This window comes from Nitrospira sp. T9 (genome assembly GCF_052156535.1).
GTDB lineage: Bacteria > Nitrospirota > Nitrospiria > Nitrospirales > UBA8639 > Nitrospira_E.
Genome location: NZ_JBQKUP010000032.1, coordinates 173,015 through 288,357, shown reverse-complemented (window position 1 = coordinate 288,357; position 115,343 = coordinate 173,015). Strand labels below are relative to the sequence as shown.

The window sequence follows — 115,343 nt, the reverse complement described above, 5'->3', positions numbered from 1 at the left end:
CATGATTACCGTGGGGCTGTTCTACCGTTCAAGCGGACGTAGTGAGCGTATTTCTATGACATTGATGGCCACTGGGTTGCTTCTTCTGTTTACAATTGTGCTATCGATTTTCGGCTATTTGCTGCTCCCGCTTTGGCGAGAACCCATTGATCCGTTTCTGGTCCGGATCGATGCTTGGTTCGGGTATTCATGGCCAGACATTGTCCAATTTGCCGGTCGCCATCCATTTTTTAATGAATTGACGCGTTATGCCTATTTATCTTCTATACCGCAAATGGCATTTCTTTTTCTTATTTTAGGATTTGGAGGGAAACAAAAAGAACTCCATGTCTTCATTCTTTCAATAACCGCTTCAGGTCTGGCGACGCTTGGATTTTGGGCGCTGTTTCCAGCATTTGGCACAAGCGTGCTCTATGACATTTCCGGCACAATTGAGCAGGCGGCAAGACCGCTTGTTGGCTCGGCCTATGGTGCCGAATTATTGCGCCTAGGGGCTGAAGGGCCTAAATTCATTTCTCCAAGGGATATGGAAGGCCTGGTGGCCTTTCCCTCGTATCATACGATCATGGCCGTGTTGGCTATGTATTCAGCACGCACCACTCGCTGGTGGTTCCCCATACTGGTCGTCATCAATCTGTTCGTGTTCCCAGGAGTGCTTATCCATGGAGGGCATCACCTGATCGACGTATTCGGTGGTTTATTGACTGCCGGCTGCATCATTTACGTGGCAAGGCAGGTTGTGACTGGAAAGGAGATCCAGGCTGACGGAGTATTTGTCGACCCAGAACAAGAGATAACGTTCGTTAAAAGTTCCACAGACATGCCGGGATTACACCCGTAAGCCTAAATCCGATGACCCCGGCGGTATGGAGTTGACTCGTTTCGATAAGCATCGGGTGTGAAATGTTTTTTGATTGGCTACCGGTTCAGTACGCCATTGTTCAAAGCCCTGTGACCCGTCACCTTCTGAAAGCGGATGAATCTTGGTTTTCTCCTTTCATGCCACTTCTCCCACCGCACCGATTCTCACACCTACCTTCCGTCTTTCCGCCGCACTTGCACCGGAATCCACCCTGGAAGACAGATTGTCGGTTACCACCTTGCTAATCTGACCTATCCTTCAAAAACGTGAGACTCCGCGCCGTTGTGTGATTGCGTAGGGCGGATTAGGCTGTCTGCGGTTGTAACCCTACAGACGCATGGCGTGGGGACACGGCAGGCATGAGCCATATTTGTCGGTTTACTCTTTGCTCACCGGGCCTTCCGACGAGGTACCATTACCCCCACCCTTCCCCGGCCTCCTCGATATTTTTTTATCGGGAATCCATCGTTGAAGTTCTTCGGGTGGATTCATGCTCACTACCAGCGGGAATGACGGAAGGGACGTGAGGGTATGACCAAAGCGTGATCTGAAAATTTTCAAGGTTTCCTCGATTTAAACCGAACAACATGGAATATCGACCCTTAATCGCATTGCATGAGACCTGAATTTTTTTCTTATGATTCAAAAACCATTTCGTCATGCTCTTGAGCTTCTCCAATCCTGGCAACAACCAAACGGAGGGTTCCCCTATCATTCCGGGGAAGAGGCACGGCCGGACGCAACAGCCTGGGCCATTATCTCAATGTCCGCATATGAGTTCGATCCTGAAAGCTGTAACCGAGGAAGGGCATATTTAGCTTCACAACAGCCGGACGACGGACGCGTGAGCATTGCTCTCTCTCACCCAGAGGCATCTTGGCCAACACCACTCGCCATTTTCGCCTGGGAAAGCTTTCCCCAGTATCAAGAAGCGCAATCCCGGGCGGTCGACTATCTCATAGGGTTTACCGGCCGACATTTCCCTACCCCGGATCTTTCAATTATTGGGCACGACACCGCCATCCTGGGCTGGCCATGGATTGCCGACACCCATAGCTGGGTTGTACCGACTTCCCTCGCTCTGCTGGCCTTACAGGTGGTGGGATTGAGCACTCATCCTCGCGCCATTGCCGGGCAACAGATGCTCATCAACCGCCAACTAACAAACGGTGGATGGAATTTCGGCAGTACCACCGTGTTCAGGAGAGAGTTACATCCGCTCCCGGAGTGCTCCGCCATCGCTCTGCAAGCTCTGGCTGGCACCACCCCCATCCACGAGGTAAAACGAAGCCTTGACTATCTCTTACATGAACTCCCTCACCTCCGGACTCCCATTTCACTTGGGTGGGCCCTCCTGGGCTTGGGAGCCTGGGGGCTGAAACCCGCAAACACGGAGGGGCTGGCCAGGGCGAGTTTGCAACTGCAAGAACGGTATGGGCCCTATCCTCTTCCCTCTCTAGCCTTGCTCCTGTGCGCCGTGAAAGCCTCTCATGGTCTGCACTCGTTATTCAGATCTTTGCCCCAAGAAACGCCCGCTTCTTCTACTCGCAACTGACACTGAATAGGCAAGGAATATTTCGATGACCACCCCACCCACATACACAGAACAGCCAACGCTTTCCAGGAGGCAATTGCTGCAGGCCTGTTTGGTCGGAGGGGGATTAGCTGTTTCAGGGTTTTCTCTGCTTCATTGGTTAACGGGCCCCCGCTTGACCGCACAGACCTTCATCGGTCAAGCCAAAATGTACGAGGCTGATTTGGCAAACCTCATTCGCCAAGGGTTCCAAGAATTGGGGATCACCCCATTAGAGATCAAAGGAAAACGCATTTTGTTGAAACCGAATTTGGTTGAGCCACATCAATCGTTATCGCATATCAATACCCACCCTTTGGTCGTACGAGGAGCCGTCGAGGCGTTCCTTTCCCTGGGTGCGATGTCTGTCGTCGTGGCTGAAGGACCAGGCCATCGCCATGATACTCTTTTAGTCTTAGAGGAATCCGGCTTGGCAGATGTGCTGTACGAAGATCGCATCCCCTTTCAAGATCTGAATATAATGGAAGGGGTAGTTATGCCTAACCTGGGTGGTCAGACAAGGATGGCCTCATTGACCTTTCCTCGAATAGTCAAGGAGGTCGATTGGGTTGTCTCGCTGGCCAAGATGAAAACGCACCATTGGGCTGGTGCGACCCTGTCCATGAAAAATTTTTTTGGCGTGATGCCTGGAAATTATTATGGATGGCCGAAGAATGTGTTACACCAGGCTGGAATCCCGCAGTCCATTTTGGATATCAATGCGACGCTCAAGCCTCATTTCGCCATTGTCGACGGCATAATCGGAATGGAAGGGGATGGTCCGATAATGGGGACACCTGTCCAATCCGGAGTCCTGGTCATGGGAAGGAATCTTCCGGCCGTCGATGCTACCTGCTGCCGTATTATGGGAATTAATCCGGATAAAATCGAATACCTTCGAAAAGCCGACCAGTGGTTAGGTCCTATTCACGAATCGCTGATTGAACAACGGGGAGAATCTTGGCGAACAGTACACCGCCCTTTCGCCCTGGTCCCGGAGATCCCCGCCCACCAAGGCCTTCGTTCATCTCAGCTTTGAAAATCCAAGGATCTGTTGGCGCCTTCCTTCCGGCCTCCCATACCTCTCCCGTTACCCGACAAATTAGTGCTTTCATTCCGGCGCCTGGCCCTGAATATTCCGACCTCTCTTTCCCTCGTCCCCTCAGATCGGCATCAGAGGTCCATCCGAAAGAATATCCCCTCACTCTTTCCGTCATCTTACGATGGTCGACCGATAAACAATGTCGGGCTTGATGATCCGAGGGAACGAGCGTTGACCTTCCGCCTCACGTTTCTCACCTGCTGCCTCATGTCTTCTTCAAATGGATTCCAACCAACGGCTGGCCGGTATAGGTCAGGAACGATGCAGAGAGACTTCCTCCCCCGGAAAAGAACACCGAGGTTCGTTAGAACAGGTGACAAACCCAGATGAGACTCCAGGAGCCAACGAGAATAAAAACGACACTGGAAAAATTGGAAGTTTAGGAAGGATTATCGAGGAAGGCATTCACTTCTTGAAGACGACCATACGCCTTCCCGGCTTCTGGGCTTTGGGGATGGGTTCGTACAAGTTGTTGAAAGACTGACCGCGCCATGGGTAATTCGCGTAATTCCATATGCGAATAGGCGATTTTCAGTAGAGATGCCGGCACTTTATTGCTGGAAGGGTAAAAGGCAAATACTCGCTCAAATTCATCAATGGCTTCCTGAAACCGTCTTTCGCCGTAATAACATTCACCCAACCAATATTGGGCATTCGAGGCCAAAGGAGAGTCTGCAAACGTCCGCAAAAATGTCGAAAACCCCGTGGAAGCTTCGGCAAAGTTCCCCTGACGAAGTAGCGACATCGCCCGGTCGTATAGCACCTGAGCGTTTCGCGTATCGACATAACCGGAAGAACCCGCCTCTGATGTTCCTACCGGAGCCGGCAACGTTTTTGATAGTTGGGATGTGGGAGCATACGCGGCAACCGCCCCGGTCAAAACTGACCGAGAATTTTCCTTTGAGGATTGTGAGCCAGCCATCGCATCCGACCGAGGCGATAGTGGAGTGCGTTGAGAAAGGAAATCTCGGGTTACCCCTGCCCGCGCCGACGGTTCGAGGCTTTCGTGCATGTGAGCATTCGAGGAAAGGGGACTACCGGATTGTCCAGCCATGCGGGAAAGTTTTTGCTCGTGTTCATCCAATCGCCCCCCGAATGTGACACTGAATTTTTCTAACGTCCCTACCACCGACTGTATACTTCGCCGAACCTCTTCAAAATTCGCCTGAACTTGCTGCGCCTGGGCATCACGCTGTTGAGATTTGAGATCAAGTTGTTTGCGTAAATCCGCGAACTGCTGTTCCTGTTGGGTAACTTGTTGGCGAAGAGAAGATAGCACCTGTTGGTAATCCACTAACGAAGTCCGGAATTCGCCTAACTTACCTCCTTGCTCTGTCAGGAGTTGCTCTTCCCCTGCTAAACGATCTCGAAGTTGATGGACCAAAGGCTCGGATTGTTGAAGCTGGGTTTTGACTTCCTTCATATCTGCGTCATACCGCGCCATTTTTTTTGTTAATTCATTGACCTGGTTCTGATTGCTTTCAAGCCCTCCACGAACCTGGGAGAGGTCCGTCTCCTTTAAGGTAGCAACTTGGTCCATCACTTCGGCACGAGCATGCAGTAACTCCTGAATCTCAACCCGCTGTTTGGCAATAAGGGAATTCGCTTTCTCCAAGGCGTTATTGGCTTCACTCACGGCTTCCTGGAGTGATGTTTTGCTCTTATCCAACTGGGCAATCTTGGCGTCCAATTCCCGCTTGATTCGTACCACATCCGCCTGCTGAGCCACACACCCTGCCAAGATCATACTCAGCCCCACAATGACAATTCGAACACTCAAACGATACGAAAATGAATGAGGGCTTTGCATAATCTTCATTAATCCTCTCAGAAAGCCTAAACGGGCTATGCCCGCCAACAAACCTCTACCAATCCCGGCGGTCAGCCACATAGGGCATTGGAGTCGAAGCCACATTGATATCTAGAACAAGATGAGCGCGCCGATTCTTCTGGAAACACGGTTCGGTTGAATCCCAACAGGCCGGATTCTCCTTGCCGAATGACATCACATGAAGTCGCTCTGCGGGGACTCCCAAACTGGTGAGGTAGGTTTTGGCGCGAATGGCCCGCTTTTCACCTAAAACATGATTATAGGAAGCCGTTCCGCGATCATCGCAATGTCCTTCAATGGTAATCTCCGCATACGGATGAGCTTTTAGCCACTCCGCGTTGGCCACTAACGTCGCCTTAGCTTGTTCATTGAGTTGAAAGCTATCAAATTCAAAATGCACATCTCGCAACCCACTTTGTGCGGTCAATTGTTCAGCACGGGTTCGATTCCCCCAATAATCATTGGGAGAGTCAGAAGGCGTGATACCTGACTCGAAAGTGTAGTCCTCCCGAATCAAGGGATCTTCCGCAAGTAGGTCGGACAAAGCTCCTGTCCCTTCAGGAAAATACCCTTCCCCGATGGATGTCTCTTTGTTTAATGCTTGTTCCGGGGCTCCCGTTGAAAAATCTCCCTGTGAGGCCACCAAAGTTGGCGCACCGGTTTTTTTGCCATATTTATGAATTCCATGTGTGGACCGATGTGCACACCCGGTGGCCAGCAACATCATCAGGATCACTATTCCCCAAACATAGATTCTGCGGGTCGATGAATGAACAGTCATATTACGAACTCCTTGTTCAACAGCTACTCCGAACAAACCATGAAATACCTCTTAAAGATCGTCCACAACAATAAAAATTGCAAAAACAAGGCCAGGGAACATCCCAAATACAAGAAGAACTCCTCGTCGGAAGTCACGGTGACGGAAAACTCAACATTTCCGAACTGCCCGAAGAAAAGTGGCCACACCCATTACCTCAAATTTCATAGATCTACTGCAGAGTTAGAGATTTCGGGGCATGATCCGGCTAAGAACCATTTCTAAATTCCTCCTCACAATGCGGCACAGGACTCAGGGGAGTGTCAAATGAGGATTAAAAAAAACCAATACACCTAGGAGAGGTGGTGCAGAATTGAAGCAGCATTTACTCAACAATCGTGGCATTTCCTCAACGCTTTTGAGGGGCATCTAGCGATGAGAGGTGCCTGGAGGGGTGGGGAACATACGTAGGATCAAATCTTTTTTGAAGGAGATGTGACAGGCACTATCGCATTGAAACAGGGATGAACGAGATCCATTTTTGGGGGAACGACCTTATGAGATACAAGAAAAATACTTTCTAGAATATCGCTGGATTTTAGCTTTTTGGACGAATACAGGAGAAGTGAAACAGCATAACAACGCTTATTCATCATTCCATTCAGGGGTGGCAAAATACCAGCACTGTCCGCCACGTTCTTTAGCCCGATACATCGCCTGATCGGCAATTTCCACCAACCGATGGGGATCCGTGGAATCCTTGGGATAGACGGAAATCCCAATACTAATCTGTATAGGGATTTTTTCTTTTCCCAATCGAATGGGCGGAATAAGACATTCTAAAATTTTCAGGGCCACCTGACGAATATCCTGAATATGTTCAAGCCCTTGAAGAATTACGGTAAATTCATCCCCGCACAAACGCGCGACGGTATCGGTTGATCGCACACAAGTTGCCAACCGCTCCGCCACGATACGCAATACACGGTCTCCGGTTTGATGTCCATGATAATCATTTATAGTTTTAAAATTATCGAGATCCAAAAAGAATAATGCCAGTAAGGTCCCATTTCGCCTGGCTTGCGCCAACGACTGTTCCAGGCGGTCTTTAAACATAATTCGATTGGGGAGATCGGTTAAGGGATCGTAATAGGCATGATGCTTCATCAGGAGTTCTTGTGTCTTTCGAGCGGTCACATCATGCAAGATCACGACAAAATGCATCGGGTCCCCCTGCACATTGAGCAAAGGAGTAACCACCTGCTCGAAAACCAGAGATTGGCCATTGCTTCCCGTTTGCATCACCTCGGTCTTCAGGCAACTGAACTCTTGGGCAGATGGATCTGACAGGGACATTCTGTCTCGGAGTTCCTCATGAGGGAACGAATTCAATGGAGAACCCAACAACGATTGAATCGAGGAACCACGCAAGGCCGTATAGGCATCATTCACCCATTCCAAGCGACCTTGCGCGTCTGTCACACAGACGGGATCAAAGACGGAGCCCATAGCCACACTTTGCAATCGCCAAAGATCCAGCTGTCTTCCACGTGCCATTAACCGTTCGATCTCACAACCTAATACTTGCAACCATCCAAGCACCGTCGGATCAACCGGCTGTGGACCTTCAGAACACACCACCAGCAAACCGAAACAATCCTCATCCAAAGCCAAAGGAACACCCCAGGTTTGATGACACCGGAAACCGGGCGGAAACCAGGCCATGGAGCGTGTGGACGGACAACAGGGAGAAAGCAGTGATATTTCAGAACCCTCGCAGGCCTGAATTAACTCACCTTGCTGCGAAACCTGGCTCCACCACAGAGCGCCTTGCGCTTCCCAATCCAACTCCCCAGTCATCGCATGTGCGCGTAACTGGGGCATACCTCCCTTTCCCATAGTGGTCAGCCACACAAAGGCAAAACCAAACACACGCACAAGGCCAGCACAAATCTGCGCCAGACACACATCCACACTCTGACCGGAAAATAGTTGGGATTCGAGACTCTGCACCAATTGGATAAAAGGCTGAACGGAAGAGCATTCCGCCTCAGGAGTCAATCCCCAATGCCACGCAACTACCTTCTGCGACTGATCTAACATGGGCACTACCACACATAGGATTTTTTGCGATGGTCTCCCTGTTGGGAGAAATGTCAGCACTCTATTCAGGATCTTCGGAGGAGCATCAACCGCACAAAGATGGGTTCGAAGAATCATCCATTCCTCATGAGCAACATAATCGGCAATGGACACTTGCCCAATTTCAGCCAGGTCCATCCCCAGGATATGACTCCCCACTTCATTGGCCATGAGGATCACACCATCACACGAAGTCACGAAATGAATCTGAGATGATTCTGGAAGAGAAATTGGAGCCGTCAGCGAAACCGTCTGATCGCGAACCGGAAGGAAATTGGCAATAGGAGGTGGGTCGGAATTTGTCGAAAGAATTTGGGTGAGTCGGCCCCTCAATCGGTGAAGTGCCTGGGTGAGTTCCTGCTCTTGCGTATCGGAAAGATCACTCGATTCAGCCTGAAAATCTCTCAAGGACTGTTCGAGTAAGTGATGGAGTCGTTCAAAAGTGGCCACAATTACCTTCACCCTGGCACAAGGAATAGGAAAAACCACAGAGAGTATTTAGATAATAAACCCGATATCGATATCTTTTGGCAAGGTTTTCTGGACGTCAACCCTTCAAAAGCAGGGCGATTATTGGCGCCAATTCCTCACCAACGCATTCAGAGCACCAGCCAGACAACTCAATCCATGGAGGGAAATGTTGCGCAGTCTAACAGGCGACCCTTCTTAGGTCTTAGGGAAAATCACTCCGGCCTCGGCATCAGCTTGCGCCTGAGTATACCGTGCCACCGTTCCAACATCGGACCAATAGGCGGTATGAAGAAATCCAAATATTTTTGAACCCCGCGCAAGCTCTTTCGTATAGGAGTCGATGATGGAAAACGGTCTATCCACAGGGGCATCGTGGAGGATAGAAGGATGGAGAATATGAACTCCTGCAAACATCCGTTGAACCAGGGCGTTAGGCAATTCAGCTTGACTCATTCCCCGACCATTTATTCTGAAAATACGATTTTGTGCGTCCGAATCTACGGCTCCCCATTGGGCTGCTTGCGGATCGTCGCGAAGCACTAACGTGGCCACACCACCATGAGTCCGATGAAACGTTACCAATGTCTTCACATCCAACTCGATCAACGTATCCCCATTAATAACCAAAAACGGGTGTTCCTCAAAAAACCACTCAGCCGCTTTTAATCCTCCACCCGTTCCTAACAGAGTTGATTCATGGGAATACCTCACCTGCATATCCCAACGGGATCCGTCCCCGATCGCTTCTTCGATCATATTTCCTAAATAATGCAGATTGATGATGACGTCACGTATTCCATATGTTCGCAACCACAACAAATTCCAAATAATGAGCGGCGTCCCCGCAACCGGCAATAACGGTTTGGGAATCGTGTTGGTCAACGGACGAAGGCGAGTGCCCAGACCCGCGGCCAAAATCATGGCCTTCATATGCAAGAAGCTAACGCCATTCAGGGATATACGGGGACAGATGGGTGAGCAGTCGATGGAGTTGAGGATATTTTTCCAAATTGGCACGAACATTCTTTAATGTCTGGGGAATCGAAGCCAAAAAACTTGAATTACCTTTTACTCGATCAATATACACAAACCGACCGGCAGCCTTCAGATTTCGCTGAATACTCGTGAAGTCAAATAGCCGACGAAACGCTTCAGGATCATGTAAGAGCATAGCCGATTGTTGCGAAAATGAGAGATTCTGGCGCATGGCTTCTACGTAACGAGCAATAAGACGATCGATGACCCCTTCATCGAGAGCGATGTAGGAATCCCTCAGCAGGGAGGCCAAATCATAGGTCACAGGGCCCATCAAGGCATCTTGAAAATCAATGACTCCCAGCCGTTCCCCATCCACCATCAAGTTACGGGAATGATAATCACGATGGGTAAACACCTGCGGTTGCGAAGCTAACCATTCGGCTATCTTCTGAAATTCCTCTCGAATCAGCACTTGGTCGTCCACAGACATGGGGCGCGCTCTCACCACAATGCCATATTCTAGGAAATGCTCAAACTCCCAGAGATACAGGGGAACATCAAAAGACCGTGTCAACGCCACACAGGGGACACTGGAAGGATGTGAGGCCTGGAGATGAAGCTGAACGAGCTGATCAACAGCCTTACAGTATAGATCCTCCCCGATAGCCGGGGTAGATTCCTGCCATGCTTGGGCCAGCGTCACGTCTCCAAAATCTTCGAGGTAGAGCAAGCCGCAGGATTCATCGTAAAAATATAACACGGGAACCTGAACGCCATTCTTCTGCAGATGTTTCAGAATATTCGTGAACGGCAATTCAGTGACGTCCCCCCCTGCTCCACTTATGGCCTCCTCAGAAGCTTTAAACCCTTCCGGATCGGCCAACCTCATCAGAACCACAGAGGAAACGGGAGCCATGGACAGGTGCAAACGGTAATAACGACGATTCGAAGCATCCCCCGCTAACGGCACGCATTGCTCTAGTTCGGCAGTGAACGGAAGATGTTTACGGAGAGTAGAGGACACACCCGAAAGATCGAGGCCCGTCAAAGACAGGGAAGTTTGAGGCGTCATTGCTTTCGATTATACGGGCATACCAACTTCTTGTCATCAAGAGGAAATAGGACACTCATTTTGACAACTGTAATTCCCTGCCTCGGTTACAATGGCTTAGCTGCGCGGAACGGAAGAAAAACCCGCACATCACCAAATGACGACCTGCCTTCCCGCTTACGGGTCGAAGCCGATTCAACACAAAAAGGCAATGTTTCTCCGAGGACGATGGAAACTGTGAAGGCGACATCTTTCAACCTATACCTCCATTTAAGATTGAGAGCATTTTGACGATAAGTAGTATTAAGAGAGGGAAAATCCTCATATATCACCATAATCACCCACAATGTAAAGGTGCTCTATGGAAATCACCAATCCCCCCCAGCCAACTCTCTACTCCCCTCAATCTACCTCTTCGGTCCAGGATGGAGATGTGGGCCAGAAAGGAAGTTTTTACAGCCGCAACAGAAAAAAACAACACAAGGATATTGAGCAACACTCGGAAGACCCACCACCCCGCAAAGATCCCTCAACACGCCTCATTGATATCCGCGTGTAGGAATAGTTAATTCCTGAATTTTCATGTCTTTTACGCGCCGAAGTAATGACGTCCCTTCACATTTTTATCACAGGATTCAATTTCCTGTTGTTGCGCTGCTGATGAACGATCATATTGGGGATCCGTTCTATCAAAATCAAAATATTGAGCCTTATCGATAAATTTATCGCTATATATAGTGTTTATTGCTTTAATTTTTGGGTATATTGGCCTTTGTATTTCTTGATTTAGTTATTTTCAACTAATGAGAACCAAACATGAGTTATAAAAACATCGGTGATTACGGCATTATTGGAGATCTCCACACCATTGCCCTTGTTGGGATCGATGGATCGATTGATTGGTGTTGCCTGCCTCGATTTGACTCCCCAAGCCTGTTTGGAGCCATTCTTGATCATAAAATCGGAGGGTATTTCAAGATTGCCCCCGTCACAAATGGCAATACCCGACAAATGTACCTACCGGAAACCAATATTCTGCTGACCCGGTTTCTGCAACATGATGGCGTCGGCGAACTCACTGATTTCATGCCCATCGAATCGGATGAAGCCGGATACCGGCCTCGCCGGCACCAAATAATCCGAATGCTCTCAGTGGTCCGTGGAACCGTCACCTTTCGACTTGAATGCGCGCCCGCATTTAATTTTGGCCGGAATCCTCATGACACCAAGACCAGACCAAAAGGCATCATCTTTCAATCCGGAGATCAATCCGTGGGTTTGGTCAGTCCCATTCCCCTTCATACGCGCGAAAATTCCGCGTATCAAGAATTCACACTCCATCAGGGCGAAAGCCTGACGTTTTTTTTGGAATACTTGGAAGTCAAAAACGGCGACCAGCTGTTATCCACCCCTGAATCCGGCGACGAAGCCTTTCGAAATACCTCCGCCTTCTGGCAGCGCTGGCTGGCGCAATGCCAATACGATGGGCGATGGCGGGAAGTGGTTCACCGTTCCGCCTTAGCCCTCAAACTGCTGACCTATGCCCCTACCGGAGCCATTGTGGCGGCTCCCACAACCAGTCTTCCGGAAAATATCGGGGGTCCCCGAAATTGGGACTATCGTTATACCTGGATTCGGGATGCAGCCTTTTCTATATACGGGCTATTACGCCTGGGATTTACGGTGGAAGCCAGTCGATTCATGGATTGGCTCAATGCCCGTTGCTGCGAATTAAATCCGGACGGATCCATTCAATTGATGTACGGCATCGACGGTCGTCGTAATCTGACCGAAGAAGAATTGCCCCATCTGGATGGCCACCGCAGTTCCCGCCCCGTGCGCATCGGCAATGGAGCCGCGTCTCAACTGCAAATGGATATGTACGGCGCACTGATGGACGCGGTATATCTCTATAATAAACACGGTGCGTCCATTTCCTATGATCTCTGGGTAAACCTTTGCCGCCTCTTGGATTTTGTCTGCGACAATTGGGAGCAGCCGGATGAAGGCATCTGGGAAGTCAGAGGAGGACGCCGTCATTTTGTCTATTCCAAAGTCATGTGTTGGGTGGCCTTAGATCGCGGCATTCGTCTGGCCGACAAACGAGGCTTTCCAGGCAACCGGGCCCGATGGATGGAGGAACGCGACCGGATCTACCGGGAAATTATGGCACGGGGTTGGAATGCCGACATTGGAGCCTTTGTTCAATCCTACGATAGTGAAGCGTTGGATGCCGCCAACCTGATTATGCCTCTCGTCTTCTTTGTGTCTCCAACTGATCCTCGGATGCTCTCAACCATTGACCGCACACTCGAGCAACTGTCGTTAGGGAGCCTCGTGTATCGTTATGAAAACGGGAAGGCCGCATCAGATGGGCTGGACAGCGAAGAAGGCACCTTTAGCATGTGCACCTTTTGGTTAGTCGAAGCCCTGACAAAAGCGGGGCGATTGACGGAAGCACGACTGATCTTTGAAAAAATGTTAAGTTATGGTAATCATCTTCGTTTATATGCCGAGGAAGTCTCGCACTCGGGTGAACAGTTGGGAAATTTCCCCCAGGCCTTTACACATTTTGGTCTCATAACGGCGGCCTGCAATCTTGATCTGGCTCTCAATACGAAACGTGCCGCCCACACTGTCGTGAGGCGTAATCGACCGTCAGTATCACCCTCACGCCAGGATCAATGACGACTGAAAAGACCACCACTCGACATCACAGGAGGATCGCATATGGATATCGGTTTCATTGGACTTGGCAAAATGGGAATGAACATGGTCACCCGGTTGAGCCAAGGAGGACATCGGGTCGTGGCCTACGACCGGTCGGCCGACCTGATCAGTGAGGCCGAAACAAAGGGGGCGAATCGCTCTTCATCCTTGGAAGACCTGATCACCAAATTACCGAAACCGCGAGTCGTCTGGGTCATGGTCCCCTCGGGTCAACCCACCGAAGAGACCGTACAACATCTCGGAAAAATCCTGGAGCCCAACGATATCATCATCGATGGAGGTAACACGAAATTTCATGATGACGTTCGCCGGGCTGCCGACCTTCACACCCGTGGCATCCAGTATATTGATGCTGGAACCAGCGGGGGAATTTGGGGGTTGCAAATCGGCTATTGCCTGATGGTCGGTGGAAAACAGGAACCCGTCAAGCGATTGGCCCCGATCTTCACAACCTTGGCTCCGGAAAATGGATGGGCCCATGTTGGGGGACATGGCGCTGGACATTATGTGAAGATGGTTCACAATGGCATTGAATACAGTATGATGCAGGGATACGCGGAAGGGTTCGAACTGATGTCCAAAAGTGACTATAACTTGAATCTTGCCACGATCGCCGATCTCTGGATGCATGGCAGTGTGGTCAGGTCCTGGCTGCTTGAACTAGCGGCCGGAACGCTCAAAAAGGATCCTAAGCTGGAACAATTACAAGGCTATGTGCAGGATTCAGGCGAGGGACGGTGGATGATAATGGATGCCATTGAAAAGGACGTACCGGTTCCTACTCTGACGACCGCTTTATTCACCCGATTCCGCTCGCGGCAGGATACCTCCTTCGCGGAAAAAATGTTAGCAGCATTGCGGAAGGCTTTTGGCGGACATCGCGTCCGACCATAACCAAATTCTTACGAGGTCGACATGTCACCGATTGAACCTTCTCCTGGGACCGAGGCCCCCGTCACGACCAACCGAACAGTAACGACTCAATCGTGCACGATTGTTATTTTCGGTGGATCGGGCGATCTGACCCAGCGCAAACTTCTGCCGGCCCTCTACAACCTCCTCCTGGACGGCTTGCTACCGGATAATTTTGCGGTACTGGGCTTAGGCCGGAAACCTCTTTCGGATGAGGTTTTTCGGGGAATAGCCCGTGAGGGCATTGAAAAATTTTCCCGACAAGCACTTGAACCCGACAAGTGGGAAACTTTTCAAAGTCGATTGTTTTATTGTGCAGGAGATATATCCGCCTCCGACTATTACGGGCAAATCCGTGACCGGTTGAAGGACATTGAATCCCCATTCAAACTACCAGGCAATCGCATTTTTTATTTAGCCATCCCGCCAACCTCCTTTGCACCCGCATGCGAGGGGCTCCAGAAGGCTGGGTTAGTGGCGGCCCCCGATCAAGCGGACACGTACTCCCGGGTCATTGTGGAAAAACCGATTGGACATGATTTGTCTTCTGCTCGAGCGATTAATACGGCCATTGGGAATGTCTTCGATGAATCGCAGATCTATCGCATCGATCATTATCTGGGGAAAGAGACCGTGCAGAATATTATGGTCATGCGGTTTGCCAACTCCATCTTTGAACCGCTATGGAATCATAAATACATCGACCACGTACAATTGACCGTCAGCGAAGCCGTCACCCTCGGTACCCGAGCCACCTATTACGAAACAGCAGGAGCCCTTCGAGACATGGTGCAAAATCACATTTTGCAACTGCTCTGCCTGATTGCGATGGAACCCCCCTACTCGCTGGATCCGGATGTGGTACGGAATGCTCGAATGGATGTGTTACGGGGACTGCGCCCAATTCGCGGACAAGACGTCGAAAAGATGACCGTTCGCGCCCAGTATGCCCATGGCAACATCAAGGGCCAGGAAGTCCCTGGCTATCGACGAGAGGAAGGAGTCCAACCTGACTCCACCACGGAGACATATGTGGCCTTAAAAGTTTTCGTGGAAAACTGGCGCTGGGCCGGAGTGCCATTCTATATTCGCACGGGGAAAGCCATGCCGACGCGCGCCAGCGAAATCGCCGTCCAATTCAAGGACATTCCCCAGATTTTATTTAATGCCAATCCGCAAATTCCCCAGGCTCCGAATCTGCTCACGCTTCGTATTCAACCCGAAGAAGGCATGGCCCTTCGCATTATTTCTAAAGTACCCGGGACTAAAGCCCAAACGCATCCGGTTGATATGGACTTTCACTACGGTGATGCCTTTAAGGCACCTTCTCCGGAAGCCTATGAACGATTGCTGTTGGATGTCATGGCGGGGGATACGTCCTTGTTCATGAGACGGGATGCCGTTGAGGCTTCGTGGAAATGGGTCACGGATATCCTCGAAGGGTGGAGTGCATATGAAACCAAATGGTTACCCGAATATCCCGCCGGTAGCTGGGGGCCCGTCGAAGCCGATCGACTGATTCATGCAGGCGGGCACCATTGGCGAAAAATCTAGGCCATCCTTTCTGTTAATCTTGCTCGCACAAATGTCGCGACGAGATAAAAGTTATCCCTGCTTCCCTCTCCACCAAACCGGTTCAACGTCTTCTTATGAGCGTAACTTAGACCCCGTCGAACTCTGGGGATCCAGGACGAACTCTGGACCGATTGGCACATGTGCAGCTGACTCCGAAGTCCGACAGGCTCCTAGTGAGCATGCGACCCGATGCTGGCTTCAATCAATTGCTCCAGGCGAGACAACCCCTTTTCAACATCGGCCCCTAGGTGAAGACGAATGACCCGTCGTTGACGGCTACTCAGACTTTGCATATCGCCCAATGCTTGTGCAGCTTTCAACACGCCAAACGAATATGGTTCACCAGGAATGGGGAGATCTTCCCGATCATCGCATGTCACCTGAATAAATACGCCAGAATTGGGTCCCCCCTTATGCAATTGCCCCGTGGAATGGAGAAATCGTGGGCCATATCCTAACGTGGTTGCAACCTGTTTGTTCTCACGAATGTTGGTGCGCATGCGTTGAAAAATAGCATGAACCGGATCGGTACGTTCCACGTAGGCATTGATGGCCAAATAATCACCTGATTGAATACGAGCGAGATGCGCGCCCAGTACGGCTTCCAATGAAGCCTTACCTTTGAGGACAGAGGCGTTCAGTTCATCGGTATACACGGTCACATTGCCATCGGTAAGGAAAGAGGGGGAATCCGGCAAGGTGCCGTTCCTGGTAAAGGCTTCCAAATATTTCTTTGTGTAATCCTTACTTTCCTGAACGTTTGGCTGATCGAACGCATTAATCTCTAACAAAGCTCCGGCTACCGCCGTCGCCATTTCCCATAAGAAAAATTGCTCACCAAGATTAATCAGATCGGCGACGTTGATACGAATCACCGGATGCCCGGCTTGTTCAAGTGCCTTTACTTTAGCTTCCTGTGTGGCATCAATCCTTTGTTCATATCGGATATAGGCAAAGACCCGGTCCTGGTCGTAGACCTCAGGATCTCCTAAGGATTCCCCATCAATGGGAATAATTCCCTTTCCTTCCTTCCCCGTGCTTTCAGCCACCAATTGTTCTAACCACGCACCCAGATCCCATAGTGCCGGAGAGGTCACAAACGTCAGCTTGTCCTTTCCAGCCTTGGCACATATACCTAGGACCGTCCCGAGGATCACACCTGGATTATCCTGAGGGGGCACGCTGGCCCCACAGGAATGACGCATGCGTTCCGCCCGATACAAGAAATGCTCAATATTCAGACCCATTAAAGCGGCAGGGACCATGCCAAAATTAGAAAGGGCCGAATATCGCCCGCCAATTTCTGGAACACCCGGCAGAATATGTCGGAATCGCAACTCTTTGGCCACTTGCTCCAGCACCGAGCCAGGATCGGTAATGGCCACAAAATGATTGCCCGCCTTCTCCCCGACAACCTGTCGCATTCGCTCAAAGAAATATTTTTGAAACACGAGGGGTTCGGTCGTGGATCCCGATTTACTGGCTACCACACACAACGTTTTTGCCAATTCGACCCGATGTTCAAATGCCCGCACCTGCGAGGGCACCGTGCTATCCAAAACATGTAATTCGGGATATCCGGGAATTAAGCCAAAGGTCATCCGGCAGACTTCCGGACACAAGCTGCTTCCCCCCATACCCAGGATCAAAACATGTTGAAACCCCGCTTCCTTAATCTCTTCTGCCAAAGCCAGCAATCGGGGTATCGAGGAAAGTTGTTGTTCTGTGATTCGCAACCACCCCAAGGCATTCCGAATGATCTCCTGATGAACAGGATCGTGATGCCAGACAGTAGGATCTTTGCCCCACAAACGCCGAACCAGATTGGTATGCTGAAATTCGTTGAGCGCCTCGTCAATCTTTGGCTGCAAAAGGCCAACTGAATAGGTAACCCGGTCCACTTTTTCCCCTAAAATGATAGCCCGCTTCCGGCTAATCACACCCATTAATTGATCAAAGGCATCCAAAAATAATTGTGCGCCATCCTTCAGGAGAGTGTCGGTGACCTCCTCCATTGAAATTCCACCTTCCGCCAACTGCTGCATGGTTATTTTCGCTTCAGCGAGGCCCTCCTGAATCGTATTCTTCACAGTTCCGTGAGTCCGGAAAGCCGTAAACGTCGCTTCAGGCATTGTATTCACGGTATCCGGACCGATGAGATTATCAACATAATAGGTATCTGGGTATTTGGGGTTTTTCGTCCCCGTGCTCGCCCAAAGGACCCGCTGGACCCGTGCACCTTCTGCTTTGAGGGGTTGGAATTCTGAGCTCGCGAAGACTTCCTGAAAGATTTGATAAGCCAGCTTGGCATTGGCAATAGCGACCTTTCCCAGAAGACCTTCCAGCATCGCTCGTTGGGCAGGACGGGATTCTTTTGAGATTTTTGCGTCTAATTTTTTATCAATCAGAGTATCAATTCGACTGACGAAAAAACTGGCCACCGAGGCGATACGATGCAAATCCCCTCTATGCGCGGCCAACCGCTTCAACCCACGGATATAACTCCAGGCCACCTGCTCATACATCACCACACTGAATAAAAGAGTCACATTGATGTTGATGCCTTGGGACAGCAACTCCTCAATGGCGGGTAACCCCTGAGGGGTTCCAGGCACTTTAATCATGACATTGTCCCGGGCTACGGTTTGCCATAAACGGACCGCTTCATCGATGGTGCCTTGTGTATCGAACGCCAAATCCGGAGAGACCTCCAAGCTCACATAGCCATCACGACCGTCCGAGGTCTCATAGACTGTCCGCATCAGATCGGCTGCATCCTGGATGTCTCGAATGGCTACTCCCTCATAAATCTGTTTGACGCTCGTCACCTGAGATGCGACCTGTGCAATCGCTTCATCATAGTCCGCACTCCCAGCAATCGCTTTTTCAAAAATCGAGGGATTCGAGGTCATGCCCATGAGGCCATCCTTCTCAATAAGCGCCTGAAGGTCCCCGGAGGTAATCAAACCCCGACGAATATAGTCATACCAGGGACTTTGCCCCATCTCACGAAGTTGGACGAGTGGATTCATGGTGAGATTCTCCTTGAAAGGATGAAGTTAGCGGTCAGCGGTAGTGGCATGAGTTTGATGCCGTGCAATCTGCGCCTTGGCCGCTGCCACCACATGCTCAACCGTAAAACCAAATTTTTTAGCTAATTCCTTGAGCGGAGCCGAGGCACCGAACGATTTCATCCCTATCGAATGGCCCTGGGTTCCGACATAGTTCCCCCATCCAAAGACAGAGGCTTGCTCGACCGATACCCGCGCGGTGACATCGGGGGGAATAACCGAGCGCCGATAGTCTTCCGATTGTTGTTCGAACAATTCCCAGGAAGGAATACTGACGACCCGACTTTTTATTCCTTCGAGCCCCAATTGCTCATGGGCTTGCACGCACAATGGGACTTCGCTTCCCGTTCCGAGCAATAAGACCTCGGGGCACCCATCTGGAGAATCCGCCAATACATAGGCACCTTTGGCCACGCCGGACGCAGACGCATATTTCGTGCGATCCAATGTGGGAATCGCCTGCCGGGAGACGATCATAATCACCGGTTCATGCCGCAATTCCATAATCACCTTCCACGCCTCGACAATTTCGTTGGCATCTCCGGGGCGAAACACCATTAACCCGGGAATTGCGCGAAGCGAAGAGATTTGTTCAATAGGCTGGTGGGTCGGTCCATCTTCCCCGACCCCAATGGAATCATGGGTAAAGATATGCACAACGGGAATTTCCATCAAGGCACTTAACCGGATAGCTGGTCTGGCATAATCGCTAAAGATAAGAAACCCTGAGCCATAGGGGCGAACTTTTGACAAGGACAGGCCATTTAAAATAGCGCCCATCGCATGCTCCCGAACCCCAAAATGGATATTCCGTCCTAATGGATTGCTGCCGGTCAAATCCCCGGCTCCCTCAAAAGTTAATCGAGTCTTCGTGGAGGGAGCCAGGTCTGCGGCTCCACCAAAGAACCAGGGAATAGTGGCTGCCAACGCATTCAATACGATTCCCGACACTTCCCGCCCGGCAAGTCCCTTGGCGTCAGGCGGAAAAACAGGAACTTTACTGTCCCAGCCATCGGGCAATTGTCTATGTTGCATGTGATACAAGTGGCCGGCCAACTCCGGATATTTTGTTTGATAGTCTGCAAAGCGGGCCATCCACACGGTCCGCAACTCTTTCCCTCGTTTCCCGATACCTTGTTGGAAATGAGCCGGCACTTCCTCGGGCACAAGAAATCGTGCGTCTTCCGGCCAACCATAATAACGTTTGGCTAACCGGATTTCTTCTTCACCCAAGGGTTCACCATGAGCCGAATGGGTATCCTGTTTATTCGGAGCTCCATACCCAATATGGCTGTCGACAATGATCAGGGTCGGACGATCTGATTCCTTGAAAAATGTGCCAAATGCCCGATCCAGCATATTGAGATCATTGGCGTCCCCCACACGAGTCACATTCCAGCCATAGGCGATAAACCGAGTGGCCACATCTTCAGTAAAAGCAAGGTCCGTATGGCCTTCAATGGTGATCTTATTGTTGTCATAGATCCAACAGAGATTCGACAATTTGAGGTGTCCGGCAAGAGATGCCGCCTCCGAGGACACCCCTTCCATTAAACACCCATCACCACAAATGGCATACACATTATAGTTAAACATTTCAAAATCCGGTCGATTGAAATACCCGGCCATCCATCGTTGCGCCATCGCCATGCCCACACTGGTTGCGACACCCTGACCTAAGGGACCGGTCGTCGTTTCGATACCCGAAGTCCAACGATACTCAGGATGACCAGGGCATTTACTCTCTAATTGCCGGAACCGTTTAATGTCCTCCAACGTCACCGAAAGCTCACCCAATTGCTCATATTGCCCGTTCACCGATTTCACGCCACAGAGATGCAACAGGGAATAAAGCAACATTGACGCATGCCCGGCCGAGAGAACAAACCGATCCCGATTCGGCCAGATGGGATCGTCCGGATCAGAACGCAAGATCCGATTCCAGAGCCAATAAGCGACAGGAGCCAAGGCCATCGGGGTTCCGGGATGCCCGGAGTTTGCGGCTTGCACCGCATCCATCGATAAGGTACGAATGGTGTTAATACAAAGCTGGTCCAGCGAATCGCATGCGGGTTTCATTCTTGCTCCTTCGTTATCCATAATATGTGAGCTATCTCGTGTGACGGGTGTTCATTTGTGAGAAAGGTAAGTATCTGCATCCTATCATAGGTCATCCTTTCACTCTACATTATGGCCCATTAGGTTGTTCGGCAAAGGGACTTGCCGTGAAGAAATAAAAAATTCCTCTCGGGCGAAGACAAAAAGCCGCATAATTTAATCAGTTGCCAATCCCATGAACCTGTCTTTATGATTCGAATCTATGAAAGTCCATCTTAGCCATCCCACCCGTGACCTGGTCATCCAAGGCCCCAAACGGGTTGCCGACATATTCAAAGAACTCAATTTAATCCCTGAGGCTTTCTTGATCATACGCGGGCAGGATCTTATGACCGAAGACGAAACCGTAGCGGATGGGGATAGCATAGAAATCCGCCCGGTCATATCCGGAGGGTAAACTCATGCGCTGCCGAAAATGTCCAAAACGGGCGGTGCTGGGACTACCAAGGCACAATACGGCGTTTTGTGGGGAGTGTCTCACTGAATTTGTCCGAACCCAGGTGCAACGAGCCATTAAGGCTCAACAGATGTTTTCCCCTGAAGATCGCATTCTGGTTGCCGTTTCCGGAGGGAAAGACAGCCTGACACTTTGGGAAATTCTCCTGAAATTAGGCTATCGGGTCGATGCCTTGTATGTTGATTTAGGCATTCCCGGTTATTCCAGCCGGTCAAAAGAAAAAGTCGAACAGTTTGCCAAAGTGGTGGCTGAACCCTGCGGATCCCAACTGACGATTCATACCGTGGAAGAAGATGCGGGAGCCGGAATTAAAGAGCTGGCCAATCTGATCAAGCGCCCCACATGCTCAGCCTGTGGCACGATTAAACGGTATCAGTTTAATCGGGTAGCCTGGCAAAACCACTACGACGTGATGGCCACCGGCCATAATTTAGATGATGAAGCGGCCAGACTTCTGGGCAATGTCCTGCAGTGGCAGGAGGAATATTTGCAGAAACAGTCGCCAACCCTTCCCGCCTCCGTCGAAGGCTTTGCGAAAAAAGTCAAACCGCTCTACCGAATGACCGAACGGGAGATTGCGGCCTATGCCGTGGTCAACCGGATTGACTATTTAGTCGAAGAATGCCCGATGGCCAAAGGCGCAAAGATGTTGGTATATAAAGACGCGCTTAATCGCTTAGAAGCGGAATCCCCGGGAACCAAGCAACGGTTTTATTGGGGATTCCTTGATAGACAGGAAAAATCGACCTCTGTGGCTCCATCTATGAGCCAGATCGACCAAACCACCTTGCAACCCTGTACCGTATGCAGCCAACCCACGACTGCGGGAACCTGCTCCTTCTGTCGCATGATGGCCCGCGCCAAAACGGCAGTGAAGTAGGCTCACTTTTCGACATGGCCATTCTCGATGGCCTTCAGAACATCGGCGACAGGTTCGCCACAACTCCGCAGAAACCCGCTCCCGGGTGTTCACCTAACATTTTGGCTCAACCACAAATGAAAATAGGACTTGGCTTCACGAGCCGTGACCTATTTCCATGGCTTCATTTCCCACATATCAATTGAGCAAAAGTAGCTATAAAGTTAGGACCTTCAACTCTAACAAGCAAGGAATTTGGCGACTTTGAGTTATTCAGGGAGTTCGATGCTGCCCCCTTCGAGGTCGGCATCAATGCCGGTCAGTTCCATTTTGTTACCAACCCGCCACCATTCCGGGGAGATTTCAGACAAGGTGCCTTTCGAGGTATAAAATTTTGCAGCAGGGATGGCCACAGCCTGGTGTGACTTTTTGTGAATTTCCAAGACGAGGGTCTTCAGGGTCGTATCTTCCACCTTGACGCTATCCGGCAACTCCGTAAGGACAAACCGATCGTCAGGGTTGTGTTCCCAGACGTTGCGTTGCAATTTGGCCACTTCCGTTCCGGTTGGCATAAACACACCCATACTCAATGCCAGTTTTTTCTCCTCTTCCAGCCACTCAATACGAAGTTGTTCTTTTCCGTGAGCGATAAAGACGCCATCGGTATTCCGAAGGGTATTCTTTCCCAGTTCAATATCCATCGTTACCTCATCCTTTCTCGGGCAACCATCCGTGAGGGTCCGATTATTCACAATAGACCCTGAGAGTTCAAGTCACCGAATATTTCCACAGAATCTTCCGATTTGTCCCCTACCGTTCCAACGAGGTTATCTGGTCCGGCTCACCACTCCGACCTTTCAAAAACATCAGGCAAATAAGACCAAAGACAATCCAGAGTATTTCTCGCATTCGTCGAATAAGCGCAAAAGTGATTCCCGTCACTTCCGAATAACCAAACGTCATCAATAGTAAGGTGTATCCCCCTTCTTGTGCACCCAGGCTTCCCGGAATGAAAAATGTTCCGCCCTTAATGAGCACCGTGAGCGCCGCGATTGAGAGGGCTACCCACACATCGATCCTCACCCCGAGAAAGTAGAGAATGGCATACACCTCAAGCGTTTCCATCATCCACGCCAAAAAAAATACGGCCAACGCCGCATAAAATGTCTGCCGGTGCTGAGAATAAAATCCACGGATCGTGCCGTCCAGCTCCTGTAGTTGTGATTCCCGTTTTTCAAGAAAGGAGAACCTGATGCCGCATGACCGTAAAAGGCCCAAGCACCCCATACCGAGACCGCGACGTTGGAGCAGCACAAACAGTCCGACTCCAAACGCTAAGACTCCCACACTGACCAGCATCGCCATCCAGGAATGACCTGAATCGCCAAGTATCCAAAAAGCCACCGCCAATCCCAGCAAGATAAAAAGCACTTGAGCGAAGGTCATGGTGGTCTTCGCGGTTATCACCGATGCCAACCCATCTACCATTGGCACCCCGTATCGTTTGAGAAGATAGGCCTTCAGGGGCTCCCCACCAACATAGGCCGTGGGAGTCGTGACATTTACGGTTTCGCCAGCCATCCGGATGGCAAATAACCGCATGAACCCGACATTGCGAGCATGAGAACCCAGAGTTAGTTGCCATCCCAGGGCTTCTAACCCGTATACCAGAATCATTGGAAGGAGGATGAGCCCGACATGTAGGATACCTAATTGAGAAACGGTCTGCTCAATCGGTTCGAGGCCAATGTGGAGAACAATCCCGACCATGGCCGCAAGGCCGACGATCAGGAAAAGCAGTTTAAGCACGAGGGATAAGACTACGGCGAAGCATCCAGGCCATCGACATGACAAAGAGCCACGAGCCTATCGCGGCCAGGGCCAAAAACCAGTGAAGGAAGCCAAAACCAGCACTCAGTAGCACCATGATGGAAAAATCGCGATTGGCGACTTTGCCCAACATAAATTCAATATTGGCCCGTTCCTGTTCTGTGAGTTGCCGAATTTCACGAGGACGGGATCGCAATTGCCGCGCATGATTGACTAATAGTAACGACACGACATTCGCTAAAACCGCTGAGGCCCCAAGCAGAAGGGGAAGGTGCGTATGCTCCCACGGCCCCTGGAGAAACGCCCCGCAGGCGATCGCAGCAAACAACACAATGTGCACGATATTATCTGCCCAAATATCGAGCTCCTGCCCAAACTTGGACTCTGAAAACGTCAGCCGGGCGACCTCCCCATCGCAGCAATCAATAATGACAGACAATTGCAAGATCAGTCCCCCGAGAACGGCAAGTTTCCATGACCCAGGCACAAAAAGCCCCGCGCCCATGAGTCCCACGACCATGGATAGCATCGTAATCATGTTCGGTGACCATCCCAATCGCAAAAACCCATGCGTGAGCAGGCCGGAACATTTACGATTCACATACCGATCCACCAACCCATCCAACCCCCCCTTAATTGTTTGGAGTGCCTGCAACAGGGTCCGCTCAGCGAGTTGGGGCCCCTTAGGCCCACGAACATCTCTGAACCAATGAGAAGCTCCGCCAATGGTTTGAATCGTCCCTTCCACTGCCGCTTGCTCCAATGCCAACCGGAGTGGATTAGTGCCATTAGCATGTAACACGCCTGAAATTCCCAAGAGCCTGGCCGGGAGAACTAGAAGATCTCCAACCAGCGGCAACCGGCTTCGATCAGGATTCTGACTTTTCGTTGAGGACTGAGACGTCTGGGATACCGCATGGTCATGGAAGACCACAGTCGAGGTTGACCGTCCCTCCAAGCCCTCAGGCCGGAACGCCACCCCGGGATTTCCACGGTGATGCCCCTCCTCAGGTTGACCAACGACTACGACTGCCTTCCCTTGAGATCCTTCAGCTCGCAAGCGCTGGATCAATGCGGGAGAGTACACGGTATGGCAACCCACGATCATACAGGCTCCATTGATTTCCTCCGCAAGCGCTTCCCAGGTCTGAGGGTCATGAGGTGGGAATTCCCGAACCGGCAGCCAACGAACGGCGGCTTGTACCCGGCTATCTTCACGAAGTAACTGACGAAGAGCTTGTTCTTCCGGCCCAGCCAACACCCAAATTTGGGAAATTCCTCCTCGCTGCAATGTGAACACTGCCCGTTGAAACAGCGTCATGCCGCCGACACGAGTCAAAGGACTGGGAACCGCATCACCTGTCCCGACGGCTCCGGGGTCAAAGACGCCGACCGACGTCAATAAAATTGCCGTATCGACCGCATGGGTGGCTTCTTGTTTAAGTATTCCGTCCATACACTCATTCCTACGGTCTCAGTGTGGTGGCCCTGGTATTCTCCTCTAAGCTTATCACGGCAGGCAAGATCTCAGACTCCGCTCGATTGATATCTTCAGGAAAATCAATTTCTATCCACGGAAGACCCCCGATTTTTTCGTATCCCACCGGCACCTTCTCAAAAAACTCTTTTAGCGCGTCCTCATATTCCATATCAAGCGCTCCAACTGCAACATAGGCTTGAACCGAATGCAACAGTGCTGGAATATCCTGTTGTTGGACTTTGAGAAACCCGACCCCTTCGCCGGCCTCATCATAGGCAGACGGTAAGGTTTTACTTAAGGTGAGGACTCGACCAGCCTTCGCGGCAATCATACACTCTTCCGATTCCTGCTTCACCGTCTCATCCATTAACAAGGCCGTCGGAAAGGGAGAATGAACCAAACGAGCCAGAATCGATGGGGCATAGAGAACATCGGCATCCATAAGCACAACATCGTCGTCCATTTCAGACCGTGCTGCCCACAGTGACGTTATGCTCCCACGAGTAAAGTGTTCATTCACCACCCATCGGATCTCTTGAACAAACGGGTCAGCGGCCATGGCCTTCCGAATATGATCTTGAGCGTACCCCACCACCACCACTACCTGGCACACACCCAATTGCCCCAGAGCTTCGACATGCCGGGATAATAAGGTCCTTCCGCCAAGATCGACCAGGCATTTCGGTCGCCCCTGTGTCACACCTTGCAACCGCTTCCCGACACCTGCTGCAAAGATGACTGCCTTCACGCTCTGGCTCCCGAAAGTATGGACTGAAAAGCGGAGAGGAATCCTTCAATATTCTGATTGGTCAGGGCACCAATATTGGCAATGCGAAACACTTTCTCTTCTAAGTGTCCCTGCCCTGCATAGATCACGTATCCGGCTCGTTTTAATTCGTCATGCAGCCCTTGGTAGGAACACCCTTCAGGCAGATAAAACGCGGTTAAGGTATTACTTTGAAGCGTAGGGGCCAGTACCGGCTTGACACCCCACTCTTCCAAACGCGTCCGAATGTGGGTGGCATAGCCCTTAAATCGTTGAATCCGGTTGTCGAGGCCTTCTTCTAAGAGTTCATTAATAGCTTCGCGGAACGCATAATAGACCTGCACGGCCGGAGTAAAGGGAATCGTCCCCCGCTCCTGTTCTTCATAATAATTAGCCAAATTCAAATACCAGGACCGCTTGGGATATTTCATCATCCGCTCCATAAAGCCTTTGCGGACCAACACAAACGCGGCACCTGGAAAACCTTGAATACATTTCTGAGCGGCCCCCGCAACCATGTATAATTTATTTCCGGCAATATCCAGGGCCTCTCCTCCCAGTCCGCTCACAGAGTCCACCATAAAGACCCGGTTATACCGGTCCACGACCTCCGCAACTTCCTTCACCGGATTAATCAATCCCAGGGTCGTTTCATGGTGCACCATGGCGACGGTGTGCACTTCCGGATGTTGCTTCAGCGCCAAATCAATCGTCTGCGGATCCGGTACGATTCCCCAGTCATACTTTAAGTCCGGCGTACCCAAACGCTGCATCGCCACCATGGAAGACATCCGTTGGCCATACACCCCATTGTTAATCACCATCGCTCGCTTGCCGGTTGGAATGCTGGACATTAACGCCGCTTCCACGGCCGCCGTGCCAGAACCCGTCAATACGATCGCGGTATACTCGTCTTCTTCACCAGGAACGAAGACCTTAAGCAATTTTTGCCGAATATCTGCCAATAATTCCGAAAACTCCGACTCTCGATGACAGATATCCGGTTGAAGTAAAGCCTGACGGACTCTTTCAGACACATTGACGGGACCGGGATTGAATAAAATCATGAATCCTCTTCCTTTACACGCTTACAGACTGGCGATTAGGCTTTCACGCGAATACGTGTGCCGTTAGGTGACACTCCCCTTAAATCGTTTCGTCAGCTCAGCTGGACTCAAGGCAATCCGATCGGCATCTTCAAGCTGTTCATTCACCTTGACCAACAAAAAACTCGGCCCGTCATCCCCTAACATGGCCTTAAACTCATACACAATATCTTCTCGCTCCCAGACTCGCTCAACATTCTTGTATCCTGCCGCTTTGGCCATTTTATCCAGGCCGACAACCCTGGAATAGGTGGGCTGATTTCCGGTGGTCCCATACACCTCATTATCAAAGACCACATGAATGAGATTTTTCGGCCGCAACGCACTAATCGTGGCCAACGTGCCAAGACTCATCAGCACATTTCCGTCGCCATCAAAAACCACCACCGTTTTGTCCGGCTGGGCCAGAGCCAATCCTAATCCGATGCCCGCCGTCGCGCCCATCGAGCCAATCATATAAAAATTTTGAGTCCGATCACGGAGTTTACAGGCTTCACGTGAGGGAAACCCGTTGCAAACAATAAGCAGTTGATCGGTCATGAGTTCCAACATGGCCCCCATCGCCTGCGCCCGGCTCTGCATGACCCCTTCTTCTGGTCCAATCATCGTTGCATCTCCAACACAATGGTTATTTCTTCGCGTTGACACCCAAGCCGTTGTCCACAGACAAAACAGGAGTGCAGATCCGCCGCCCTTTCCCTACGAACCAAATCGAGAAATCCGTACAGGGCCATAGGACATTTCTTCAACATCTCACTAGGGCTGAATGGTTTTCACGATGCCCTTTTTCAACAATAAGGCGACAGGAATCCGCTTCTCCATAAAGGTGGTGGCTGTCCATTTCAGATCATCCACCATCGTCTTCTGAGACAACGTCCTGTGGGGAATCCGTACCGTATCCAAAAGCGTCGTCATAGTTTCCCCCATCACCAGATGTTCAGGTGCGTCTTTGCCTTCGAAGCCACGCCAGGATACCAACAGCAAACAGGGAATCTGATAAATCAAATTGAGAGAAGCCAGGACATTCAGGGCATTACCTAATCCGGAGTTTTGCATCAACACGACCGGAATTTTTCCACCCAGGTAGGCTCCTGCGGCCATCGCCACAGCCTCATCTTCACGAACTGCGGGGGTATACAACCGTTCTTCCGTCAAATGGGCAATAATGCCTCCCAAAATCGTATCCGGTACACCGGTAAAAAAATCAAATCCAATGCCTTGCAGGCCTTTCACAAAATCGTCAGCTTCCAACACCGTAATACTGCTCATTGCTTTAGACAGACCTCACAATTCTCCCCGTTTTTTGTACACGTAAAACTTGTCACACCCAGAATCGGGGTCAGGGAACCTTTGGATGATGAGAGTGTTGAATAATTAAGATTTTCAAGGACAAATTGGCCCAGAATTAGATTACTCATCAAAGGCTCCTGGTCGATTCAAAAAAGCATGCCCTGAGTCTTCCCGAAGGGTCTGTCCAGCAAGGCCGCAGCCGTTTTTTCGCGCGGAGCGTACGCTGAGTACGTGAGCACGGGAAAATGGCGAGAACGCCGCTGGCGGCTTTTTTCAACAGACCCATGGTGAATAACAACCGCTTCGGTAAAATATCAAGCGCCCCACAAGACACGCGAGTATAGCCCAGGGTAGGGGTATTCTCAAGAAACCGGCGGCATAAGGTTGCGGGGAAATTTCAGAAAAGAGTAGACTGGGTGCCTTGCTGAACCATCCAAGGAGACGAGCCTTCAACGCATGAAAAAATCACACAATTCCTCAAAATCGGGCTATTCGGAACGGCATGCCAAGAGCGGGATTGCTGATAAATTGCCAAAAATCGAAACCTGGCAGAACCAATATCCAGGCTATGAAATTACCATTGAGATTCCTGAATATACGGCTATTTGTCCCAAAACAGGACTCCCTGATTTTGGCACAATCCGGTTGACCTATGTGCCGGACAAATCCTGTCTTGAATTAAAATCCCTCAAAATGTATATCCACGCCTATCGAAACCTGGGAATCTTTTATGAAAATGCGGTCAACAGAATCCTGGCCGATTTCGTCAAAGCCTGCCGCCCAGTCTCGGCAACTGTGACTGGGGAATTCACTGCCAGAGGCGGACTCCGCAGCGTCATCCGAGCCAGCTATCCTTAGTCGCTTTTCTCTCCTCTCCATCCTGGAACATAGACGTGCCACGTGAATGCCATCTGCCTCATTGAAAGAGTGCGTTTCGGCAACCCAATAGGCCAGGACGCCCGATTGAGCTCCGGGAAAAGAAGGTAGAGGGAGGCAGAAATTCTTGGATTGAGAACGCGGCGAGATGACTAGCACATTTCAGTTCCAGCAATAGTATATTTTTTCTTCGTCATGGCCGCCACTGCGAAAAGTTCAGGACATCGAGACTGCCATGTAGCACACGCACGATACGAATCCGATCAGTAAGAATCCGATAGAACACCACATGCTGTTCTTTGACCAGACTTCGTAAACCGACGCGGATGTCTTTTCGGAGTTTCTCTACATAAGGAGTGCGGCAAAGTTGCTGAAAAACGGCTTCAAAAGCGGAGACATACCCTCTCGCCTGATTCCGACCAACGTGACTCTCGGTGTAATCAAAAATATCTACGAGATCGCGGTCCGCTTCCGTAGACAGTTCGTAAAAGATATTGGGCGAAGCCTTCTCCTATGATTGGCTCGCCTTTGCTTTGGCACGAATAATATCGTGCACCCTCCTGGGACTGGCTGGTCCCTCCCACCCCTTCGCCATTTCTGCCCGAAGTTCTTCGATGACACGGTGCCGATAGACCTCATGCAAGCAAGCGTAAGGCATCCCGGACAACCTCGCTCGCGTTTTGATAATCCCCTGTTTTCAGCTGGGCCGAAATATATTCTTCCTGTTTTTTCGTAAAGCTGACGTTCATCGGTGCCTCCTCCTTTTGGGCCTGTTTACCTAGAATATCCATACCATAGGGGTCAAATCTTTTGTAGACTCATTGTTGTCTCCACCTGCTCTACTCGTTTCTTGAAGCGGGAGTCGCTGAGCTGTTTCGCCCGGACCTGCGCACAGGCCCACCCTACCACCCCATAGCTCTCTACCCCAAAGTGCGCCGCCGTTTCCTGCAACGTCAGATCACACAGCCGCTTAACCAGATACATCGATCCTCCTTGGTAAGGAGAAACCCTATGAGAAATTCATCCACTTGGTGAGAGGAGGGCTAGAGGACATAGGGTGGATCAATTTTCAATGGTTGAAGATGGGTCAATTCACCATGCGCGATGATCCACTTTCAGCATGGTCCCCGAACCCACCGGGAAATAGGTTCCAAAATAAATGAGTATTGACACCGTGGAGGCCGCATAGTGGGGCGAGGTGGCCAGGACGATGTGGGCAGAAATGCTGTCAAAAGTCGGATGGCTTCGTGGTAGGCATAGGTGACGAGCACTTATCCTGGCCGAGGATGCTTAGGCTTTTTGTTTAGCAATCCACCGCAGAATTACTTGAGAACCGAAAAACCCGCCTCCGATAAGAGCCATAAACCATACGATAATACTGATAACGATGTTTAAAGGTTTTGGGAAAAAAATTAAGAAGAACTGAATTCCCCCATAAGCAATCAAAGAGGAACTGATAAACCAAACGAAGAGAGATAACAAGAATATCGATAAGGGTAAGAATATTCTTTTCCCGCATGGACAAAGCACACTACATATAGGCCCACCCACGGTCCTATAAAACAGGAAAAATTTATTAAAGGGTTTAGAGCAAGCAGGACAGTTAACTTTTTGAAATTTCCAATTCATATATTATCCACTTTTTCCTCCAGATCCACTTCCGTCTCCCCCCGGGCCGCCAGGCCCACCTCCGGCACCACCTGGAGGTCCAATTTTTGTATAGCCAATTCCCCAACCTAATCCAATAGCAATAAATCCGGGAGTGTCAAAGGCAAAGGTCGTATTCCCTAAATTGAAGTCAATTGGAACAGAAATGGTTAGTTGGGCGGCAATGCGAATGTGAAAATCAAAGGAGGGCCCTTGAATATCGTAAATGGAATTCGCAAACGGTGCGACAATACCTGTACCACCTGATGTTGCAGCAAATTGTGGTCCCGAAGAACCCCCTGCATAAGCATACGAATCAACATTTACTCCGTCAAAAACCACGCCTCCGGCGCCATCTAAAACACCCCAGGCTCCCCCTGACCCTGAGCCACCAAGACCCAATACCAGTAATCCGATGGGATCCGTAAAGTTGATCGGACTGTTCCCTACATATCCATACAGATTCGGATCACCCCCGGCGAAGCCGATTAGATCTTCACTGATAAACCGCTGTATGACAGGGGAGTAATAGCGTGCCCGATAATAGAGCAGCCCCGTTCCGTCGTGTTCCCTTCCCGTAAATTGGAAGGAATTCGTGCTGCTGGTGCCGGTGACCGTCGCCATTCCAAACGGGTCGTAGGTATATTCTGTCTGAACGGTACCCGTTCCATCGGTTAAGGCAATGGTGGAGCCCAAGGCATTGGTGAGAAAGGTGGACGTCGTGCCCCCTTCCGTGCGGCTGATGAACTCATCGATGCCTAAGCCGGGTAAGAGATTGGCGACCGGTGATCCCCCAGATAATTCCTGCACCGGATTCAATCCATCATAGACAAATTGGGTGCTCGTGCTATTGACAGTCTTGCTGATCCGGCGTCCCAGGCCGTCATAGGCAAAACTCGCGGAGGTACCGCCTCCGGCGATGCCCACCAATTGATGCCGCGCATTCCACGTGTAGGTAACCGTCGTCCCCTGCCCGGTAGATTGGAGCAGGAAAAACTGACACTGCCTTGGAGGGTGGTTTCCTCGGTGAGGCGGCTCAGATCGCCATAGATCCGTGTAATCGTGCCGGAGAGCGAGTCAACGATCTGGACCAGCCGGTTTCCCGCATCGTAGGAATAGCCGGTGGTGGACGTATCCACCTAAGTGACCTGTGTGCGACGGGTCAGAGTATCATAGGTAATGCTGGTGACCGGCCTTTGCGGTCCGTCACCTTTAATGAGATGGCTTGCCGGGTGGAAGGAAAATTGCGGGAAACAACAGCCAACAACAGAATTGGCCTCTACTCAATCCATTTCAAGTACCATATCCGAAAAAAATCTGGCAAAATTCCCAATTTTATCAATAAACTTAAAATTATAATTATCCCAAGAGGTACGCCAAATATTATCCATCCATAGAAAAGAATGCGGGCAATTCCTCGTTCTTCCGGAATCGACCAACGGCGCTTCACATCCCAATATATATACCAACTTCCCCATATCAAGAAGACCACCAATCCAATACCTGAAAGTATATCTATTATATATAGTACATCCATCGTATCTAACCAGATGAAAACGTCTTACCATTCTTATAGTTGAGATCCTGACATCTTCACATTGTTCATTTTTACATGCCCTGAAAACGCACGCGCGTATCTCCAATATGGGGCGGTGGCCCCACACAATGCCGTTTCACTCATGGAAGTGTACCGGAAGACGCAGAATCTTGCTTTCCCCCCACTTAATTAGAAATTGGTTTGCTTTTAGGTATCAATCGAGAAATGGTTGATGAATAATGACAGTCTTTCTTTGCATTCAATTCATTTAGACGGGCTGCTTCTGATGTAGCTTCATCCTCGTTTTCAAAAACCTTAACAATCGAAATAGAATTCCAAGGGTCTTCTTCATTGATCGGAAAATCAAATCGAACAACGGGAAATACATGTTGATAATTTAAATGGGATTTATTACCAATTGCCACTTGAATCCCCCTCATAATTTGTTGGTAAGACTCCCCATAAATTCACCTGCATTGGCATTATAAACATCCCCTGCTCGATCAAAGATCACATTATTTCGGGCCCAAGTCCTGCTTATCCAAAAAAGGCTTTAATTGTGTCGACCACATATTGAAGTTGATCATGGGTGAGTTCGGGAAAGATGGGAAGAGAAAGCACCTCTTGGGAGAGCTGTTCCGAGACCGGAAAATCGCCTTTACGATACCCGAGATCCTGGTAACATTCCTGAAGGTGAAGAGGGACAGGATAATAAATGCGATTGCCTATTCCATGGTGGGTCAGGTAGGCACTGAGTTCGTCTCGCTGCCGCGTGCGAATGGTGAACTGGTTGTAAACATGACTATTGCCGGGTGCCACGATCGGCACGGTCACGTGCTCATCAAGACCGTATGCCTGAAACATCTGCTGATAAGAGGCCGCATGCGCTTGGCGCTTCGCCGTCCACTCAGCCAAATGCTGAAATTTTACCTGAAGGATGGCCGCTTGCAGCGCATCCAACCGACTGTTTATCCCGATTAAATGATGATGATATTCTGATCGGCTCCCATGCACACGCAAGAGTCGCAGTCGCTCGGCCACCAGCGGATCTCGCGTCGTAATCAACCCGCCGTCGCCAAATCCCCCTAAATTTTTCGACGGGAAAAAGCTGAAGCCCCCCGTGCGTCCGAAGGCTCCGGCCCGGACACCGTTTCGAGACGCACCGATGGCCTGGCAGGCATCCTCAATAACCGGGATTCCCTGTCCATCGGCGATCTGAAGAATCGTTTCCATGTCCGCGCATTGTCCAAAGAGATGAACCGGAAGAATGGCTTTGACCTCTGAAGTGAGGCTATCCGCTAACCGTGTGGGATCGAGATTAAATGTATCAGGCGTCACATCGACAAACACCGGACGCGCATGAAGCCGGGAAATCACTCCTGCAGATGCGAAGAATGTAAAGGGGACGGTCACGACACGATCGCCCGGTTGAACCCCCACCTCCATCAACGACAACAATAACGCATCGCTTCCTGATGCCACCCCAATCGCATGGTCTGTGCCGATATATGATGCCAGGTTCTGCTCCAGGTTCTGAACCTGGGCTCCCAGAACAAAACTTTGCTCCGCACATATCTTTTCCAACACCACCTGAATGTCCTGTTTGATGCCGGCGTATTGAGATTTCAAATCAAGAAGGGGAACGTTCACGATATGACGACTCCATAATGGGCTGGGAACTCTAGAGGAATTGATCGTATGGACAGCAATTTATCTAAAAGGAGGCAATTGAGAGGCAAGGCCAACCATACCAACAACGTTTTCCGAATGCTATAGGCAGACCTCTGCGTCGTTCACCCACCAGTGGTGGGTAACAACGCGAACAAGACCGCATACCGGCACCCTTTGCCAATCCCAATACACAATAGGGCACGCACCCAGCCCATTCGCAACCATCCTGCCGCGATACACAGTGGATCCCCAATGACCGGCACCCAGGACAATAGCAGCACCGGACTACCCCACTTACGAACCCGTTCCACAGCCCGATGGTGGGCCGGCTTGGTGAACTTATGGAGTGGATACCACCACCCGATAAACCACCCCAAGGCCCAGGAACTCATCCCACCCAGGGTATTGCCTGCCGTCGCCGTGGCGAGCAGACTCCAGGTCGGAAGATGCCCCTGTGCGGCCAAAATGAGAAAGACGACCTCAGAGCTACCCGGTAATATGGTTGAGGAAAGAAACGCACTCAGAAATAATCCGACAAGGGAATACTCATCTCCAGTCATAGCGGCAGCATTCACCTGTCGTCCTGTGCCAGGCGAATCGAATGAAACTTCAAACCCGCATCAAAGGTGATCTCGAAGGTCCCCTGAATCCCCTGATGCGAGACAAAGGGACGAAGCACTCTTGCGGGAAATTGGATCGTCCGACCATCGATTGACTGTGCCACCACAGATTCCACCACACCCTGGTAATAGGCCTGAAAGCGTTCCGGTGAAATTTTCAACCTCACGGTCACGGTTTGCATAGTACGCCTCAGAAATTCTCACGCCTCATTTCAGGCACCCGGACCCTTTCATTCCGCCACCCCCATTTGGTCAATCTAGCCTCAGGCGCGCCTCTCATGCTATGAACTGTTAGGACCGCACGCTCCACACTTAACCGATGGTTTCGGGTACAATATCAAGAGAGAGCATTTACTCCATATTGCCAATGCACCACATCCATTTTGATTATGACTGATTATCGCCAGGAACTCCTTATCATCCGACAAGCCCTGCTTCGCGCAAGTGATCGCCTTCACAGAATCCAGTATGAAGGATTAGCCGTTCAAATCAAGCCGGACGGATCGCCAGTGACCAATGCCGATCTGGAAGTCAATCGTATCGTCCAGGAAGCCTTGTTCGCCGGCTATCCTGATGATGGCTGGCTCTCGGAAGAATCGCCCGACAACCCCATCAGACTGAAAAAAAACCGTGTGTGGATCCTGGATCCCATTGATGGGACCAAACCCTTTATTAAAAATCTCCCACAATTTGCGATCTCCCTGGCGCTCATTGACCATGGACAGGTTTCAATCGGGATTATCTTCAACCCCGCTACCCGGGAATATTATTGTGCCGTACGAGGTGAACCGGCGACCATAAATGGCTACCCCATTCATGTCGGCCAGGCCACCGGACACCGCTTTTCGTTCTTGGTAAACACGGGCCCCATGGACCGCTCGATCATTCGCTCATGGCGAGAAACCGCTAATTGCCGCCCGCTTATGGGTTCCATTGCTTATTCATTGGCACTGGTAGCTGCCGGACAGATTGACGGAGTGATCAATTTTGGCCTACAAAACGAATGGGATATCGCGGCTGCCGTCCTGCTGATTCAAGCGGCGGGAGGGATCGTCGTGGACAGAGACCTGAAACCCATTCAATGCAACCAACCTCAGCCCACAGTCAATGGCATCGTCGCCGCTCGCCCTGATGCCATACCGGTAATCAAGCAACTTCTCGGCAACCTCCCTGACTAGCATATTCCATCAAGCCACAGGCGTGCCTTTATTTCAACACATAGGGGTGAAAGAGTATTCCTACTCTGCTTGAATGTTTCATGTTTGTTCATACTGAGTGAGTTTGACGCGATTTGGTGTCCTACTTTTTCAGCTTAATGAGCCTCGATCCATTCTGCAATCAACAGAACTTGTTCCAGGCATCAGAATTCTCCTCCTCATTCTTCTTCATCAAAAATCCGTTCCAGCCGGTTTTCTCTTAATCTCAGCAAGTTTCAACCGAAAAAACAGATAGGCCAACACACGTATTTTCTGTCATATATCAGAGGTCAATCCTTCTCCGGACTGAAGTGTGGGCAGTCTGCCTCAACCAGGAAAATGAGCATCGGACCATGCGCGGAGCCGTCAAAAACACATTTAAGATCCTGACCATCGAGGATGATATCGCTCAGACAGAAGCCCTCAAAGAGGCACTGACGGTGGCCCAAATCATCTGCGTGGAGATTTTTGAGGCGGAAGACGGCGAACAGGGCACAGCCTTTTTAAATCAGGAGTACCCCTTTGTGGATGCCCCACAACCCGACCTGATTTTTCTCTCCAATCATCTCCCCGATATGTCGGGAGAAGAAATTATTAAGGGACTCCAACGCGACCGCCGCTTACAGACCATTCCGGTGGCCTTGTTTTCGGAGGAGACTCCACGCCCCTCGAAAGATTTTTCTTTCCCCCCCAATTGCCATCTTTTCAAACGACCGAAGACCTGCGACGAATGGATATATGTGCTGCGATGCATTGAAGATGTCTGGGTTTCGCTCTTAAACATGGCAGGAAAACCTCTCATCTAAGGCCTGATTTGTTCACTGCCTGTTGCCTGGCCTGCCTTGCCGATTTCCGGTTACCTCCGGCCACCATCTGAAATTCATACAGCCTCGATTCCAACGGACCATTGAACAGAGGGATTTTGCGTGACGGCGCCAAATGAATCAGTTTAGGAAGACGCGAATCGGCTGTGAGCACATAGACCCCCCACCCCGCAAACTGCTGTTTCAACAGATTCCCAAATTTCGGATACCACTCCTCCAGTTCCGACCGGTCTCCCATTCTCACTCCATAAGGAGGATTGGTCACCAGAAAACCTTTCGGGCCAGGAGGTGTCATATCCAATACATCCACCTGATCCAATTGAATATCCTCAAGACCTAAACCTTCAAGATTTCTTTTTGCCATGGTCAAGGCATTCGCATCCTCATCATAGCCAAAAATAGAAAGACTCGGACCGAGGAGGATCGGCTTGATCGACTCTTGGCGTACATAATCCCAGGTCGAGGAATCAAAATTCTTTAGGTGCCGAAAGGCAAATTCCCGCCCACGGCCCGGGGCAATTCCTTTGGCCATCAAGGCCGCCTCAATTAAAAAGGTGCCGGCGCCACACATCGGATCAAGTAAGACCTGCTCACCGGTCCAACCTGAAAGCCTGAGGATGCCTGCCGCCAGATTTTCTCGTATCGGTGCTTCACCCGCCACCTTTCGCCATCCACGCTTAAACAGCGGATCTCCGGAGGTGTCGATATACCACACCACATGCTCTGCATCGACAAAGACCACAATTTGAATATCGGGTTGTCGTTTACTCACCTCGGGGCGCGCTTGTGTCGCCCGGACAAATCGGTCACAAATGGCATCTTTCACTCGCAGTGTCGCAAACTCCAGACTCTTCAGTGGAGAATGTTGAGCAATGAGCCGAACTTTGATGTGACAATCCACGGTAAAATATTGCGGCCAGGGAAGACTTGAGGCGAGGCGATACAGGTCCTCTTCATCCCGGTACCACCCCTGCCCCACCCGCCACAAGATACGGCTGGCAATCCGACTTTCTAAGTTGAGCCGGTAACAGAGAGGAAAAGTGCCCTGGCATTCAACGCCGCCCGGTGTGGATCGAATCTCCTGCCCGCCTAATTCCTGAAGTTCTTGGCTCAGAACTTCTTCTAAGCCACGAGGACAGGTTGCAAAAAATATTTCCATCATAAGAATAATCGAGGGATATATGGTTACCGGCTAAGCTTAGCAAGAATCCTTGATGAAGAATATTCCTGCAATCGTGTTCAATGGAGAATCTATCCCATTCTGTCTACCTCATTCAGGTAGGATCAGGTTTAATTTATAAGGATCGGGGGGTTCGGGGTGGTGGAAGCTGAATCCAGCAGCCTCCTCATAATCAACCGTGACGCCCTCCAGACGTTGTGCACAGGAGCCGTCTATGGCAATGATAAGCCCTTCAATATCTAAGACCGAATCCTCCTGTGTCACGGCATCTTCAAGAGTAATGGAAAAAACAAGGACTTTGTCATCCCGGTCCCGAACGGCTAAACGCACGATGGGATCCTCGGGGTGCTCTTCGATCAAGGCTTTCAATTTTTCCCCGGCCGGTGGTGTGATGTGGATCATGATCTCTCCTCTTGACGAAACCGCCAATCGTCAGAATGACCTGCAATGTCTCGCATCTCATCGAACTCCTTTCCCAGCGTAAACAGTCATCTAGCCATTTTCCTAGAGATTCATCCCATCCCGGGCCCTGAACTGCGTGACACGCGGTAGACTTCAGGATTGACACAGTGTGGAAGCGCGTCTCCGCGTAACCCGGCAACGATATTCTCCGCGGCCATGCAGGCCATTCTGGTCCTTGTCGCCACAGACGCACTCCCCAAGTGTGGGATAACCAGACAGTTGGGGAGCGTAAGGAGCGGGTGTGTCACAGGAATGGGCTCCGGATCAGTCACATCTAAGGCTGCCCCACCAATATGGCCATGCACTAAGGCGTGATATAGGGCCGCTGAATCAACCACGCTTCCACGAGCCGTATTGATCAGAATACTTGAAGGCTTCATGGATCGAAACTCGGCTTCCCCGATCAAATGATGCGTGTGATGAGTCAGGGGGACATGCAGACTCACAAAATCCGCCCGGGCTAATGCTTCATGCAGATCAACCTCATGGAATGCCGCCCCTCCCGGTTCGCCCTGACTGGTCCCTTCAAATGAGACCTTCCGATGTATTTTGGGTTTCGCAATGGTCTGAGTGCCAGGCTTTAGTGCGACCGAAGACTGCGGTGATCCACTCACACCCTTCGGTGACGGCACCGCTAGCACATCCATTTGGAATCCTTGCGCGCGCCTAGCCATGGCCTGCCCGATCCTGCCAAATCCCACAATGCCTAACGTCGCACCATGCACATCCTGTCCCAACAAGAGATCGGGGCTCCAGGTTGTCCACTGTCCCTGTCGCACATATTCAGCCCCCTCGACGATTCGTCTGGCCGCAGAAAGGAGCAAAGCAAAAGCCAAATCCGCGGTTGTTTCGGTTAAAATACCCGGCGTGTGCCCAACCGGAATCCCACGGGCTGTACAGGCTCCAACATCAATATGATCATATCCGACGGCCATGGTGCTGATCACCCGAAGCCGTTTTCCAACCTGAAGCACCTCACGATCAATCCGGTCCGTTAACAGGCAATACAGCCCCCCTGCCTCAGGAAGATGATCCAACAACCATTTCCGGTCAACGGGGCAATCGTGTTCCCAGCACACTAGATCGGCCTGTGCCCCTAATACCTCCCAAGCCTGTTGTGGGAGACGTCGCGTGACAACAACTATCGGAAGGGCCATCGCTATGCTCTTTTTCTTTGGCTCATCATGCTTGAACCTCTCAAACCCTGGCCTTACCAGAAAAGCACTGAAACCACAAACATCACGTAACACAGACCGTTCATAACCAGATGAATGGGCTTCAACACGCCCCGCCGTACCACCCAGGTCAAATAGCAGGCCGCCACCAACGTCATCGCCATTCCCATGAGAATTTCATGTTGCGGCACCCAGGCTGTCAGCATAATTCCCAAGGCCGGCAATAAACTCCCCTGAAAGACCATGGCCCCCGTAATATTCCCGACAGCCAGGGTATCCCGATCGCGCCGGATCCAAATAATGCTATTCACTTTTTCAGGCAATTCAGTCGCAATTGGAATAATGAGGAGAGACAGGGCTAAGGCCGATATTCCCCACTTGGGGGCAAGCTGTTCAATCCCATACACAAAACCTTTCGCCCCCAAGACAATGAGGCCCAGGCCGCATCCCACTTGAAACAAGATCATCATTAAATTATCGGGAAGCCCCGCGATGGTCATATAAAGCGGATGGTCCGCCTCGGTCCCATGTCCATCATCCACTAAATTGGCTGAAGATCGAATAGTTTGATACAAATACACCACATACAGGATAACCAGCGCACCTGCAATGCCAGGCCGCACCCAACCCCACTCCTGGGGAACAAACACGGCAATCACTCCCAGACAAAACGCCCAGTTAAACCAGAGCAAATCGCGGGCGAATCCGATTGGCTCAGGATTTAACGTGCCATGCCACCCTCTTTTCCGTGCGGCAAAGAACCCCAACAGAAAGAAGGCTAATGTGGCCAGCATCAGGGGGGCCCCGAGAATAGCCCCCACTCCCACTTCGTGCCGCAACGTTTCAGAACCCGATGACAACAGGATGGCAAAGATAGGCACCATCGTTTCCGGTAATGCTGTTCCCACCGCTGCAAATACCGAACCGGTGACGCCTTCCGAAATCCCGAGTCGCTCTCCAAAATGTTCTAAACTGTTGGTAAACGCCTCCGCCCCTAACAAAATGACGACCAAGGATGCGAAGAGAATCAGGATGTCCATTTAGAGAACGTACCATCTCTTTTTATTATTAAAAAAATCAAACGAGCATACAAAATTTCATAATAATTTCATATAATTACGCACACTAAGGTAACGCGATTTTCCTTCAGGCATCTCCCACCGTCCCCGGGACGCCCCCCCACCTTGCCATCTGGAAATTTATTCTTCTACACTCCATCTATGGACAACATCACAACAGGTCTCTTGCTCGTCCTAAGTACCATTGTGATTTATGCTCTAATCATTCGTTGGTGGCGCCATCGCCGGGCCGCCAAACTCGCTGATAAACTCCTCGCGGAAGTCATCCGGGGTAAAGACGCCTTTCGTCGATAAGGCTTCAGCGTCCTTCATTCCACTCACACACAACATCTGCATAGTCGATTCATCCTCTGCCTGATGTCCTCCGCGATTCACGCCTCTCCCATCAATCGTTTCTTCATGGGGTTTTTGAGTGTGATCTAACTCAACTTCTACAAGCTTTCCTCGACATCGGCTACAAATATGTCGACTCGGAATAATCGTACGTCGTTGCCGATGGTAGGCCATTCCGCATTGTAGACACTGCCAGGCATAACGATGATGTCTTTGAACAGCCACATTCAACTGGTGGCGAACGGTCACCCCGAGTCCCGCCGCATTCATCCGGTGCATCATTGCTCGAAATTCGGCCCCATGGGACGGGCGATGCTTCCGTATATCAAACTGCCATTGGTGAATCATTTCATGTGCCAATGTTCGTCGGAGCTCTTCTTCGGGTTGATCGCGAAGCAAGGGAGCGGACAGCCGAATCACTCGAGCCGCCCCTTGTCGATACTCACGTGAGGCCCACCAGCTTCTTGGGCCAATCTGACTCACAAACAGCCCGGCCGATGCGGTTAATCGTGTGCTCCACTCAATGGTAATCAGAGGTAACCGGTTCTCAAAAAAGTGGTGGGCAAGACTCTGCCACATGGCTTGCACCTTTTCCAAAGAAACGAGCCTCTGACGCATGATACTGGCAGGAGAGTTCACTAGAATTTCCAGGTGGGTTGGCTATACATCACGTAGTGGCTATGTTAACCTTTTTTGTTCCCTTTCGGAACAAAAACTTTCACTCAGTCCATCATCATTCAACTGTACTTTTTTATTTGACGATGGAGATATTGGATCCCACCACGGATAGTCAATTCATGCGCATGGCCTTGGACTTGGCCCATCAAGCCTTTCGTGCGGAAGAAGTCCCGGTTGGAGCGGTGCTGGTCCAGAATAAACAAATCCTTGCAACCGGCTTTAATCAACGGGAGAGCACACAAGATCCGACCGCCCATGCCGAACTCATGGCCATTCGATCCGCTTCGATGGCACTGGGGTCCTGGCGTCTGACAGACACCACCCTCTATGTGACATTGGAACCCTGCGCCATGTGTGCAGGAGCCATCATTCAGGCTAGAATTGCCCGAGTCGTGTTTGGCACATGGGATCCGAAGGCCGGCGCCTGTGGGTCAATCTGCAATCTCACGGCAGAGACCAGGTTTAATCACCGGGTGAAAGTAGACTCAGATATCATGGCAGATGATTGTCGAGCGATCTTACAGGATTTTTTTCAGCACCTACGGAGTAACCAACCAGTTCCCACCGCATAACATAAGACGAACACGGAGAGGTGCGAGAGTGGCCGATTCGGACGGTCTCGAAAACCGTTGTCCTCACAAGGGACCGTGGGTTCAAATCCCACCCTCTCCGCCAGCCATTGCTGCAGCATAAGAACAACAAGTGGAAAGCGGAGCAACCAAATCAGGATCTCACATCAAAGAGGGTGGGATTTGAACAGGGGTTTTGAAGGGGATACTTCCCCTTCAAGGGGTGACCGGAGCCGTGCGAAGGCACGAGGGGGCATGGCCCCCTAGTGGGAGTGCGGGATTAACCAGATCCGCACGACTTCAAATTCCCACCCTCTCCGCCAGCCTTCGCGCTCGCCGCCGTAGCCAGCTTTGGCGCGCAAGCGGCTAAAGCTTCGGCTGGCAAGCCGGCGAAGAAATACCCAAGACCGCACCAAGTAAACTACCGAAGTAAGAGATGCGAAGGCTGTCCGTGGAAGTCTTGCAGCCCACAATCAATAGCTGAGCTTACTTTCACTTTAGAAATTGGGTTCATGAGTAGCAAGATCGACGTAGTGACGAAGGCGGACTCCCATGATTCCTCTATCATGAAGCATGTCAATCTCATCAGAAGCCAGAAGCGAATCAAATCCTAAACAGAATTACATTGGTATTACTTCCGATTTAAAAATACGATTGATTGTTCACAACAGCGGCCTCTATTCATACTTCCAAATTCACCCCTTGGAACTCGTAACCTATAGCTGATTTTCTGATGTCTCAAAGGCCCTTGAGTTCGAATGCTCCCTCAAGACAGGCTCTGGTCGTGCATTTGCCAGGAAAAGGCTTTGGTAAGATGGACAAGTGTACAGCAAAATCAGCTTCTCACCGCATTTTGGGAATACTCCTAACACGTCCGCGAGGTAGGCTCCCTGATCGACGCTTTCTACCACAAATGCCCTTACGGCAACCGTATTCTCTAGAGAAAACGGTGTGGTTGGTAGTTGGGGCTTTGTTATGTGTTATCCAGGGCAGGCAGCCAACCCCGCGTTAAATTGAATATACCCGCGTCAGCAATACCCCCAGAGAAATGAAATGAAACTCGTAGCGCTCAGGGTCGGCCGCGAATCGCTTCGTCATTCGGGCGTACAGCTCGTCGATCAGCTGTGGCCGATCCGGGGTGTTTGGCAAGCCGGACGTCACAACGGGCTCCGAGAACGCGCGAATGAATCCGGCGTAGCTTTCGGCCCAGGCGCGGGGGTCCCCACTGCGGGCGAATTCCTCGTTGAAGGGGACTCGACAGTCGCGGGCCTCGGCCTTATCGACGCGGAACGCCGACGGCTCCCCGCTTTCTCCGGTCGGCGGCAACAACTCCGAAAGCGATCGATAGTAGACGGGAAAGATGAAATTCTCGTAGACGTCGCGCGTCAGGAGACCCTCCTCCACCATGTCCAACATCGCATCGCTTAGACCGTCAATAATTCCATTTGCGGTGTCGTGCACGTCGTTGCGTCCGAAGACTTGAACCAGTAGCTTTCCGCCGGGCTTCAACTCGGCCGCACGAGACCGATAGAAATTTAGGATGTCTTCCCGGGCTTGCTGAGTGAAAGCCGCTCTTTCTTCCGGGCTCACGGAAACACCCTCGCGAAAGGCACGCTGCGCCGGGGGCGACGGAGAGATGAACCGCGGCAGGCGCGTCGGGGGCAACGCCGACAGCCAGCCCACCGCATTGAAGGTCGTCGCGATGTCAAGGCTCGAAGCCGGAGCGACACGCTCGAAGAGTGATCCGCCGACGGCAGCGGGATAGATACCGGCAGTGCGAGTTGAGAGCGTCGCATTGGGAAAGAGGTTGGCGAAAAGTTGATTAAAGTCGTTTGTCGGCAGATCATCGAAGAAAGTCCAGATGTCGGCCGGGGTACGATCGCGTAGCGCCTCAATGATCGCCCCTACAGCATGAATCGCGTTGGCGCCTTCCGACGAGCCGAGGTCAAGCAACGCGATCGGCGTGCCGTTCGTCGACAGGTGCAAATCGGACATGGCGTCTACAATCCAGGGAAGGAATTCGTCCATCGCCGCGCGCTGCCCCGATGAGTGCGCATCGTAGAAGCCTCCCCCTCTCATACCAGTTGTGCTCGCCATACCGAGGTCTCCTGCCCCTCGCGGGGCATTGTTCATTAAACTTGATGTGAACACATTGAGACGGGTTTCTCTCACCCCTTTATTCAGACCCATTCCTTCCAGCCCCGAAAGGCCTGGCTGCGCAGTAGGCGATAGTTGACCGTCTGTATTTGCATGCGTGGGAGTTTCACAAGCATAGCAATATTCTTACCGTCTTGGCCCACGGCTCGCCGCAAATGGTGCGGTTGTCCCTGAATGACATTACACATGTTATCGAGTTACCAAGTATCACACGAACGATCTTTTCGTTTCTTGAGTTTGCATGCAGAGGCAGGGCAAAATTCCTGACACCATCGAGGAGGGGTTCCATAGCTGGCAATAAAGCATCGTTTTACCAGAAGCTCCTCCACCTCCCGAAACCTCAATCAGAATCGATGGTACAACCACTTCGCATGACGATTAATTCAGTCGGAAAACAATGGCGTTGATAGCCGGGCGTTTTGGAATTCAGGCCCCGAGTGTGCCAAACATGCGTTAAATTGACAATACCTTCGAAAGCCCCAGTGTTTGAACACTCCATCAAGACCGGTGCGGGGAGCGCGTTCGCCGGGAAGGCTCTGGCAATGGAAATGTTTCCCCTTCATGGGGTGATCCCGGAGATTCCCACCCGGGAAAAGACCTCCACTATGCCGCAGCGTGAACAGCAACGGGCGACGGCGTCAGAAACTGTTTTTTCATTACCTATTTGATGAATTGCCTTTCATTGCGAATCTTGCAACGCTACCCCTGATTCAAATGAAAGGCGATTCGGGCACATCTTTTTCCCCATTTACAGGAGGACGGCCGCATGCGAGCAATAATATTCTTTGGATGTTTCCTAGGTCTGACAGGCAGTGCCTGGGCTCAATTGGGGGAGGATACCTGGCGACCAGCGACCCAGCTTCACCCGACTCCCCCAAGATCATACTATGACCAAACCCCTATCCCTTCTTCCCCAGCGTCGTCGCAAAGCTTCGATACGTGGTACCAACAACAGCGTGTACAACTTCAGCAACAACACGATCGTTACCGGCAGGAGGCCCTACAACATGACTTAAACCAAATGAACCGCCTGCGGACATATGATCGACTGCGTTGGGGACCCCTCCAACCCTATTCACCATATTAAGCTGTGGCGGATAGGTTCTTACTCTACCATCTTCTTCTCTGCCCGGGCATGGAGAATCCTTAATTACCTCTGACAAAGCGTGTCTCTGGGAGGGGATTTGACACCGTAAGTCAATCTGAACTGATTCCCTACCTCGATTCAGTAATCTGAATGTGGGTCATTCAACCAATTTTCAATCTGTGCGTTCCTGATTTTTTGAACAATTTAAATTAATTTGACCGTACCCACTCAATGCTCGCGAGGGCATGATTCCCAAGATTGCCGCAGGGGCCAAGGCTCCTTCAACAGTAGGCCCTGCCAGTTTTTAGAATGCACCCTTATCTTTTGCACAAGTTTTTGGTTTGATCTGCCCACTGTCCCGTATAGGTCCATCCACACACCACGCCGTTATTGTCATAATAAAAAATACGTTTTGGGTGGAAAGAATCACCTGTTGAATCTCCTGAATCCACCCAATGGCAGAATTCTCCATGTTCATCCCACAACATGCACATCACCGGATCACCCATTTTTTTGATTTGTTCTTCCTTGCTTTTCCCCAGCCACATGTCCAAATCCTTCTCAACACCGGCAAGAGTGGCGACGCCCTCCATTTCGTAGTACATACCGCAACCAAAAAGAGAAAGCCCCAGAAGGGTAAGGTCCAACACGATGTTTCCTATCCAAAGCATAGAGAATTTCTGAACACGGCATAATTTCGTACCCATCAGGACCTCCTCGTCGAGACCGTTTTTTTACCCGGGAAACCTGGACCATCTGTGGATTGGTGGGTTCCTCCATCTTGTTTTTTCCTTGGTGGGGCGTCGGAAGATACAACCAACGCATTGCAGTTATAACTAGACATCCCACAGGGCTTTCGACCATGGTAGAGTGTGGCTTCCTGATTCCTGGTCAGCATCTGCTCCGCTTCCGTGTTACCAAGTTCTGCCCCACCTTTCAAGGGACCATGAAGGCGGTTGGGGTCACCCTTCTCAAATTACCCGCACGCATTCCGAATCTGAATGACCATGCCGAACGTTGTGTGAGGTCTGTGGAGGAGGAAGTCCGGTCAGGTGTCATTCAGTTTAGTGAAAGTGCCATCCGAAAAGTGTTCAACGAGTATGGTACCCATTATCATCAGAAGTGCCACCATCAAAGGAAAAGCCCAACCGCCATTTGTAAACCCATTTCAAGATGTATGGCCGCCTCACTGTTAGGGATTATGCCAATCGCCAAAAGCGGCAGGGTCAGCAATTCACCTTGGATAGGTAAAGAACGGTGTGAGTTCATGTGAGGAACACTTGATTTTAAATCTGAGGTTAGTAAAGTAGGGGCAAATTAATTGTGGGAGTTGAAAACCTTGGTTCCTCTGATGAGAAAGTCGTTATGAATATGAGTTCGGGAATAGAAAAGGAGTTGTGGAATATGGCCATACCAAAATGCGCAATGAGAGGGATCTTTTTACTGAGCATTTTATTGATAGGTTTCAGTTACGAAATTTCAAGGGCAGAAAGTTTCACACCACGAGAAGAATGTTCTCCGGACCAATCGGAATCATCGGTACCTGTGCCCTGTACTGTTCGATTTCTGACTTACAATGTTCATGGAATTTCTCCGATCCTGAATTCCATGTATGTCGGGATACCTGTGAGCAATGATGATACCCGAAGTGGTCTGATGGCCTGGTTGCTCATGGATTATGATTTCATTTTATTACAAGAAGATTTTGAATTTCACCGGCAAATTGTCCATGAATTCACCTATGAGCTCATAGAACAGGGGAACGGGCCACGGATAGCGCTGGCCCCATTGTGGCTGATCACCCTTCCCATTAAAATCGCCAATGTCGGGTTTCAGTTATTTGATAGTCCCGGCATTCCTTTTCGTGTTCCCTATGGGTCGGGGCTGACCATAGCTTCTCCCTACTATAAAGCTATGGAAGAGGGAGTCACACAGGTACCGCTTCCATATTGTGAAGGATGGTTGACCAGGAAAAATGATTGCTGGTCGACCAAAGGGCTTCTTCGAGTGCCGGTTCGTCTTCCGAATGGCGCAGAATTTGACGTGTATAATACGCACCTGGATGCCGGGAGAGATGAGGAAGACCGAATTGTTCGAAAAAAGCAGATTCAATTCCTTGCAAAATGTATCAAGAAATTATCGAAAGATCGGGCCTTCATTTTGGGCGGGGATTTCAACTCACAATATGACCATAAGGGAAAGGAGGCCTCAGGAAAAGACTATGAAATTTTAAAAGACTTTCTCCTTGAGGAGTTGGCCCTCAATGACAGCAAGGCACGTCCAGAACCCAATGGCTACTGGAAAAATCGAGTGGACTACATTTTTTATCGAGAAGGTCAAGGAGCGAAGATTGAGTTAATCGGCTCCGGAGGGGAAGATCAACGTTTCCGGCATCCTGTTAACCGAGGCAGACAATCTCCTAATCCTAATGAAAAGTATGGAGATTTTCTTAGCGACCATCCTGCCATTCGGGCGGAATTCAAAATTTTACCGTCGGTACCCTCCACTCATTCTTCATGGGATGGGGAAAGAGATTCGTGTGCAGAAGAACCTGTGAAGGAGAAGATGGAGATTGTTTGGTAAGACCAACCGTTGTTGTCAGAAGAGGGTTAACCCAATTTTGAAAATCCCAATGCGATATTAGGCTGTGCGAGTTGATTTTTTTGAGTAACGGTTGTAGGAGACGATCCTCAAAATAAACAAATAAACAGATGTTGTCTCGGATGATGTGATTTGTCTTATGGGAGTGTTAAATAATAAAGATGTTCAAGGGCAAATTTGCCCAGGATTAGATTACTCATCAAGGCTCCGGGTCGGTTCAAAAAAGCATGCCCTGAGTCTTCCCGAAGGGTCTGTCCAGCAGGGCCGCAGCCGTTTTTACGCGCGGAGCGTACGCCGAGTACGTGAGCACGGGAAAATGGCGAGCACGCCGCTGGCGGCTTTTTTCAACAGACCCCTTATGGTCAAAAAATACGAACTCGCTGTTTCTCGAAAGAGTATCTCATAAACTCAGCACTTCTCTCACAATTGTCTGGTACTCTGTAGGGAGGGTTTTCTGAAGACCCTGGAGAAAAATGTGGGCCGCATGCCCAACACCGACATCCAGGTCGGCCGAAGACGCATGGAAAGATAAGGTAGCATCGCCTTTTCCTCTCCTTCTCAGGAATCAAGCCGGCATCTATGCCACTGTGTGGATAGGCCTCCCATCCGAACCAGCAGAATTAGTTATCGGTGAAGCCGTTACCCTGTCAATGGGATCCACCCCTGCTACCGAATTTCAGTAATCGTTTAATTCACAACTTCGACGACTGCCATCATTCCATTGTCCTCATGGGCACCAATATGACAATGCGCAACAAATTTGCCGACGATAATAGGATCCCGAAAATCAATGAGTACCTTGACTTCTCCAGGAACGTCTCCTGTTTGAAATGGAATATTCACCGTATCCTGATGGCCGATGAATTCTTGTCGTACCCCGTTTATTTCCACTACCTGGAAATCAGTTTGGTGTATATGAAAGACATGAAATTCTTTGGTCACATTTTGTATCGTCCACTCTTCAATAAATCCAACTGGAACCGTAAAGTCCACCCGGTTGATATTGAATTGTTTCTCGTTCACAAAAAACGAGTTGCCGTCGTTGTCCTCGGAAAAGACGAAGGATCTTCGCTTGCCTGGTGGTATCGGCTGAGCATCCCTGAAATCTTCCACAGGAGGGAAGTCTCTGGGAATTCTCATGGTATGATCGGGATGTCCTGATGAAACCAATGTGGCCAGTGTCGCCTCCGGATATTGGTCGCCGGCAGGCCCGGTGGTCAGGGCCTGGGTACGCAAGGTATAAACTCCAGGTTTTTCCCCTCTAACGAAAAACTCGACACGGGAACTCGGCGGCAATAAGATCTCTTCACGGCGCCATATTCTGTTCTGACGATTACCATCTCTTGCAATTTGAAAAAATTCATGCCGGTCTAGCGTCAATTTGTAATAAATGTCGGGACCGATATTCCCAACCCTCCAAAACTGCAACTCGCCTGGACGAATGTTCATCCGTGGGTTAACGAGACCATTCACCATGCGTGTGGTACCGGCATTGCTATCAATTTGCAGTGGAATGGTGCCTTCATCGGTAATCTGGATGTCCTTAAGAAGAAGGATTTGTTCCTGGATTCCCTGTAATTCCGGGAAAGGGTCCAGAATGCCGTCTACAATAAGTCCTCCTGACATTCCACTCATGATTTGGAATTCAGTGTTCCCCTTCGTTGGCGCATCGGGATTCAGTTGCGGCAAATGTCCATGCGGGTGATACCAAAACAATCCCTGAGGATGGTTTTTCGGAACGGATATGCTGTAATTGAATTGCCCGTCAGCCGGGACTTGCATAAAAATGTCATCGCTGCCGGGTTGTGGGGAAACATTCCATCCATGGGTATGGAGATTGGTTTGTTCAAGAAGATCGTCGGACAATTTATTGATAAGGCGGAGATAGAGGGTATCGCCGGGCTTGACTCTTAACGTCTGGGGAATATACAGCCCATTATACGATCGCAGGAGAACGTTTCGGCCTGCGACAACTTTTTCATGTCGGTTAACAACCAACTCTGTATCGAGTACCCCGCCAATGCTCGACTCCTGGGGAGGATTGGCAAATTTTGGCTGAGTGATTTGGTCGCCCTCGCCATGATGATGTCGATCCCGATCATGATGTCGGTCCCTATTATGATGACGGTTTTCAAATTCGGAACCGGCTGATGACGAACCCGCAACCAAAAAAATCAGAAGGAACAATAACTGCACATTGTGTAATACTGCTTGTCTGGGATTTTTCATACACGTTCTCCTTTCCCAAGGCCATGCAAAGCATTATTTCCTTTGTGAGAAGTCCAGGAATTTCGAGCCGCCGTGTTACAACAAGGCCCATCAACAAAAACGATCTGAACGTATTTTTACAGATTCCTTGCTCCCTTCCTCCACGCACGTCGATGGGAAGAAAGTAAAAAGAAGATCAATAGAATACAGCTTTTGAAATGTCAAGTGGACTGAGGTTTGACGGGCTACTATGCCGTAAATCCAATACCCCTCTTTTGGGGGATATGGTCTAGAACGGATGCTCCTCGGTAATTGGGACCGGTTCGCATTTAAACCGAATCCTCGATCATGAGTTGAACGATCTCCTGCCTACACTCCTAGTTCGTACCTCCTCCGTTTTTCCCTGATCTACCTCCCCACAATATGAGACTATTCCAACGCGCCCGAAAGACAGGAGAAAAACCCGAAGGGAAAGAATGGTCTCTGCCGCAATAAGAGCAAAAAGACTGAAGAATTAATCTTGTTGAGGAAGTGGGAGAGAAAGCTTTTTCAGCTCGTTCATCAATACGTAGTGGATTCGCTGGACACGATATCGCCAATTTCCCCAAAGACGCCTAGGGTGAACCTCCCTGCGTCCTTTATACGGCTCCATTCATTCTCTGGCCAATAAGCCAAATCCTGGCTATATTAAAATAAATAGCCGTTAAGGCCTATTTACGGCTGACTTGTTATTGGATTGCCTCGGTGCCCTGGAACAGAAAGCCAGCTTTTTTATTCAATCCCAATCTGCCGGAAACCGGTTTTTGAAGAACAGCCAGCAAATAAATTGATGCGTGTATAAGCAGAAATGGGAAAAGATTCATGCCGTTTATTTTTTTTCATGAATCTCCTAATGTGGAAAACCTACCCCTTACTTGTGGAGGTTGTGTATGGGGTTGTTAAAAAAACTACGGGGTATGTTCAATCGCAGAAAAACAATATCCACCAACCCGCTTTATGAAATTGTTCTGACTCATATACAAAAAGACATCAATGAATCACCACATGAGTGTATTCAAAAACTTTCTGAAGCATCGAAGGAAAAGATCCTTCAGGAAATTGACAATGTGACAGAATCCCTATGGCAGGCTCCCGATAGAATATTGGCCAACCGTGAAGGGTTGCTTGAGTCCATGTTACACCAGGTGGATTGTGAAATATTTATGATTGAGCCCGGCCATAAGCTATCCGGTTTCAATGGTATTTCTGGCAAATTGAAAGACTTCCTGTCCGAATTTGTCCAAAAACGCATAGACACTGGAGAATTTGACTGGAAGCAAAAAACGAGACCCACAAAAGATGAGGCCTATATGTTGGTGTGCAGCAAATGGTTGAGGGCCAATCAATATTGCAAAATATTTAATGAAATTCGGCTTTATTTAAATGATTATCATACGAATCAGGAGCGAGACTGGTTCTTTCCCCTTCAATGTGCCTCGGCAGCGTTTACAGAATATAATTTTCGCAAAGAATATGGCCTCACACAGATCATTGATAGTGCTCGAGCCCTTCAATATGGGTCCTTTCTTGAAATCGTTTCAAAAGGCCACAAAGACCCCTTAGAAGAATGGGAAAAGACCTATCATGAATTATTCCCTCTACATTCTTCGTCTTATGCTGAGGCCAGGAATGGGAAAGACTAGGCCAATAATTTTCCTCAGCTAAAAAGGAGTCACCAGCAAACAAATATCCCTCCATCCACCTTCATCTGCTCCCTCTACCCGTTTCTCCAAAAACTGCCTCCTATCCATCTGATGAATAACGAAATCCCTTACAAAAATTTTCAGACGGTGAGTTTATGGTTTTGGTTTATCAATGGGTGGATTAACCACCACGTCGTGAAGGAGGGATGAGTTGACGGCGGGGGGCAGGTCGTGAAGGGAAGCGTTGGGGATCGGAGGTCACAATAATGTCACCTATAGAAAACTTTCCATTGACCCCATCATCGTTCGTCATATCTCCAAACCCGATTCTGGGTATTCCCACCCAGTCATTTCGTTTCAAAGCAAGTTTTCCATCAACGTACACCTTGGCAAATCTTCCACCCTCAACCGTTAAAGTGTAAGTGTGAAAGGTATCAGTCGTGTCCATTTTATACGTCCCTTTTTCGTCCCCCCATCCAATGAAATCCTCATCAAAATAGATCATATGACTTCGTGGTCCTTCTGCGAAGGTCCCGTCAGAGATGTCGACAGAACCGTAAAACATAATGCCCGCATCAAGAAAATTATGCGGTTGCTCCACTTTATGCACTTGCAACGTAAACTCAATGGAGAACCCTGTTTCGAAGTCAAAGGGAAGGTCTTTATAAAACCACATGTACGCTTTCCCCGGAAGTTGATCGTTCGCTCTGAGGACCCCAATTGTGTTGAGTGTTAAATGACTCCCGTTTGTCACCACATCCAATGGGCGAACAGCATTGCTGGAATCCTCCCAACCTTGCTTTTCCGGCAACTGGGAACCTTTCAAAACCGTCGTTTGCCCCGACTGCACTCCTCCACATCCGGTAAGGAGAAACATGGTGACGAGCGTCAATTGCATCGTGACTTTTTTAATTCGCATGACAGACCCCTTTGCATAAAGGCTCAGTAAGAAGGCAAAGTTACCGGAGGTAGCCCTATGGTTCTTCCTGAACTTACATCATGCCAGCGAAGAGCATGATCTTATAAGACACACACACAACAATCTTCCCATCCACTCTTGGCTTATGAAAATGGATTCTACTATAGATCGTGCAGATTAAACATGAACAATTTCCGACGGGGATATACAGGGAATATCCGTCCCTCCTCCCAATCTATCCCCCTTTACCTGGGTCGATACCCCTGCCATTGCTTATCAGCTAAGAACAATGCCACACGATTCTCCCTCAGATAACGGAATCAGGACCAGGCAAAGGTGTCGGATGAATCGTCGTTGAAAAAGGAGTGATGGAACGGTATTTCAGAATGGACAGGGATACCCGGCGGAAGGCATGGCCGGACGATTGAAGAAGTAAAAGATGCTCCACCAACCATCGAACCAGGCAACTACTGGCTGGTTACCTGATCACACGCGATAGCTTCGCGTCATGCGCGAGTTTCCCTTCGATGGCGCACACGGGTATTGGAACAGAAACGCCCATCGGATACGATGGACCTTCCGATTTCCTACTGATTCGGATGTTCAGCTTGGCTGTGAATGACAAAATAGTCCAATTCCAACGTTCCGGTATCTGATTGCACGTCCAATGTGATCGTATGGGATCCGGCGGGGAGCGCCTGTAATAATCGTATCTCTTGCGTCACCTCATAATCACCCAGGTTGCCCCCATCTTCAATCTCGATCGTCGCCTGACGTCGGCCATCCACAGAGATATTGACCTTATCATCAGAACCTTTGCCCTTCGTATATCGCAAGCGAAGGCTTGGGTTCGTAATGTCATTGGTCAGGTTCACCACATAGTTCGCTTCCCCCGTCCCTCCTATCGTGTGTCCCCCGGACGCCGTCTTGCGGGGTGATTTCAACAGGGTACCCGAGCGGTAGTTTTCAGCCTGCTGGGTCACAAAATAGCCTAGTGGTCGCAGCACATCAATTTTGAAAATGGGACTCGAGGTATTGTGCCGTGAATAAGTCGGCCGGTCAAAACTCCAGGAATCGCCCGGGATCGTTGTCCATTCCTCATGCGTCGGATCGATCGGATACGTCTGCACGTCACCGGAAGAGGATGCGGCCCGGATACGGGAGATATCGCTATTATCATTGGCCACCCACATGGAACGCATGGTGACAAACGGCGCGGTGAGGGTGTCATACGTTACATCCGTTACCCGAACCGTCGTCTTGCCCGGTTCGGCTTCGAGCTGCAATACCGCAGAGGATCCGTTTTTATATCGCACATTAATGGACATCGTGTGCGGATCGATATCCAGCCTCTCAATCGGAATAAACGGAAACAAGGGATCCTCTACCGCCGGCCCGATAATCATCGAGGATCCGAAACAGACCCGCTCCTCTCGTCCCACCGGGGGTTGCGTGATAATCCGTGCATATCCATTAGCATAGAGTACGAATATTTGCGGGGGGGCATGAGCGTCGTCCGTCCGTTTAAGAAACTGGATAAAATCGTGGTCCGGCTCAGATTGTCCACCCACGATATTGACGGCCATCCCCGATTCATAGGGCCACCCGGACACATCCATGACTCGAACCGCGACATCGCCGTCGTTGTAGATGTCCTTACCGTCAAGATCCGCGATGTCCACAAAACCCGAGGTCACCAAACTCGCATACTGCACGGCGGTACCGGATGCGAGGATCTGAGGGCTATCCCATTGCGGCGCGGTCGCCTTCGTCTTCGCCAGAAATTTTAAACTCTGGTTGTCTGCATCATAATAGGCAATATTCGGATATCCTCTTGCTGTCACCCCCAGCGAGGCAAACCGGCCAACATCTCCCACCGCATCAAGAACGGTCCCCGCCGGCCATGATTCGGCGGCGGCTTCTTTGTGAAGGTATTTTAAATCCTTATTCGTGGCATCATAATACGCCACATGCAGAGCCCCATCAGGACCAAACGCCGTCGACGTATATTGCCCGACATCTCCCGCCGCATCCAACACGACCGGGGTCGACCATCCCCGTGTATCCTGATAGATGTATTTTAAATTTCCGTTGCTCGCATCGTAATACGTGATATGGGGATACTGCCCTTCATACGCCCCGTTCATTTTTTCTGTCCAACCCTCATAGTACACGCTGATTGAGGCGTAGGTACCAACATCCCCGACGGCATCCAAGACCACGGGCGCCGTCCATCCATGCGCGTCATCGTTGGTGACATATTTCAAATCCTTTGTGTCCGCATCGTAATACACCACATGCAGGCTGCCCGTGGGACCTATCGCCATGGCTGCATGCTGCCCGACATCGCCGTTTGCGTCCAGGATCGTTGGTGTTGCCCATCCACCCACCATATCCGGATTGGGTTTATAGGTATATTTTAAATTCCCATGATCCGCATCGTAATACACGACGTGATGCCGCCTATCCCGACTAATACGCAACGAGACGTATTTCCCGACATCACCGGTGGAATCGACAATCTCCGCCTCGCGCCACCTCCCCTTTTCATCCCGGACAATATACATGAGATTTTGTTTAAGCGCGTCATAATAGGCCATGGCCGGTGGTGCACTTAAGCCCACCCAATACCGGTCTGTCGGCGGATATGCCAGCGACACATATTGTCCGACATCCGCGTTGGCCGCGTCCGGCGTTTCAATCGGATACCAATAGAAGCCGGGCGACTGCCAGACAAATTTCAAGGTCCGTTGCGCCGCATCGTAGTAAGCGATCTGCGCCGTTGGCCGCATGTCCCACGCCTGTTCGCAGTTGGTGAGATCCCCAACACAGAGATCCTGCTGCCCGCGTTGAAGGGGATAATAAGTGGGAAAGTGCGCGGTGATTTGATAGTCGGATACAAAGCCGCCATAGATCGGAATATTCACATTGTCTTCTTCGGCACACTGTGACGGAAAGCTCATATTCTTGGCGTGACGTACCGTGGTGGCTCCCGCCGCATGAATGCTTTGCAGGCCCACGACCACACACAGCATCCCGACAATCGCCAGATTTTTTGTCTTACACGTACGCCAAGCCATAACCATCAAACGATCTCCTCACGTCTCATTATTAATGTGAATGTGCACGTTTATTGGGTGTTGATGGACGGGGTGACCCACACCCACACGCCACGGTCCCTCAATATTTCGTTTTCCATTAGCCTGCGGCGGCAGAATTCTTCCACAACGTATTATACGACCAGGAACATGAACCCCGGTGTCTGGTGAGCGACAAACTAAAAAAAGGAGAGTCAGAAAAATATTTTCATGACAGGGGCCATCGACCACAGCCTTTTATTCCATCCCTTACGCCTTACGCCTTACTCTTGACTCCTTACACGAAACCGACAATTTACCATTTGGCCATCAACTTGAACGAATTGCCTGACAACCAGATGCCGTGATCATCAACACGGTAGCTGTCATCGCCTTCAACGGCCACCTGCTTGGGCTTCCCCTCCTTGTGGATTGGCCAGCGCACATATATTTTCCTGTCCTCGTATTTCGGCATATCCACATCCAGACTCAGTCTCTGATCCTTGTCGTCCCAATTCGCCTGCATCATCAAATTTCCAAAATGTGTAGGGAAATTTGAAAGAGCAATACCATCGCCCTCAAGCCATTCGCGTGGGGTACCAAACAGCAGGTTCAACGTTTTACTGTTGTCCTCTTCCATCACGATGAGGCCCCGGACAGAATTTACATATCCTGCCCCCACCCACGTATGTGGCATATCACCAATATATACTCCCTTGCGGCTGTCGGACAGAACGACCTCGGCAAACTCATTCCAATTGGCCGGACGTCTGCCCTTGAACAAAATTTCATGCAGGTCGAAGGCTTCCTTGCGATACCCCAGGGTTGCAAGAGCCAGAATATTCCGCACCTCGTAAGGCGTATAGGAATAGGGCGTCGAACCGGCATCCCGTTTTTTCACCATCTGGTAATAGTTTCGGAATGTCCGGTCAAGGACGTCTGCAGGTAGAATGTGCCAGGCTTCAGTGGGAAACATGGCAATGGCAATAGAGGTCGGATCGGGAGTGCCTTTGTCCGCATCCACAGGGATATAGTCGAGGGATTTCCAGGCCATCGTCCTTGCAATGGATTCTTTCACGCTCATGCTGAATTTCTTCGCCTCAGTCCTCGCCCAGTCGGCCAAAAATTTTCGTCCCAGGATCTCCGCCATTTCAATCCCGTCCGCCCAACCCCGCATAGCCCAAAAATCGTCCCAATAGCTGTGCATCGGGGTAATGAACCCTTCATGGCTAATAGATGGGGGTAAGATGCCCTTCAGGCGCTCACCGGCCTCAAGATTTTCATAATGTTTCGGATCAAGCGTACGCTCCCGCAAGGTGACAATATATTTCATTGCCCGGTGAACCGCGTCAAAATGCTTTTCCAGGAACTCTCGATCACCCGTAAAGCGGTAATACTCCATGATCGCGTAAATAAACTGACCCTGGCTGTCCCATTCAATATTTCTTCCCCAGCCGTCATACACCTCACCGCTGGTGAAAAGTATGGGAGGCACGAGGCCATCGGGTTCCACACGTTCGGCATACCAATTGAGAAAGTCCCTGACCTCCTCAAAAAAACCAAGTCGCATAAGGGTGGCGGAAATAATCGCGCCATCCCGCATCCAGGTCCGGTTGTAGCTGCGCGCGCCTGGCTGGATGACCACGCCGTCGTTGTTCAACAGGATATAGGCTATCTGCGATTTCACGGTATTAACGACGGCCTTGTTGGCAAGCTCGAATCCCACGCGGTTAAGCTTGTCAGTCCAGAAGGTCACATACTCCTGCCGCAACGTCTCGAAGTCCTCTGCCTTTTTCAGATGGGTCAGGGTCTCATGCAGGGGAGCCGCAAACACCACCTCCTTGGATTCACCAGGTTTCAATTCGAATGCATAGGTCCAGGCTGCCGATAGCAGGCCGGTCCCGGTCTGGTCCTCGATTGATTTGGCATCGCCCTTGCCGTCGGCACCGGCGCTCAGCATGACCCCGCCTCGCAGGTGGTTGGCAATATCTCCGTGAGCATATTGCAAGCCAAGAAAACTGTCGGCAGGCGAAAGGGCCAGGTAGGTATTTTTGTCGTTGATCATGACCAGTTTTCCGGTTTCATGCACGTACCGGATCGAATGGATAGGCGACAAGCCGCCATGTTGCCACTTGGGATTAATCTGAGCGGGCCTGACTGTAATGATGAGATCGCCCTTCCGTACCGTATCGGAACGATTTTCAAGCCGATGTCGCACATAGGTCATGCTGGCATTGACAGGGCCGTTGGTAATAGCCTCGGACCTGAAATGCAGTCCATTCCCCGACTCCCATTTCACAATAGGAGCCGGCAGATATCCGTCCTGCAATTCCTGGCGTATGTTCGCTGCAACAGCAGCCGAATACAGATTGGCACCCTCCTTGACATAGGGCATCAGAATGGGACCGTCGCGCCGGGATTCCAGATTGCCATACTCATCAAAGAGACTTTCCTCGCTATCTATAGGAAGGCCAACCAGAGTCCAATAGGTCTGATAGCCCCTGACATGTGGGGGATAATCACCGAACGGCGCTCTCCGGGCATCAAATTGATACCGGATAAAAGGGGTGAACACCTCCTTGGGACCACGCAATGAAATATCGCTAATCCCGAAACCGCCCCCGGCTTTAATAGGGTCGGTCAACACAAGCCTGATGTAGCGTACCTCTGACGGATCTTGCGGAACAAAATCGGACTGCCCCTGTGATCCCGCCGATACAGAGATAGAGGAGACCTCCTTCCACGCCTTTCCATCCAACGAAATGGCCATATCGACCGAACCGGCATATTGATCCCCCCAGTCGATACGCAATCCGGATATCGTCCTGGACTTGCGCAGGTCCAGAAGCAACTCTGCCCGGTCAACCGCCTCGCTTTTCCAGACGGTATCCTTGCGGCCATCCATCAGAGCCCTGGTATTCGCTCCACCTCCGGCGATCACCGAGATATCGACAATGTCGTCAGTCCCTTTGATATCAAATTCCCAGAGGGAATTCCCCCAGCTCGTCGCTCTCTCCCGTGTATCCAGCCGGACATATCTCGCCGAAACGGGCCGGATATAAATATCATCCATCTGCCCGTCACCCTCGTCGTTGATATACACCGTCGTCCACACCTGGGCATCGGTCGAAACCAGGAGGTTGTATTTGTTCGAATATCCATTCTCCCAATGCAGGGTAAATCCGGTGATCTCAACAACCTTTCCAAGGTCAATGAGCGCCCATTCCTCATCCTTTGCCTGACTGGACCAGCGAGTCTCCATGTTGTCATCCGCCAGATAGCCGGGTTTGAATTCATCGCTCTGAATCGAGGACGCAGTCACCCGCCAGGTATCCTTTGCCGGGATATTGGATGTGGCCAGCGAGGCTGTCGCGGGCACCATCAGCAGAACCAGAATAGACAACACTGTATACACACGTCTCTTATAAAAGGTCATCAGTGATCTCCCTGACTTGTCGTGAGGTTTCCGGAAGGTTTGTGCCGAAGCTCCTTTCCGTCTTTCCCGAAAAGATGGCAGTGATCTGCCGCAATACACACCGTCAGCCGGTCGCCCTTCGCGAAACCGAACTCGCCGGATGCGCGGAATATCAGCAGGTCTTCAGCATCCGGTGTTTCCACATAGACATAGGAATGGCTGCCAAGTGGCTCCACCAGCTTGATCTGCGTCTCGACGAGGTTGTGATCACCCCCCGTCGCCAGATGCTCGGGACGAATACCAAGCGTGACCGGAGTATCAGGGGGCAATGCTCCGGCAACGCCATTCACCTGGATCGTCGCTCCACTGTGAAGTCGGACCCTTGTGATATCCTGGCGGCGATCGACCACGACCCCGGCCAGGAAATTCATGGCCGGCGATCCGATAAAGCCGGCGACAAAGCGGTTGGCAGGATACTTGTACAGTTCATTGGGGGAACCCGTTTGTTCGATACATCCATCTCTGAGGACCACGATCCGATCCGCCAACGTCATGGCCTCAACCTGGTCATGCGTGACATAGATTATGGTGGTTTCAAGCGTCTCGTGCAGTCGTGCAATCTCATGACGCATCTTCACACGAAGCGAGGCATCCAGATTGGAAAGCGGTTCATCAAAGAGGAAGATTCGCGGACGCCGGACGATCGCCCGGCCAATAGCCGTGCGCTGGCGCTGTCCACCGGAAAGTTCTTTCGGTTTCCGCTCAAGCAGCGCGGTCAGGCCGAGCGTTTCGGCAGCCGCGCGAACCGCCTGATCAATTTCTGTGGCTGAAGCTCCGGCAATTTTCATCCCGAAGCTCATGTTGTCATAGACAGTCATATGCGGATACAGCGCATAGGACTGAAACACCATCGCAATACCGCGCTCGGAAGGGGGAAACCTCGAGACATCGGTCTCACCGATTTTGATCGTTCCCGTATCGATCTCTTCGAGGCCCGCAATGGTACGCAACAGCGTTGACTTGCCGCAACCCGAGGGACCGACAATCACGGCAAACTCGCCATCGGCGACTTCAAGATCAATTCCCGATAATACGGCTGTCTTGCCAAAACGTTTGTGAATATTTCGCAGGGTCAGACTGGCCATGTTACGTATGCACGGAAAGAGGCAGAAAGGGTTCGTCCAGAACCGCACCATTGGATTCGATAATTTTCGAATAATACCGGGCTGTATCCTTCGGCGTGCGCTCAAGAGTCTCAAAATCGACATGCACAATGCCGAATCGCTTGGCATACCCAAAGGACCATTCATAGTTGTCCATCAGAGACCAGGCCATATATCCCCGCACATCAACGCCTCTCTCAATCGCGGTCCGGACCGCGCACAGATGCTGGTTCAGGTAGTGCATCCGTACCGGATCAATAACCCGTCCATGCATCGCTTTCGGCGGATCAAAAAAGGCCGAGCCATTCTCGGTGATATACAGCGGCATCTCACCATAACGATTCTTGAGCCAGAGAAGCGTGTCGGAAAGCCCGTCCGGATAGACCTCCCACCCGGTTTCCGTGTAGGTCTTGTGGGGCTGGCGAACGGTCCTGGCCCTGACAGGCAAGCAGTCCGGGCCATCACCTGTCACGGCACGCGTGTAATAATTCAGCCCGACAAAATCGATCTTCTGACAAATAAGCTCGAAGTCCTTGGCAGGCCATTCCGGCCAGGCGTCACCAAAGATTTCCTTCATTTCCTCCGGATAAGATCCCAGGAGCGCGGGATCAAGAAACTGCCGGTTCATATACGCATCCGCACGATTGGTAGCCGCCAGATCTTTGGGATCATCCGATGCCGGATACTTCGGCTCGATATTCACCACCAGGCCGATTTCATGAGATCCGACCGCACGATAGGCCTGAACGGCCGCACCATGAGCGCGCATGAGATGATGGGCGGCAACCGGCGCTTCATAGTGAGAGGAATGCCCAGGTGCCAGGACGCCATGCAAATAGCCGCCATCCGTGACCACCCAGGGCTCATTGAGTGTGGTCCATTTTTTAACCCGCCCATCCAACCGCCGGTACATCGCTTCGCCATAATCTGCAAACCAATGCGCAATGTCCGGATTCAGCCATCCGCCAAGATCGTCCAACGCTGCAGGCAAATCCCAGTGATACAAGGTCAGGAGCGGTTCAATCCCGGCTTCCAGAAGGCCGTCCACAAGCCTTTCATAGAAATCCAGGCCCTTCTCATTCAGGCGTCCTTTGCCTTCAGGAAAAATACGCCCCCAGGCCACCGAAAACCGATAGGCCTGCAATCCCAGCTTCTTCATGAGGGCGATATCCTCGCGCCAGCGATGATAATGATCACAGGCAACGTCGCCGGTATCGCCATTCAGGATATTCCCCGGCGTGTGGGCAAAACGCTGCCAGATGCTTGGACCTGCACCATCGGCCAGCGGTGCCCCCTCAATCTGGTAGGCCGATGTGGCAGCACCCCAGAGAAACCCTTCGGGAAATGTCGCGTGTTTTTTCATCTACTCTCATCCTTTATGATAAATATGGCTCTTCCGAGTTTTCCGTGGATACATCCTCTACCCCGGGGTTTTTCACATTCACTGTATGCACCTTCTCCCTTTGTAAAGGTATCCTCCTGAGCCAATGGCAAAGGATCTGTGCTCAGGTTGAAGGTGCAACAGCTCTGCCAGATCCTTCGGTCCCCTCAGGATGACATAGCCTTGCCGCAAATTGGCATCTGACGTTTCTCCTGCCCCTCGTAACAAAGGAGGCGACTCACAACCGAAATGTTTGCACGCAATCCCATTAACGCCAGACGGTTGTTATGGAGATGTCCAGCGAACGTCCACAGCCTTTCCATTGAAGGTTACCTTGACGTCCCCTTTCAGCGAGAACGGCAGGACATAGCCGCCTGGTGGCATGGTCGATCCTACCAGATCAATGCGCACCTGCCCGCCTTCATCTCGTGCCGTATAGGACACTTCGCCATACGGAGTCCTCAGCCCCTGCACCCGGAGGCCTTCACCCTGCAACCAATTCCGCGGGAGACCGGCGCCGATGACCAGTGAGCCGGTTTCTGTATCAGCATACACAAACAGATCAAGCACCGCCCGGATGAAATCCGATCCCACCCAGGTATGGGGCATATCACCAATGAAACGCGGATCCCGTTCAACCCGCCCGATCACTTCGCTCCATTGGTTCCACGCGGCCGGGCGACGGTCCCGCATATAAAAATCGAGCAGGGCATGGGCACGTTCCAGCTCACCCACCCGCACAAGCGCGCTCACCTGACGGAATTCATAAGGAGTATAGACAGCCCACTCTTTGGTGCCGTCGCGCCGCGCCACAAACTCGGTCCAGGCTTTTTCAAACGTAGCTATCAGTAACTCTCGTGGCAGGGCGGCCGCCGCCCCGGTCGGCGAAAGCGCGATCGTCGTGGATGTCGGGTCAAAATCTTTTCGGTCTGCGGCCCCCGGCACATGCCCGAGTTCTTCTCCCAACAAACTGACAGACGCGCTGATGTCTGCGGCAAATTCAGCGGCATCCGCCCTGATGTCGGCTGCGCGGTCAGGATAACCCAGTTCCTCAGCAAGAAACGCCGCATCATTCAATCCTTTCAGACCCCAGAAATTATCCCAGAATGAATAGGCCGGACGATCCAAATAACCTTCATGGCTCACCGATGCCGGTAACAGCCCATAGAATGCCTTACGATCACCTTGACGGTTATGCTCCGTGCGTTCCGACAGCCTCAAGGCATCGAGGGCCGCCGCCGCCTTGTCCACATGGGGCCACATCATCTCGGCAAAAACACGATCTCCGGTGTACCGGTAAATATCCACGATCAGAAAAATCAGTTCTCCGTGGCTGTCATTTTCCACAACCGGATCCGCGCCACGCTTGTCCACACAGCACGGAACTCTGCCACTGGAGAACTGGTACGGTGCGTACCAGCGGGCATACTCAACAGCAGGGTCGTTGTGCCCCAGACGCAGGAAACTTTCACTCATCATCGCGCCATCACGTATCCACGAACGGGCGTAGGTGCGTGGACCTGGACGCAGTGCCGGCCCGTCTCGCGTGATCATCATATGAGCCAATGCGGTTTTCAGACTATTGAGCATCGGCATGGATTCAGGCGGGCCCGAAATGTCCACCTGATTGAGGATTTCCCGCCATTCATCGGCTGCGGCCTTTTCTCCGGCATCGATGGCCACGCGATCCAGGTCAGGCGGACGCCCGCTTTCAGAATGGAGCACCGTGACGACGGAAACTTCGCGAACCTCTCCCGGCTTCAGATCAACATGGAAATACATGACGCCGGAACCAAAACCTCCCGGCGCCACGAGGCTTTGCGAAACCGTGCTTGCCCCGGCATTCTGCACATGCGGGAACCCGGCCCGTTCAAATTCCGCGAGCGAGACATGGTCCGGCTTCAGCTCAGGATACACGGACCAGTCACCATTCACCTGAAACGCGGCACCATCCCAGCCGATCCGATCAATGTTGCTGACACCACCCACAAGGTTCAAAATCTGCGTAGGCGGATCGACCTGCATGGGGCGGATGGCAAGAGCCAGTGTGAGTGTTCGAGAAATCGTGCCGGTATTGACCACACGATATCTGGTCACCACATCCCGGGCATGACCGTCCGTTCCCCCTTCTCTTCCTGCGGGAACAGGCGGACGATGGGCACTGACCTCCAATGATAGGCCCTCATGGGTCCGGCGCACGCGCGGCAAGGGCAGATAATCATCCAGCAGACTGTGGTGATGTTCGCCGTCGGCCCAGCTCAGCACCGACCCATTCTCAAGAAGAAATGGCTCAATCGAGAACGCGCCGGGGCCCGGTTCCATGGCGCCATCCTCAGACAGCAGGGCCGCCCGGCCACCCTGAGGAGGGCCAACGACCGTCCAGTAAATTTGCTCCCCCAGGAAACTGCGTGGATACGATCCCTTGTTGGCTTCCCTGGCTAAGGAAAGGAGAAACCGATTGTCATCCTGCCCGAATTCCGGTGGTTCAATCCGAGATTCCAGCAAGCCAATCCGTTCGCCCGATGCCGGGGTCAGTGTAAGACGAACGTAACGCCCGAACGCCTCTGCCGTTCGCACATACCCGATGGTCCCCAGCGAGGAAGGCCCGGTACCTAATTCCCAGTGCGGCGTGGTCCAGTCTGTTCCGTCTTCGGAAATGGCAATGTCCATCGCCTCCGGCATCTGACCCTCGGCCCATCGCAAGGTCAGTCCGCCAAGATCGCGCAAATAGCCCAGATCAAATATGAGTTCCGTGGATGTATCAGCCGTCCAGGTGGTTTCCAGATTACCGTCAACGACCTCAGGGGCAGGGATGTCGCCGGCCATGGCCACGACCGGCGGAATCACGGCGGGTGGTTCAGGAAGTGGCCGCATCCGGAGGGTATCGAACTCGACTGTCCCCTTGTCACCGGTTTCGCCAAGAATCACAAACTCAAATTTGGCGATGGTGTTCAGATGATGGTCCTTGATCGGCCCCCAGGCAAAATGGATATCGCTTCGCCGAATACGAACGGTTGTCCAGTCATCAGGAAATTCGTAATCATGAAACTGCTTCCACCAGACATTCGCTCCACTGTCATCAACCAGCCGAATCTCAAAAGTAGACCGTGGGGCATGCCCCCGAAGCGTGAATGCGATCTCGAAATTATTTAACAGATCAAGCTGAAGGGCCCGATGGACATTGGCGGTCCCGGCGGTTCGGAGTTCATAGGACAGTTGAAGCGCATTGCCCTTCACGCCTTCTGTCATCCTGAGCGAGGCCTCACTGTATTCCGTGGCGACGGTCTGCCATTCCCCGACACGTTCAAAACCGTCAAGCAACCGAAAATCATTGACGGCGGGTTTCTCCCCAAACGCCCACACCGGCACTAACATCCAGGCCAGGCCGACAAAGAGGAAGCCGGCTGCACGCCACACACCTCTCATCCTTTGACACTTCCCGCAAGATTTCCGCTCATATAAAAACGCTGAAGCGCCAAAAATAGAATCAGGACCGGTGTCACCGTGATCACCGCACCGGCCATCATCAGTTCAACATCCTGCACATGCTCCCGTGACAAAGAGGCCAGCGCAATGGGAAGAGTATATTTGTCACTGTCGGTCAGGACGATCAGCGGCCACAAAAAATCATTCCATGCTGCCATAAAGGTAAACAGCCCCAGTGTAATCAGAATGGGTGTCAGTAACGGCACCACGACCGACCGGAATATGCGTAGTTCACTGGCCCCTTCAATCCGGGCCGACTCGATCAGTTCCGTCGGAATGGACAAGGCATACTGCCGTACTAGAAATATACCAAATATGCTGGCCACAAAGGGGATCAGCACACCGATCCAGCTATTCACCAGCCCCATCCCTTTCAACATCAAGAACAGCGGAATCATGGACACCTGAGCTGGAATGACCAGGGCACTCAACAGCCCGCGGAATAGCAGGTGCCGCCCTTTAAACTCCAGTTTGGCAAACGCATATCCGGCAGCCACATTAAACGTCAGTGACAACAGGGTGGCCGTCGTCGCGACAAACAGGGAATTCAGGAAGTTCCTGCCCATACTCGAATATTCAAAAAGCTTGATATAGTTGGCAAGCGTCGGATGCTCCGGTACCAGCGGCGGCGGAAAATTGCTGGCCTCTCCCGGAGCCATAAAGGACACACTCAGCATCCACAGCAACGGGATCAGGGCAAATGCAGCCAGGAACGACAGGCCGACATTCACCCCTGACCCTCTCCACAGATATCTCACCGATTCACCTAACATACCAAAAAATCTATTGCTCCCTGCTCTTCATGTGCATATCCAAAAAATATCTCTCCCATAATCCGACGCCTGCCGTCCGGTCTTTGGGTCGGACGCTCTCATAGCACCACGTTTTCCTATGATGATTCCGATTAACTTCCAAGTCTTCTGTTTCTATGTGCCTGTTGCCGTTCCCTGACGCCTGCCGTCCGGTCCTTGGGTCGGACGCTCTCCTGAACCGGCGGACTTTGTTTGAGCCCGGCGAGTTAGGCCGCCCTCCGCAGTCTTGCGTCCGACCCATCTTAATGTGCCCGGACGGGGCGTCACTGGTTTTGGCCACTTTTGCCGAAACAAAAGTGGCTCGGCTGCCGGGCCGAGACCCGGCAACACAAAAATTCACGTTGACACGAAAGTTGGAGCCACCAGTGCGATACGCGCTCATCACAACACGATTTTCCTCTAGTGATTCCAATGAATTTTCCAAGTCTTCTGTTTCTATGTGCCTGTTGCCGTTCCCTGACGCCTGCCGTCCGGTCCTTGGGTCGGACGCTCTCCTGAACCGGCGGGCTTTGTTTGAGCCCGGCGAGTTAGACCGCCCTCCGCAAGTTTGCGTCCCTCCCCTCTGATGAAGCCAGACGGGGCGTCAATGGTTTTGGCCACTTTTGCCGAAACAAAGGTGGCTCGGCTGCCGGGCCGAAACCCGGCAACACCAAACATCACGTTAACACGAGAGTTAAAGCCTCCAGTGCCATGCGCGCTCATCACACCACGATTTCCCTAAAGTGTTTCCCATGAATCTCCAAAGCCATCGTTATCCATATGCCCTCCTCACCGATGACTGACGCCTGCCGTCCGGTCCCTGGGTCGGACGCTCTCATCTCCTGGCGGACTTTGTTTGAGCCCGGCGAGTTAGGCCGCCCTCCGCAGTCTTGCGTCCGACCCATCTTAATGTGCCCGGACGGGGCGTCAATGGTTTTGGGTCCTTTTGCCGAAACAAAAGGACCTCGCCAGCCGGGGCGAAACCCGGCAACACAGAAAACCATCTTGATATGAAAGTTAATTGCACAAGGTCGAAGTGCGAACCAGCCATCGTTTTTTCTGGCCATGCCCAAATTGGATTCTCGCTAGACATCATTAAACCTGTAAACCCACACCCCCACATTCCATATGAACCAGGCCTACACTCCACTCCCATACCGTCGCATCACCACAAGCTGGCCAATTGCCGCCACAATCATAAACACAAAAAGAATAAAGGCCACGGCGGATGCCGAACCAAGGCTCCACCATTTAAAACCTTCTTCATACATCAGATAAATAATGCTGAGCGTACTCTGGACGGGTCCGCCCTGTGTCATCACATAAGGTTCGGCAAAAAGCTGGAAGTACCCGGCCATGGTCAGCACCCCGACGAGAAACAGTGAAGGAACGAGGGAAGGCAAGGTGACATGAAAAAAACGCTGAAGGGCATTGGCCCCGTCAATCCGTGCAGCCTCATACAAATCGCCGGGTATCGCCTGGAGGCCCGCCAGAAGAATGATCATATTGTAGCCGAAGTTTTTCCAGACCGCGAAAAGAATGATGGATGGCATGGAAAAATGCGGATCCCCCAGCCAGTCCACAACGGGAAGACCCAACCAATCGAGGGAATAATTGATCAAGCCATAACGGGTATGCAGAAGGTAGCGCCAGATCACTGCCACCGCCACAATCGTCGTCACCACCGGCGCAAACAGGGCCGTCCTGAAGAATCCTTTAAACCGTACCATCTGCCCGTTCAGCAACAGTGCCCCGGACAATGACACCAAAACAGAGAGAGGCGCACCGACCAGCACGAAATACAGCGTATTACCCAGGGCCTGCCAGAACAGCGGCCGTTGCAACAGTTCAATATAATTTTGGAATCCCACGAATCGCAGGTTGGACAGGTCGGCCAGGGCATAAATATCAAAATCCGTCAGACTGAGAGCCAAGGCCGCCAGCACCGGCAGAAAGAAAAAGACGGCAATGATTGCCAATGCCGGCCCGGCAAACAGCCAGCCTGCCACAGACGATTTCACGCCCCTGCTCTTCCTTCCCACGCTCTATAGAGAGAGGATTCCACTATTTGCCAAAATATTGAATGGAAAATGATGTCTGGAAATTCAGAGGACTATCGGGGGAAGAATAGAACTCAAGCTTCAGTCAATTCTATTGCAAGAGCAATGAACAATCGACGCACACGAGTGTGTGACTCCTCAAAAACCGCGACCACTCCTTAAAGTATTTTTTCGTGACGAGGCCAGCAATGTCCTAAAGTTCATGTCCACCGAAATTACATCAAAGAAGAATTCTTCCGTAGGAGCCAGGCGTCTGAGGTGGGCCAGGTGGCAGCCCTTGGATATTAAGTGTCTTCGCTTGTGAGCGGTTTCCATCGCGCCTGAATCGTATCGGCAGAAAGGTCGGCTCCACAGTCCCACTCAACATAATATCCCCCGTTGTGAATTTGCTCAAATGTGTTTCGATCTTTCAACGGAGCGAATGCCTCTGATTCCAGATAGGGGGTGATGTCCAAGAGACCGGCTTGCCCATCATCAGCCTTGATGTATAGGAGGTGATCGTCTTTTGGAATAACTTCAGTAATTTTCACTGATCAAGCCCTCGAATAGGAAAGGGTTTCTTGCCTACCACCGCCAGTTCCCAATCGGCTAGTAAATCTTCATGGTGTATTTCAATCCATGCCACGACTAACTTGTGTTTTTTAGGAGGAAGCTCGCCAGCTAAAACCGTACCATCAGGAATTGAATATACAGCAACCTGGCCCTGATATTCAGCATGAATGTGCGGCACGTGGTGTCTTTCCGTATCATAGAAAAACATTCGGATAAGGATGCCGTAAAACATGGAAATAGTGGGCATGGGTGTAACTCTCTCTTCTATGCGTATCACCCTTCGCAGACTGGGTTATTCCATCTGTGTTCATTTTCCTTCATGCTTCCGTATTACCGAAGCTAACTGGTGGCGTGACCGGAGTCGCCCTTTCGATATGGAGCTTAGTTTCTAGCTCTAGAATGTGGCCAGGAGCGGAGATAGCGCGTTATCAACAAGAAACCTCACGTTTGGGCAGTGAGCGGCAACTCTCGCTCGCGGACCGCCTCAGCCGCATGCTTCAAGGCTTCGCGGACATCCCCCGAGCCCAGATGAAGATAGGCCTTCAACATCTCTTCTGTGCTCATACCGTCTGCCATCATCGCCATAATAGTGGCCACGGGAATCCGAAGGCTCCGAATACATGGCACTCCATCCATGTGGCGTGGATTGACGATGATTCGTGAATTTCATAAGTTATTTTTGCTTTCCGTCATTGTAAACCAACAATCGGTCCTGGACAATTATGCGCGAAGGGATGCATCTAGAGTGACTCAAATTAATGTTCAAAGTCTTCTTTGTTTGTGTGCCGTCTCCCCGTTGACAGACGCCTGCCGGCCGGTCCTTGGGTCGGACGCCCTCATGAACCGGCGGACTTTGTTTGAGCCCTTCGAAAACTCAGGGCAGGCTCCGCGAGCTGGGACACTTTAATTAAAGGGTACATAGTTTAGGCAGTCTCTCCTGGCCTTGTGGTGTGGCCGAGCAGTGCAGCCGACACCGGAGAAAAGTCGCGCATTGTTTGAGCATAGCGAGTTTGCGCGACGCCGGAGTCGGCGAACCGCGCAGGGAACCCGAAGGGCCACACCACGGCCAACCTGGTTTTGGGTCCTTTTGCCGAAACAAAAGGACCTCGCCACCCGGGACGAAACCCAACAACATAGAAAACCACGTCGCAACGAAATTTCCAGCCACCAGTGCAATGCGGTCTCATTACAACGCATTTTTCCAATTGTGATTCCAATGAATTCCCAAAGGCTTCTTTATCCGCGTGCCCCCTTCGCCGCCTCCTGACGCCTGCCGGCTGGCCCAAGGGAGGGACGCTCTCAACCCCTGGCGGACCTTGTTTGAGCCCGGCGAGTTGGGCCGCCCTCCGCAAATTTGCGTCCCGCCCCTCTTTTGAAGCCAGACGGGGCGTCAATGGTTTTAGGACCTTTTGCCGAAACAAAAGGTCCTCGCCTGCCGGGGCGAAACCCGGCAAACACCCAGCCTGCCACAGACAACTTCACGCCCCCTCTCCCCCATCCCGCGCCAGCATCCAACGACGTTTCTCCAAAATGCGATCGATCCGGCTATCCAGTTCACGCGCCGCCTCGGCCGCCGTCCATTTCTCATGCACCGCACGCTCTGTCACCGTGCGCAATTCCTGCACAATACGTTCCCACTCAGGGATTTTCGGTGCCGGCAGCGCACGCTCAAGCTGTTCCCTGAAAGCCACGAGATACGGATCCGATTCAAGCCGCTCTCCGCGCCAGCTTGACCGACGCGGCGGTAGATTCCCGCTGATCTCGTAAAACTGCTGCTGAATTTCGGGACGGGACAGAAATTCCACCAGCCGGAATGCTGCATCTTTATGTTCTGAATGTTTAAACACCACCAGGCTGGAACCGCCCGCTGTCGAGGCACCCGGACCCGAAGGCCCCGGCAGAATGGACGTCATCCAGTCATCCTGCAGATCGGCAGGCAACCGGCGGCGGAATTCACCAATATTCCACGGCCCGGTCAGATAGAAGGTAAAGTGGCCGCGTGCAAACTCATCCCACACATTGGCTATGTCGGTTTCACTGGAAGGCGGTGCCAGCCCCTTGCGGAAAAAGTCGAGATAAAAATCAAGGGCGGCCACCAGCTCAGGGCTGGAAAAATTGCCATACCGATTCCCATCCCGCAGCAACGGCACCCCTTGTTGAAGAACAAGAGACACCTGCATCTCATATTCATTCAGTGGCACGTAAAAGGCAAAGTTGTCTTTTCCAACATGTTGCTTCACGGCTGTCGCGGCCTGCATCCATTCAGCCCAGTCACGTGGAGGGCGAACAATACCGGCGGCCCTGAGAATATCCTGCCGGAAAAAGAGCAGCCGCGTATCCACATACCAGGGCACCCCGTACAGTGAATCGCCGACGACGTTCGTCGCCCAGATTCCCGGGAAATAATCCTCTTCCCTAATCACCGAAGAAGCACCTGTCATCTCGTTCAGCCCCGCAACAGCATCAAGCGCCGCAAACTCCGCTATCCAGGTATTGCCCATCTGGGCAACATCAGGCAGAGCGTCTCCGGCAAAGGCCGTCAGCAGTTTTTCATGGGCCGAGGTCCAGGGAATCTGCTGGACAATAACGCGAACCCCCGGATTCTCGCGTTCAAACTCTTTGAGCACCTCCGGAACAATTTCCCCTTCACGGCCCATAGCCCAGAACTTAATTTCCAGAACGTCATCCTGCCCGCTCCCGCCTGTGCATCCGGCAAACATTGCACCCAGCACCATCACGGCAACGGCAAATATCCATGCTGTTTTATTCTCTGATATTTTTTGGATCATATTAAATATAAAGGGCCTTGTGCTTTCATGTATGTCTTTGAAAGATTTATCTCCCCTGCTCCGACGCCTGCCGTCTGGCCCAAAGGAGGAACGCTCTCATCCCCAGGCGGGCCTTGTTTGAGCGGAGCGATTTGGTCCGCCCTCCTCAGGCTGATGTTCATCCGAAATCTTGAAGCCAGACGGGGCGTCAATGGTTTTGGCCACTTTTGCCGAAACAAAAGTGGCTCGACCGCCGGGGCGATACCCGGCAATACAGAACCTCACACATGGCACGGTATTGTCAAGATAATGGGGATTACCTGACGGGGGAAATCAATACCGAAACACCCGGCTACTGCGGGAAAGCAACCACAATGGCTAGTGACCCACAAATTCCGAAATGTTAGTTCGGATTATCATACTCCCAATTCCTTCGAAACCATCTCGGTTGATCATACCATTTTTATCCCTCGCCTCGAATGAATATGTAAGATTGGTCATTCCAGGGTGTGTGAATACTGATAAGAAATCTGTCCCTCGAAGAAATGGCAAAATTTTCGGTATCAGGATCTTTGGGAAATGGTCTTGCTGGGGAACCCTGTGACATTGTCATCGCTGCCAAACATTTCTTCCCGCAACCTACAACATTTTCTATGGGCTATTCGCCGAGAAATTGCCTCTTACAAAAAGTGGCAGATCTATTTCGAAGCGATCGTCAATTTCCTGAATTGTTTTCGGAGGGGTGTTTTGGGCGAGATATAATGTCCAAGACAGTCCTTCCATCAATGACCCGTGAGCGATTCTAGTCCCCCATCCGATTTGTTTAAGAACTCTTTGGTCAAACGCAGGGATTCGGCCGTGTACCAAGGCTGACCTCATTCCATATAATTCTCTAATCCTCTTTTCCCAATTTTCATTCTTATTATGAATTGATAGTAAAAGAGCCGCTCGTTTTGAGATCTGCGAGCAAATTAATTTTTGGGGATCGCCTTCTGTTGTTCCTAAAAAGGCTTCCAGAGAATTGGTCAAAGATATGACTTTCAAACAAGGAACATCCTCCTGTACCAAAGCCTCTCCATACCACCATAGAGCGTTAATAAACCGTTGATATAGGAGAGGGATAGAGCCTCCTGAATAAAGGTGCGGAATTAGACTCCCTGCTGTAGAAATCCAGCGGCCTCCTTCACCGCTAGTTAATTTTTGAACCCAGCCTTTTTCTTCTCCGCATTCAAACCGTCCCTGTAAAGAAATATGGAGTTCTCCATTTTCTTCCGTTAGCATGACAGTTTTGAGGTCACCTCGGCGGTTTGAGCCCTGGCCGATTTCTCTGGCAGACGGATAGGGGAAAAACAATCTAAGAATATTCAAAGCCGTATTAAAACCTAAGTTGGTTATTTCCGTTGATTTTTCTTCTTCAAACTTAAAAATTTCTATCTCGGCAATCCAAGGAAATTGCTGATAATATTTACGCAAATCTTTTACGAATGTTTTGGAGAATTTGCGAATATCCTTTTCGGTCTTTTCTATTTCCGAGGGAGTTAAGATTTCCTTACGGTCAATCTGGTTATCGAGATATCGCTTCTCAACACGGTCGGTATATTCCATAAATTGCTTCTTTTTCTTCTCGAGAAGCTGAACAGTTCTGGTGAAAATGACAGGACCGATACAAAACTGATCAGTTGCTGAGTCATCTGGAAGTACGCAAGGCCAAAAGTATTTTATTGTTTTTAACTTATTCGTTTTCACATGCCTCACAGCACGAGAAATCATTCTGTCAGCCAAGGCTTGTGTAAGTTTGTTCTTTTTTCTGAGGATTTCCTCCTGAAAATTATGCGTAATCGTTTTGCACAATATACTTGCGGTTGCCCTTGAGGATAATTGGGGATCGCGGTGCGCACGTTTGGCGATCTCATAAAACCTCTTGTCTGCTTTTTGTCCTATAAAGGTAATTCCAGTGCCCTCTGGATTTGACAAGCAGTAAAGAAATTCTGTTCTGTTAGAAAATACATCCCGCTGATGTTTGGACAGACCTATATTGATGCGGTTGATCTCGCTGATGATATAGGCAAAATCTTCAAAATTCTTGCTGGTTCGTTCAGCAAAACTCTTTCCTTTTTGTTTCTTCATGGCAAATTAATTTTACCGAAGATGGCCCTGAACTTCTTCTCACTTCCGTTATGATACGATATCTATCATCTGAAATTTTGCGGCTAAAAATAGAAAGATGGTTGCCTGGTGCGCCTCAGGCTAAGACGGCAACACTGAATCCAATGAAGACCCAGCTGGAAATCGTGGCATTTGTGGAGGAGCGGATTAGAGAAGATAGCTGGAATTTGTGAAGCACTAACTGAAGGAGGGGGTGCACCTGCTTGGCGGAGCCTGTTTATAGATGCTCCCTTACCTGGGTTCATTTCTAAAACCGCATATCGAATGCTGTACTCTGTTGCTATTGCTTCACTCAGGAGTACGTCAAATTTTTGAAAATTATCATATTTAATGTACAGCAGATTCATAGGCTAAAATCCAGGGTACTCCTCTCCCTCTTGCCATTTCCTTTCCACATCCGCTTCTATTTCCGCCCGCACATTAATCACTTCAATTAAATTAAATGGTTTTTTGCCAGCATCTTTCAGAGAAGAACCAACCATCCAACAGCGATCGTTGAATAAAATATGGCGATCGTGAAGTTCAGGGTGTCGACGAATTTCTATACTGTATCCCTCATTTCGAAAATCCTGTAAGATACTATCGAACCCACTCTTTATTGCCTCTTTGCGAGTTCCTGTTAGTAGCCTGATAGGTTGTGCGGTATCACGAAAACAGTCCAATGTTTTATGGTCCACGTAATTATCAACCACAGTCACTCTGGTAGTGGCACTAGCTAGTAACTCACGAACCTCCGTTTTTGCAGCAAAAGGCTTCCCCGCAGCAACTGATACCTCTGTGGGTATTGAATCGTGTTGTGCTTCGAGTTCTTTTGCTAGTTTCCCCAAATGTTCAAATTGCACACTGTGATAATCTCGTCTTTCCCAGTCAGTTCTCGCGACCGCTCTAGACGAACGCAAACAAAGGTCTTGTACTAACACCTTAAGGAGGTTTCGATTTCTTCCATTATCAATACCCACAATGAGGCTTTCTGCAAGTATATCAAGCTGGTCAAAATCGGCACTAAAACTGACCGCATACCTTTTACATATTCTTTCCAATTCGGATTGATCATAATACTCAGTAAGTCCATTGGTGAGGGTCGTGATAAAGTCAGGAGATAGGGCCATTGCAATACTTGTCCTTAATCTTAGCCGCAATTACCAAACTAGCTTTCTTGGATTCAACTTGTAAGTGCAACAAGGAGTTTATGGTTTTGGGTAACAGGTTGTTCTTAAATTTTGAGGGGTTTCGAGGGGCTGGGTTGTATAGGACTGTTCTCACGAGCATATTCTCTCCCTATGTTTTCCCAGTAACCGAAGACATTGAAATATAAAACCTTATTGCCTTTTAAAAAGCGTTGAACTTACAAGTTGAATTCACGTTTACATAAATATTTGATTTAGGTAAGTAGTTCACAGAAAGCGGAGTTGCTAGTCAGCCAATGGATCAAAGTCAATCTCTGCTCGACCTGATAGTCCACTCGTATAGTCTGTTTTCTTACTAGCGTACCCACAGCCAGAACATCGCCAAAACATGTCATCAGAGCGTTCACTGATTCGCGCAGTTTAGTTTTTCCCATCCAAACATTTTGGCCAGAATGGACCTTCACGCTTTTCTGGTCGGATCGGTAGCCAATACATATTTTCCTGGAATCGCATTTCCTGCCGTGTATTAACCCGTTCGTGCAAATCGACTAATTCTTGACGAAGTTGAGAATTTTCCTTCACAAGCTTTGCGCATTCCAAACTGAACGTCAGCCAACTTCTGCTTTAATTCTGCGTCCCTCAATCGGTCGGCAACTGTGGCAATATTTTTAAATGCCTCGTACCATCCCAAAAGTCCATTCCTCCAGTAATCACCTTCCTAACTTTCAACTAATGATTCGCTGGAATTTTAACACCGAAGGAATAAAGAATAAAATTTAAGGTTGAATCTCTTGGTATGAGATAATTTCGTCGAAAAAATGATCAGATCTTGGATCCACACGTGTGCTCTCCCCCTCTCTCGCCCCATGGTTCGGCCACCGCATCTTGAATTTTCCGAGTCCCTCCTGTCAGCCCTGGCAACAGTTGGAGCACTATTCGCAAGGACACTGTTCGCGCTGATCGAGGGCATACGCACTTCTTTGTATTGCCTAGCAACCAGTGAGGTACTGATTTCTTATTTTCCCGAGGGGTAGATAGTCGCTCCAAAAATTCCCTACCAATCGAGGCATTGGCATTCCAACGTGAATGCCGGGGTGCAGAGTCTTTCGTGGGTCACTCCTTCGAAAGACTTTTTTTGTGCGAAATGCCCCATGCTGCTTCCTTCACGCTGCAGAGGTTTTTCTTGCTGACCTCTTGGGGGATTCTATCGGCACGACTTTGATCCGCTTGCGCATCCCTTCGAAACTCCGCTTCTATACCGAAACATCCCTGCCCGGAAAAGGGTGGGGAGGTTTTTTTGGGGCCAGACCCTTTTAAATCGGAAAGAGTTAGGCTTCCCCTCCACACTTACTTGCATTGGCGGGATGCCTGACGACGACCTTGATGTACCATGCGGCCGTGAGGGGAATTAAAATTAACGCACTGAAATCGGAACTTGAGTGCGACTTGGATATCATAGGATTCCTTCGCCTCTCAAATACGGTCAGGAGCGGGCTCGAGAATATTTGCGTCAAGTTTAAGGTCAATACCGATGAGGACAACATCACCGTTTTTGCAAATCCCAAAAGAATATGGCCGCAGATGATCGCACTATTCCTTTTGACGCTTTTTCAAGGCCAACCACAGAAATATTGAACCCACCAGAATAGCCACTACCGAGAACGCCGTTATTGGTAAATTAATGTTTCCTGGAGCCTGCCAATTTTCCAACCCAACCCAACCACCTAAAATGAGTAACACAACTCCTAAAAAGAAGCCTATTCCCTTCAATAAAGATGATATGAAATTCCCCATATCATTATTCCGTTTATCAGATGTCCAAATTATAAAATTTTTTCCATGAGGAGAATGGCGGACAAATTTCGACGAACCCTACAAAATACGGGACCCAAAGGAAAGCAGATCCGGGATTCCGGGAAAATGTCACAGAAAAAGCGGGGCAACTGAGTCGATGCCGCAACACGCGAAAACTCGAATGTCGTGCGGCGGATGCACTTGTAGGCGTCAGGAGAAGCAGGAATAGTGAAATTCCGAGTGACAGAACACTTGGAACCACGTAACCGGGGCCTTCTAATGGATGACCCCACTTCCTCTGAAACCTTTTTGCCCGAAAACGGATAGGAAGGTTTTGTTTGGGGGGCTATACCCTTTCAAATTGGAAAGAGTTAGGATTGTCCTCAACACTATTGAGAAAAGATATCGCGGCATCAAGACAGTCTCTGTGCAGTTGAGCACAGATAGACCAATTATTCATCACAGTTTTTGACTAATTTATGGAGATGCATGGCCATGACTGAAGCCCAAACCATTAACGGTGTCAATGTCACAGCGGTGAACGAGCTGGTGAAAAACGTCGAGAGTGATCCCAAACTGGGTGAATGCAAGTTTCGCATCAAAAACACCTGGAGTACGTGTGGACAAAACCAATCGAAGGTCTCGAGCTTTTATGCGGCCAAGCAGGAAATTCCTCACGATAACCCATTCACCTTGAAAGCGGATGAACCCCCTATTCTGGCCGGGCACGATACCGGTGCGAATCCTGTTGATCACCTGTTACATGCGTTGGCAGGGTGCCTGACGACGACCTTGGTGTATCATGCGGCCGTGAGGGGAATTAAGGTTGAGGAGGTAGAATCCGAACTTGAAGGCGACTTGGATATCAGGGGATTCCTGGGCCTGTCAAATAAAGTCCGGAGCGGGTTCGAGAATATCCGCGTCAATTTTAAGGTCAAAACCGATGCGGAGAATATTGAGAAACTCAAAGCCCTGAGTAAACTCTCACCGGTGTTCGACATGACCACTCATGGCACCAATGTCCAGGTGAATATCGAGAGAAAGGGAGTGTTGAAAAAGGCCGCCAGCCGCGTTCTCGCCCCTTGGCCGTGCTCACGTACTCCTTCGTACGCTCCGCTCGTCCAAGCGGCTGCGGCCTTTCCCTCGAGCAGCCTCAGGACAGGACTGGACGGACCTTTTTGAACACTCCACTATTTTTCTCTGGTGAGCCACGTTGACTCCTAAGCTGATGAAGCGGCGATATTTTTCCAATATTCAACAGTCCCAGAAAATAAACCGTCGAAAGAGAAAGAGATTGAAGGAATTGGCAGCAGACGGAATCGGCGGATGGGTGATAAAAACACTGCCCCCTCGAGCTTTGGTTCCGTTGGTTCCGAAGGAACAAAGCGACTGAGGCGAGCAGGGTTAGGAACTAGGTGTCTTAGCTTGTGAGAGGCTTCCACCGCGCCTGAATCATATCGACAGAAAGGTGGGCTTCACAGTCCCACTCAATAAAATACCCCGTTGTAAATATGCTCGAATGTGTTTCGATCTTTCAACGGAGCGAACGCTTTCTGCCTTCAGAAAGGGTGTGATGTCAAACAGACCGGCTTCTCCATCATCAGCTTTGATATAGAGTAGGTGATGGTCTCTTGGAATAACTGCTGTAATCTCCACTGCAGGTAGAGCACCCTTGCATATTCCCCTGTTTTGGATCTCATTTCCACACCATAAAACGATTTCCCTAAACCCTTGCTTCTTTCCGGACCGAAGCCACCGAACGAACTTTGATTTTTCCCCGTTCTACCTGGGCGAGTTCATACGCTTGCTGAAGCGCTAACCAGCTTTGCGCTGTTCCGCCAAAAGCCTTTTCCAAGCGCACGGCCATCTCCGGTGAAACGCCGGCCTGCCCATTGATAATCCTCGACAACATATGCCGGGTAATCCCCAATATTTTAGCTCCATCCGTAACCGTCAATCCGAGGGCTTCAAGGCAGTCCCTCTTGATCGAGCGACCCGGATGAGGCGGATTATGCAGTCCCATAACATACTCCTTTCTAATGGTAATCAACCAAATTCACATCCAAGACGTTGCCGTCTTCAAAACGAGCTGAACTCAATGCACCGGGGGCTCGTCATGGGGCTGTGGGAAATTTCAAAAATTTTCCCACTTCCTCAGCATATGAGTACCCGCAAACCACTGCTCAGCCATGGGGTCAATGGCAATGGGTGGCTCTGCCATACCTGCTGCCTGATAGACCATCATATGATCCACTCAATGTCTCGAGGGCGGCGAGGAATGTCGTCGAACCAGATGCGCTCTTCAAAGAGAAGAATGACCGACAGGAGCCGAGGCCATTGTCCGCAGGCGGTCACAAGTCCCGGTATCACCGGACTGGTTCATGATGTCGCGAATCTGCAGGGGCGAAAAACGTGAGGCCGCGGCTTGGATATGTTGATACCAGTTCAGGACCGGTTCATCCTTATTGGTGACCGCCTGTTCGTACACCAACTTGCATAGGGTGAGGAACGCGGCGTAATCGCGAGACAACCACGACGCAGCCAATTCCGGCAGGCGCGCATTTCTGATATTGCCCCACGACCAGGCGCGCGGGAATCCGTACTGGAGAGGTGAGACCACTCCACTGCTTTCAATGACCAACGGGGCGATGATGTCTGCCACGGTCTGCTCGCCACACACCGCCGTTTCCCGCACAAAGACGCGAGTCGGATGCTCGAGCAGTGCGGGGATCGTGGCGAGATCGATCTGTACATCGATGACATCTTTGTACTGTTCCCGGATCCGAACGGCTTCGACGACGGCTGCCGCATTTTCCTCGGCATCGGGCAAGGAACCGTCAAGGGTATAGGCGGCCCGGCCGACGGGTTCGAGCGGATGGAGTTGCAACAATTTGGCGCCTTGTTCAACCGCAAATTCTGCGACCCACTCCAACTCGTTGACGTTGTGAAACGTGAGGGTAAAGATGAACCCGAATCGAATACCGGATGCCCGCAAGCCCTCAAGTTTCGCGCACATGTCGTCGAATGCCCGGGGAGAATTTCGCATGAGATTATGCGATTCGGCTACGCCATCAAGGCTGATTGCGATGAGATCGCAATCAGCCTGTAAGATATCCAGATGGCGTTGATCGAGCAACATGCCGTTCGTGGTAACCGTGGTAGCCAATCCCGCCTCATGCGACACGCGAAGCAGTTCCCCTAGCGCAGAATACAATAGGGGTTCCCCGCCCGACACCGACATGACCACGTACCCGAGCGTGGCTGCATCAACCACGACTGTCCGCAGCGCATCGATATCCAATTGTTCGGAGACATCCGGTCCGGAATCCGAATAACAATGCAGACACTGCAGGTTACAGCGTCTGCCGGGGTGGACCTGCAATGCGGGATATTTACCGGCCGGTCCCTGCATGAATCATCTATCCTCGTCCGAGTGTGAAATTCACCTGCACGACCTCAGGCCGAGGTGGTTGGCCGTGAATAAGGATGTTCAGATCGCGCAACTCTTTCAACTTTGTCAATGTGGCTACATGAGACCTGAAGTTGCCGATGTTCGCCTGGACGGTGCCGAAAATTACATCGGGCCCCGGTTGACCAACTTCATGCCAATCAATGATTTTGACACCTCGTAATTTTTTCTTAATCGTTCCCGCTGCCTGACTTAATTTTGCAGAACCACGTCCTGCCAACTTCACCTTTGAAGACGCGCGCTTTTTTGGAACGGCCATCAGATACCTCCTTGTGTTAGTTGGTTGATGCCCAAAACATTGAAATGAACAGTAGCAGTTCTGAAACCTTACAACTTTTTAATTTAAACGGCAAGAATATCAGTGAAACAAATATCAATCGCACACATTCACAAACACGGTGTACAGCCGCATGCATATTCCTTAGGACGTGATGGATGGTAATACGTCCACAGCATTTCGTTCACTACGAACGCGCTCGCATCTTTTAAAGGACAAGGTCGGTCTACGAACCATCACCTTCGCCTTACGGCGGAGTCATGCCGGCATCAGTCGAGCATGCAGTTGGAATCTCCAGTGGGGAACACACGCTGCGCATCTTTTTCAAAGACAGCTCAGCGCAATTCCGGTAGGGAAAATGCTGCACAGCCTGATTGTCCTATAGAGTAAGAAGAAAGGAGGAGAGACCAGTGGGATATTACGGGGTCAAGAGGCAGGAGTTCTCAGCGTATTCAAAGGACTTCTCGAATTCATGTCTTGCCTGTCGATAGTCTTCTTCGGCTTCAATCAATTCCTTCGTTCGAGCTGGAGCCTTCCAGGAGGCTTGGTTGCAGGCAACAGCTCGTCCCACGCTAAAGATTCCACCTCGTGCACACACCGCTAAGTCTGCATAGGCTAGGCGCTCCCGGCTCCTGGCTGATTGTACTATCCGTTGATAGGCGCTGAGATTCTTTCGAGCCTTAATCACTTTTTCTACTGCAAAGCCACAGGAAGGAGAATACGGTTCACTGCCGGCAGGACACATCCAGACGAGGAGAAGCAGAAGAGTAAGACTAATACTATACAATGATTTGACCATCACACCTTGATTCCCGATAGAACGTTCACAACCCTCGGCTGTGGTTATGGCTCACGCAGACAGATCTGCCTGGCCTGTTGAAATAATTCTTCAAACGTTTTTCTCTCCTGCCGGTATTGGTCTATCGCCGCCAACGCGAACGTATCTGGTTTCGGGCTGTGCCATCGCGACTGAGAACAATTGACGGATTTGTCCCCACCACGCCGACTCCCGGTCACGCAGGCCTCCGCTTCACCATAGGCGCCGGCTTGATGGGCTCTTAACATTTCCATGGTCCGACGAAATGGAAGGAGCGCTTTCCTGGCTGTTTCAACCCTATCTAACACGATCTCACAGGATGGCGAATACGGTTCGGCGAACATCGAAGTAGGAAACACGACCGCAAGGATGATAAGGGCGAGAGAAGAGAAAAGCTTCATCTTCAGTTCCGGTTAAGGACAACTCGAAGAAGTCTCATATTAGCACTCCTTTGACAAGGAAGGACAATACCTGGGCAGAAGGCCGATGTTTATCGGATGGTTTGATCGATACATATGCGGGTCATTCAATATTCGTGAGCTGAATGGTTGTCAACGCAGACGGCTCAATATTATTTATTCATATCACGGCCCTCGTCTCATCTTGGGATGTTTTTGGATTTTTACTTTCCAAAATCTTCGACAAACCTGACCCTCCCCTTTTTCCCGCCGGATATTATGTAAGTGTAAACGGAATATAGCCCTTGCAGGGCATACTCGTTGACCTTAGCAGGTCAACATAGAACAAGGAGGAGGTCATGGAACTCTTCGAAATACTTTCTATTATTTTGGGGATTATTGGCATGATTGTGATGCTGAAGGGGAAGCGTCCTCAGGACCCTTCTTCCAACGATCCGGTCAAGATGTCGTAGATAGATACCCTGAGATTGTTTGAGGATTTGTACCTCTCCTCGTCGATATCAACAACATGGTTGTCGTCAAAGACCTGGAAGCTTGAGACATACCAGCGTGGATGAGAACCAGAAAAAGGAGTACACAATGAGCACATTTATACTGGGGTTGACTGTAAGCCTTGGCGTCACGGCCGGTTATGTTTACCTCACGGCAATCGTGATGGGGGGCAGTGGCCGGATGTAAACATCCATCCATGCCCTTCCGCTCAATATGGCCAGCCCAATCCCAGAAACCACGGGCTGGCCGCATGCGTTTCAAACTCCTTCTGGACCTTGCTCCCCAACCATTCCTCCCACATCTTTTCCAAAAAATAGTTCATACCTTTGCTTCGTAGAGTTGGAATTCGCTGAAAGGAAATTTACGCTTCGGTTGATTCTGTGGTGAAGTCAATAAATAAGTTGGCACACACGAATGCGTGTCCTATCAAAAACCGACACTGCCTCTTCCTGAAACGCGTCAGCGACTTCCTTGATAAGCTCCAGGATTATGTCAGCTGACGGTCACGCGTTCGCTGTCAAGTTGACGTAGCAGGATGACTGGTGGGTTTTTTCTTGTGATGCAGGGTACAAACACTGTCTCAAAATAGGTAGCTGCGGAAACAAGCATTCGATCTTTTCTGGCGGCTCGGTCGAGGATGACCTCGTCCTCTGATTCTTGAAGTTCGCGTTCACGGATATGGACGGCGTCCCAATCAAACGGCTTGGGTGCTACGGCATGCAGAGGGATTGGCTGAATGGTCCCGGAATCGTAGTAGGCTAACACGCAGCCGGTGACCTGTTCCGGTTGTTCGATCAACCGCCGGATAGTTTCGTAGGCGAAGCATTGGACCATGGTTCCGTTCATGGGAGTGGGAAAGACGTCTCGCAGGGGTATGGTAGACTTGGAGTCAATTTGAATTGACTTTCCAGCTCCGGGCAGTAAGCTGACTATTGAACCATCCATGAGGGGTCTGTTGAAAAAAGCCGCCAGCGGCGTTCTCGCCATTTTCCCGTGCTCACGTACTAAGCGTACGCTCCGCGCGTAAAAACGGCTGCGGCCTTGCTGGACGAACTTTTTTGAACCGACCCGGAGCCTTTTATGAGTAATCTAATCCTGAGCAAATTTGCTCTTGAACATACTTAATATTCAACACTCCCATGAGTACTGAATTGAGTATGGCTTAAATTTGTGAAGATGCACCTAACCTGCCCATACCGGAAGGAAGTCGGTCAACGGAAGGGGCTGAGTAGATCAGGAACTTCTGGTGCCATCGCCTCGGGGCTTTCCATGCCATCATGACCCTCCCGAGGAATTTCCTTGATAAACACGAATGGAAATAAGAATCCAAAACGCAATACACCTATTGCCTCCGATTCCCCAACCACGGGCTCTTTGGATTCGCCGGCGGTGTCCTGAAGGTTTGGGGGCGGTAATGGTGGTAGCCGGACTGCCGGCCTATCAGAGAATTTGATCAGCCACGGAGAACAGGTTCTCACTCAGGATATGAAGATTCTGTTGATTAGCGATTACAGCGTACCGAGAGGCGGAAACGAAATCGTCACGCTGGCACTGCGCGACGGTTTGCGGGCACGTGGCCACGACGTACGCCTATTTTCTAGCCGCGCCCATACCAATGGGGGCAGCGATCGGGCCGACTACCACTGTTTTGGGACCGCCTCACCCTTGCGCGCGGCGCTTTGGTGCGGCAACCCGTCTGCCTACTTCAGTCTGCGTCGCGCATTGACAGAATTTAAACCCGACGTCGTGCATGTGCGATTATTTCTTTCTCAATTGTCGCCATTAATTCTGCCATTGTTGCGCGACATTCCTGCCATCTATCACGATGGGTGGTACCGAACCGTTTGTCCGATTGGATCAAGAGTCTTGCCCGATGGGAGGGGATGCAATGAACCAGCCGGCTCCGTCTGCTATCAAAACGGTTGTGTGCCCCTCGTTGCCTGGCCGCTCCTGATGACACAACTTCGCCTGTGGCGCTACTGGCAAGGCGTCTTTGATGTGGTCGTGGCGAACAGCCGATCAGTCGCCAGATGGCTGGAAATATCCGGCACCACCCCCGTTGAGGTGATCCACAACGGCGTAGTGGCACGTACACGGCGCCCTCCGTTAGAGGATCCGCCGACCATCGTGTTCTCGGGTCGCTTGGCGCACGAGAAGGGAGTCGATATCCTGCTCGATGCTTTCAAGCGCGTCATCCAGTCTCGGCCACAGACGCAGCTCATCATTGCCGGGGAGGGACCGGAGAGTCGGCGATTGCGGGAGATCGCAAAACAGCTTGACGCGAAAATCGACTTTCTCGGACACCAGCCACGCGAGACAATCGAACGCCGTTTCGATGCCGCCTGGGTACAAGTCGTACCCTCGCGCGGCGCGGAGGCATTCGGAAATGCAGCGGCTGAAGCGATGATGCGAGGCACGGCGGTCGTCGCAAGCGGAAGCGGCGGATTCACTGAGTATGTGAAGCATGAACAGACAGGACTCCTCGTGCCTCCCGAAGACCCTGCAACCCTCGGCATGGCGCTACTAAAAATTGTCAGCAATCGGGATTACGCCGAATCTCTCGGACTCGCCGCCCGTCGCTTCGCGCTCAAGGCGTTCGACCAGAACATATTTCTCGATCGTTTCGTGGCCATCTATGAACAGCTGACCAGGAACCGCCTCACAACATCGAAAACCAGTCCCCGCCATTAATATTCAATTGACGTTTTCGTTCCCGTTCTCCAGGACTGGTGCAATCGCATCGGCACAATCGGCAATGCAAACCGGTCGGCGTGCACTGGCCGACTGAGTCACCGCAAGGGCCACCCGGGTTGCCTCCCGACCATCGGCAAAACTCGCACCTGCCGGCTTTCCGCTTTCAATAGCGTTCAGAAAGCCAATCCACTGATCGCGGTAAGCGTGAGCATAATACCCCCCCAGAGGAATCGCACGTGCCGCACGGAGCAATCGACCAGGTACCGCCCGGGCTTTCCGCCATATTTTTTTTAGCCCCTTGTATCCCGTCGGATCAAAGACCAGCCCGTCTAGGGCATATCCGGAGATCCGCAACCGGCCGGCGGAACCATAGATGTCAATCTCCAGATTATCAACCGTGCCCTGGCAAAAACCCGCAGTCGCCACAATGCCGTTCCGCAGACGCGCGGTCACCACCGCGGTAACATCATCGTGTTCGGCGGAGCGGCTCATGACGTGTACCTCATCAACCTCACTCCCGGTGAGGAAACGCCAGAGGTCATAGTAGTGAACGCCCGATTCGATGAGAACGCCACCGCCTGCCTGTCTGCGTGTACGCCAGACCGGCAGCTTCGCACGCCAGCGAATACCACTGGTAAACACCGTGCGGAGCAATTCGACAGTGCCAAGCCGGCCATCGGCGATCCACTCCTGCGCCTCACGAACCAGTCGATGCCAACGAAGGTGGAAACCGACCGAGGTCGTTACGGGCGAGGATTCAGCCGCTTGCACCAAACGGGCGCATTGCTCCAGCGAGAGGGCCATCGGCTTCTCCATGAACACGTGCTTGTTGGCTGCCATAGCTGCCAGCCCGATGACTTCGTGCAGTTCCGGTGGAACGCAGACGGCAACCGCATCGACCGTTGGATCGTGTACTAGATCCCGGTAGTCGTGGTATCGGGCGGGAATGGCGTAACGATCGGCGACTGCAGTAAGGGCTTCGCGCGTAGTGCCGGCGATAGCGGTCACCCGGGCCCCCGGCAGACCTCTCAGCGCGGGAAGGTGAAGCCGTGACGCAACTCCAGAGTACCCGATCATACCTATCCCGATAGACATAATACCTTCCTGTCGAGATCGTCCGTTATTCTCAATCCTTCGACGGACGACGCTCGCGTTAGTATTTTTGGGATTGCTGCTGTTATCATCAATGCTTTCTTCAATAGGAGTATTCTATCCCTCTTGTGATCTATGGGACGTTACGCATGAACCAGCAACGTGAACACGGACCACTCGTCGTCCTCGCATTTGACGCCGGCGACGCCGGGTTGATCGAGCAATGGGCTGATGAGGGGCACTTGCCAACTATTAAGGGATTGCTTGACGGTGGGGTGCAAGGCCGACTCACTGGCTCCGAGCTTGTCAGCGAAAACGGGATCTGGGTCTCCCTGTTTTCCGGCCTGTCGCGGGCCCAACACGGATACTACTATTGGCGTCCGCTCAAGCCGGGCACCTATGAGCTGGAACTCTCCAACCAGCGGGTCGACAGCGCTGTGCCCTTCTGGGGACACTTGGCCCATACAGGAATGCGGGTTGCCGTCGTCGATGTACCGGAAACGCATTGTACAGCAGGAGTGCCCGGCGTACAGGTAGCCAACTGGGCACCACACAACGCACGCTTCGCGGGGTATTCGGTCCCGGCGTCGCTGTTCGCTGATCTGAAGACCCGATTCGGATCGCCCCTCGGTGTGGAAGAACAAGTCGGAAGCACGTTCGATGAGGATGTACAGATCTACAAGGGCCTGTTGAAGCAGATCGAACAGAAAGCGGCTATCTGTCATCATCTGCTGTCCCGCGATCGATTTGATCTGGTTGTCCTCGGGTTTCACGAATCACACATTGCCGGTCATCAATTCTGGAAGTATTCCGATCGATCCAGCATGCCTGTGAACAGTGGAGGTCGTCTGACGCATGCAACGCGCGATGTCTATCAAGCAATCGACAGGGTATTTGGTGCCCTGCTTGAAGAATTACCCAAGAATAGCACGGCTGTCGTCGTGTCGAACATGGGGTTACAGGAGGACTACCCCAACCTCGAGCTGACGCAGGCTTTCTGCCGCCAACTCGGCTACCACCGGATGCAACAGCATTCGAACTCATGGCCCGCCATTCCTCGACTAGCCCGGCGGATCATACCGCAATCCTGGCAACAAGCCATCAGCTCCAGGCTGCCGGACGCTTTTCATGGCCGAATGCTGTCCCGGGAATGGCTCGGGGGTACTGACTGGTCAGCAACGACTGTGTTCCCGATCCCGGCCTATTTTCTCGGATTCCTGCGCGTCAATCTTCGTGGTCGGGAGCCGCAGGGCATCGTCGAGCCAGGCCAGGAGTATCGACAACTGTTGGAGCGAATCGAAGCGGACCTGAAGCGTCTGATCGATCCGGAAACCGGCAGGCCTGCAATCGGGTATATTGCCCGCACAGTCGATCACTACAATACCGGGCCGCATGAATCCCTGCCGGATATTTTCTTCGACTGGGCACCCACACCCTACCCGAAACGGCGCATCGAACATCCACGCACAATCCTCGAACAAAAAGACATGTTCTTTAATCGGGACACGCGGCACAACCTCTGTGGATTTTTCGCAGCTGCTGGACCAGGCATTTCCCGCCAGGGACGGGTTCTCAAGTTGTCCGTGCTGGATGTCGCACCGACCTGTCTGCGTCTGATGGGCCAGATGGTTCCCGAGTCCATGCAGGGCACCGTTGCATCGGACATACTCGCCTAGGTGCCTTTCGCCTTCCGTCTTAGAATAAAAGAGTCAGCACCCTCGCCATCCATCCGATCCTTTCATCAATGTCAGTAGGAGCGCTTCCATGGTCGGTGGTCGTCAGCACCGGAACATCAGACGAGTTCCCGGCCATTGGTGATATCACCTTCCGTCGAAACGAGCTTCCACATCCCAAAGACGAATTCTCAGACAGAACAATCCCTTTCGCTACACCAATTCAATTCCGTGCATGCGGGCAAACAATTCCCAATCAAAGGGCTTGGGTGCCACGGCATGCAGAGGAATGGGCTGAATGGTTCCGGGATCGCGGTAGGCTAACATGCAGCCGATGACCTGTTCCGGTTGTTCGATCAACCGCCGGATGGCCTCGTAGGCGAAGAGTTGGGCCATGGTTTTGTCCACGGGAGTGGGAAAAGCTCCTCGCAGGGTATGGCCAAGAATGGTGGCCTTGGTCGCCACCGACAGGGGGTAGTGCCCGGATCGGGTTTGCAGATGCGTCCATTGGGAAATCCTACTGCCGAAATAATCGACCAGGCCATGGACCCCGCCTTCAGGATGATACTGGTGCGGGGTGCGTTCGGCCACGATAATAATATGGCTTTTGTTCCGGACGCCCAACGTCTGTTTCAGTGTGCCCAGAACCACCTCTTCGATATAGGCATTCGGATCAGGATGTTCATTAACCAACAGGCCTTCAGCTCGTGCCTGGTAGGCACACATAAGCGCCAGGTGACCGGATCCTGCTCCCATGACCTCCACAAAAAACACACTGCCCATGGCCGCGCTGGTTGCTTTCAGCGACTCAATGGATTGGTTGGCCAGGGCGACAGCCGATTGGACCCCGAGTGAAGTGGTCCCGGCGATATTGTCGTCGATCGAACCGGGAATCCCCACGACCTGTATACCGAACCGTTCATAGATGGCGCGAGCCCCACGCATACTTCCGTCACCTCCCATCACGATGAGCGCCCCATCCTTCATATATGGCTTGAGATGATGAATCGCGGCCAGTTGGACCTCCTCATCTTTAAAATCTTCAAACCGGCTGCTGCCAATCGGGCTGCTGGCATGATTGCTCATGCCACGTGTGTCCTGTTCCGTCACCAACTCAATCCAATTATTGGCCAACCCCAGAAATCCGTGTTGTACGAAATAGACTTCCAGGCCTAATCGATTCCCGGTCACACGGAGTTCCTTCAATGCCGCACCGGCACCGGCAAAATCCCCACCGGAGACCAGAGCGACAATTCGCCGAATTTGCCTTGGCTTCAGCGTCACCTTCTCCCGGCGGCTCTGTTCCACGATCATCCAGGCCTCGCGGACGGCCTTTTCCCGTTCTGAAAGACCCACGGCCGTGGAGTAGCCAGACAATTGCCCATGCTCATAGGTGAGGAGGACGACGTTATCCTGCCCTTCCTTATAGGCTCCAAATTCGGAAAAGGCTTCATTGAAGGGCCGTGGGTCGAGAAAAATTAAGAGCGCTCGCAAAGTTGAGCTGTGCGTATATAAACACAACACTTTTCCCTGATGACTCTGGCCTAATTGATGGAACCCATCGACCAACTCCACATACAGTTCAAAGAAGGAATGGCCCCCCGGATAACTGTAGAGCGGATGCTTAATCAGACGCTGGGCCGTTTTCGTGTCGACCCCAAAGGCTTTGGCGGCTTCTTCAATTTCAATCGTTTTCTCAATACCGGTGGCCCATCCAAAGTCTTGTGATTCCAATGCCCATTCCGTGATGGGCTCGGTGGTCCCGGCTGTTTCGGGAGACAGGATGGAGACAACCCGTTCAAAAAGCTGTCGGGTATTGGGGCTTTGACTCACCATATGAACAAATGATTTCGCATCCAGGTAGTTATCGAGCTGAAGGAAATCCAGTTGTTTTCCGACCAGGCCCAAGGTCCGGACAAGGGCGGTTCCGATGGCGTCAGCCTTGGGAATGCCCCGCTCGACGTCAAGGACATTCTTCAACCGTCGCCCCACACGGAACTTCTTACTATCCATCTGAGAGACGCCGTGCCGCATCGTGAAAAACAGTGTGCGGGCACTTAAATCCCTCGGCATCAACCAATAGCGATCCTCGCCGATATCAAGGACAATCCGACCCTCAGCCAGATTGGGCGTCATATGCTCGCGCGGAACGATCGCCACGGGTCGACGTCGTATGGGTTTATTCGTGGCCCCGATAGGTGCCCGAAATAATGGAGAAAGCTCGCCCTGAGCGAGCAGTTGATTCCACGCAGCAAAAAACACCAACTCATCTCCACCGCAGGCCTGCTGAATCAGCGTCTGTCTTGCCTCTCTGTAGGCCGCAGCATTGGCAAACCCTTTTTGGGCATCCTTGACAAAAAGTCGTAGGGCGGCCATGGCCTCTAACACCCGTTGCGGACGATCTTCCAAGGAAGCTAACGCGGGATGAGGCTCTGCTCCCTCTACCGGCGGTCGCCTCGCAATGACCTCGCCATAGGTTAGCAGCCCATTCATTGTGACAAATTCCAGAGTCTCGGCTTCCACTTTCATCTATTCACCTCTTCCAATCCTTCAGCGATTCTTGATCTGCTATTTATCACCCTAATCTTAATTTTATCCCACCTCATCGACAACACAAGTCCTCGCCAGGAAAGTCTGATTCATCTTCTACGAATACGATCATTCTATGCCAAAGGGTCTTACGGTTGGTGGAAAAGAGCACTTGTTTCACGCACCAGGTATGGAGAACCCGCCTCAACCGACCCTGGTCAGTGATCGACCCTGCTAGAGTTTGACGCTAAAGTGGGCTACACTTCATGAGAACCCACAGGGAGGTGGGATATCGTCTGCACCAAACAGCACTCCAGCAACACGGGTACCTCTAATCCTATCAATTTCAAACAGGAGTTGGCCTCTCCATTTCCTTGGATGCCTGCGTTTGATGCCGCTCTCACAGTAGGCACCGGGGCCATAGGGTTCAACTGACGAACTGGAAGATGATGGGATCGTTTTCACAATTGACGATTATTGACAACGGATAGGGACATATTCATGCAAAAGACCAAAATCATCTGCACGATCGGACCGGTGACCGAATCGTATGAGATGTTGCGCAAAATGTATGATGCCGGCATGAACATCGTGCGGTTGAATATGTCCCATGGGACCCACGAATCCCATGCCAAAGTGATCAAACACATTAAGACGCTCAATACCAAGGTTCCCTTTCCTATTCCGATTCTTTTAGATACCCAAGGCCCAGAAATCCGGACAGGAGATTTATCGATTGATCTCAATCTCAAGGAAGGCACTATCGTCTCGATTTCTGCGCGGGGGCCGATGGATGTGGAAGAAAGCTCTATTCACATCAACTATGCCGATTTAATGGAATCCGTGAATGTCGGCGATAAGATTACCGTGGACAATGGGTTGATCAATTTTGAGGTCCTTGAAAAACAGGATCGCCTCATGCAGTGCCGGGTCCTTGATGGGGGGGTCTTGAAAAGCAAACGCCATGTCAATTTACCGGGAATCCGCGTCAATCTCCCGGCGATTACGCAAAAGGACGAAAAGGATATTGCCTTTGGTTTAGCCGCTGATGTGGATTACATTGCTCTGTCCTTTGTTCGGGAGGCGAGGGATATCCAACAATTGAAACAATTGATGGGACATAAAGTGGGGAGGGTGAAAATTATTGCCAAGATTGAAGATCAGGAAGGGGTTCGCAATCTGGAGGATATTATCCGGGAATCGGATGGTATTATGGTGGCTCGCGGAGATTTGGGAGCAGAAATCAACCTGGAGGATCTGCCGAATGTGCAGCGCAGAATTGTGCGACTCTGCGCGGAATCCGGCAAGCGCGTGATTGTGGCCACCCATCTCCTGGAATCGATGATCCATAATCCCATCCCCACGCGTGCCGAGGTCACTGATGTGGCCAATGCCATCTATGAGGAGGTCGACGGGGTAATGTTATCCGGAGAAACCACGGTCGGAAAATATCCGCTGAAATGCATCGAGTATCTGCGAAAAATCTCCATCAAAACCGAAGCCATTCCAGGTTTGCAGTTTGCGAAACAGTTAAAGCCGACGACAGACAAACAACAATTAGCCACCGCTGCCGTCCAGCTCGCGGAAGGACTACACGCCAAAGGGATTGTCGTGATCACCCGACGGGGTATCATGGCGGATTTGGTCTCGAATTGTCGTCCATTTTCCACGAACATTTATGCTTTCACGAACGGGAGTCAATCCCGCCGAACGATGACGCTCAATCGAGGCGTCTATCCCTTTCGGATCGACTTTAGTTCAGACCCGGAGAAGACGTTACAAACCGCATTTCGGATTTTAAAAACCCGTGAACATTTTCAAATAGGAGACAAGGTCGTGATTATCTCAGACGTGTTGGCTCAAGAGCGGGTCGATGGGATTCAAATCCGAGCCATTCCCTAAGGCAGGCCATTTAGTCAGCCAAGCCACCCGTCAGGAATTCCGATTCAGATGGTGCCCTTCCCTGACACGTTCCTGTTGGGAAGGCTTCAAAGAAAAGCTGATACTTTTTTTCTGAACCGGGCCGGGGGAGAGGAGCTAGATTCTTCGGATAGCCAGAAGAATCATGGAAATAAGCCAGGCGAAAAAAACAATATTGATGAAAAATCCTTCCATACTATTCTTATCGGCTTATCAGCTCCTAAAGTTAAGTTTTTTCTTGTTCTCTGAGATTCTTGCTTCATTTTCCACTCATTTTCGCCATCTTAATCCAAAAATCCATCAGGACCCCTGACCCTTCACCACCCAAGAGATGTCCCTTGGCTTTGAAGACGTTGTTCCATCTTAATGGAAAAGGGTGAGGAAACACCCCATCAGGTGAGCACAAACTATGACGTCGGTGAAGACAGGGTCTTCTGCGGGAAAGTCTGAACCGGAAGCGACACGATACGATCTAGGAGCGTATCCGCAAGTTGTCGTTTCGGCATTCGCAGGATGTGATGCGGGGCAGCACCCGGCGTGAGCACATACACCTCATTGGTATCATTTCCAAAAGCAGATTGCTCTCCGCCGATGTGATTCACAATCAGCATATCCAGATGTTTGCCGGCAAGCTTGGCCTGTCCATGCTCAATGAGATGATCGGTTTCAGCCGCAAAGCCAATCAGGCGTTGGTGGGTACGCTGGGCGGAGAGTGCCATTAAAATATCCGGCGTTCGCTCCAAATCCAATCCTTCGCCCTGCCATTGGTCTTTTTTTACCTTCTGTGCATGCGCCTGTTTGGGGCGAAAATCTCCCACGGCAGCGGTCATCAAGAGCGTGGTTGCCCATTCAAATCGTGCCGTGAGCGCCTGTAACATGTCTTCTGCGGTGACCACCGGAATCACAGTTACGTTCTTCGGAGCCATTAACTGGGTGGGACCCGTCACCAAGACGACCTCGGCCCCACGTGCGGCGGCTGCCTCGGCCAAGGCAAACCCCATTTTCCCTGATGACCCGTTACTGATAAATCGCACGGGATCAATGGGTTCCTGGGTAGGTCCTGCCGATATCAAGACACGCTCCGCCTGCCAATCAGTTCGGCGACGCAACAGGGCAACCGCGGTCGACATGATACTTTCCTCCGCAGCTAAACGCCCCTGTCCCCATTCTCCGGAAGCCAACGCTCCAACTTCCGGCTCGACCAGGACCACCCCTCGATGGCGCAGGGTCTGTACATGACCTTGGACCGCCGGATTGTCCCACATTTCCCCATCCATCGCCGGACAAATCATCACCGGACATTGAACGGTGAGCGAAAGGGTTCCGAGCAAATTGTCGGCTAACCCGAGGGCAATTTTGGCTAACGTGTTCGCGGTACAGGGAGCCACAAGCAACAAATCAGCATGTTCCGTTAAGGACAAGTGCTTCATGTCCTGATGGCCGGCAAAAACATCACTCGCCACCGGATTCTGCGACAGCACTTCAAATGTCAGGGGGGCGATAAACCGGGTGGCTGAATCCGTCATGACCACATGCACGCTGGCACCGGCTTGCGTCAACAGACGTAGAAGTCCGACCGCCTTATAGGCCGCAATACTTCCGGTCACTCCCAGAATAATCCGCTTGCCTGCTAACCCGATGCTCATCTTCTGCATTCTTTCGCCAAATGCTTTCAACTATGCTTCTTCAGGTTCGACCACCGTGCCAAGATGTTGAGCCGTGTCATCAATATACACACTCAATTCTTTTTTGATCTCTTGAGCGTTTTCATCCGGCTGTGCGTAAAGAGCCGGATCAATGGGACGTTCATTCGCGCGTTTGGCATTTTTAATGGCCTCTTTGGCTTCCTGGCCAATTAAATACGGAACCTGCCCGTTGAGCACTTCTTCCAGGGCTTTTGAGGTGTCTTTCGAAAATTTACTGGCTCCATACGGCTCTCCACCCCGAACTAATTGTTTGGCCCGCTGGGCGGCAATCAGCACAATCCGATACCGCGAATCAAATTCTTTTTGGTGATGTTGGGGTAGTAACGATAATGCTTCCATTGAATATCCTCTTTCCTTTCTGTGAAAAATACACGTTCCTGGTAAATTCTACACAAATCAATCCCATCAATGCAGCAATTACCGGAACACATGCGCAGCATCGATATGGGTGGTTCGAACACGTTCAGCCATAATGACGGATTGGAGTTCCTCGATGGCCTGTTCCAAGGTTTCATTACGAATCGTATATTGGTATTCCGAATAGCTCCGCATCTCGTCCTGGGATTTCTGAAACCGACGCTCCTGCTCGTCCGTTGTATCCGTCGCTCGCTCGACCAGACGGGTCCGAAGCACCTCTAATGAAGGAGGCAGAATAAACACGGTCACGGCTTTTTGAAGCGTTTTCATAACCTGCCGCGCACCCTGGACATCGATATCCAACAAGATATCCGTGTTCGATCCAGACTCCTGCTCCAACTCCTTCCATGGTGTTCCGTATAATCGTCCATAGACTTCAGCATATTCAGCAAACGCGTGCTCGGAAATTTTTGTGTGAAACTCCGTTTCCGAAATAAACTTGTACTCCTTGCCATCCGTCTCGCCTGACCGTGGCTTCCGCGTGGTGTACGAAACCGAAAGGCGAATGTCGGGAATCGTCTTCAAAATATGCCGGCAGAGCGTTGACTTCCCCACTCCAGAAGGACCTGATACGACAAATAACAATTTTTTTCCCGTGACTCCCACCGCTCCTCCGACGTTATGACATAGATTGATTATTCAATATTTTGGACCTGTTCACGGATTTTTTCTAATTCACTCTTTAACTCCACAACCTGCCCGGAGATCTCGGAGTCGCTCGCCTTTGATCCAATGGTATTGACTTCCCTTCCCATTTCTTGGAGAAGAAAATCAAGCCGCTTGCCCACCGGGCCTTTGGATTTGAGTGTGGAACGAAATTGTGTCACATGGCTTTGCAACCGTGTTAATTCTTCCGTCACGTCTGATCGTTCTGCCAACATGGCTATTTCTTGAGCAATTCGATCGTCGTTTACCCGCTCCCCCTCTAATAACTTGGTGACACGAGCTTTCAAACGATCCGCGGACACCTGCAGTGCCGAAGGAATACGTTGCTGAATCACATCAAGCCGATCCTCGACTGTCTGAACACGCTGCAAGAGATCTTTTTGTAAGGCGGAACCTTCTTTCTTGCGCATTTTTTCTAAATCGGTCAAGGCACGCTGGACTAACCCCTCAACGACCTTCGGGACATCCTTGATCGCCAGGGGCTCCTCACTGGTTGAAAATAGATCCCGAAATCCTGCCACCACATTCACATCCACCGTTCCACTCAGCTTGAATTCCCGTTGCAATTCCTGTAACCCTTGAATATACCGCTTCGCCATGGCGCGATCTAATTGGACAATCTTCGTCGCTCCAAAACCTCCACCATTCATGGTCACGGTCAATTCAATGCGACCACGCTCGCAGGTACGCTTGACTTGCTCTTTCAGTTCCAACTCCATATGAGACAGAGACTTGGGCAGACGCACCATCAGCTCGCAAAACCGATGATTCACAGATCGCACTTCAACCCCCACCATGGTTCCCTGATATAGGGATTCTCGTTTTCCAAAACCGGTCATACTTTTCATGTTGGCTTCCGTTTTCCTTCCCATCCACAGTCTGAATCAAGCACACAATGAGCACACTTTGGCGTTCTGGCCAAACACACATATCGCCCATGAAGCAGGAGGCGTTGAGCCCCGTTCGTCCATTTCGATTTGGGTATGAGGCGTTGAAGATCCTCTTCAATTTTGGTCGGGTCCTGGCTTCTCGTCAATCCGAGGCGATTAGCTACCCGCTTCACATGAGTATCTACCACAATGGCAGGCTCTCCCACAGAGCTCCCCAAAATAACATTGGCTGTTTTTCGTCCAACGCCGGGCAGGGATGTTAAGTCCTTCATCGTTCCTGGCACCATTCCATGAAAACGCTGCACCAGAGCTTGACCACACCCAATGAGATGACGCGCTTTATTTTTATAAAATCCCGTTGTTCGAATGAGCGCTTCCAATTCGGCTGGATCCGCACTGGCATAATCCTGGGCCGTGCGAAAGCGGGCAAACAGGTTCGGGGTCACCAGGTTGACTCTCTGGTCCGTGCATTGGGCCGAAAGAATTGTGGCCACTAACAACTCAAGCCGGTTGGAGGAATCTAATTCTACTCTCACGTCAGGAACGGATTGATCCAAGGCGGCAAGGATCCGACGTACCCGCTTTTTCGCTTCTACCAGCGATTCCATCGGAGGTCGTGCTGTTCTGAGACGACTCATCGGTGACGCAAGACCCCTCATGGAAAGGTCTCGGCTGGAGCCGGAAGAGTATAGAGAGGCATCTCCTGACACTTCCCCGTCCTGCCATCTTCTGCCTGAAGACCACGAAGCAGGGACGTGAGTTCCTCCTGAATCATAAGAAGTGACGCATCTTGTAACGCCGATCCCCCCATTCCTCCATATCGCTGACAGAGGAGTTGCACATCCTCTTCCGCCATCAGATCGGCTTTATTAAAAAAACGCAGGCATGGAATGTTTTCAAGCCCCAATTCCTTCAATATATTGTCTACCGCAATAATGTGCTGTCCAGGATCCGGGACATGGGCATCTATCACGTGGAGCAACACATCGGCCTCTTGCAATTCCAGCAAGGTGGTTTGAAATGCCGCCATGAGGTCTTTGGGCAGATCCCGGATGAATCCTACGGTATCTGTCAGAATGACGTCGCCTATTCCAGGTAAATACCAGCGGCGATTGACCGTATCAAGTGTCTCAAAAACACGATCTTTTACAGAGACTTGGCTCTTTGTTAACGCATTTAACAGAGTCGACTTCCCCACATTGGTATAGCCAATAATGGAAATGATCGGAAGGCCTCGCTTCATGCGCATTTTTCGTTGTTCCTGGCGACCATGTGCCATAGACTCCAAGTCCCGCTCCAATCGTTGAATGCGCTCGCGGGCTCGACGTCGATCCGTTTCCAACTTGGTTTCTCCAGGCCCTCGTGTACCAATTCCTCCCGCTAACCGGGAAAGAGCCGTACTGGATTGGGCAAGTCGTGGTAGCAGATACCGAAGCTGAGCCAGTTCAACTTGAATTTTTCCAATGGAGGAATGTGCCCGCTGTGCAAAAATATCGAGAATCACTTGTGAGCGGTCCAAGACCCGCAGATCCGTGATTTCCGAAATACCCCGTACCTGAGCGGGCGTTAAATCTTGATCAAAAATCAAGGTATCGGCACCGGATTGGAGCGCTCGAATCGCCAATTCTTTCATCTTTCCCGAACCAACGACAAATTTTGGATGGATCGCTCCCAACCGTTGAGTGATACACCCTAAAACTTCCACGTTCTGGGCACGCACCAATTCTTGTAATTCCTGGAGACGACCTTCTTCCGATGCGGCATTCCCTGTGCTGACACTAACCAGGAGCGCCCTCCCCTCCCGAACACCTTCTCGTAACCCTGGATTCGAGCGAACAATTTCTTGCTCCAATGATTGTATAAATTGCTGGCAATCCAACTGAAATGCGTGAAAGGCACAAGGCGGTAATTCCGCCGTGGTTCGTCCCTGAATGGGGTTCGAAAGGATGTGCGCCACATAGACATCCCGAAGGCTCCCATCTTTTCCCACACCGAGCGCCATAATTAAATCCAATCGAAGAAGAGCCAGATCGGTCAGATCATCCTGGGTCAGGGGTTGATTATTGAGGTGGGTATGGACCAAACGAACCCCTCGCAATAACCGAAGGCCTGACCGGGTCCGCGAAAGATGGGGAATAACCAATTCGTGATGGTCACCGATTAAAACCGATTCAATTTGGCCTTGTCGATTGACCAAAAGCCCGATTTGCCGTCTCGTCTCATAGGTGAGTTCAGCACATTCCCGAGCCACCTCCGTGGTCACAACTTTTTCCGGAGGGATCCGTCGACGATAGAGCCGCTCCATTCGGCTAATGTGATTAGCCTTTAACCCATGAAGATTACCGAGAACAACAGGAATGATTCTTCTCCTTTTGCGATATCATCTGAGTCATTGAGAAGAAAGTCCAGCCATCGCATGCCCATCCAATTTACATTGCAACGTAGAGATCGCATCCACATTCCATGCTGCTCTCTCCTTGCGCTTAAGTTTTTCCATCCCCGCAGCTGCAATCATGGCACCATTGTCCGTGCAGAGTGCGCGTGGAGGTAGAGTCACATGCAGCCCCAATGTGCGAGCCCGCTCCTCAAGCTTCAGGCGAAGACGGGAGTTTGCAGCCACTCCTCCCACGACAGAAATCCCTTTCACATCATAGTAACGGGCAGCACGACAAAGTTTTTCCACCAACACATCCACAATAGCCTCCTGGTAACTGGCCGCGATATCAGCGACGGGCAATGGAGAATTCCCCTTTTGTTGTTCATCCCTCACGAAATATCGAAGTGCGGTTTTCAGCCCACTGAAACTGAAATTAAAATTTTGGCTTTGAAGAGTTGGGCGGGGGAATGATACATATTGTGCATTCCCCTGTTGGGCAAGCCGGTCAATTGCCGGACCACCAGGATACGGAAGCCCAAGCATTTTGGCGCCTTTATCGAATGCTTCTCCCGCTGCATCATCCATCGTCCACCCAATGAACTGATATTCTCCACGATGAGGAACCAATGCCAAATGCGTGTGCCCACCAGACGCAATCAAGACCATGGCCGGGGTTGGGAAATTGGGATTCGATAACCATGCAGACGCCAAATGCCCCTCCAAATGATTTACTGTCACCAAGGGAATTTGGGTGGCAAACGCCAGAGCTTTGGCAAAATTTACTCCAACGAGTAAGGCCCCCACCAATCCTGGACGATTGGTGACCGCTATCCCCGTTAATTGGGAAAGAGAAACATTGGCCAGACCCAAGGCTTCCCGTGTCAGAAGTTCCAGACACTCCATATGACGGCGCGAAGCCAATTCCGGGACGACTCCCCCGTAACGGGCATGCACCTCAACCTGAGAATCCAAAATATTTGAAAGGATGTGACCTTCGCCATCCAACACAGCCACGGCCGTTTCATCGCAGGAAGTTTCAATTCCTAAAATCACTTAAGAATCCTTTTCAGCATCAAAATTCATTTGGCAAAAAACAACAAAACCCTCAGGACTGGCGGTCCTGAGGGTTTCATCTAGGATTTGACCATTCCTATATCCAATCAGACACTCGCTAACACCTCTTCTTCAATGAAATTTGGAGTCTGATCGGTTAGGACAACCTTAATCTTTTTGGCATCCTTAAACCGCCCCTTAATCAGTTCTTCAGAGAGAGGATCTCCCAGTCGTCGTTGAATAGTTCTGCGAAGGGGACGGGCACCGTATTGTTGTTCAAACCCTTCGTCAATCAACCACTGCTTCACCTCGTCCGTTACATCTAAAAATACTCCTCTTTCCACAAGACGAGCATTGAGTTCTCCAATAAGAATATCAACGATACTCACCAAATGTTCTTTCGTGAGTTGGTGGAAAACAACTAATTCATCGATACGATTTAAGAATTCAGGACTGAAATGACGCTTTAGCTCGGCAAGGACTTCACCTCGCATACGTGAAGAATGCTCAGCCTCTACATCACGCTGGAACCCAAGGGATACACCCTTTTGAATGAATCGAGTCCCCAAATTTGAGGTCATCACCAAAATGGTATTTTTAAAATCCACCTTCCGACCTAAACTATCCGTCAATACTCCATCATCAAGTACCTGCAACAACACATTAAAAATATCTGGATGGGCCTTTTCAATTTCATCAAATAATACTACTGAATAAGGACGACGTCTTACTTTCTCCGTCAATTGCCCACCTTCCTCATACCCCACGTAACCAGGAGGGGCTCCAAACAGCCGTGAACTGGTAAATTTCTCCTGGTACTCTGACATGTCTACTCTGATTAACGCATCATCAGTATTGAACAAGAATTCTGCTAATGCGCGAGCCAACTCCGTCTTACCAACTCCGGTCGGTCCAAGGAAAATAAACGACCCAATGGGTTTTTTGGCATCTTTCAAACCAGCCCGCGACCGACGAATGGACCGACAGACCGCAGAGATAGCTTCTTCCTGTCCGATAATACGCTTGTGAAGATAATCCTCCATATGCAGCAGTTTTTCAGATTCTTCTTCTTCAAGTTTAAACAAGGGAATCCCTGTCATTTTCGAAATGACATAGGCGACATCCTCACCGGAGATAACCGGTTTGTTTTTCTCTTGTTTTTTCTTCCAATCACGCTTGGAATCATCTAATAATTTTCGGAATCGTTCTTCCTCTTCGCGAAATTTCACGGCTTCTTCAAAATTCTGGAGCCCGATTGCCACTTCTTTTTCACGAGCGACTCTTTTGAGTTCCTGTTCCAGAGACTTCAACTCAGGAGGGAGGGCATACGTTAGTAACTTTGCTCGCGAACCGGTTTCATCGATAAGATCAATAGCCTTATCAGGCAAAAATCTGTCGGTGATATATCGTTCACTCAGCTTCACGGCCTCTTCAACCGCCTCATCCGTAATTTCAATTCCATGATGTTCTTCGTATCGATCACGAAGGCCCTGAATGATTTGAACAGTCTCTTCTACTGAAGGAGGCTGAACATAAATGGGCTGAAACCGCCGCTTGAGTGCCCCATCCTTTTCAATATGTTTTCGATATTCATCCAGGGTTGTTGCACCAATGCATTGAATTTCCCCACGAGACAAAGCCGGTTTTAACATATTCGCAGCATCAATTGACCCTTCAGCAGCACCTGCACCAACTAGCGTGTGAAGTTCATCAATAAAGAGAATGATATTCCCGGCTTGGGAAATTTCTTTCATCACCACCTTGAGACGTTCCTCAAATTGTCCCCGATATTTGGTACCTGCTACCAAGGAACCAAGATCCAAGGCAATGACCCTACGATTCAATAAATTGTCTGGAACATCCAGGCCAATGATCCGCTGAGCCAGACCTTCCACAATAGCTGTTTTACCCACTCCGGATTCACCAATTAACGCCGGGTTATTTTTCGTTCGACGGCTGAGAATTTGAAGAACCCTTTGAATCTCATCTGAACGTCCAATAACAGGGTCCAGCGTTCCCTCCTGAGCCAATTGCGTCAAATCCCTACCAAATTCATCCAACGCAGGTGTGCTACTTTTCTTATCTCGCTCCCTGGTTCCTGATTTTCGAAGAAATGTGACGGTCAATTGACGAGCCGTTAAAAGATTGGCCCCTAAACTCCGAAGGACCTTCCCGCCTATGCCTTCTTCCTCACGGAGAAGGCCAAGGAGTAAATGTTCACTTCCGATATGGTTGTGGCCCAGCAGTCTGGCCTCCTCAACACCATACTCAATAACTTTTTTGACTCTGGGACTGAATGGGATTTCACCGAAGGTAACCGTTGTCCCACCTCCAGGCAAATTCCGTTCTATTTCAAGGCGGATTTGTTCCGGCGAGAGACCCATTTTTTTGATGATCATCAAGGCTATGCCGTCTGACTCTCGAAGAATCGCGAGAACCAAATGCTCGGTACCCAGATAATCGTTTTGGTGCCGTTCCGCTTCTTCTCTGGCAAGGATGATGATTTTTCTACCACGATCCGTGAATCGTTCGAACATTGGACCTCCTCTAGCCGATTATTCGCGAAACTTTTCGCTCACACATTCGTCTATTATCCACAAAGAAATTCGATAAAAATTCACAATTTCAGTCTATCCGTGATCCCTCAAAACTGTCAAGTCAGAAGCCAGAGATGAGAGACCCCAGCATTAGAAATGATGATTTAGTCTACCAATCAAAATATGCTAAGAAAAGCCTCTTGTCACACATGGATGAAATTGCCGACCTCATTATCGAAAAACTCCTCGCTTGCATTCCGATCAGTGAAGACACTACCATCCTGACGCCTGGCAACACCATTCCCTATCTACGCTCATGCCTACCTTTCAGACCATCGGAATCATTACCAAACCTTACGCCCCTAACATTCTGAAGGAGATTTCCCATCTCCGTGATTGGTTGGTGGCATATCACAAAACCGTCATTCTTGATTCTACTCAAGGATTTCCTACTTCGGATAGTCCCACACGTATTCAGATTGCCCAGGAAGCCGACCTCCTTATTGTATTGGGTGGCGATGGCACGATGTTAAGCGGAGCACGGCTTGTTGAACAACGAGGGATTCCCATCCTGGGAGTCAATATGGGAGGTCTGGGTTTCCTCACTGAAATCAATTTCGACGATCTCCCCACAGCCTTAGAAAAAGTATTCGCAGGGGAATGGCAACTGGATAAACGCTTGATGCTAAAAGTCCAGCTACAACGCGGTGACCAAATTCTCTGCACCTACTCAGCCTTAAACGACGTGGTAATAAGTAAAGGCCATTTAGCGAGAATGATCGCCACTAAGATATGGGTAAACCACGCATTTATGACAAACTTGCGTGGTGATGGACTGATCGTCGCTACCCCAACGGGATCGACCGCTTATTCCCTTTCGGCAAAAGGTCCAATTTTAGATCCACGACTTGAAGTATTGCTGATCAATCCAATTTGTCCGCATACCTTTTCCCACCGTCCCTTCCTCGCCCCTGGTGACGTGCCGATTACCATTGAACTAACAAGTCAGGAACCAGCCATGGCGACCATAGATGGCCAAGTGGGAGTGGAAATGTTAAATGGTGATCTTGTGCAAGTGGGAGCCTCAGACCACCGCACGCATCTTATTCGTTTTCCAGAGCGAAGCTACTTTGAGGTATTACGTACAAAATTAAAGTGGGGGGATGGGTGACTCCGGCCTTCAAGACTCTCTACAACCAATACGACCAATTTTATTGACTATCCCATTAGCTTTATAGCCTGGCAAATCTGAAATTTCATTTCATTTATTCATCAAGACAGTCTGCCTGTACTTAATCAAAGAAAAATAGACGATTGAATTCAAAAAAAGGAAAGAAAACGGAAAATTCCCAGTCAAGCAACCTGCAGGGAAGGCTCTAATTTCAATTGAGACTTATGGCGCGCACTCGGGGCATTCTTTCCGCTCAACAGGGGCATAAAATTCAGATGCGGTGAGAGGAAAAACTTGATCGCAGGTTTCGCAATAGCGAATTTCAAAAAATGGCACGCCGTCCTCATTGATCTCGCACGGCAACAATAAATCAATGGGGTCGAATCCTAGGGATTTTTCATCGGGAAACTTGACCACTGCAAGCCGAACGTTAAAAAATTCAAATACCCCTTCCTTGCCCTTATACCGATCTTCATGACCCATCACATACACGGGCTGACCTTTACGTTTAATCCGAAGATCCTTTAAGGTTCGCTCGGTCTCAGATGCACAAAAAAAGTCTTGAGCTGGGTTTGGGTCGCTCATTCTGGCAAAATCCCTCTGTCGTATGTATACATCAGACCGATCCTTCCGCTAATAGCTGGACCAGCTTGTAGCATGGCCCCAAAAAGGAGGTCAAGGCTGATGGAATTGACAGACCATTCACAAAGGAGGCGTATTTATGGCTGACATCCTCATTTATCACAAACCAACGTGCTCCACCTGCCGACAGGTCATCAAATTAGTGGAGGAAAGCGGACAACCCTTTACGACCATTAACTATTACGAAAAAACTTTTTCCAAATCCACGCTCAAAGGGCTTCTCAAAAAAGCGGGGATCAAATCCTCAGAAATCATCCGTAAAAAGGAAGAGATCTACAAAAAGCTGAACCTACAAGACTCAAATTTCACCGATGATGAATTATTAGACATCCTCACCAAACACCCGGATCTCATCCAGCGTCCTCTGGTCCAAAAAGGGGATCAAGTAATTCTCGCCCGCCCTCCGGAAACCGTCACCAAAATTCTTTAACAAAATCTTCGTGTGAGAATAGAGGCGGGCCACTAGTCAAAATGGCCGCTGGATAGAATCTGAGGCGGTACTGCCGAAATAGTCGGTTTTGAGAAATTGGTAGGCTTCGATAATACGCCGCAGTTCCGGCTCGGAACTGCGGTCACCTTGCCGAATATCAGGATGGATCTTCTTCGCCCGCTCTCGAAAGGCTCGAGTCACCACCGGCAAAGGACTTCCAAATTCAACACCAAGCACTTCATAGGCTTGGACAGACGAACGGATTTCCCCACGAACAGAAGTGGGCTCTCCCTCCCCTCCGCCGCCGCCGGCAGCCTTGAAAAAATTAAAGAGATTGATCTTGTGCCTTCGACGGCGAGGACGCTGCCTGATCTCACTTTCAAACTCTTCAAACCGGTCCTCAATAAATTCTAAACGCGATTCCAAACGCTGGGCGGTAGTCAATTCGGTAATATCCTCCAACTCCCCTTCAACCAGCCCCAACATCCGATCAACCTCAATCAACCCTTGCTCGACATGCAAATAGGCCTCTGTCCGCTCTTGAAACATCGTTTCAATAGCAAAGTCCAAGCTTTGCTCAGACTGATCGCGAAGCTTCGCAATCCGCCGACTCATGCCAGCCACAAATTTCCGACGATTGTGTTCATTTAACGCCATAAAGCCAATGCTCAAGAAAAATTTGGGGCCGATTGTACCACAACTGGCCACCATGGAAGGATGTTTGTTATGACTTGAAAGGGAGGCCCCCAATTGAAAATAGGTAATAAATAGCTGAGATTGCCCCCCAGCTTGATGATTGGTATCCTGATGACCTTTGTGAACCCTTGAAAAGCTTAAGATATAAGGAACACGAGTTATCTCCTACGTATTTAATTTTTTTTAGTTTTCCCAAATCTTATTGAAGGAGGGTTTCATGAATCACTACCTGCTTATTTTGGGAAGTAGCTTTATTCTCTCCATCATCCTTACGCCAACAGCCTGGTCAGTCAACCCTGCCGGCTATGGCAGCGCAGGTGGTGAATTCAACATAAAAATCTCCAGGGTCCCATCGAATGAGATAGCCAAAGCCAAATCGGCGAAACCTCCCATTGAACCAACTTCGGAGATCCTTGCCGAAGGAAAAGAAATCTTTCTGGGACGTGGAGGCTGTATTAGTTGTCATGGGGCCGAAGGAAAAGGAAATGGGCCGGCCGCAAAAAACCTTCCCATTCAACCGAGAAATTTTACCAACCCGAAGTTTAACACCTATCGAACACCGGGTGAAATGATGTGGGTCCTCAAAAACGGAAGCATGGGACAGACAGGCCGGGTCCCTGGAACAGGAATGCTTCCAGTTGTCCAGCCCAAGGGCTTCATTTCGGAGGAAGATGGATGGAAGGTGTTACTTTATGAACGAAGCCTCGGAGAGCAACAACCATAATACTTCTTTTTCCTAACGTATTTATTATTCCAGAGTATACCGCCTCTATTATTATTTTCCTGTATCACATTGAGTGAAAAACCCTTATGTCTGAATCCACAACAGAGCGCCAACCCAATCGGCTGAGTCACGAAACCAGCCCTTATCTCCTCCAACATGCCTACAACCCGGTAGATTGGTTCCCCTGGGGAGAAGAGGCGCTGAATCTGGCAAAAAAAGAAAATAAGCCTATCTTGCTCTCCATAGGCTATTCAGCCTGCCATTGGTGCCACGTAATGGAGCGGGAATCCTTTGAAAATCAGGCCATTGCGGATCTGATGAACCGCTACTTTGTGAATATTAAAGTGGACAGGGAAGAACGTCCGGATTTGGATGAAATCTATATGCAGGCCACGACTGCCATGAACCAGGGGCACGGCGGATGGCCCATGACCGTATTTCTCACTCCTGATCAGGAACCCATTTTTGCGGGAACCTATTTTCCTCCCACCGACAGCTATGGTCGTCCGGGATTCGGATCAATTCTGACAAACATTGGAGAGGGGTGGAAGAAAGATCAAGGCAACATCACCCAACAAGCCAGTCGATTCACCGCACGCCTGCGAAACGCCTTGCAACCCGCATCTCCACTTGCCGTTGGTGCAGCCGAGATTGAAGATGCCGTCAAGCAATATGCCCGTGATTTTGACGCACGTTACGGGGGATTTGGCCGTTCACCCAAATTTCCACCTGCCACCGGCCTCTCCTTTCTCCTGCGCCAATATCACTGGAGTCGAGAGAAGAAAATACTCGCCATGGTCACCAAAACCCTGAATGGGATGGCCGAAGGCGGATTGTATGATCATATCGGTGGAGGATTTGCTCGCTATTCCACCGATGACGAATGGTTAGCCCCGCACTTTGAAAAAATGCTGTATGACAACGCACTCCTTGCACGGACATACGTTGAAGCCTTTCAAGTCACAGGTGAGAATCGATACCGCCAGGTCGCCACAGAGACCTTAGATTACATTTTGCGTGAAATGACCGCACCGGAAGGTGGTTTTTATTCAGCCACCGATGCGGACAGCGAAGGAGTAGAAGGCAAGTTTTTCGTGTGGACGCCGGACCAGATACGTGAAATTCTGACAAACGAACAAGACGCCACTCGTTTCTGCGCCTATTTTGACATCACGGATGAAGGCAACTGGGAACACACCAACATCCCACGCACAAAAAAATCACTAGAATCGGTAGCGGAGGAATTGGGCTGTTCCCCTGAAGACTTACGCGAGACCATCATGCGTGCAAAACCAATCGTATACCAGGCTCGTCTGAAACGTGTACCACCGGGACTCGATGACAAAATCATTACCGCCTGGAATGGCATGATGATCGGGACGATGGCGGAAGCCGGTCGAGTTTTCAACCATGAACCGTATCTGGATGGTGCCATCCGGGCCGCCGATTTCCTGCTGACCACGCTTTCACGTCCTGAAAGCCGGCTCTGGCGTACCTATCGGGCAGGGCACGCTCACCTCAATGCCTGCTTGGAAGATTATGCCTATGCGGCCGAGGCGATGATCGATGTCTATGAAGCTACGGGGTATGACCGGTATCTCCATGAGGGGGTCTCATTAGCTGAACGCCTCCTTGAAGACTTTGAAGATCGAGACCATGGAGGATTCTTTACCACAGCCGCCGGTCATGAGGCCTTAATTATCCGGGGGCGGGAAGGCGCGGATGGCGCAACTCCCAGTGGAAATGCGGTAGCCGCATCGGCGTTAGCCCGCTTAGCATTTCACCGTGATCGCGAAGACTTTCGGAACGCCGCGACCAATGCTATTCGTGCCTATGGACAGCAAATTGGTCAGGTGCCACGAGGGTTTCCCAAAAGTCTTATGGTTGTCGATCTTTTATTACGAGGCCCGGTGGAATTGGCTCTCGTAGGATCTCCCGCAGACAAGGGATATGGCCAACTCCGCACGGCGGTCAATGCGTGTTTCGTACCATATCGCATTTTAGCCTATCGGCAAGAGCTGGAGGCTGAAACCCCTCATCCTCTGTTAACTGGGAAAACCCTGGTCAATGGGCAAGCCGCGCTCTATGTCTGTAAAAACTTTGCCTGCCAGGCTCCGATTACCGATCCTCAAGAGGCAATTGACGTATTGACCTCTCCTCAGGGAACCATCACCTCACCAGACCCACCCGTGCAAGCACTGACCAGCCAGGGGCTTTCCGGACATGCCACTCCTCAAGGGACGGGGCAGTACGTGGCCAGAATCCTGGCCAGCCCCCAGGATTCTGGCCCTTCCTCTCATGGATATACGTCTTTGGGTTCAACCGGATTGACCACTTCTCGCATAGGCTTTGGTGGTTACCGGATCAACCTTGGAGTGGAAGACCACCGAAAGGCTCTTGAAAAGTCTTTACAAGGCGGGTGCAACCTGATCGATACGTCCACCAATTATGCCGACGGTGGAAGCGAACGCTTGGTGGGTGTTGTACTCAAGGATCTCATCGCGAAAGAGGTTGTCTCCCGTGATGAAGTCATCGTGGTTTCGAAAATCGGCTATGTGCAGGGAAATAATCTTACGCGCGCTGAGACCAGAGAACAAGCCGGCAAACCATTTCCCGAGATGGTCAAATATGGCGAAGGCATCTGGCATTGCCTCCATCCTTCGTTTCTAGAAGAACAACTCATTCTGTCCCTTGATCGCTTGGGACTGGAAACCCTGGATATCTGCCTCCTGCACAATCCAGAATATTTTCTATCCGATGCCAAAAACAGGAATTTGTCGATTGATCCCATCAGACTTGAAGATCTCCGGCAAGAGTTTTATCGCCGCCTGCAACAGGCATTTTCTTATCTGGAGACACAAATCGCTGCAGGCAGGTTGCAATACTATGGAGTCTCCTCCAACACCTGCACGGCCAAACCCGATAATCCCGAAGCCACCTCACTCTCTCGCATGCTCAAGGCCGCTGAGGCTGCCGCGAAGCACGCCGGCATTCCGCACCATCATTTTCGAATACTGCAACTCCCGATGAATGTGTTTGAATCGGGAGCTCTGCTCACGCCCAATACCGGCCCCGAACAGACGCAAACGGTCTTGGCATTTGCCCAGGAAGCCAACATTGCTGTCCTGGTGAACCGGCCTTTGAATGCCATTCCTGGAAAAGGCGGAGGGATGATCCGACTCGCAGACCCTCAGATCGAAATTTCCAACACAAACTTTGATGCCCAACAACCAAAAGTCGCCGCGCTGGAACACGACTACAAGCAGGTGTTAGCACCCCAGGTCCCTAAACCCGAAAAAGGAGCTGCTCCGCTGGACTATTTCAACTGGGCCGAAGAACTGAAACGGATTCGTCCGTCTATCCAAAATCTTGAGCACTGGGACCAAATTGAATCCCAAACGATTGCCCCACATGCCAATCAGGTCTTCCAACTGCTTACCCGACATTTCGCCGGCAAACAGGAAGAAGAACAAATATGGGAATCGTGGCGCGATCGCTATGTCCCTGAACTCGTCTCCCTCCTTAAGGTCATGCGCATGGAGGCCGCACAAAAAAGTGCCAAGAAACTCTCTGAAATTCGTAAAATTATTGACCCCCTCATACCAGAATCCAAACGGGAAGAACCCTTTGCCCGTAAAGCTCTCTGGGCGGTTGCCAGTATCCCGGGTGTAACCTGTGTGCTCAACGGCATGCGACATCCTGTTTATGTGGATGACTCACTGACCATTCTGAAATGGGAAGCCCTCTCTCAGCCCCGGGCACTATTTGAGACCATTCATACATCCGAGGTTCCCTGATACGTGATCCCATATTAATTATTTATAATTTGAAAATGAAACCAAGTTTCATTATTGCCAACAAACTCTAATATTTGGTAGGTTTATCTTATGGAAACAATCGGATCATTAATCGGGCTAGGTGCCATTGCGGGGGTTTTCCCGATTTATCTTGGCATCGCCTTGGCCTTAATAGTTGCAAAGGCCTTGAGTAGAACTTGGGAAGGCTATTTAACAGGAATCGCCACCGGCGTACTTGTGTATCTCTTTTTTGACCTCATGCACGAGGCCGTGGAATTCACGGGCGCGACAGACGTCCTTTCGTGGATCGCCTTTCTCGGAAGCTTGTTGATCGGGTTTGTGGGACTGGTTCTCATTGAGCAACGCCAGCAAGGTCGGAACCGGACAGAGCCATCCAAGCTATTCCTCCCCTATATGATTGCGCTAGGAATGGGCCTACATAATTTGGGAGAAGGCCTGGCGATCGGCGCTGCCTACATGCAGGGCGAATGGGTCTTAAGTGGGGTCCTCATTATGGGCTTCGCTCTTCACAATGGGACAGAAGGATTTGCCATTATCGGCTCGGCGGGAAAATCAAGGCCGAGCTTCAAAGATATCATTTTGATGGGATTATTGGCAGGTCTGCCAACTTGTCTGGGAACTTTAATCAGCGGATTCGCGGTGTCTCACTATTTTACCATCATGTTTTTTGCGTTAGCCGCGGGCTCGCTGTTATACGTGATTTTCTCTCTAACTACGATTTTCTATACCGCCACCCGCCGAGTCCAATCGGCCTATGGGGTCTTCACCGGTATCAGTCTCATGTTCCTCACGGCCATGGTTCTGCAGATCGTCAGCGGCATCCGCACATAAGAAGAAGGCGATAATAGCCTGAATTCTAGCACTCCTGAAAATTTATGGCGGCCAAGAGTTCGCTGTACGTCCTTCTGGACAATTACCCTCTTTCTTTTTACACAAGGAGGAGCGAGTCTCTTCTTCTCAGATTAGGATCAAAAAATCCCGTTTTCCATTATTGACATAAACTTTCTAGCCTCCATCCGAATTTGTCCATCACAAATGAAAATATCTTAACTCCTCACAAAGTTTCCTAACTAATCCTCCCCACATACATGAGGATACTCCCTTGAAAGCTGTGCATGGATTGACGGGTCAAGTCGAGCCTGCCGCAACGATTTGGCTTTTGACAATTGGAGGAGAGTCATGTTGTAAATATCCTGAAGATTAGCCTCCTGCAAATTCACCTGAATCAGTGAAGCCTGCTCAACATTCGCACCCCCTAGATTCGCTTGATTGAGATTGGCCTGCGCCAAATCAGCACGACCAAGATTGGCGCTAGCAAGATCCGCCTCGCCCAGGTTTGCCTCTCGCAGCTTACATCCCTCCAAATTGGCCTCAATGAGTTTTGCGCCTTGCAAATTGGCCAAGAGAAGATTCGCTTCCGTCAGATTCGCTTCGGTGAGATCTGCCCCTGTTAAATCCGTTTTGGCGAGATGTGCCCGCTCAAGATTCGCCCGTATAAGTATGGCCCGGAGAAGGTCCGCGTCACTCACATTCGCATTTTCCAAGTTCGCGCCGGTCAAATTTGTTTCCAACAAACTGGACTCAGTCAAATTAGCCCCGGACAATATGGCACCTGAAAGATCCGCCTGATTGAAATTGACATCTTGCAAGTTGGCACCGGCCAAATCGACACAGGACAATTCCAGTCTGGAAAAATTTCCACCACTCAAATCTATGCGAATGGAAGGATTGGCTTTTCTCCATGCATTCCAGACATTTACCCCCGCCTTGATGAGCTTCAATTGCTCTTGATTTGCCATGGGACTCCTTTAAAGACAATAACCGATCTTGATAAATATTTTATCTGTGGCTGACACATCTGTCCTCGACAGTGGCTTGAAACGTTGATACAAAATTTGACACAACCCTCTTCCTCCTATGCGGGAATAGACTAACCCCCGCACCAGTTATCGAATACGACAATTTTATCGTAAAATGTCCACGACAGATTCGCAATGTGGCGAAAAGGCCAATCGGGAGGAAGACCCCGAAGTCCACAAGGCAGGTTATAGGAAAAACCTTTTTATCGATTCCATATTCGAGTCCAATTGCCCCATTCCTCTCCCCACATACGCGGGCCGGCTTGAACCTGGAGCAGACTCCCCTCCCTCGCTGTTTGCACCGTCATGTCGTCCGATCCGAGACTTGCGATGAACCAGACCGCTCCATCGCGATCAGTCCGGTATACAGGAAGGCCTCGCTGTTCATAGGCATCCAACACCTCAGGAGCTGGATGTCCATACCGGTTATGGGCGCCCACCGAAACTACCATCGCCTCAGCTTGAAGGCGATTCACCCATTCATGATGCAGAGAACTTTTTGCTCCATGATGCGGGACTTTCACGATGCGGGCAGAAAGACCTTTAGAAACCTGCAGCAATTCATTCAGAGATTGCTGTTCCGCATCGGCCGTGAACAAAAATGAATGCGGCCCGCACTCGAGCCTGGTGACGAGCGATCGATTATTGAGATCCCTTCCACTAGACACTTTCCAGGAACCATATTCCTCCGTCCCTGGGCTGGGGGAGGGACCAAGAACAGTCAGCGAGCAGGGTCCTGGGCTAACAATGACAGTTCCTACTGTGCTTGTCTGTTCCTGAAGTCCAGCAGATTTCACCGCCAGGTGGAGACGAGAAAAAAAACGTTCAGGGCGAGAGATGCCATTATCCCAATAGTGTCCCACCTCGAATGTATCCAACACCCACGGCAGGCCACCCACATGATCCCATTGCGGATGCGTCGCAACCACATGATCCAGCCTTCGGATACCCTGATTCCAGAGATACGGCCCAATGACCGCACGTCCCATATCCAATCGTCGATAAGATGGTCCACCATCGATCAAGACCGTTTGACCGTCGGGTAATTCAATGAGGGTGGCATCACCTTGTCCCACATCCAGGAACGTGACTCGTACGGTTCCTGGATCCCACCCAGTGCGCGGGGACCATCCCCACCACAGGAGAATCGCGAGCAGGATTGTGCCACACCCCCATCGGATCAGCTGCCGATGCCACATAGCCACAACCACGGCCAACAGTCCCCAAAAGAGGATCATCGAACTCAAGCTCGGCGATGCGACATACCAGGCCGCTCCGGGAACTTGTGAGAGCATCGTCACGACCTGTGCGAGCCAGTCAAAGACCCATTGATTCAGACTGGCCAAAGGAAGAGTTCCTCCTCCCCCCACTAAGACGATCATCCCTGACAACAAACCTAGAGGAATCATTATCGCGCCGACCAAGGGCACAATCACCATATTTGCCAATAACCCCAGCCACGGTATTTGATGAAAGTCATGGGCGACCAACGGCAAAGTGGTCAAGCTGACCGCGAGGGTCATCAGCCAGGCTAGCACGGCCTTTTGCCAGAGACCCAAGAGCCATGTCGGTTTTGCTGGTGGGAAGACTGCATCTAATCCGGATAGATTGGATTCCTTTTCTTTCCGGGCCTGAACCACGAGGGCAATTGCAGCAACTGAGAGATATGATAATTGGAAAGAAATATCCTGAATGGCCTCCGGATGCGGCATTACCATAAGAAGCGCGGCTAGGGCTAACGCCGTCACCAGATTGCGTTCCCTTCCCAACCATATGCCGGCACAACACACTACGATCATGATCCATGAGCGGACGGTCGCCATTTCCGCTCCCGCCAGCAGGGTATAAAAGGAGACGGCCGGCAATGTGATAAGGACCGCAAATCGGGTGGCGGTGAGTCGTAACGAAAGTTGTTCCAGCCAAACCGTCGGTAACTGGCGCAGGCTCCATCGTGCTCCAGCAAAAATCAACAAGGCCAATAACCCTAAATGAGACCCGGAGATCGAGAGAATATGCACAGTTCCGCTGGCCATAAAAGCGTCTCGAATATCCGACTCAATATAACTTTGCTCTCCCAATACCATCCCTAGGAACAATCCCAATGCAGGATTTGTGAGACTGGAAACCGCCGCATGATGAATCGATTGGCGCCAGCGATCGACCACACCCAATATCAACCCACGGGTGGTCGGCTCTGGGATGCCCAGAATCCTGATACCTTCCGGGCCTTGCACGGTCGCGACAGCATGAATTCCTTGGCGTTTTAGATATCGTCCATAATGAAACCCGCCAGGGTTCATTGTTCCGTAGGGTTCGCGTACTCGGGCCATAAAGGCGACATGATCACCGTAAATTAATGTAGAAGCACCTGGTTCCCGCCAAGTGAGACGGATTCGCCCATGAGCCATCTGCTCCTCTCCCTGTTTCACCATATGGGTCGCCTCCACCAGCAAAATCAGCCCATCCGGAGTCTGCCTGACCGGTGCGACAATAGTTCCTTCAAGGAAGATGGGCTGTTCATCCGCCTCGATAACTAGATTCGAATCCCATTGCGTAGTCGATGCCCAATAAGCATGGCCGATTCCTCCCACCACAAGGGCAAACAGGATGAACCCGGTCTTTCGAGTTAGGTGTCGGTGTTGTTCAAACCAGGTGAGAATGCACCCAAAAATAAAAAGAGCCCCCAAAAGTGATAAGGGGAAGAAGGTTAGAAACGGGCCCAACCACAGCCCGGTGAGGTAGGACACTACTCCATGGAATATCACATAGGACAATGCATAGGATTAATGGAACTCTTTAGCAAGACCGGCGACAGCGACCTGATCCTTACTGAATGCAGGACTTCACCACTGTGATTAAATCTTCTGCAATCTCCTGAATGACCTGGTTATCTTGACCTTCAACCATCACTCGCAGCAACGGTTCCGTACCGGAATAGCGTACAAGAATCCGTCCGGTTCCATTCAGCGCCCGCTCTTTGTCTTGAATAGCCTGCTGTAACTGTGGAAGACTCTGCAGGTCAGGCTTGCGGGGAACGGTGACCCCCACCAATACTTGAGGGGTAGAATGCATACACATGGCAATTTCCGACAATGGTTTTTGAGCCCGCTTCATCAGCTTCAGCATTTGCAAGCCGGAGATCATTCCATCACCACTCGTATGATAATCCAAAAAGATCATATGGCCGGATTGCTCTCCGCCAAGATTAAAATCTTCAGCCACCATTCGCTCCAAAATATATCGATCCCCAACGGCCGTTCGTACCAAATTGATACCAGCCTCTCGCATACAGACCTCAAACCCAAAATTACTCATCACCGTTCCGACGACGGTATTGTGTCGTAATCGGCCTAGCCTTTTAAGGTCAAGAGCAAAAGCCGCCAAGGCATGATCTCCATCCACCACCTGTCCTTTCTCACAGACAAACAAAGCCCGATCTGCGTCTCCGTCAAGAGCAATACCGAGGTTGGCCTTCCGGTCTCGAACCATCTGCTGTAATCGTTCCGGGTGCACTGCCCCACACCCGTCATTTATATTGAGACCGTCAGGTTCATTGCCCATCACCCAGACTTTCGCGCCTAGTTCATGAATGACCTTTGGAAAAACGTGATACGCTGCTCCATGGGCACAATCCAAGACAATTCGCATATTTTGAAAATCCATTTCACGGGGAAGCGAACGCTTGACAAACTCAATATATCGTCCTTCAGCATCATCAATGCGATAGGCT

Annotated in this window: 96 protein-coding genes and 1 tRNA gene (2 of these 97 running past the window's edge); 27 read left to right on the top strand and 70 right to left on the bottom strand. The window is 50.8% G+C overall.

What is annotated here, in order from left to right; genetic code table 11:
- From ACTRXD_RS08125 to ACTRXD_RS08115, 3 genes are all read left to right on the top strand, one after another.
- On the top strand, positions 1 to 841 hold the 3' portion of the coding sequence (locus ACTRXD_RS08125; RefSeq protein ID WP_442431325.1) for a phosphatase PAP2 family protein. It extends 167 nt beyond the left edge of the window; 841 of the gene's 1,008 nt are visible here — the last part of the coding sequence; its start codon lies off the left edge, out of view; it ends in the stop codon at positions 839 to 841.
- 658 nt (positions 842 to 1,499) lie between these two features.
- Positions 1,500 to 2,417: a hypothetical protein gene (locus ACTRXD_RS08120; protein ID WP_442431324.1), complete on the top strand. Its 918-nt coding sequence runs from the start codon at positions 1,500 to 1,502 to the stop codon at positions 2,415 to 2,417.
- A gap of 25 nt (positions 2,418 to 2,442) precedes the next feature.
- Positions 2,443 to 3,474 (top strand): DUF362 domain-containing protein, encoded by a 1,032-nt coding sequence (locus ACTRXD_RS08115; protein WP_442431323.1) that lies wholly within the window; start codon positions 2,443 to 2,445, stop codon positions 3,472 to 3,474.
- A 442-nt stretch (positions 3,475 to 3,916) separates the two neighbouring features.
- On the opposite strand, the gene ybgF is transcribed toward ACTRXD_RS08115, so the two are convergent.
- The 5 genes from ybgF to ACTRXD_RS08090 form a co-directional block, all read right to left on the bottom strand.
- The gene (gene ybgF, locus ACTRXD_RS08110) at positions 3,917 to 5,347 is read right to left on the bottom strand and encodes a tol-pal system protein YbgF (RefSeq protein ID WP_442431322.1); all 1,431 of its coding nucleotides are present in this window, start codon (positions 5,345 to 5,347) and stop codon (positions 3,917 to 3,919) included.
- 55 nt (positions 5,348 to 5,402) lie between these two features.
- Positions 5,403 to 6,149, bottom strand: a complete 747-nt coding sequence (locus tag ACTRXD_RS08105; protein WP_442431321.1) for an OmpA family protein — start codon at positions 6,147 to 6,149, stop codon at positions 5,403 to 5,405.
- A 624-nt stretch (positions 6,150 to 6,773) separates the two neighbouring features.
- Positions 6,774 to 8,720 carry a diguanylate cyclase domain-containing protein gene (locus ACTRXD_RS08100; protein WP_442431320.1) on the bottom strand — a complete coding sequence of 649 codons (1,947 nt, stop codon included), beginning with the start codon at positions 8,718 to 8,720 and terminating at the stop codon, positions 6,774 to 6,776.
- A 216-nt stretch (positions 8,721 to 8,936) separates the two neighbouring features.
- Complete coding sequence (locus ACTRXD_RS08095) at positions 8,937 to 9,671, bottom strand: nucleotidyltransferase family protein (RefSeq protein WP_442431319.1); 735 nt, start codon at positions 9,669 to 9,671, stop codon at positions 8,937 to 8,939.
- 10 nt (positions 9,672 to 9,681) lie between these two features.
- Entirely contained in the window at positions 9,682 to 10,791 is a 1,110-nt protein-coding gene (locus ACTRXD_RS08090) for an aminoglycoside phosphotransferase family protein (RefSeq protein ID WP_442431318.1), read from the bottom strand.
- Positions 10,792 to 11,131: 340 nt separating this feature from the next.
- Here ACTRXD_RS08090 and ACTRXD_RS08085 point away from each other — a divergent pair, with 340 nt between their 5' ends.
- The 4 genes from ACTRXD_RS08085 to zwf all read left to right on the top strand — a co-directional run bounded on the left by ACTRXD_RS08085 (position 11,132) and on the right by zwf (position 15,966).
- Positions 11,132 to 11,329 (top strand): hypothetical protein, encoded by a 198-nt coding sequence (locus ACTRXD_RS08085; protein WP_442431317.1) that lies wholly within the window; start codon positions 11,132 to 11,134, stop codon positions 11,327 to 11,329.
- 257 nt (positions 11,330 to 11,586) lie between these two features.
- Positions 11,587 to 13,458, top strand: a complete 1,872-nt coding sequence (locus tag ACTRXD_RS08080; RefSeq protein WP_442431316.1) for a glycoside hydrolase family 15 protein — start codon at positions 11,587 to 11,589, stop codon at positions 13,456 to 13,458.
- 42 nt (positions 13,459 to 13,500) lie between these two features.
- Positions 13,501 to 14,394 carry a phosphogluconate dehydrogenase (NAD(+)-dependent, decarboxylating) gene (gnd, locus tag ACTRXD_RS08075; RefSeq protein WP_442431315.1) on the top strand — a complete coding sequence of 298 codons (894 nt, stop codon included), beginning with the start codon at positions 13,501 to 13,503 and terminating at the stop codon, positions 14,392 to 14,394.
- 21 nt (positions 14,395 to 14,415) lie between these two features.
- Entirely contained in the window at positions 14,416 to 15,966 is a 1,551-nt protein-coding gene (gene zwf / locus ACTRXD_RS08070) for a glucose-6-phosphate dehydrogenase (RefSeq protein ID WP_442431314.1), read from the top strand.
- A 191-nt stretch (positions 15,967 to 16,157) separates the two neighbouring features.
- On the opposite strand, the gene ACTRXD_RS08065 is transcribed toward zwf, so the two are convergent.
- On the bottom strand, positions 16,158 to 19,019 hold the full coding sequence (locus tag ACTRXD_RS08065; RefSeq protein WP_442431313.1) for a bifunctional transaldolase/phosoglucose isomerase: 2,862 nt from the start codon (positions 19,017 to 19,019) through the stop codon (positions 16,158 to 16,160).
- A 27-nt stretch (positions 19,020 to 19,046) separates the two neighbouring features.
- On the bottom strand, positions 19,047 to 21,137 hold the full coding sequence (gene tkt, locus ACTRXD_RS08060) for a transketolase (RefSeq protein ID WP_442431312.1): 2,091 nt from the start codon (positions 21,135 to 21,137) through the stop codon (positions 19,047 to 19,049).
- Positions 21,138 to 21,378: 241 nt separating this feature from the next.
- Here tkt and ACTRXD_RS08055 point away from each other — a divergent pair, with 241 nt between their 5' ends.
- Together ACTRXD_RS08055 and ACTRXD_RS08050 are read left to right on the top strand one after the other, a co-directional pair.
- Positions 21,379 to 21,573: a MoaD/ThiS family protein gene (locus tag ACTRXD_RS08055; protein WP_312744649.1), complete on the top strand. Its 195-nt coding sequence runs from the start codon at positions 21,379 to 21,381 to the stop codon at positions 21,571 to 21,573.
- Positions 21,574 to 21,577: 4 nt separating this feature from the next.
- Positions 21,578 to 22,513, top strand: coding sequence for an ATP-binding protein (locus ACTRXD_RS08050; RefSeq protein ID WP_442431311.1), 936 nt, complete (start codon positions 21,578 to 21,580; stop codon positions 22,511 to 22,513).
- A 248-nt stretch (positions 22,514 to 22,761) separates the two neighbouring features.
- On the opposite strand, the gene ACTRXD_RS08045 is transcribed toward ACTRXD_RS08050, so the two are convergent.
- The 7 genes from ACTRXD_RS08045 to ACTRXD_RS08015 form a co-directional block, all read right to left on the bottom strand.
- On the bottom strand, positions 22,762 to 23,193 hold the full coding sequence (locus ACTRXD_RS08045; RefSeq protein WP_442431310.1) for a hypothetical protein: 432 nt from the start codon (positions 23,191 to 23,193) through the stop codon (positions 22,762 to 22,764).
- A gap of 109 nt (positions 23,194 to 23,302) precedes the next feature.
- The gene (locus ACTRXD_RS08040; protein WP_442431309.1) at positions 23,303 to 24,301 is read right to left on the bottom strand and encodes a flippase-like domain-containing protein; all 999 of its coding nucleotides are present in this window, start codon (positions 24,299 to 24,301) and stop codon (positions 23,303 to 23,305) included.
- On the bottom strand, positions 24,294 to 25,778 hold the full coding sequence (locus tag ACTRXD_RS08035; RefSeq protein WP_442431308.1) for a CDP-alcohol phosphatidyltransferase family protein: 1,485 nt from the start codon (positions 25,776 to 25,778) through the stop codon (positions 24,294 to 24,296). Before ACTRXD_RS08035 ends, ACTRXD_RS08040 begins: the two co-directional genes overlap by 8 nt.
- A gap of 10 nt (positions 25,779 to 25,788) precedes the next feature.
- On the bottom strand, positions 25,789 to 26,550 hold the full coding sequence (locus tag ACTRXD_RS08030) for an NTP transferase domain-containing protein (protein ID WP_442431307.1): 762 nt from the start codon (positions 26,548 to 26,550) through the stop codon (positions 25,789 to 25,791).
- Positions 26,547 to 27,635 (bottom strand): pyridoxal-phosphate-dependent aminotransferase family protein, encoded by a 1,089-nt coding sequence (locus ACTRXD_RS08025; RefSeq protein ID WP_442431306.1) that lies wholly within the window; start codon positions 27,633 to 27,635, stop codon positions 26,547 to 26,549. Before ACTRXD_RS08025 ends, ACTRXD_RS08030 begins: the two co-directional genes overlap by 4 nt.
- A 63-nt stretch (positions 27,636 to 27,698) precedes the next feature.
- Entirely contained in the window at positions 27,699 to 28,280 is a 582-nt protein-coding gene (locus ACTRXD_RS08020) for a thiamine pyrophosphate-dependent enzyme (RefSeq protein ID WP_442431305.1), read from the bottom strand.
- A gap of 150 nt (positions 28,281 to 28,430) precedes the next feature.
- Positions 28,431 to 28,943 (bottom strand): thiamine pyrophosphate-binding protein, encoded by a 513-nt coding sequence (locus ACTRXD_RS08015; protein WP_442431304.1) that lies wholly within the window; start codon positions 28,941 to 28,943, stop codon positions 28,431 to 28,433.
- 477 nt (positions 28,944 to 29,420) lie between these two features.
- Here ACTRXD_RS08015 and queF point away from each other — a divergent pair, with 477 nt between their 5' ends.
- Entirely contained in the window at positions 29,421 to 29,822 is a 402-nt protein-coding gene (gene queF / locus ACTRXD_RS08010; RefSeq protein ID WP_442431303.1) for a preQ(1) synthase, read from the top strand.
- A 211-nt stretch (positions 29,823 to 30,033) separates the two neighbouring features.
- Here the strand turns inward: queF and ACTRXD_RS08005 are convergent, their stop codons facing one another.
- The 9 genes from ACTRXD_RS08005 to ACTRXD_RS07965 form a co-directional block, all read right to left on the bottom strand.
- On the bottom strand, positions 30,034 to 30,321 hold the full coding sequence (locus ACTRXD_RS08005; protein WP_442431407.1) for a type II toxin-antitoxin system RelE/ParE family toxin: 288 nt from the start codon (positions 30,319 to 30,321) through the stop codon (positions 30,034 to 30,036).
- 154 nt (positions 30,322 to 30,475) lie between these two features.
- Positions 30,476 to 30,589 carry a type II toxin-antitoxin system ParD family antitoxin gene (locus ACTRXD_RS08000; protein ID WP_442431302.1) on the bottom strand — a complete coding sequence of 38 codons (114 nt, stop codon included), beginning with the start codon at positions 30,587 to 30,589 and terminating at the stop codon, positions 30,476 to 30,478.
- A 52-nt stretch (positions 30,590 to 30,641) separates the two neighbouring features.
- Positions 30,642 to 30,824 carry a hypothetical protein gene (locus ACTRXD_RS07995; RefSeq protein WP_442431301.1) on the bottom strand — a complete coding sequence of 61 codons (183 nt, stop codon included), beginning with the start codon at positions 30,822 to 30,824 and terminating at the stop codon, positions 30,642 to 30,644.
- Positions 30,825 to 31,472: 648 nt separating this feature from the next.
- Complete coding sequence (locus ACTRXD_RS07990; RefSeq protein ID WP_442431300.1) at positions 31,473 to 32,297, bottom strand: RHS repeat-associated core domain-containing protein; 825 nt, start codon at positions 32,295 to 32,297, stop codon at positions 31,473 to 31,475.
- Between the two features lie 5 nt (positions 32,298 to 32,302).
- Complete coding sequence (locus tag ACTRXD_RS07985; protein ID WP_442431299.1) at positions 32,303 to 32,626, bottom strand: hypothetical protein; 324 nt, start codon at positions 32,624 to 32,626, stop codon at positions 32,303 to 32,305.
- 583 nt (positions 32,627 to 33,209) lie between these two features.
- The gene (locus ACTRXD_RS07980; protein ID WP_442431298.1) at positions 33,210 to 33,449 is read right to left on the bottom strand and encodes a hypothetical protein; all 240 of its coding nucleotides are present in this window, start codon (positions 33,447 to 33,449) and stop codon (positions 33,210 to 33,212) included.
- Positions 33,450 to 33,561: 112 nt separating this feature from the next.
- The gene (locus tag ACTRXD_RS07975; RefSeq protein ID WP_442431297.1) at positions 33,562 to 34,674 is read right to left on the bottom strand and encodes a DegT/DnrJ/EryC1/StrS family aminotransferase; all 1,113 of its coding nucleotides are present in this window, start codon (positions 34,672 to 34,674) and stop codon (positions 33,562 to 33,564) included.
- A gap of 143 nt (positions 34,675 to 34,817) precedes the next feature.
- Positions 34,818 to 35,255, bottom strand: a complete 438-nt coding sequence (locus tag ACTRXD_RS07970; protein WP_442431296.1) for a YqaA family protein — start codon at positions 35,253 to 35,255, stop codon at positions 34,818 to 34,820.
- Positions 35,256 to 35,266: 11 nt separating this feature from the next.
- On the bottom strand, positions 35,267 to 35,497 hold the full coding sequence (locus ACTRXD_RS07965) for a DUF2835 domain-containing protein (protein WP_442431295.1): 231 nt from the start codon (positions 35,495 to 35,497) through the stop codon (positions 35,267 to 35,269).
- Between the two features lie 207 nt (positions 35,498 to 35,704).
- On the opposite strand from ACTRXD_RS07965, the gene ACTRXD_RS07960 reads away from it, so the two are divergent.
- Positions 35,705 to 36,493 (top strand): inositol monophosphatase family protein, encoded by a 789-nt coding sequence (locus tag ACTRXD_RS07960; RefSeq protein WP_442431294.1) that lies wholly within the window; start codon positions 35,705 to 35,707, stop codon positions 36,491 to 36,493.
- 371 nt (positions 36,494 to 36,864) lie between these two features.
- A complete protein-coding gene (locus ACTRXD_RS07955; RefSeq protein WP_442431293.1) occupies positions 36,865 to 37,317 on the top strand; it encodes a response regulator in 453 nt (150 codons plus the stop codon).
- Here the strand turns inward: ACTRXD_RS07955 and ACTRXD_RS07950 are convergent.
- From ACTRXD_RS07950 to ACTRXD_RS07930, 5 genes are all read right to left on the bottom strand, one after another.
- Complete coding sequence (locus ACTRXD_RS07950) at positions 37,310 to 38,497, bottom strand: THUMP domain-containing class I SAM-dependent RNA methyltransferase (protein ID WP_442431292.1); 1,188 nt, start codon at positions 38,495 to 38,497, stop codon at positions 37,310 to 37,312. The genes ACTRXD_RS07955 and ACTRXD_RS07950 overlap by 8 nt on opposite strands.
- A 108-nt stretch (positions 38,498 to 38,605) precedes the next feature.
- Positions 38,606 to 38,917, bottom strand: coding sequence for a HesB/IscA family protein (locus tag ACTRXD_RS07945; protein WP_442431291.1), 312 nt, complete (start codon positions 38,915 to 38,917; stop codon positions 38,606 to 38,608).
- A gap of 110 nt (positions 38,918 to 39,027) precedes the next feature.
- A complete protein-coding gene (locus tag ACTRXD_RS07940; protein ID WP_442431290.1) occupies positions 39,028 to 40,134 on the bottom strand; it encodes a 2-hydroxyacid dehydrogenase in 1,107 nt (368 codons plus the stop codon).
- 53 nt (positions 40,135 to 40,187) lie between these two features.
- Positions 40,188 to 41,192 carry a sodium:calcium antiporter gene (locus ACTRXD_RS07935; RefSeq protein WP_442431289.1) on the bottom strand — a complete coding sequence of 335 codons (1,005 nt, stop codon included), beginning with the start codon at positions 41,190 to 41,192 and terminating at the stop codon, positions 40,188 to 40,190.
- A 237-nt stretch (positions 41,193 to 41,429) separates the two neighbouring features.
- Positions 41,430 to 42,143: a SprT-like domain-containing protein gene (locus ACTRXD_RS07930; protein ID WP_442431288.1), complete on the bottom strand. Its 714-nt coding sequence runs from the start codon at positions 42,141 to 42,143 to the stop codon at positions 41,430 to 41,432.
- A gap of 182 nt (positions 42,144 to 42,325) precedes the next feature.
- Between ACTRXD_RS07930 and tadA the strand changes: the two genes are divergently transcribed.
- Both tadA and ACTRXD_RS07920 read left to right on the top strand, forming a co-directional pair.
- The gene (gene tadA / locus ACTRXD_RS07925) at positions 42,326 to 42,814 is read left to right on the top strand and encodes a tRNA adenosine(34) deaminase TadA (protein WP_442431406.1); all 489 of its coding nucleotides are present in this window, start codon (positions 42,326 to 42,328) and stop codon (positions 42,812 to 42,814) included.
- A gap of 14 nt (positions 42,815 to 42,828) precedes the next feature.
- Positions 42,829 to 42,917 (top strand) — tRNA-Ser (locus tag ACTRXD_RS07920).
- Between the two features lie 902 nt (positions 42,918 to 43,819).
- Here the strand turns inward: ACTRXD_RS07920 and ACTRXD_RS07915 are convergent.
- Positions 43,820 to 44,908, bottom strand: coding sequence for a cyclopropane-fatty-acyl-phospholipid synthase (locus tag ACTRXD_RS07915; protein WP_442431287.1), 1,089 nt, complete (start codon positions 44,906 to 44,908; stop codon positions 43,820 to 43,822).
- 83 nt (positions 44,909 to 44,991) lie between these two features.
- The gene (locus ACTRXD_RS07910; RefSeq protein WP_442431286.1) at positions 44,992 to 45,156 is read right to left on the bottom strand and encodes a hypothetical protein; all 165 of its coding nucleotides are present in this window, start codon (positions 45,154 to 45,156) and stop codon (positions 44,992 to 44,994) included.
- Positions 45,157 to 45,734: 578 nt separating this feature from the next.
- On the opposite strand from ACTRXD_RS07910, the gene ACTRXD_RS07905 reads away from it, so the two are divergent.
- Positions 45,735 to 46,055: a hypothetical protein gene (locus tag ACTRXD_RS07905; protein ID WP_442431285.1), complete on the top strand. Its 321-nt coding sequence runs from the start codon at positions 45,735 to 45,737 to the stop codon at positions 46,053 to 46,055.
- A gap of 317 nt (positions 46,056 to 46,372) precedes the next feature.
- Here ACTRXD_RS07905 and ACTRXD_RS07900 read toward each other — a convergent pair whose 3' ends face one another.
- The gene (locus tag ACTRXD_RS07900) at positions 46,373 to 46,762 is read right to left on the bottom strand and encodes a hypothetical protein (protein WP_442431284.1); all 390 of its coding nucleotides are present in this window, start codon (positions 46,760 to 46,762) and stop codon (positions 46,373 to 46,375) included.
- A gap of 658 nt (positions 46,763 to 47,420) precedes the next feature.
- On the opposite strand from ACTRXD_RS07900, the gene ACTRXD_RS07895 reads away from it, so the two are divergent.
- Positions 47,421 to 48,638 (top strand): endonuclease/exonuclease/phosphatase family protein, encoded by a 1,218-nt coding sequence (locus ACTRXD_RS07895; protein WP_442431283.1) that lies wholly within the window; start codon positions 47,421 to 47,423, stop codon positions 48,636 to 48,638.
- 705 nt (positions 48,639 to 49,343) lie between these two features.
- Here ACTRXD_RS07895 and ACTRXD_RS07890 read toward each other — a convergent pair.
- Entirely contained in the window at positions 49,344 to 50,885 is a 1,542-nt protein-coding gene (locus tag ACTRXD_RS07890; protein ID WP_442431282.1) for a multicopper oxidase family protein, read from the bottom strand.
- 908 nt (positions 50,886 to 51,793) lie between these two features.
- Here ACTRXD_RS07890 and ACTRXD_RS07885 point away from each other — a divergent pair.
- Positions 51,794 to 52,546: a hypothetical protein gene (locus tag ACTRXD_RS07885; protein ID WP_442431281.1), complete on the top strand. Its 753-nt coding sequence runs from the start codon at positions 51,794 to 51,796 to the stop codon at positions 52,544 to 52,546.
- Between the two features lie 181 nt (positions 52,547 to 52,727).
- Here the strand turns inward: ACTRXD_RS07885 and ACTRXD_RS07880 are convergent, their stop codons facing one another.
- The 17 genes from ACTRXD_RS07880 to ACTRXD_RS07800 all read right to left on the bottom strand — a co-directional run bounded on the left by ACTRXD_RS07880 (position 52,728) and on the right by ACTRXD_RS07800 (position 77,245).
- A complete protein-coding gene (locus tag ACTRXD_RS07880) occupies positions 52,728 to 53,465 on the bottom strand; it encodes a hypothetical protein (RefSeq protein ID WP_442431280.1) in 738 nt (245 codons plus the stop codon).
- A gap of 587 nt (positions 53,466 to 54,052) precedes the next feature.
- On the bottom strand, positions 54,053 to 56,545 hold the full coding sequence (locus ACTRXD_RS07875; RefSeq protein ID WP_442431279.1) for a hypothetical protein: 2,493 nt from the start codon (positions 56,543 to 56,545) through the stop codon (positions 54,053 to 54,055).
- A 313-nt stretch (positions 56,546 to 56,858) separates the two neighbouring features.
- Positions 56,859 to 59,978 carry a discoidin domain-containing protein gene (locus ACTRXD_RS07870; protein WP_442431278.1) on the bottom strand — a complete coding sequence of 1,040 codons (3,120 nt, stop codon included), beginning with the start codon at positions 59,976 to 59,978 and terminating at the stop codon, positions 56,859 to 56,861.
- Positions 59,978 to 61,102 (bottom strand): ABC transporter ATP-binding protein, encoded by a 1,125-nt coding sequence (locus ACTRXD_RS07865; protein ID WP_442431277.1) that lies wholly within the window; start codon positions 61,100 to 61,102, stop codon positions 59,978 to 59,980. Before ACTRXD_RS07865 ends, ACTRXD_RS07870 begins: the two co-directional genes overlap by 1 nt.
- 1 nt (position 61,103) lies before the next feature.
- Complete coding sequence (locus tag ACTRXD_RS07860) at positions 61,104 to 62,483, bottom strand: GH1 family beta-glucosidase (RefSeq protein ID WP_442431276.1); 1,380 nt, start codon at positions 62,481 to 62,483, stop codon at positions 61,104 to 61,106.
- 303 nt (positions 62,484 to 62,786) lie between these two features.
- Entirely contained in the window at positions 62,787 to 65,927 is a 3,141-nt protein-coding gene (locus ACTRXD_RS07855) for a discoidin domain-containing protein (RefSeq protein ID WP_442431275.1), read from the bottom strand.
- Entirely contained in the window at positions 65,924 to 66,760 is an 837-nt protein-coding gene (locus tag ACTRXD_RS07850; RefSeq protein ID WP_442431274.1) for a carbohydrate ABC transporter permease, read from the bottom strand. The genes ACTRXD_RS07855 and ACTRXD_RS07850 overlap by 4 nt, the downstream gene beginning before the upstream one ends.
- A gap of 474 nt (positions 66,761 to 67,234) precedes the next feature.
- Complete coding sequence (locus ACTRXD_RS07845; protein ID WP_442431273.1) at positions 67,235 to 67,504, bottom strand: hypothetical protein; 270 nt, start codon at positions 67,502 to 67,504, stop codon at positions 67,235 to 67,237.
- Between the two features lie 413 nt (positions 67,505 to 67,917).
- Positions 67,918 to 68,799, bottom strand: a complete 882-nt coding sequence (locus tag ACTRXD_RS07840; RefSeq protein WP_442431272.1) for a carbohydrate ABC transporter permease — start codon at positions 68,797 to 68,799, stop codon at positions 67,918 to 67,920.
- Between the two features lie 323 nt (positions 68,800 to 69,122).
- Positions 69,123 to 69,368 (bottom strand): DUF2442 domain-containing protein, encoded by a 246-nt coding sequence (locus ACTRXD_RS07835; protein WP_442431271.1) that lies wholly within the window; start codon positions 69,366 to 69,368, stop codon positions 69,123 to 69,125.
- On the bottom strand, positions 69,365 to 69,637 hold the full coding sequence (locus ACTRXD_RS07830) for a DUF4160 domain-containing protein (protein ID WP_312646526.1): 273 nt from the start codon (positions 69,635 to 69,637) through the stop codon (positions 69,365 to 69,367). The genes ACTRXD_RS07835 and ACTRXD_RS07830 overlap by 4 nt, the downstream gene beginning before the upstream one ends.
- A 194-nt stretch (positions 69,638 to 69,831) precedes the next feature.
- Entirely contained in the window at positions 69,832 to 70,044 is a 213-nt protein-coding gene (locus tag ACTRXD_RS07825) for a DUF433 domain-containing protein (RefSeq protein ID WP_442431405.1), read from the bottom strand.
- A gap of 269 nt (positions 70,045 to 70,313) precedes the next feature.
- A complete protein-coding gene (locus ACTRXD_RS07820; protein WP_442431270.1) occupies positions 70,314 to 70,577 on the bottom strand; it encodes a hypothetical protein in 264 nt (87 codons plus the stop codon).
- Between the two features lie 291 nt (positions 70,578 to 70,868).
- Positions 70,869 to 72,179: a sugar ABC transporter substrate-binding protein gene (locus tag ACTRXD_RS07815; RefSeq protein WP_442431269.1), complete on the bottom strand. Its 1,311-nt coding sequence runs from the start codon at positions 72,177 to 72,179 to the stop codon at positions 70,869 to 70,871.
- A gap of 630 nt (positions 72,180 to 72,809) precedes the next feature.
- Entirely contained in the window at positions 72,810 to 74,285 is a 1,476-nt protein-coding gene (locus tag ACTRXD_RS07810; protein WP_442431268.1) for a hypothetical protein, read from the bottom strand.
- Positions 74,286 to 74,674: 389 nt separating this feature from the next.
- On the bottom strand, positions 74,675 to 75,433 hold the full coding sequence (locus tag ACTRXD_RS07805; protein WP_442431267.1) for a hypothetical protein: 759 nt from the start codon (positions 75,431 to 75,433) through the stop codon (positions 74,675 to 74,677).
- Positions 75,434 to 77,041: 1,608 nt separating this feature from the next.
- Entirely contained in the window at positions 77,042 to 77,245 is a 204-nt protein-coding gene (locus ACTRXD_RS07800; protein ID WP_442431266.1) for a hypothetical protein, read from the bottom strand.
- Positions 77,246 to 77,740: 495 nt separating this feature from the next.
- Between ACTRXD_RS07800 and ACTRXD_RS07795 the strand changes: the two genes are divergently transcribed.
- On the top strand, positions 77,741 to 78,427 hold the full coding sequence (locus ACTRXD_RS07795; protein WP_442431265.1) for an OsmC family protein: 687 nt from the start codon (positions 77,741 to 77,743) through the stop codon (positions 78,425 to 78,427).
- A 541-nt stretch (positions 78,428 to 78,968) separates the two neighbouring features.
- Here ACTRXD_RS07795 and ACTRXD_RS07790 read toward each other — a convergent pair.
- From ACTRXD_RS07790 to ACTRXD_RS07765, 6 genes are all read right to left on the bottom strand, one after another.
- Positions 78,969 to 79,268 carry a HigA family addiction module antitoxin gene (locus ACTRXD_RS07790; protein WP_442431264.1) on the bottom strand — a complete coding sequence of 100 codons (300 nt, stop codon included), beginning with the start codon at positions 79,266 to 79,268 and terminating at the stop codon, positions 78,969 to 78,971.
- Between the two features lie 279 nt (positions 79,269 to 79,547).
- Positions 79,548 to 80,657 carry a radical SAM protein gene (locus tag ACTRXD_RS07785; RefSeq protein ID WP_442431263.1) on the bottom strand — a complete coding sequence of 370 codons (1,110 nt, stop codon included), beginning with the start codon at positions 80,655 to 80,657 and terminating at the stop codon, positions 79,548 to 79,550.
- A 7-nt stretch (positions 80,658 to 80,664) separates the two neighbouring features.
- Positions 80,665 to 80,973 carry a hypothetical protein gene (locus ACTRXD_RS07780; protein WP_442431262.1) on the bottom strand — a complete coding sequence of 103 codons (309 nt, stop codon included), beginning with the start codon at positions 80,971 to 80,973 and terminating at the stop codon, positions 80,665 to 80,667.
- A 436-nt stretch (positions 80,974 to 81,409) separates the two neighbouring features.
- Positions 81,410 to 81,793 carry a hypothetical protein gene (locus tag ACTRXD_RS07775; RefSeq protein ID WP_442431261.1) on the bottom strand — a complete coding sequence of 128 codons (384 nt, stop codon included), beginning with the start codon at positions 81,791 to 81,793 and terminating at the stop codon, positions 81,410 to 81,412.
- A gap of 41 nt (positions 81,794 to 81,834) precedes the next feature.
- Complete coding sequence (locus ACTRXD_RS07770) at positions 81,835 to 82,209, bottom strand: hypothetical protein (protein ID WP_442431260.1); 375 nt, start codon at positions 82,207 to 82,209, stop codon at positions 81,835 to 81,837.
- Positions 82,210 to 83,211: 1,002 nt separating this feature from the next.
- Positions 83,212 to 83,553 (bottom strand): DUF5615 family PIN-like protein, encoded by a 342-nt coding sequence (locus ACTRXD_RS07765; RefSeq protein ID WP_442431259.1) that lies wholly within the window; start codon positions 83,551 to 83,553, stop codon positions 83,212 to 83,214.
- Between the two features lie 651 nt (positions 83,554 to 84,204).
- Here ACTRXD_RS07765 and ACTRXD_RS07760 point away from each other — a divergent pair.
- Positions 84,205 to 85,410: a glycosyltransferase family 4 protein gene (locus ACTRXD_RS07760; RefSeq protein WP_442431258.1), complete on the top strand. Its 1,206-nt coding sequence runs from the start codon at positions 84,205 to 84,207 to the stop codon at positions 85,408 to 85,410.
- A 3-nt stretch (positions 85,411 to 85,413) separates the two neighbouring features.
- Here the strand turns inward: ACTRXD_RS07760 and ACTRXD_RS07755 are convergent, their stop codons facing one another.
- A complete protein-coding gene (locus ACTRXD_RS07755; RefSeq protein ID WP_442431257.1) occupies positions 85,414 to 86,508 on the bottom strand; it encodes a Gfo/Idh/MocA family protein in 1,095 nt (364 codons plus the stop codon).
- Positions 86,509 to 86,654: 146 nt separating this feature from the next.
- Between ACTRXD_RS07755 and ACTRXD_RS07750 the strand changes: the two genes are divergently transcribed.
- Positions 86,655 to 88,181, top strand: coding sequence for an alkaline phosphatase family protein (locus ACTRXD_RS07750; protein WP_442431256.1), 1,527 nt, complete (start codon positions 86,655 to 86,657; stop codon positions 88,179 to 88,181).
- A gap of 210 nt (positions 88,182 to 88,391) precedes the next feature.
- Here the strand turns inward: ACTRXD_RS07750 and ACTRXD_RS07745 are convergent, their stop codons facing one another.
- Entirely contained in the window at positions 88,392 to 90,707 is a 2,316-nt protein-coding gene (locus tag ACTRXD_RS07745; RefSeq protein WP_442431255.1) for a 6-phosphofructokinase, read from the bottom strand.
- A 477-nt stretch (positions 90,708 to 91,184) separates the two neighbouring features.
- Here ACTRXD_RS07745 and pyk point away from each other — a divergent pair, with 477 nt between their 5' ends.
- Both pyk and ACTRXD_RS07735 read left to right on the top strand, forming a co-directional pair.
- Complete coding sequence (gene pyk / locus ACTRXD_RS07740) at positions 91,185 to 92,609, top strand: pyruvate kinase (protein WP_442431254.1); 1,425 nt, start codon at positions 91,185 to 91,187, stop codon at positions 92,607 to 92,609.
- A gap of 48 nt (positions 92,610 to 92,657) precedes the next feature.
- Complete coding sequence (locus ACTRXD_RS07735) at positions 92,658 to 92,876, top strand: hypothetical protein (RefSeq protein ID WP_442431253.1); 219 nt, start codon at positions 92,658 to 92,660, stop codon at positions 92,874 to 92,876.
- A 158-nt stretch (positions 92,877 to 93,034) separates the two neighbouring features.
- On the opposite strand, the gene coaBC is transcribed toward ACTRXD_RS07735, so the two are convergent.
- The 8 genes from coaBC to ACTRXD_RS07695 form a co-directional block, all read right to left on the bottom strand.
- The gene (gene coaBC, locus ACTRXD_RS07730; RefSeq protein ID WP_442431252.1) at positions 93,035 to 94,273 is read right to left on the bottom strand and encodes a bifunctional phosphopantothenoylcysteine decarboxylase/phosphopantothenate--cysteine ligase CoaBC; all 1,239 of its coding nucleotides are present in this window, start codon (positions 94,271 to 94,273) and stop codon (positions 93,035 to 93,037) included.
- A gap of 30 nt (positions 94,274 to 94,303) precedes the next feature.
- A complete protein-coding gene (gene rpoZ, locus ACTRXD_RS07725) occupies positions 94,304 to 94,672 on the bottom strand; it encodes a DNA-directed RNA polymerase subunit omega (protein ID WP_442431251.1) in 369 nt (122 codons plus the stop codon).
- Between the two features lie 78 nt (positions 94,673 to 94,750).
- Entirely contained in the window at positions 94,751 to 95,356 is a 606-nt protein-coding gene (gene gmk / locus ACTRXD_RS07720; protein ID WP_442431250.1) for a guanylate kinase, read from the bottom strand.
- Positions 95,357 to 95,385: 29 nt separating this feature from the next.
- On the bottom strand, positions 95,386 to 96,264 hold the full coding sequence (locus ACTRXD_RS07715; RefSeq protein WP_442431249.1) for a YicC/YloC family endoribonuclease: 879 nt from the start codon (positions 96,262 to 96,264) through the stop codon (positions 95,386 to 95,388).
- Positions 96,261 to 96,944 (bottom strand): endonuclease III, encoded by a 684-nt coding sequence (gene nth, locus ACTRXD_RS07710; protein WP_442431248.1) that lies wholly within the window; start codon positions 96,942 to 96,944, stop codon positions 96,261 to 96,263. Before nth ends, ACTRXD_RS07715 begins: the two co-directional genes overlap by 4 nt.
- A 17-nt stretch (positions 96,945 to 96,961) precedes the next feature.
- Positions 96,962 to 98,611, bottom strand: coding sequence for a GTPase HflX (hflX, locus tag ACTRXD_RS07705; protein WP_442431247.1), 1,650 nt, complete (start codon positions 98,609 to 98,611; stop codon positions 96,962 to 96,964).
- A gap of 84 nt (positions 98,612 to 98,695) precedes the next feature.
- Positions 98,696 to 99,736, bottom strand: a complete 1,041-nt coding sequence (tsaD, locus tag ACTRXD_RS07700; protein ID WP_442431246.1) for a tRNA (adenosine(37)-N6)-threonylcarbamoyltransferase complex transferase subunit TsaD — start codon at positions 99,734 to 99,736, stop codon at positions 98,696 to 98,698.
- A 107-nt stretch (positions 99,737 to 99,843) separates the two neighbouring features.
- On the bottom strand, positions 99,844 to 102,273 hold the full coding sequence (locus tag ACTRXD_RS07695; protein ID WP_442431245.1) for an ATP-dependent Clp protease ATP-binding subunit: 2,430 nt from the start codon (positions 102,271 to 102,273) through the stop codon (positions 99,844 to 99,846).
- Between the two features lie 316 nt (positions 102,274 to 102,589).
- Between ACTRXD_RS07695 and ACTRXD_RS07690 the strand changes: the two genes are divergently transcribed.
- Complete coding sequence (locus ACTRXD_RS07690; RefSeq protein WP_442431244.1) at positions 102,590 to 103,444, top strand: NAD(+)/NADH kinase; 855 nt, start codon at positions 102,590 to 102,592, stop codon at positions 103,442 to 103,444.
- A 222-nt stretch (positions 103,445 to 103,666) separates the two neighbouring features.
- Here ACTRXD_RS07690 and ACTRXD_RS07685 read toward each other — a convergent pair whose 3' ends face one another.
- On the bottom strand, positions 103,667 to 104,029 hold the full coding sequence (locus tag ACTRXD_RS07685; protein WP_442431243.1) for a hypothetical protein: 363 nt from the start codon (positions 104,027 to 104,029) through the stop codon (positions 103,667 to 103,669).
- Positions 104,030 to 104,165: 136 nt separating this feature from the next.
- On the opposite strand from ACTRXD_RS07685, the gene arsC reads away from it, so the two are divergent.
- Entirely contained in the window at positions 104,166 to 104,516 is a 351-nt protein-coding gene (arsC, locus tag ACTRXD_RS07680; RefSeq protein ID WP_442431242.1) for an arsenate reductase (glutaredoxin), read from the top strand.
- Between the two features lie 36 nt (positions 104,517 to 104,552).
- Here the strand turns inward: arsC and ACTRXD_RS07675 are convergent, their stop codons facing one another.
- Positions 104,553 to 105,173, bottom strand: coding sequence for a DnaJ domain-containing protein (locus ACTRXD_RS07675; protein WP_442431241.1), 621 nt, complete (start codon positions 105,171 to 105,173; stop codon positions 104,553 to 104,555).
- 256 nt (positions 105,174 to 105,429) lie between these two features.
- Here ACTRXD_RS07675 and ACTRXD_RS07670 point away from each other — a divergent pair, with 256 nt between their 5' ends.
- From ACTRXD_RS07670 to ACTRXD_RS07660, 3 genes are all read left to right on the top strand, one after another.
- Positions 105,430 to 105,936: a c-type cytochrome gene (locus tag ACTRXD_RS07670; RefSeq protein ID WP_442431240.1), complete on the top strand. Its 507-nt coding sequence runs from the start codon at positions 105,430 to 105,432 to the stop codon at positions 105,934 to 105,936.
- An 86-nt stretch (positions 105,937 to 106,022) separates the two neighbouring features.
- On the top strand, positions 106,023 to 109,733 hold the full coding sequence (locus tag ACTRXD_RS07665; RefSeq protein WP_442431239.1) for an aldo/keto reductase: 3,711 nt from the start codon (positions 106,023 to 106,025) through the stop codon (positions 109,731 to 109,733).
- Between the two features lie 90 nt (positions 109,734 to 109,823).
- Positions 109,824 to 110,585 carry a ZIP family metal transporter gene (locus ACTRXD_RS07660; RefSeq protein WP_442431238.1) on the top strand — a complete coding sequence of 254 codons (762 nt, stop codon included), beginning with the start codon at positions 109,824 to 109,826 and terminating at the stop codon, positions 110,583 to 110,585.
- 239 nt (positions 110,586 to 110,824) lie between these two features.
- Here ACTRXD_RS07660 and ACTRXD_RS07655 read toward each other — a convergent pair whose 3' ends face one another.
- The 3 genes from ACTRXD_RS07655 to glmM form a co-directional block, all read right to left on the bottom strand.
- On the bottom strand, positions 110,825 to 111,553 hold the full coding sequence (locus ACTRXD_RS07655; RefSeq protein WP_442431237.1) for a pentapeptide repeat-containing protein: 729 nt from the start codon (positions 111,551 to 111,553) through the stop codon (positions 110,825 to 110,827).
- 263 nt (positions 111,554 to 111,816) lie between these two features.
- Positions 111,817 to 114,360, bottom strand: a complete 2,544-nt coding sequence (locus ACTRXD_RS07650; RefSeq protein ID WP_442431236.1) for a DNA internalization-related competence protein ComEC/Rec2 — start codon at positions 114,358 to 114,360, stop codon at positions 111,817 to 111,819.
- Between the two features lie 79 nt (positions 114,361 to 114,439).
- Positions 114,440 to 115,343: the 3' portion of a phosphoglucosamine mutase gene (gene glmM, locus ACTRXD_RS07645; RefSeq protein WP_442431235.1), read on the bottom strand. The gene runs 446 nt beyond the window's last position; the window shows 904 of its 1,350 coding nt (coding positions 447-1,350); its start codon lies off the right edge, out of view; its stop codon occupies positions 114,440 to 114,442.

What these genes read in the sequence shown, in the direction of transcription:
- arsC (WP_442431242.1), top strand. Translation starts at nt 104,166, where the DNA reads ATGGCTGACATCCTCATTTATCACAAACCAACGTGCTCCACCTGCCGA.
- ACTRXD_RS07930 (WP_442431288.1), bottom strand. Translation starts at nt 42,143, where the DNA reads ATGTGGCAGAGTCTTGCCCACCACTTTTTTGAGAACCGGTTACCTCTG.
- ACTRXD_RS07790 (WP_442431264.1), bottom strand. Translation starts at nt 79,268, where the DNA reads ATGGGACTGCATAATCCGCCTCATCCGGGTCGCTCGATCAAGAGGGAC.
- ACTRXD_RS07785 (WP_442431263.1), bottom strand. Translation starts at nt 80,657, where the DNA reads ATGCAGGGACCGGCCGGTAAATATCCCGCATTGCAGGTCCACCCCGGC.
- coaBC (WP_442431252.1), bottom strand. Translation starts at nt 94,273, where the DNA reads ATGAGCATCGGGTTAGCAGGCAAGCGGATTATTCTGGGAGTGACCGGA.
- ACTRXD_RS08055 (WP_312744649.1), top strand. Translation starts at nt 21,379, where the DNA reads ATGAAAGTCCATCTTAGCCATCCCACCCGTGACCTGGTCATCCAAGGC.
- ACTRXD_RS08045 (WP_442431310.1), bottom strand. Translation starts at nt 23,193, where the DNA reads ATGGATATTGAACTGGGAAAGAATACCCTTCGGAATACCGATGGCGTC.
- ACTRXD_RS08090 (WP_442431318.1), bottom strand. Translation starts at nt 10,791, where the DNA reads ATGACGCCTCAAACTTCCCTGTCTTTGACGGGCCTCGATCTTTCGGGT.
- ACTRXD_RS07660 (WP_442431238.1), top strand. Translation starts at nt 109,824, where the DNA reads ATGGAAACAATCGGATCATTAATCGGGCTAGGTGCCATTGCGGGGGTT.
- tadA (WP_442431406.1), top strand. Translation starts at nt 42,326, where the DNA reads ATGGAGATATTGGATCCCACCACGGATAGTCAATTCATGCGCATGGCC.
- ACTRXD_RS07655 (WP_442431237.1), bottom strand. Translation starts at nt 111,553, where the DNA reads ATGGCAAATCAAGAGCAATTGAAGCTCATCAAGGCGGGGGTAAATGTC.
- ACTRXD_RS07670 (WP_442431240.1), top strand. Translation starts at nt 105,430, where the DNA reads ATGAATCACTACCTGCTTATTTTGGGAAGTAGCTTTATTCTCTCCATC.
- ACTRXD_RS07665 (WP_442431239.1), top strand. Translation starts at nt 106,023, where the DNA reads ATGTCTGAATCCACAACAGAGCGCCAACCCAATCGGCTGAGTCACGAA.
- ACTRXD_RS07940 (WP_442431290.1), bottom strand. Translation starts at nt 40,134, where the DNA reads ATGGCCCTTCCGATAGTTGTTGTCACGCGACGTCTCCCACAACAGGCT.
- ACTRXD_RS07945 (WP_442431291.1), bottom strand. Translation starts at nt 38,917, where the DNA reads ATGATCCACATCACACCACCGGCCGGGGAAAAATTGAAAGCCTTGATC.
- ACTRXD_RS07870 (WP_442431278.1), bottom strand. Translation starts at nt 59,978, where the DNA reads ATGACCTTTTATAAGAGACGTGTGTATACAGTGTTGTCTATTCTGGTT.
- ACTRXD_RS07810 (WP_442431268.1), bottom strand. Translation starts at nt 74,285, where the DNA reads ATGAAGAAACAAAAAGGAAAGAGTTTTGCTGAACGAACCAGCAAGAAT.
- ACTRXD_RS07685 (WP_442431243.1), bottom strand. Translation starts at nt 104,029, where the DNA reads ATGAGCGACCCAAACCCAGCTCAAGACTTTTTTTGTGCATCTGAGACC.
- ACTRXD_RS07675 (WP_442431241.1), bottom strand. Translation starts at nt 105,173, where the DNA reads ATGGCGTTAAATGAACACAATCGTCGGAAATTTGTGGCTGGCATGAGT.
- ACTRXD_RS07770 (WP_442431260.1), bottom strand. Translation starts at nt 82,209, where the DNA reads ATGAAGCTTTTCTCTTCTCTCGCCCTTATCATCCTTGCGGTCGTGTTT.
- ACTRXD_RS07970 (WP_442431296.1), bottom strand. Translation starts at nt 35,255, where the DNA reads ATGACTGGAGATGAGTATTCCCTTGTCGGATTATTTCTGAGTGCGTTT.
- ACTRXD_RS08085 (WP_442431317.1), top strand. Translation starts at nt 11,132, where the DNA reads ATGGAAATCACCAATCCCCCCCAGCCAACTCTCTACTCCCCTCAATCT.
- ACTRXD_RS08065 (WP_442431313.1), bottom strand. Translation starts at nt 19,019, where the DNA reads ATGAATCCACTCGTCCAACTTCGTGAGATGGGGCAAAGTCCCTGGTAT.
- rpoZ (WP_442431251.1), bottom strand. Translation starts at nt 94,672, where the DNA reads ATGGAAGCATTATCGTTACTACCCCAACATCACCAAAAAGAATTTGAT.
- ACTRXD_RS07955 (WP_442431293.1), top strand. Translation starts at nt 36,865, where the DNA reads ATGCGCGGAGCCGTCAAAAACACATTTAAGATCCTGACCATCGAGGAT.
- queF (WP_442431303.1), top strand. Translation starts at nt 29,421, where the DNA reads ATGAAAAAATCACACAATTCCTCAAAATCGGGCTATTCGGAACGGCAT.
- ACTRXD_RS07880 (WP_442431280.1), bottom strand. Translation starts at nt 53,465, where the DNA reads ATGCGAATTAAAAAAGTCACGATGCAATTGACGCTCGTCACCATGTTT.
- gnd (WP_442431315.1), top strand. Translation starts at nt 13,501, where the DNA reads ATGGATATCGGTTTCATTGGACTTGGCAAAATGGGAATGAACATGGTC.
- ACTRXD_RS07735 (WP_442431253.1), top strand. Translation starts at nt 92,658, where the DNA reads ATGGTGCCCTTCCCTGACACGTTCCTGTTGGGAAGGCTTCAAAGAAAA.
- ACTRXD_RS08080 (WP_442431316.1), top strand. Translation starts at nt 11,587, where the DNA reads ATGAGTTATAAAAACATCGGTGATTACGGCATTATTGGAGATCTCCAC.
- ACTRXD_RS07900 (WP_442431284.1), bottom strand. Translation starts at nt 46,762, where the DNA reads ATGGGTACGAAATTATGCCGTGTTCAGAAATTCTCTATGCTTTGGATA.
- ACTRXD_RS07935 (WP_442431289.1), bottom strand. Translation starts at nt 41,192, where the DNA reads ATGGACATCCTGATTCTCTTCGCATCCTTGGTCGTCATTTTGTTAGGG.
- ACTRXD_RS08035 (WP_442431308.1), bottom strand. Translation starts at nt 25,778, where the DNA reads ATGGACGGAATACTTAAACAAGAAGCCACCCATGCGGTCGATACGGCA.
- ACTRXD_RS08115 (WP_442431323.1), top strand. Translation starts at nt 2,443, where the DNA reads ATGACCACCCCACCCACATACACAGAACAGCCAACGCTTTCCAGGAGG.
- ACTRXD_RS07905 (WP_442431285.1), top strand. Translation starts at nt 45,735, where the DNA reads ATGCGAGCAATAATATTCTTTGGATGTTTCCTAGGTCTGACAGGCAGT.
- ACTRXD_RS07750 (WP_442431256.1), top strand. Translation starts at nt 86,655, where the DNA reads ATGAACCAGCAACGTGAACACGGACCACTCGTCGTCCTCGCATTTGAC.
- ACTRXD_RS07860 (WP_442431276.1), bottom strand. Translation starts at nt 62,483, where the DNA reads ATGAAAAAACACGCGACATTTCCCGAAGGGTTTCTCTGGGGTGCTGCC.
- ACTRXD_RS08095 (WP_442431319.1), bottom strand. Translation starts at nt 9,671, where the DNA reads ATGAAGGCCATGATTTTGGCCGCGGGTCTGGGCACTCGCCTTCGTCCG.
- ACTRXD_RS08000 (WP_442431302.1), bottom strand. Translation starts at nt 30,589, where the DNA reads ATGAACGTCAGCTTTACGAAAAAACAGGAAGAATATATTTCGGCCCAG.
- nth (WP_442431248.1), bottom strand. Translation starts at nt 96,944, where the DNA reads ATGAGTCGTCTCAGAACAGCACGACCTCCGATGGAATCGCTGGTAGAA.
- ACTRXD_RS07795 (WP_442431265.1), top strand. Translation starts at nt 77,741, where the DNA reads ATGACTGAAGCCCAAACCATTAACGGTGTCAATGTCACAGCGGTGAAC.
- ACTRXD_RS07995 (WP_442431301.1), bottom strand. Translation starts at nt 30,824, where the DNA reads ATGTATCTGGTTAAGCGGCTGTGTGATCTGACGTTGCAGGAAACGGCG.
- ybgF (WP_442431322.1), bottom strand. Translation starts at nt 5,347, where the DNA reads ATGCAAAGCCCTCATTCATTTTCGTATCGTTTGAGTGTTCGAATTGTC.
- ACTRXD_RS07910 (WP_442431286.1), bottom strand. Translation starts at nt 45,156, where the DNA reads ATGTGTAATGTCATTCAGGGACAACCGCACCATTTGCGGCGAGCCGTG.
- hflX (WP_442431247.1), bottom strand. Translation starts at nt 98,611, where the DNA reads ATGGAGCGGCTCTATCGTCGACGGATCCCTCCGGAAAAAGTTGTGACC.
- ACTRXD_RS07890 (WP_442431282.1), bottom strand. Translation starts at nt 50,885, where the DNA reads ATGAAAAATCCCAGACAAGCAGTATTACACAATGTGCAGTTATTGTTC.
- ACTRXD_RS07885 (WP_442431281.1), top strand. Translation starts at nt 51,794, where the DNA reads ATGGGGTTGTTAAAAAAACTACGGGGTATGTTCAATCGCAGAAAAACA.
- ACTRXD_RS08015 (WP_442431304.1), bottom strand. Translation starts at nt 28,943, where the DNA reads ATGAGCAGTATTACGGTGTTGGAAGCTGACGATTTTGTGAAAGGCCTG.
- ACTRXD_RS08120 (WP_442431324.1), top strand. Translation starts at nt 1,500, where the DNA reads ATGATTCAAAAACCATTTCGTCATGCTCTTGAGCTTCTCCAATCCTGG.
- ACTRXD_RS07830 (WP_312646526.1), bottom strand. Translation starts at nt 69,637, where the DNA reads ATGCCCACTATTTCCATGTTTTACGGCATCCTTATCCGAATGTTTTTC.
- ACTRXD_RS07875 (WP_442431279.1), bottom strand. Translation starts at nt 56,545, where the DNA reads ATGGCTTGGCGTACGTGTAAGACAAAAAATCTGGCGATTGTCGGGATG.
- ACTRXD_RS07695 (WP_442431245.1), bottom strand. Translation starts at nt 102,273, where the DNA reads ATGTTCGAACGATTCACGGATCGTGGTAGAAAAATCATCATCCTTGCC.
- ACTRXD_RS07780 (WP_442431262.1), bottom strand. Translation starts at nt 80,973, where the DNA reads ATGGCCGTTCCAAAAAAGCGCGCGTCTTCAAAGGTGAAGTTGGCAGGA.
- ACTRXD_RS07745 (WP_442431255.1), bottom strand. Translation starts at nt 90,707, where the DNA reads ATGAAAGTGGAAGCCGAGACTCTGGAATTTGTCACAATGAATGGGCTG.
- ACTRXD_RS07815 (WP_442431269.1), bottom strand. Translation starts at nt 72,179, where the DNA reads ATGATCCAAAAAATATCAGAGAATAAAACAGCATGGATATTTGCCGTT.
- ACTRXD_RS08025 (WP_442431306.1), bottom strand. Translation starts at nt 27,635, where the DNA reads ATGATTTTATTCAATCCCGGTCCCGTCAATGTGTCTGAAAGAGTCCGT.
- ACTRXD_RS07715 (WP_442431249.1), bottom strand. Translation starts at nt 96,264, where the DNA reads ATGAAAAGTATGACCGGTTTTGGAAAACGAGAATCCCTATATCAGGGA.
- ACTRXD_RS07915 (WP_442431287.1), bottom strand. Translation starts at nt 44,908, where the DNA reads ATGGCGAGCACAACTGGTATGAGAGGGGGAGGCTTCTACGATGCGCAC.
- tkt (WP_442431312.1), bottom strand. Translation starts at nt 21,137, where the DNA reads ATGAAACCCGCATGCGATTCGCTGGACCAGCTTTGTATTAACACCATT.
- ACTRXD_RS07960 (WP_442431294.1), top strand. Translation starts at nt 35,705, where the DNA reads ATGACTGATTATCGCCAGGAACTCCTTATCATCCGACAAGCCCTGCTT.
- ACTRXD_RS07805 (WP_442431267.1), bottom strand. Translation starts at nt 75,433, where the DNA reads ATGGCCCTATCTCCTGACTTTATCACGACCCTCACCAATGGACTTACT.
- ACTRXD_RS07690 (WP_442431244.1), top strand. Translation starts at nt 102,590, where the DNA reads ATGCCTACCTTTCAGACCATCGGAATCATTACCAAACCTTACGCCCCT.
- ACTRXD_RS08020 (WP_442431305.1), bottom strand. Translation starts at nt 28,280, where the DNA reads ATGATTGGACCAGAAGAAGGGGTCATGCAGAGCCGGGCGCAGGCGATG.
- ACTRXD_RS07850 (WP_442431274.1), bottom strand. Translation starts at nt 66,760, where the DNA reads ATGTTAGGTGAATCGGTGAGATATCTGTGGAGAGGGTCAGGGGTGAAT.
- ACTRXD_RS07855 (WP_442431275.1), bottom strand. Translation starts at nt 65,927, where the DNA reads ATGAGAGGTGTGTGGCGTGCAGCCGGCTTCCTCTTTGTCGGCCTGGCC.
- zwf (WP_442431314.1), top strand. Translation starts at nt 14,416, where the DNA reads ATGTCACCGATTGAACCTTCTCCTGGGACCGAGGCCCCCGTCACGACC.
- ACTRXD_RS07760 (WP_442431258.1), top strand. Translation starts at nt 84,205, where the DNA reads ATGAAGATTCTGTTGATTAGCGATTACAGCGTACCGAGAGGCGGAAAC.
- ACTRXD_RS07950 (WP_442431292.1), bottom strand. Translation starts at nt 38,497, where the DNA reads ATGATGGAAATATTTTTTGCAACCTGTCCTCGTGGCTTAGAAGAAGTT.
- ACTRXD_RS07765 (WP_442431259.1), bottom strand. Translation starts at nt 83,553, where the DNA reads ATGGTCCAATGCTTCGCCTACGAAACTATCCGGCGGTTGATCGAACAA.
- ACTRXD_RS07820 (WP_442431270.1), bottom strand. Translation starts at nt 70,577, where the DNA reads ATGAGACCGCATTGCACTGGTGGCTGGAAATTTCGTTGCGACGTGGTT.
- ACTRXD_RS07755 (WP_442431257.1), bottom strand. Translation starts at nt 86,508, where the DNA reads ATGTCTATCGGGATAGGTATGATCGGGTACTCTGGAGTTGCGTCACGG.
- ACTRXD_RS07865 (WP_442431277.1), bottom strand. Translation starts at nt 61,102, where the DNA reads ATGGCCAGTCTGACCCTGCGAAATATTCACAAACGTTTTGGCAAGACA.
- ACTRXD_RS07895 (WP_442431283.1), top strand. Translation starts at nt 47,421, where the DNA reads ATGAATATGAGTTCGGGAATAGAAAAGGAGTTGTGGAATATGGCCATA.
- ACTRXD_RS08105 (WP_442431321.1), bottom strand. Translation starts at nt 6,149, where the DNA reads ATGACTGTTCATTCATCGACCCGCAGAATCTATGTTTGGGGAATAGTG.
- ACTRXD_RS08050 (WP_442431311.1), top strand. Translation starts at nt 21,578, where the DNA reads ATGCGCTGCCGAAAATGTCCAAAACGGGCGGTGCTGGGACTACCAAGG.
- ACTRXD_RS07965 (WP_442431295.1), bottom strand. Translation starts at nt 35,497, where the DNA reads ATGCAAACCGTGACCGTGAGGTTGAAAATTTCACCGGAACGCTTTCAG.
- ACTRXD_RS07800 (WP_442431266.1), bottom strand. Translation starts at nt 77,245, where the DNA reads ATGGGGAATTTCATATCATCTTTATTGAAGGGAATAGGCTTCTTTTTA.